The 89,829-nt window shown below is 46.2% G+C and carries 49 protein-coding genes and 2 rRNA genes (2 of these 51 only partly in view); 37 read left to right on the top strand and 14 right to left on the bottom strand.

Translation table 11 applies throughout. The annotated features are described in order from the left end of the window. Positions 1-2,318: ribosomal RNA gene (locus AC2CZC_RS05535) — 23S ribosomal RNA — on the top strand (it extends 564 nt beyond the left edge of the window). A 179-nt stretch (positions 2,319-2,497) separates the two neighbouring features. Further along, a 5S ribosomal RNA gene (rrf, locus tag AC2CZC_RS05530) occupies positions 2,498-2,612 on the top strand. Positions 2,613-3,484: 872 nt separating this feature from the next. Here the strand turns inward: rrf and AC2CZC_RS05525 are convergent. Both AC2CZC_RS05525 and AC2CZC_RS05520 read right to left on the bottom strand, forming a co-directional pair. Next, complete coding sequence (locus tag AC2CZC_RS05525) at positions 3,485-4,138, bottom strand: XRE family transcriptional regulator (RefSeq protein ID WP_484584103.1); 654 nt, start codon at positions 4,136-4,138, stop codon at positions 3,485-3,487. Positions 4,139-4,289: 151 nt separating this feature from the next. Beyond that, positions 4,290-4,436, bottom strand: coding sequence for a hypothetical protein (locus AC2CZC_RS05520; protein WP_484584102.1), 147 nt, complete (start codon positions 4,434-4,436; stop codon positions 4,290-4,292). Between the two features lie 246 nt (positions 4,437-4,682). Between AC2CZC_RS05520 and AC2CZC_RS05515 the strand changes: the two genes are divergently transcribed. From AC2CZC_RS05515 to AC2CZC_RS05500, 4 genes are all read left to right on the top strand, one after another. Then, positions 4,683-5,624, top strand: a complete 942-nt coding sequence (locus tag AC2CZC_RS05515; RefSeq protein WP_484584101.1) for a class I SAM-dependent methyltransferase — start codon at positions 4,683-4,685, stop codon at positions 5,622-5,624. Positions 5,625-5,702: 78 nt separating this feature from the next. Next, positions 5,703-6,500, top strand: coding sequence for a substrate-binding periplasmic protein (locus AC2CZC_RS05510; protein ID WP_484584100.1), 798 nt, complete (start codon positions 5,703-5,705; stop codon positions 6,498-6,500). Positions 6,501-6,794: 294 nt separating this feature from the next. Further along, positions 6,795-7,835, top strand: a complete 1,041-nt coding sequence (locus tag AC2CZC_RS05505) for a glycosyl hydrolase family 18 protein (RefSeq protein ID WP_484584099.1) — start codon at positions 6,795-6,797, stop codon at positions 7,833-7,835. Further along, complete coding sequence (locus tag AC2CZC_RS05500) at positions 7,802-8,413, top strand: cellulose-binding domain-containing protein (protein ID WP_484584098.1); 612 nt, start codon at positions 7,802-7,804, stop codon at positions 8,411-8,413. The genes AC2CZC_RS05505 and AC2CZC_RS05500 overlap by 34 nt, the downstream gene beginning before the upstream one ends. Before the next feature lie 76 nt (positions 8,414-8,489). Here AC2CZC_RS05500 and AC2CZC_RS05495 read toward each other — a convergent pair whose 3' ends face one another. After that, complete coding sequence (locus tag AC2CZC_RS05495; RefSeq protein ID WP_484584097.1) at positions 8,490-9,806, bottom strand: trypsin-like serine protease; 1,317 nt, start codon at positions 9,804-9,806, stop codon at positions 8,490-8,492. Between the two features lie 398 nt (positions 9,807-10,204). Here AC2CZC_RS05495 and AC2CZC_RS05490 point away from each other — a divergent pair, with 398 nt between their 5' ends. Together AC2CZC_RS05490 and AC2CZC_RS05485 are read left to right on the top strand one after the other, a co-directional pair. Continuing rightward, positions 10,205-11,170 (top strand): GlxA family transcriptional regulator, encoded by a 966-nt coding sequence (locus AC2CZC_RS05490; protein WP_484584096.1) that lies wholly within the window; start codon positions 10,205-10,207, stop codon positions 11,168-11,170. Continuing rightward, positions 11,167-12,138 (top strand): DJ-1/PfpI family protein, encoded by a 972-nt coding sequence (locus AC2CZC_RS05485; protein WP_484584095.1) that lies wholly within the window; start codon positions 11,167-11,169, stop codon positions 12,136-12,138. Before AC2CZC_RS05490 ends, AC2CZC_RS05485 begins: the two co-directional genes overlap by 4 nt. Here AC2CZC_RS05485 and AC2CZC_RS05480 read toward each other — a convergent pair. Continuing rightward, the gene (locus tag AC2CZC_RS05480; protein WP_484584094.1) at positions 12,135-14,504 is read right to left on the bottom strand and encodes a family 20 glycosylhydrolase; all 2,370 of its coding nucleotides are present in this window, start codon (positions 14,502-14,504) and stop codon (positions 12,135-12,137) included. The genes AC2CZC_RS05485 and AC2CZC_RS05480 overlap by 4 nt on opposite strands. A 97-nt stretch (positions 14,505-14,601) precedes the next feature. Next, positions 14,602-15,408 (bottom strand): AraC family transcriptional regulator, encoded by an 807-nt coding sequence (locus AC2CZC_RS05475; protein ID WP_484584093.1) that lies wholly within the window; start codon positions 15,406-15,408, stop codon positions 14,602-14,604. Positions 15,409-15,482: 74 nt separating this feature from the next. Between AC2CZC_RS05475 and AC2CZC_RS05470 the strand changes: the two genes are divergently transcribed. Next, the gene (locus tag AC2CZC_RS05470; protein WP_484584092.1) at positions 15,483-16,673 is read left to right on the top strand and encodes an MFS transporter; all 1,191 of its coding nucleotides are present in this window, start codon (positions 15,483-15,485) and stop codon (positions 16,671-16,673) included. Positions 16,674-16,740: 67 nt separating this feature from the next. Here AC2CZC_RS05470 and AC2CZC_RS05465 read toward each other — a convergent pair whose 3' ends face one another. Then, positions 16,741-18,801, bottom strand: coding sequence for a glycoside hydrolase family 97 protein (locus tag AC2CZC_RS05465; protein ID WP_484584091.1), 2,061 nt, complete (start codon positions 18,799-18,801; stop codon positions 16,741-16,743). A 162-nt stretch (positions 18,802-18,963) separates the two neighbouring features. On the opposite strand from AC2CZC_RS05465, the gene AC2CZC_RS05460 reads away from it, so the two are divergent. Both AC2CZC_RS05460 and AC2CZC_RS05455 read left to right on the top strand, forming a co-directional pair. Then, a complete protein-coding gene (locus AC2CZC_RS05460) occupies positions 18,964-19,656 on the top strand; it encodes a cupredoxin domain-containing protein (protein ID WP_484584090.1) in 693 nt (230 codons plus the stop codon). Next, a complete protein-coding gene (locus AC2CZC_RS05455; RefSeq protein ID WP_484584089.1) occupies positions 19,649-20,908 on the top strand; it encodes a hypothetical protein in 1,260 nt (419 codons plus the stop codon). Before AC2CZC_RS05460 ends, AC2CZC_RS05455 begins: the two co-directional genes overlap by 8 nt. 34 nt (positions 20,909-20,942) lie before the next feature. On the opposite strand, the gene sthA is transcribed toward AC2CZC_RS05455, so the two are convergent. Then, positions 20,943-22,379 carry a Si-specific NAD(P)(+) transhydrogenase gene (gene sthA / locus AC2CZC_RS05450; protein WP_081216423.1) on the bottom strand — a complete coding sequence of 479 codons (1,437 nt, stop codon included), beginning with the start codon at positions 22,377-22,379 and terminating at the stop codon, positions 20,943-20,945. Between the two features lie 45 nt (positions 22,380-22,424). Then, positions 22,425-23,558: an acyl-CoA desaturase gene (locus AC2CZC_RS05445; protein WP_063361617.1), complete on the bottom strand. Its 1,134-nt coding sequence runs from the start codon at positions 23,556-23,558 to the stop codon at positions 22,425-22,427. 111 nt (positions 23,559-23,669) lie between these two features. Between AC2CZC_RS05445 and fabR the strand changes: the two genes are divergently transcribed. The 13 genes from fabR (at position 23,670) to AC2CZC_RS05380 (ending at position 41,724) form a co-directional block, all read left to right on the top strand. After that, positions 23,670-24,281 (top strand): HTH-type transcriptional repressor FabR, encoded by a 612-nt coding sequence (gene fabR / locus AC2CZC_RS05440; RefSeq protein ID WP_063361616.1) that lies wholly within the window; start codon positions 23,670-23,672, stop codon positions 24,279-24,281. A gap of 445 nt (positions 24,282-24,726) precedes the next feature. Next, positions 24,727-28,062, top strand: coding sequence for a M4 family metallopeptidase (locus AC2CZC_RS05435; protein ID WP_063361615.1), 3,336 nt, complete (start codon positions 24,727-24,729; stop codon positions 28,060-28,062). Positions 28,063-28,147: 85 nt separating this feature from the next. Next, positions 28,148-30,211, top strand: a complete 2,064-nt coding sequence (locus tag AC2CZC_RS05430; RefSeq protein WP_063361614.1) for a Hint domain-containing protein — start codon at positions 28,148-28,150, stop codon at positions 30,209-30,211. A gap of 51 nt (positions 30,212-30,262) precedes the next feature. Beyond that, positions 30,263-31,510, top strand: coding sequence for a hypothetical protein (locus AC2CZC_RS05425; RefSeq protein ID WP_063361613.1), 1,248 nt, complete (start codon positions 30,263-30,265; stop codon positions 31,508-31,510). A gap of 10 nt (positions 31,511-31,520) precedes the next feature. Further along, entirely contained in the window at positions 31,521-32,393 is an 873-nt protein-coding gene (locus AC2CZC_RS05420; RefSeq protein WP_063361612.1) for a GEVED domain-containing protein, read from the top strand. A gap of 11 nt (positions 32,394-32,404) precedes the next feature. After that, positions 32,405-33,883, top strand: a complete 1,479-nt coding sequence (locus AC2CZC_RS05415) for an internalin (RefSeq protein ID WP_484584088.1) — start codon at positions 32,405-32,407, stop codon at positions 33,881-33,883. A 54-nt stretch (positions 33,884-33,937) separates the two neighbouring features. Next, positions 33,938-35,002 carry a hypothetical protein gene (locus AC2CZC_RS05410; RefSeq protein ID WP_063361610.1) on the top strand — a complete coding sequence of 355 codons (1,065 nt, stop codon included), beginning with the start codon at positions 33,938-33,940 and terminating at the stop codon, positions 35,000-35,002. 168 nt (positions 35,003-35,170) lie between these two features. Further along, entirely contained in the window at positions 35,171-35,983 is an 813-nt protein-coding gene (locus tag AC2CZC_RS05405) for a PKD domain-containing protein (RefSeq protein ID WP_063361609.1), read from the top strand. 399 nt (positions 35,984-36,382) lie between these two features. Beyond that, a complete protein-coding gene (gene leuA / locus AC2CZC_RS05400) occupies positions 36,383-37,930 on the top strand; it encodes a 2-isopropylmalate synthase (protein WP_484584087.1) in 1,548 nt (515 codons plus the stop codon). Next, positions 37,927-39,003, top strand: coding sequence for a 3-isopropylmalate dehydrogenase (gene leuB, locus AC2CZC_RS05395; RefSeq protein WP_063361607.1), 1,077 nt, complete (start codon positions 37,927-37,929; stop codon positions 39,001-39,003). The genes leuA and leuB overlap by 4 nt, the downstream gene beginning before the upstream one ends. A gap of 29 nt (positions 39,004-39,032) precedes the next feature. Next, entirely contained in the window at positions 39,033-40,436 is a 1,404-nt protein-coding gene (leuC, locus tag AC2CZC_RS05390; RefSeq protein ID WP_484584086.1) for a 3-isopropylmalate dehydratase large subunit, read from the top strand. Further along, positions 40,433-41,032, top strand: a complete 600-nt coding sequence (gene leuD, locus AC2CZC_RS05385; protein WP_484584085.1) for a 3-isopropylmalate dehydratase small subunit — start codon at positions 40,433-40,435, stop codon at positions 41,030-41,032. Before leuC ends, leuD begins: the two co-directional genes overlap by 4 nt. Positions 41,033-41,121: 89 nt before the next feature. Then, positions 41,122-41,724, top strand: coding sequence for a hypothetical protein (locus AC2CZC_RS05380; RefSeq protein WP_237138530.1), 603 nt, complete (start codon positions 41,122-41,124; stop codon positions 41,722-41,724). Between the two features lie 51 nt (positions 41,725-41,775). Here the strand turns inward: AC2CZC_RS05380 and AC2CZC_RS05375 are convergent, their stop codons facing one another. After that, a complete protein-coding gene (locus AC2CZC_RS05375) occupies positions 41,776-42,159 on the bottom strand; it encodes a hypothetical protein (RefSeq protein ID WP_484584084.1) in 384 nt (127 codons plus the stop codon). A gap of 58 nt (positions 42,160-42,217) precedes the next feature. Here AC2CZC_RS05375 and AC2CZC_RS05370 point away from each other — a divergent pair, with 58 nt between their 5' ends. Further along, entirely contained in the window at positions 42,218-42,676 is a 459-nt protein-coding gene (locus AC2CZC_RS05370) for a tellurite resistance TerB family protein (RefSeq protein WP_484584083.1), read from the top strand. Here AC2CZC_RS05370 and AC2CZC_RS05365 read toward each other — a convergent pair. After that, positions 42,673-43,194: a sigma-70 family RNA polymerase sigma factor gene (locus tag AC2CZC_RS05365; RefSeq protein WP_237138527.1), complete on the bottom strand. Its 522-nt coding sequence runs from the start codon at positions 43,192-43,194 to the stop codon at positions 42,673-42,675. The genes AC2CZC_RS05370 and AC2CZC_RS05365 overlap by 4 nt on opposite strands. A 281-nt stretch (positions 43,195-43,475) precedes the next feature. On the opposite strand from AC2CZC_RS05365, the gene AC2CZC_RS05360 reads away from it, so the two are divergent. The 12 genes from AC2CZC_RS05360 (at position 43,476) to AC2CZC_RS05305 (ending at position 85,993) form a co-directional block, all read left to right on the top strand. Further along, positions 43,476-45,908: a penicillin acylase family protein gene (locus AC2CZC_RS05360; protein ID WP_484584082.1), complete on the top strand. Its 2,433-nt coding sequence runs from the start codon at positions 43,476-43,478 to the stop codon at positions 45,906-45,908. A gap of 56 nt (positions 45,909-45,964) precedes the next feature. Next, a complete protein-coding gene (locus AC2CZC_RS05355) occupies positions 45,965-46,168 on the top strand; it encodes an MbtH family protein (RefSeq protein WP_039611504.1) in 204 nt (67 codons plus the stop codon). A gap of 219 nt (positions 46,169-46,387) precedes the next feature. Continuing rightward, entirely contained in the window at positions 46,388-51,637 is a 5,250-nt protein-coding gene (locus AC2CZC_RS05350) for an amino acid adenylation domain-containing protein (protein ID WP_484584081.1), read from the top strand. Positions 51,638-51,639: 2 nt separating this feature from the next. Continuing rightward, a complete protein-coding gene (locus AC2CZC_RS05345) occupies positions 51,640-56,007 on the top strand; it encodes a type I polyketide synthase (protein WP_484584080.1) in 4,368 nt (1,455 codons plus the stop codon). Positions 56,008-56,344: 337 nt separating this feature from the next. After that, complete coding sequence (locus AC2CZC_RS05340; protein WP_484584079.1) at positions 56,345-68,509, top strand: amino acid adenylation domain-containing protein; 12,165 nt, start codon at positions 56,345-56,347, stop codon at positions 68,507-68,509. A 280-nt stretch (positions 68,510-68,789) separates the two neighbouring features. After that, positions 68,790-71,966 carry an AMP-binding protein gene (locus tag AC2CZC_RS05335; protein ID WP_484584078.1) on the top strand — a complete coding sequence of 1,059 codons (3,177 nt, stop codon included), beginning with the start codon at positions 68,790-68,792 and terminating at the stop codon, positions 71,964-71,966. A 67-nt stretch (positions 71,967-72,033) separates the two neighbouring features. Further along, the gene (locus tag AC2CZC_RS05330; RefSeq protein WP_484584077.1) at positions 72,034-77,613 is read left to right on the top strand and encodes an amino acid adenylation domain-containing protein; all 5,580 of its coding nucleotides are present in this window, start codon (positions 72,034-72,036) and stop codon (positions 77,611-77,613) included. Next, positions 77,610-81,422 carry an AMP-binding protein gene (locus tag AC2CZC_RS05325; RefSeq protein ID WP_484584076.1) on the top strand — a complete coding sequence of 1,271 codons (3,813 nt, stop codon included), beginning with the start codon at positions 77,610-77,612 and terminating at the stop codon, positions 81,420-81,422. Before AC2CZC_RS05330 ends, AC2CZC_RS05325 begins: the two co-directional genes overlap by 4 nt. Positions 81,423-81,603: 181 nt before the next feature. Next, on the top strand, positions 81,604-83,136 hold the full coding sequence (locus tag AC2CZC_RS05320) for a PepSY-associated TM helix domain-containing protein (protein WP_484584075.1): 1,533 nt from the start codon (positions 81,604-81,606) through the stop codon (positions 83,134-83,136). Beyond that, positions 83,120-83,428: a hypothetical protein gene (locus AC2CZC_RS05315; RefSeq protein ID WP_484584074.1), complete on the top strand. Its 309-nt coding sequence runs from the start codon at positions 83,120-83,122 to the stop codon at positions 83,426-83,428. The genes AC2CZC_RS05320 and AC2CZC_RS05315 overlap by 17 nt, the downstream gene beginning before the upstream one ends. Further along, the gene (locus tag AC2CZC_RS05310; protein ID WP_484584073.1) at positions 83,428-83,700 is read left to right on the top strand and encodes a hypothetical protein; all 273 of its coding nucleotides are present in this window, start codon (positions 83,428-83,430) and stop codon (positions 83,698-83,700) included. The genes AC2CZC_RS05315 and AC2CZC_RS05310 overlap by 1 nt, the downstream gene beginning before the upstream one ends. Positions 83,701-83,902: 202 nt before the next feature. Then, complete coding sequence (locus tag AC2CZC_RS05305) at positions 83,903-85,993, top strand: TonB-dependent siderophore receptor (protein ID WP_484584072.1); 2,091 nt, start codon at positions 83,903-83,905, stop codon at positions 85,991-85,993. A gap of 202 nt (positions 85,994-86,195) precedes the next feature. On the opposite strand, the gene dhbA is transcribed toward AC2CZC_RS05305, so the two are convergent. The 4 genes in view from dhbA to AC2CZC_RS05285 are tightly spaced (at most 11 nt apart) and all read right to left on the bottom strand, a layout consistent with a single transcriptional unit that may run on beyond the window. Next, the gene (gene dhbA / locus AC2CZC_RS05300; protein ID WP_484584071.1) at positions 86,196-86,960 is read right to left on the bottom strand and encodes a 2,3-dihydro-2,3-dihydroxybenzoate dehydrogenase; all 765 of its coding nucleotides are present in this window, start codon (positions 86,958-86,960) and stop codon (positions 86,196-86,198) included. Beyond that, on the bottom strand, positions 86,961-88,283 hold the full coding sequence (locus AC2CZC_RS05295; RefSeq protein WP_484584070.1) for a condensation domain-containing protein: 1,323 nt from the start codon (positions 88,281-88,283) through the stop codon (positions 86,961-86,963). Continuing rightward, positions 88,283-89,149, bottom strand: coding sequence for an isochorismatase family protein (locus AC2CZC_RS05290; RefSeq protein WP_484584069.1), 867 nt, complete (start codon positions 89,147-89,149; stop codon positions 88,283-88,285). Before AC2CZC_RS05290 ends, AC2CZC_RS05295 begins: the two co-directional genes overlap by 1 nt. A gap of 11 nt (positions 89,150-89,160) precedes the next feature. Beyond that, positions 89,161-89,829, bottom strand: the 3' end of a protein-coding gene (locus AC2CZC_RS05285; RefSeq protein ID WP_484584068.1) for a (2,3-dihydroxybenzoyl)adenylate synthase. 930 nt of this gene lie beyond the right edge of the window; 669 of the gene's 1,599 nt are visible here — the last part of the coding sequence; its start codon lies beyond the right edge, outside the window — the gene reads right to left on this strand; it ends in the stop codon at positions 89,161-89,163.

Below are 89,829 nucleotides of genomic sequence, written 5' to 3'. Positions count from 1 at the left end.
AGCGACTTATATTCTGTAGCAAGGTTAACCATTTAGGGGAGCCGTAGCGAAAGCGAGTCTTAACTGGGCGCTTAAGTTGCAGGGTATAGACCCGAAACCCGGTGATCTAGCCATGGGCAGGTTGAAGGTCAGGTAACACTGACTGGAGGACCGAACCCACTAACGTTGAAAAGTTAGGGGATGACCTGTGGCTAGGAGTGAAAGGCTAATCAAACCGGGAGATAGCTGGTTCTCCCCGAAATCTATTTAGGTAGAGCCTCGGACGAATACTTACGGGGGTAGAGCACTGTTAAGGCTAGGGGGTCATCCCGACTTACCAACCCTTTGCAAACTCCGAATACCGTAAAGTAATATCCGGGAGACACACGGTGGGTGCTAACGTCCATCGTGGAGAGGGAAACAACCCAGACCGTCAGCTAAGGTCCCAAAGTGTATGTTAAGTGGGAAACGATGTGGGAAGGCTAAAACAGCTAGGAGGTTGGCTTAGAAGCAGCCATCCTTTAAAGAAAGCGTAATAGCTCACTAGTCGAGTCGGCCTGCGCGGAAGATGTAACGGGGCTAAACATACCACCGAAGCTACGGCTGCATACTTAGTATGCGGGGTAGGGGAGCGTTCTGTAAGTGGCTGAAGGTGTGCCGGGAGGCATGCTGGACATATCAGAAGTGCGAATGCTGACATGAGTAACGATAATGCGGGTGAAAAACCCGCACGCCGGAAGACCAAGGGTTCCTATCCCATGTTAATCAGGGTAGGGTGAGTCGACCCCTAAGGCGAGGCTGAAGAGCGTAGTCGATGGGAAACGGGTTAATATTCCCGTACTTGGTATAAATGCGATGGGGGGACGGAGCAGGCTAGGCAAGCATGGCGTTGGTTGTCCATGTGAAAGGCTGTAGGCTGGTGACTTAGGAAAATCCGGGTCGCTAAGGCTGAGAGTCGAGACGAGCCACTACGGTGGTGAAGTTGTTGATGCCCTACTTCCAGGAAAAGCCTCTAAGCTTCAGTTTATATCGAATCGTACCCTAAACCGACACAGGTGGTCAGGTAGAGAATACTAAGGCGCTTGAGAGAACTCGGGTGAAGGAACTAGGCAAAATTGTACCGTAACTTCGGGAGAAGGTACGCTCTTGTTTGTGAAGGACTTGCTCCATAAGCAGACGAGAGCCGCAGTGACCAGGTGGCTGGGACTGTTTATTAAAAACACAGCACTGTGCAAAATCGTAAGATGACGTATACGGTGTGACACCTGCCCGGTGCCGGAAGGTTAATTGATGGGGTTAGACTTAGGTCGAAGCTCTTGATCGAAGCCCCGGTAAACGGCGGCCGTAACTATAACGGTCCTAAGGTAGCGAAATTCCTTGTCGGGTAAGTTCCGACCTGCACGAATGGTGTAACCATGGCCACGCTGTCTCCACCCGAGACTCAGTGAAATTGAAATCGCAGTGAAGATGCTGTGTACCCGCGGCTAGACGGAAAGACCCCGTGAACCTTTACTACAGCTTGGCACTGAACATTGACCCTACATGTGTAGGATAGGTGGGAGGCTTTGAAGCACAGTCGCTAGATTGTGTGGAGCCGACCTTGAAATACCACCCTTGTAGTGTTGATGTTCTAACTTAGGCCCCTAATCGGGGTTGAGGACAGTGCCTGGTGGGTAGTTTGACTGGGGCGGTCTCCTCCCAAAGAGTAACGGAGGAGCACGAAGGTTGGCTAAGTACGGTCGGACATCGTACGGTTAGTGTAATGGTAGAAGCCAGCTTAACTGCGAGACAGACACGTCGAGCAGGTACGAAAGTAGGTCATAGTGATCCGGTGGTTCTGAATGGAAGGGCCATCGCTCAACGGATAAAAGGTACTCCGGGGATAACAGGCTGATACCGCCCAAGAGTTCATATCGACGGCGGTGTTTGGCACCTCGATGTCGGCTCATCACATCCTGGGGCTGAAGTCGGTCCCAAGGGTATGGCTGTTCGCCATTTAAAGTGGTACGCGAGCTGGGTTTAGAACGTCGTGAGACAGTTCGGTCCCTATCTGCCGTGGGCGTTTGAGAATTGAGAGGGGCTGCTCCTAGTACGAGAGGACCGGAGTGGACGAACCGCTGGTGTTCGGGTTGTTATGCCAATAGCATTGCCCGGTAGCTACGTTCGGAATCGATAACCGCTGAAAGCATCTAAGCGGGAAGCGAGCCTCGAGATGAGTTCTCACTTTAACTTTAAGTTAACTGAAGGGCCGTTGAAGACTACAACGTTGATAGGCGAGATGTGGAAGTGCTGTGAGGCATTGAGCTAACTCGTACTAATTACCCGTGAGGCTTAACCATACAACGCCAAAGTGGTTTGACTTGTTAGAAGTTAAGAATAGAAAGTAGACGATAAGAATTTAATTACACTCTCCGAATTTAAGCATTGTGAATAGATTAGCTCTTATGAGAAATCAATTCACCTTGCGCAAATGAAATGACAAAAAGACGTCATTAACCATTTGCACGAAAAGAATTTGCTTGGTAACCATAGCATTTTGGAACCACCTGAATCCATGCCGAACTCAGTAGTGAAACGAAATAGCGCCGATGATAGTGTGGGGTTTCCCATGTGAAAGTAGGACATTGCCAAGCGCCAAATAAAAGAAAGCCCGATTCGAAAGAGTCGGGCTTTTTTGCGTTTAAGTCCCTCTACAACAGCTAAAACGGCTCATTTCACCTTGCGCAAAAAGAGCGCTCTCACTTCGTTCGCTGTCATTAGCCCTTTACACGATAACTGCGAAGCTTCGCTTCGGTCTCATTTCGCCCATGTGAAAGTAGGACATTCTACTGCGTAGCGCACCAAGGGCCCAATTAAATAACCCCGCTGCTGTTAAAATGACTCAATTCACCTTGCGCAAAGTAAATGTACTCGCTTCGCTCTTTGTCACTGTACTTTGCACTTAATTCATCCATTCGACATTAGTACATCTATGTACGTCAAACCCGTTGCAGAAATGCAGCGGGTTTTTTCGTGCTAAATCGTCTCGAAAGTTGTAGAGGTCATGCACATTGATAAAGAGACGAATTAGCGCAAGGTGAAGGGAATATCCTTCACCGCCGACAAGGCAAGCTCAAGATTTCCTCAGCAACAGCTAAAACGGCTCATTTCACCTTGCGCGAAAAGAATGCCAGCGCTTCGCGCTGTGTCATTAACCTTTCGTACGATATTCACCTTGCGCAAATTGAACGTACTCGCTTCGCTCGCTGTCGTTACATTTTGCACGTTAATCACCTTGCGCAAAAATAGCGTACTCACTGCGTTCGCTGTCGCTAACCTTTTGCACTTTACTTGCGGAAAAATAATTTAAGCGGTTTGTCATTAGACTGTTGCATTACACCATTGAGCCTTCACGTTTAAATATGGTGTTTTTATCAGAGGTGAAAGGGAGATAAGAAAAGGTGGCCTGTTATACAGCCACCAAAACGCCTTGGATTTGAAAATGCGCGGCTTTCATAAGGAGCTGTTACAAACTACGTCCACACCAAACAATGCGTCCAGCTACGCCGTGATGCTCTGCATTTTGGGAGTTGATTTGCCAGCTGGGATAATCAGGGTTATCACTGATTACTGCAATATGATCTGATTTTTGTTGAAGTCTTTTAGCCATTAATCCATCTTGAGTTTGAATAATATAGACTCCCGCCTTGCTTGGTTGCTGTTGGCTTAAATCAACCAGTACCATATCACCATGCTCTAAGGTCGGTAGCATACTATCACCACGCACAGAAACGAAAGCCAAGCGATCGCTATGAACTCCTAACTGTGATTGTAACCAACGCTTATTCAATGCAAATTGTTCGGTGATATCTTCTTGGCCATTAATGGCACCAAAGCCAGCACTGGCTTCTACGTCCAATTTAGGCACTACGAGTAGATCATCTTGACTATGTTGAGCTGGTGCATCAGCAGCTTGTACACCGGTAAGTAACCAATTTAAGTCCACAGAGAATAAACTGTATAGGTGTTCAAGGTATGCCATTGATGGGCGACCCAGCCCTTGGCAAATACGATAAATATGTGAGGGAGATTTACCAGTTAATTCGGCAAACTGACGTTTATTACCGCCAGAAAATTGCTCAACTAGGGTCACAAAACGGCGAGAAAATGCGGTACTCATGAACTTACTCTCAGTAGCAAAATAGTCAAAGAGTGAAGAGTACGCGTGCCACTTGTCGGTGTACAGTAAAATAATACGGGTATATGAAAAAAACAAAAAGTATATTAGTGCAAAAAAGGCGATATATAGTCGCCTTTTATCTTATTAATAATTATTCAAACTTATCTTGGCAAGGCTTAGATCCTGCACAGGTCCAGGTGCCTAAATAACCGCCTGCAATATGTGGAGTTTGCTTTGCATCGATAGGACGCTGGATCGAAAGAGATTTGACAGATTTTTTTGATAGCTTTAAACGCATGATGAAATTCCTGTTTTTATTTTTGGTGCTCAATTTAGTTTTCAAATTATTCTTACATATTATTCTGCTAAATAGAGATCATTATTGTGTGCATCAATGCACAAATAGTAACCTACATTACCTTCCTAATAATGTAAATAATTTTTAATGATATAGTTGCTATTCTGGTGTGGTTTCAATTCTCATTGGCAATCGAGCTAAGTCGAGTACAATTACATTTTGTTTCTTATCTTATCGATGTCGGCTATGCAATTTGATTTTTCCCCTGTTCAGCAAGTTTTTTCACAATTAACAGAGCTCCCCAATGAGGCTAAACGCCTTTTTCACGGCAGAGGCCGCTGTTATCCATCGTTAGAGCAGCTCTCTATTGATTTCTTGTCAGGTCAAATCATGTGCACTGTGTTTAAGGAGCAGGATGCTGCTTGGATGGAAAGTCTTCGTGACTGCTTACACACTTTGATCCATAGTGATGTTGCTCAAACGCAACTTACATGTGTCTTCATCCAGCATAGGTACCGTGCAGATAACGCTGTAGAGATATTATTTGGTCGCCTTGATGAGCAAGTAATAATCACAGAAAACGGCTTAAAGTTTGAGTTGTCACTTGGCAAAAAACAAAATACGGGATTGTTTTTTGATATGCGTAATGGCCGCGATTGGGTGAAGAAGCACAGCGAAAACAAAAAGGTGCTTAACTTATTTGCCTATACTTGTGGGTTTTCAGTGGCTGCAGTGGCTGGCGGGGCCAAGCAAGTGGTTAATTTAGATATGGCAAAAGCGGCATTGAAACAAGGCAGGCGCAATCATCAGCTCAATGATCATGCATTAGACAATGTTTCTTTCTTAGGACATGACTTATTTAAATCTTGGGGTAAATTGCGCAAGTTTGGTCCGTATGATCTGGTGATCATTGACCCTCCGACATTTCAAAAAGGCAGTTTTGCACTGACGAAAGATTATCAACGTATATTACGTAAACTCCCCGAGTTACTTTATCCTGGTGCAACAGTGCTTGCTTGTGTGAACGATCCTACAGTGCAAAGCCAGTTCTTAATTGATGAAATGCACAGGGAAGCGCCTTCGATGAAGTTTATAGAGCGTCTTGAAAACCCGCCGGTATTTGAAGACATTGACCCACAAGGCGGATTAAAGTGCTTGGTTTTTAGTAATGAACACGTCGTTTCATAGTTAGCGCATTGATTAATCAAGAAAGACTTATTTTAGCAGCTACACTTAAATGATGATTGTGTAATTAGTTAGGCGTCTGTGCGAATATATTGCTTGATAAGTCTTGTAGCGCTGATAGCCAATTGGCATGTATCGGCGGCTCAGCGCCCAGTGGATAAAATCAATTCAGTATGTGAAACTAACGCTAAAGTGGGTGTGGTTGCTGGCTGGCCTCCATTAACTAGCGTCACCGAAGAAGGCGTGGCGCAAGGCCTAGATATAGATATCGCTAAATTGGTATTCGAACGTGCAGGTATGTGTGTTGAGTTTGTGCGTTTGCCATCTGCTGCTCGTAGTTTTGCGCAGTTAACAAAGGGCGTTGTCGATGTTGTGTTGATGGTGAGTTATACCTTTAAGCGTAAACAGTGGGGCTACTTTACCCAGCCCTATCGCACAGAAAGAATGCGACTATTTTCTTTAAAGCCGCCAGAGTCAGTATATTCTTTAATGGCTTTGCTCAGTTCAGAGGCAACAATTGGTTTGAGCATTGGCTCTTATTATGGGGAAGAGATTAAGTCTCTTGCCAATCAAGAACGATTTGGCAATCAATTCATTGGTATTTCAACCATTCAACGGCGCATTGAGTTGCTGGCTAAGCAGCGTGTTGATTTTATCATTGAAGATGAAATTGTTGGTAACTATCTTAGCCAAAAATGGAGTGATAAGCCGATCTATATTTGGGACTATTCAGTTCATGATAATGAGGTGCACTTTTTATTGCGCAAAGATAAGTTCTCATCATCACAACGCGTGCGTATTGATCAAGCGATTGATGAATTACATCCGCAAATATCACAGTTGGTATCCCGTTACCGCCAACTTGGGCAAGCTAAATAATGTTACTCATGGTGCCACTCTTTCTCTGTACTTACGTAAATTGCACCGCAGCTGTTGGACGGGTAATACACTCACCTGCTTTATGCTTGTTAAATCATTTTTAATTCCTTTCATATGGTTTCTACTTCATAGCTCACACCCGTGAAACATTACAATCTTTCAAGTTGTGAGCTTCAATCGGGTGTGGGTGATTTTTGTACAGTTTGTTACTCTGAAAGCGGGCGGGTTTATCATTGGATAACAGCCAGCCAGAGCTCGCCATCAAACGCTGGCTAACAACATGGAAATAAAGGTATGAAAACACTCAATTTAGCAGTCTTGGCCGCATTAGGCCTCATCAGTGTGCCAACGATGGCACTGGACTGCAGTCAATTAAGCAAGTGGCAGTCAACAAAAGTGTATACAGGCGGTATGGAGGTACAGCATTTAGCTGCCAAATATACAGCAAAGTGGTGGACACAAAATCAAGACCCTGCGATGTATTCTGAGCCACAAAACGTATGGCGCAAGGAAGGGCTCTGCGACCCTATTGGTGCGCCATTACCTATTGTGAAGCTTGATGCACCATTGGATCAAAGCCGCCATATAATTGCTTCTCCAGTTGTCATTAAGGCGACAGCTAGTCACCCAATGAATGTACCAATCAAACATGTGGACTTCAAAGTCGATGATGTGGTCATTGCGACGGACAACACAGCACCTTATGAAGCAACATGGACAGCGACAGGCTTGGGCGAGCATGTGATCCAAGCTGAAGTTGTTGATGATGAAAATGGCCGTGCAAGCTCAGGCAAGCGTATTATTACGGTTGTCGCGGACGATGTGATTGTGCCTCCCAGTGGTTTTAAGATTGTTGGTTACTTTCCTAGCTGGCAAGGCCAAGTTGCCGATATTCAATTCGATAAGCTGACGCATATTAATTACTCCTTCTTACTGCCCAATGCTGATGGTTCACTACAACCACTTGAAAATCTTGCGAAGATGAAACAGCTAGTGAGTGCCGCGCAATCATCTGGCGTAAAAGTAGGAATTGCGGTAGGCGGTTGGAACGGCGGCGATGACAGTGCGTTTGAGACATTTGCCAGCAGTGCGCAAGGCCGTGCTACGTTTATCCGTAACCTGATGGCTTTTGTTGAATTGCATCAGTTAGATGGCGTTGATATGGATTGGGAATATCCAGATCCTGGTAGCTCAGCCAATAATTATGCGCTGTTGATGAAAGAACTCAGTGTTGAGCTCAAAGCAAAAGGGAAGTTTTTAACCGCCGCAGTCGTTGCTTTAGGTTACACTGGGGGGGTGTTTTGGAGTCGGTATTCCAAGATGTTGATTTCTTGAACTTGATGGCTTACGACGCAAATAATGCGGATCATGCGAGCTTTCAGTATGCATTAGACTCGATAGCATACTGGCAAGGCCGCGGGTTAAGTAAAGAGAAAACCGTTTTGGGTGTGCCTTTTTATTCTCGCCCGACATGGCAAGCTTACCGTACGCTCGTAGCACAAGATGCTGCCAATGCTTGTCGCGATACCGATGGCACCTCATATTACAATGGCATTCCAACAATACGTGCAAAAACTCAGTTAGCGCTTGATAGCGCAGGTGGCATCATGAATTGGGAATTATCCCATGATACAAATGGGCCTGATTCTTTATTGACCGCTAAGTGGGAAGTTGCACAGGGCATTGCGCCAAGTTATCAGTGCGATGGCAGTGGAGGTCCGGATAAGCCAACACAGTGCGTGGATATTCAAGTGGATCCAAATCAATACGTCGCACACCCTGATTTTCCGAATGGCGATCATGCAGCAGCTGGGCAGCGTATTCGTCATCAAAGCAGCGTGTATGAAGCGAATTGGTGGACGCGCTCAGTACCTGGAAGTGATGGTAGTTGGCAGTTTATCTGTCAGTATTGATGGCAACCTGAGAAGGTAATATGAAAAAAGCCGTGCACCCAGATGCACGGCTTTGATTGTCATGATAAATTTTTGCTTATTTAGTGCAAGTCGGATCCTTACCGATGAGTTTCCAAGCGCCATAAAGACCTGATTCACTTGGGATATCGCCACGAGTCCAATACCTTGCTTCATATTCTGAACCACGGTAGGTGACGCGATCTGGCCTGACATACACCGTATTTGCATCCCATGTGCCATTGCACACGTTGGAACCATCTGTTGCCGTTGCGAAAACACGCGCGACATATGTGGTTGTGCTACCGTCTACTTTAAAAGTTAACGTTGTTTGTGCAAGGCCTGGTGTTGCAGCGCTAAATTCAACGCTTACCTTACAATTTTGGTTTTGGGTGAGTGTACTTGCAGAGCACGTATCTACTGTAGTCACCAAGTTGCTCGTGACACCTAATGCAGCAACATTAAGCTGGTTAAAGGTAAATGTCGGGCTACCAGTATTGGTGATGGTAAAGGTATGTCTTACGGTATCACCAACTACAAAATCAGCCAACGTTGTTTGCTCCTGATAGCCAACCTGTACCGGAACCGTACCATTTTTGATTGACTCTATCCATTGGTCGTATACTGCAACATCCGCATACACACCATAGTTTTCTGGACGAGCACATCCTACACCCCAGCTTACTATGCCTAATTGAACTGTTTGACCACCAGATTGAATTACAATTGGTCCGCCGCTGTCGCCGTTACATGAGTCTTTTTGACCCTGTGGGTAGCCTGCGCAGAATTCAGTGGCGCCAACGTTACTGTAATGACCGCCAGTTTGACGACATACAGCGTCAGAAACCAATGGAACATCTACTTCATATAAATTAGTTGGACGTGTACCGCCTTCTTGCAAGCGACCAAGTCCGGCTACAGTAAGCAAATCACCTTCACGTGCGTAATAATCTATAGAAGATTGTGCAAGTGTGACACTCGCGCCCTGTGTTGGCACTCGAGTTAGCTTTAATACAGCAATATCGTTGTGTAGTGTTGAATTATTATAGTTAGGGTGCATATGCACTTGCTCAACCGCAATGCGATCACCGTCATTGCCACCAAGGATAAAGCCGGCGACCTTAACATTCAGTTCGCTCGCCGTTCTGTTACGCACACAGTGCGCAGCAGTTAGTACATAACCGTCACCGATGTAACTACCACCACAAAAAGCCGTAGTACCATTTGATCTGAGTATTTGTGTGTAAAATGGCCACTCAGTGGTATCCGCTGGTATACCGCCAACAATGTTGGGCTGAATATCATCGAATGCTAGTGCGGGTAAACTGGCCACAATACCTGTGGCCAGCAGAGTGTGTCGCATTGCACCCTTGATGAAGTGTGTTGTTCCTTTCATGTTGTACCTATGTTGTTCACTTGTTAGACAAATTTAAGATACAACTAAATGTTGCTAAATGTATAAAAAATGTGATTGAAATGATTTCAATGGGTAGTGTGTTATTTTTTTCAAGTTTTTGTTTTTATTGTTTTAAATTTTATTTTTATATAAAGATTTTAATTTTTATGTAAATTTTAGTTTACTTTTTAAACGTGGTTGTGCTTATAAAGTGACGACCTAATTGAGGGCATTAAGCACTCGCTATTGATGATAGCGGCCACCACTATCGATAAGTATGGATGCTACTTGCCATAATGTTACCTTTTATCGCTTCCTCCAAGTATGTCCTTTTTAGATAAGTTATAGTCATAAAAGACTTTTTACGATGCGATATGCTTTTTCCTAGGAGGTGCTTTATGTCACACGTTGTGGGCTTTTTTATTTACGATGAATTTCAAACTGTTGATTTAGCGGGTCCACTAGATGCTTTTGCGACCGTGAATGATCTACTGTCAAAAGAAGTATATAAGTTGGTCACGCTCGCGAATGACATTAGGCCAATTCGTGCTGAAAGTGGTTTGAAGACGTTGGCCGATGACACGATCACAAATTGCGAGGCGCTTGATGTGTTGGTGATCATTGGCGGACGAGGATGCCAAAGTGTCATCAATGATCACGCCGTGATGGCACAGTTACGTAGGCTGGGACAAAGCGCTCAGCGTATTGTGAGCATTTGTACAGGCGCATTTATTGTTGCAGCGCTTTGGCCCCAACGTGCACTTACATTGGCAACCCATTGGGATTTTTCGCAGCGGCTCGCGGCGCAATTTCCATGTGTGCAAGTGGTGTCCGATAAGCTCTTTGTTCAAAGTGATGAGGTGTATTCTTCGGGCGGGCTTACAGCGGGTATTGACCTTGCTCTGAGCCTAATTGCAAAGGATCATGGCGCAGCGATGGCGCAACGTGTTGCACAATATATGGTGATGTATGTAAGGCGCAGCGGCGATCAACGTCAGTATTCTAGTTTATTGAATGCGCAACAGACCTTGTCACAGCGCTTTCAAAGTGCCATCGAGTTTGTACAAGATAATATTAGTAAGCCGTTATCTGTTGAGATATTGGCTGAGCAAGTTGCGTTGAGCCCACGACATTTCCAGCGTGTTTTTACAGAGAAAATGGGGATATCCCCAATGCGCTTTGTACAAAGTCTAAGGTTGGAAAAAGCCAAGGGGTTATTGTGCACATCTGAGCACTCGATAGCCCATATCAGCGTGTTGACAGGATTTGGTTCACCTCCGTTATTAACTCGAAAATTCACCCAAGCGTATGGCGTAACGCCGACCCAATATCGCGAAAATTTTACAGCAGAGGTTAACGAATGAAAAAAATAATCCTAGCATGGTTAATGTGTTTGTATTGTATAAAAGGGTCTGCCCACTCGACTGATGAAAATGCATTTCATGTCGGTGTCTTATTATTTGAAGGTGCACAGGCCATTGATTTTGTGGGGCCCATAGAGGTGTTCGGTCAAGCGGGGTTTAGACTGACGACAGTAAGTAAGACGGGTAATGAAATTACCACAGCAATGGGGTTAAAGGTGACACCCGCGCAAAGTTTTGCAAACAACACAATGTTTGACGCGGTGCTTATTCCTGGCGGTAATATCAATGGTGCTTTGATCAATGATGAACAAGTGCAAAATTGGATTAAGGCACAAAGCCGCGAGGCAGATTATGTGATGTCTGTGTGCAATGGCGCGTTCATTTTGGCCAATACTGGATTGCTGAATGGTCTTTATGCGACGACCATTGAAAAAGCGTTCGACAGTTTTGCACTGCAGTACCCTTTGGTAAAGTTGGCAACAGATCAAAAACTCACTGATAACGGCAAACTACTCACTACGGCGGGGTTATCTTCAGGTATTGACGGCGCACTCTCCTTGGTTGCAAAAGTGAATGGCATGCGTTCTGCGCGCACTGTGGCGGCAAAAATTGAGTATGATTGGACGCCAAATGGGGGTTACATTCGCGGAAAAATGGCTGACCGCATACTGCCTGAGTTTAATGACTTACCAGACAGTATCACTTTAGCGTCTCGCACTTTCCATTATGGCGATGAGCAAAATTGGTATAAAGGTTACACATTTGATTTAAAAAATACCCAACCTTCAGCGTTGTTCTCATGGCTCAACCAGCAAATGACTAATGCAGGTTGGCAAGCGGCCAGTACAGAAAACACTCGCGCTTGGTCAAAGCAAGTAGGTGAAGCACAGTGGCTATTGCATATGAGCGTAAAACATCAAACAGGGTCACTGTACACGGCTCAATTAACGCTCAATCGCCAAATTTAGTTTATCGATGGCGTCGAGCCTTGTTGCATGAAGCAGCTATCTAATATGGCTTCGGTTAAATGATTCACCGCTAAAATGAGTTCGCCTTGGCGGTGAGTGTGTTGCCAAATCTGAGCACGCAGTGCATTGATATCAGCACTGCGTGATTGGTTTTGGCAGTACTTTAACACTTGCAGACCAAGTTGAATGCTTTTTTGGTGCTGTGTCAGCATAGGCTGCAGTGCTGCCAAAGTACTTGATTGCGCAAATGTGGTCTTGAGTTTGGGGATATCCGCTAACCAACTTTGATACGCATTTTGCAGTGTTAAATAACGCGTTGGCGTGTCGTTTGTTTGCAAGTGCAGGTGCCACTGGCGCAAATACAGGCTCTCTGCGGGGAGAAAATCAACTAAGGCAGCTAAGGGGGCTAGCTGGTGGTAGAGGTTTTGCTGATATTTGACATGGTGACGGGTGTAATACTGAGCTTGCTCAACCAGTTGGCTAAAGCGTTTGAGTGCGTCAACATCGCCTTGAACACTCAGCGCTGCCAGTCCCTGCTGGTGTTGAGCTTGATGTTTGAGGCCAATACGTTGATCAGCAAATTGATCCAGTGTTTTTAAGCGCTGATACATCTGTTGCTCATCTTGTAAGCTTTGGGGTGACCAGAGTCGCTCTGCGATTGCATAGAGTCTTGGCCAAATTCTGAGATCAAGATTATAGGGCATAACCAGCTCAGTCCATATGGTTGCTTCACCACCGAGTATGCGCTTGGTTGCCTCTGCATTAGGCATGGTTGCAAATTGTGTCGTGTTTAGCTTAGGCACGTCAGGTAGTGCGCTGATATCATGCTCATAGGGAGTATTTCCTATCAATATTTGGCTTTGTTCAGGTTGGTTTTTGACAAAACTAAAGCGCACTGGGCCCATCCAAGTATCAATGTCAAAACGAGTGACATTGGCGAGCGTTTCCAGTTGCTTTATTGCAATTAATTTGCGGCCGTTGATGGCAACATAGCCAATTTGGTTGTTATTGTTATTCGCCGCTAACGCAAAGTGACCTGTGACTGGCGAACCCTTGAGCCGAGTGATGGTAAATTGCCATGCCTGCCATTGTGCATCGTGATCGATGGCGTCTTGTGTGATGGGTTTTTGTGGCATCGGATCATTGCGGTAGTGATAGCTGGTGTACTGAGGTTGGTCGATGTAAAAACCCGCAGACAGGACACCTTTATGTCCCGCATTGGTTAATTGGGTCAGGGAGTCAAACCCGCGCCAAGATTGGATCACCACGGCATTGTTAAGCGCTGGTTGAAAGATCTCATCCCAGCCCATCAGCACTTTGTTGTGGGCGCTCAGTAGTGATTGCACTTTGAGGTTGAAGTGGTTATGTAATGCAACGGCTGAATTGAGTCCCTGTGCCTGCATATACGCCAAAATCGCTTCGCTTTCTAGCCAATGATCAGGTTTCACTTCATCACCCCCGATATGTACGTAGGGATCAGGAAAAATAACAGCAAGTTCCTCGATGATATGTTTAATGAATACGTCCGTATTGGGGTTACTGGGATCGAGTAAGGGTTTGAAAACACCCCAACCGCGCTCCATTGCATAGGGAACTGACTTGGCCATGAATTCTGGGTAAGCCACAGCCAATGCAGAGGCGTGTCCGGGTAAATCAATCTCAGGAACTACGCGGATCCCACGGACGCTGGCATAGGCAACTATCTCAGCCATTTCAGCTTGGGTGTAGTACTGATCATCAGAGGCGAGTTGTTGTAGTTTCGGGTAATTAACACTGGCAAAACGCCAGCCTTGATCATCGGTGAGGTGCCAATGCAAAACATTGAGTTTGGCAGATACCATGCCGTCAATCTGGCGCTTAATATCATCGATCGGGATAAAATGTCGAGCACTGTCGATCATTAATCCTCGCCATGTAAATCGAGGCGTATCATCAATGATCATCGCGGGGATCTGACTTGGAAACTGATAGGCTAATTGCCTGAGTGTTTGCAACGCATAGTTGATCCCCCAATATTGAGCAGCATGGATCTTGATGCCTTTGGGGGTGACGGCTAATTGATAGTTTTCGTTTTGATTTATACTCGGGTGCAGTGCTGAAGTGCCCGTGATTTCAAAAATGATATCAGCTCGGCCCACCTTTTGCGTGAATCGTATATTGCTGAAGGTATCTCTGAGCTGTCGCTTCAGATATTGGTTGCGTTGTTTTGGTAAGTTGGGCAGGTATACACGCAATGGCATGCTGGCGTTAAATGTCCCTTCTTCTAATGTGATACTGTGCGGGTAGGGCATCAGATGCAAATTAGACTTGGCTGCCCAAGCAGGTAAGTGAAAAAAGCCAATGATGAGCAGTACAAAACGCAGCATATCTATTCCTTGCTTGGTTATCAGAACACCAACGTGGTGGTTTTTTATCCATTTAAGTTACCAAAATCTGACAGAAAAGCACACTGTACTTTGGTGACTAGGCCTTTATGTATTGTTTGGGTGGCACACCCAGTACTTTTTTAAATGCGGTATTAAATGCGCTGCTAGACTCAAACCCTAATTGCTGAGCAATGGCTTGTTGAGATTGTCCAGCGTTGAGCATTTCTACTGCGCGCAGTGCCCTGAGCTTTTGCTTCCATTGGCTAAACCCCATATCAAAGCTTTTGTGAAATAAGCGATTTAATGTGCGACTCGATGCGCCGACAGTTTGCCCCCATTGCTCCAAAGTGAGTGGACTGCCCGGATTGGCGTAGAGCTCAGATACAATAGGGTGCAAGCGTGAGTCTTGGGCTCTGGGAATAAAAAAGTCGCTGGTGGGGGCCTGCTCAAGGCGATCGATAAAGACTTCGACAAAGCGCAGGGTTTTATCATCTAAAGTGTATTCATCAGACCAAGTACAGATCTCCAAAATCATGGCTTTTAATAACGGATCGACAACCAAAGATTTAGCCTGACTACCCAGTACGCATTGATACTTTTGATCTATGTACACACTGCGAAAATGCCCGCCATAACGACAATAGGTTTCGTGTGCGACATTTGGTGGGATCCACAGCGCTTGCTGGGGTGGGATCACAAAGCTGCCTTGTGGCGTGAAAATGGTCATGACGCCGTCACTGATATAAGTGAGCTGTCCCCATGTATGCGTGTGCTCTTCAACGTGTTCCCACTCTGGCATGGTCGTGGCACGGGGAAATACCGGCCTGCCTAGCTGTGTGCGTTTAAAGCGAGACTGTACTTTTAGCCATGGCTGATTTGTCTGTTTTGATAAATTCTCTGTCATATTTTTGGATTTTGGCCAGTATTAATTGAGCATATACTAGACAGGCGTTTCACTCAATGTGCTTAGGATAGTAAATGGAAAAACAAATATTTGGGCGGTTTACCCCCTCACCAATGAGCTTTCTAGTGTTAGCGACCATTGTTATGGCGATGGCATTCGCTGGTTGGACTGCCATGTTAAATAACTTTGCGGTGGAAGCGGCAGACTTTACTGGCGCAAACATGGGTATGTTGCAATCTTTACGAGAAATTCCCGGCTTTCTTGCCTTTACCGCGGTGTTTATCTTGTTGGTGTTAAAAGAGCAAACCTTTGCTTTGGTAAGCCTGTGCGTGCTGTCTATTGGGGTGGCTATCACCGGACTATTTCCGACTATTTATGGCTTATACGCCACCACAGTGTTGATGTCGATTGGCTTCCATTATTTCGAGACACTCAATCAATCATTGAGTTTACAGTGGTTTAAAAAAGACGAAGCTGCTGAGAAGTTAGGCAAGCTTTTATCTATTAAATCAATGGCTGCGCTGGGCACATTTGCGGTGATCTGGGTTGGGTTTACTTGGTTGCAAAGTGACTATGTATGGATGTACTTACTCATTGGTGGGGCAGGCCTTGCCGTGACGATATTTATGGCGATGACGCATCGACAGTTTGTGGCAGCGTCACCACAGAATAAAAAGCTTATATTGCGCAAAGAATACAGCTTGTATTATTTGCTGGTATTTTTCTCCGGCGCACGTCGACAAATTTTTATGGTGTTTGCAGGCTTTTTGATGGTCGAGAAGTTTGGCTATGACGTCGCAGAAATTACCGCGTTATATATGCTTAACCACGTCATTAATATCTTTTTGGCGCCCAAAATAGGCAGTTGGATAGGACGTATTGGTGAGCAAAAAGCGCTGACGGTTGAGTACATAGGTTTGATCCTAGTATTTGTCGGATATGCGCTGGTGGAGTCGGCACAGTTAGCGGCAGTGCTATATGTGGTAGACCATATTTTCTTTGCGATGGCCATTGCATTAAAAACGTATTTTCAAAAGATTGCGCGACCTGAAGACATTGCCGCAACGGCAGGGGTGAGCTTTACCATCAACCATATTGCCGCTGTAGTGATCCCTGCTAGCTTTGGTGTGGTGTGGCTATACGACCAATCATTGGTGTTTTACTTCGGTGCTGCACTGGCTGCATGTTCTTTGTTATTAAGTCAGTTTATCACTCCGCACTTACGTAAATTAAATGCCGCTGAAGCAGCTTCAAACAGTGCATGATTCAGGTTGTACAGTGAGTTTTGGTGTGAGTTGAAAAAAGAGCAGGAAAACCTGCTCTTTTTGCGCTTTAAAGGGCTTTAAAGCGAATAGCTGTGCCGCCACTGGTGGCCAGTTGCAGTGTTAAACTGTCTTTGGCGGTGACGATTTGCTTTTTGATGTCCAGTGCGTATGGATTATCTTGCCAATTAGCATCTTTGCCATCTTGATAAATATGCGCTTCGTAGCGTTTATCTTCCGCTAAAAAGTCGAGCTTCACATCAACTTTTCGCGCATGTTCATCTGTAATTGCGCCCAAATACCAATCTTTACCTGTGTACTTGCCGCGAGCACGTTCTTGACGAGCAAATACCACGTAGTCTCCCACTTCACCAGCCAATGCGATACTCTGTTCCCAGTCCGTCGGTACATCTTTGATAAATTGAAATGCACCCGGTTTTGCGAGGTAATTTTCTGGTAAATCAGCCGCCATTTGCACAGGGCTGTATAACACTACGTATTGGGCAAGTTGTTTTGCGAGTGTGGTTTGTGGACGGTTTGTTTTATCGCCTAGGCCGTTAAAGCCCATGTCAAAAATACCTGGTGTAAAGTCCATGGGGCCTGACAGCATGCGTGTGAATGCCAGCATGGGAATGTGCTCTGGTGGGTTAGGTGGCGTGCCCCATGCATTAAACTCTTGGCCGCGCGCGCCTTCGCGGGTCATCCAGTTTGGATAAGTACGGCGCAATCCGGTGTCCTTGATGGGCTCATGGGTGTTAATGCTGAGCTTGTATTTTGCAGCAAGTTTGATGTTGTCTAGGTATTCATTGACCATAAACTGACCATCATGCCATTCAAAGCGAGCATGGCCGCGCTCATCGATGCGCTTGATATTACCACCATCAGCGACGTACCCCGTTTTGATTTGGCTGACATTATTTTTTGCGTATAACTTAAATGCTGCATCCATTTGGTTACGGTAGTTACTGACGTTGCCAGAAGTTTCGTGGTGACCAATGAGTTTTGCGCCAACCTTATCGGCATGGGCCTTGATGGCCTTAAAGTCAAAGTCAGGATACGGCTGCGTAAAGCTAAATACATCGCCATTATAGAACCAATCTCCGTCCCATCCGGTGTTCCAGCCTTCAACTAAAACGCCATCAAAGCCATGCTCTGCGGCAAAGCTTAAATATTCCTTGGTGCGCTCTGTAGTGGCGCCATGTTTGTCGCCGCTGCCCCAAGTGTGCTTGCCGATATGCATGCCCCACCAAATCCCGGTATATTTACCCGGCTCAACCCAAGACACATCACCGAGTTTGTTGGGTTCATTTAGGTTTAATATCAGGTGCGAGTTCAATAAATCTTTGGCTTGTTCACCAACTTGAATGGTGCGCCATGGGGTATTAAAACGGCCGTTGGTTTTCACCGCGATGCCATCAGACCATGGAGTTAAATCGCTAATGAAAGTGCCAGGCCTGCGCTGATTCAGTGTCATACCGGCATAATCTACCAGTGCGGCTTCATGAATACTTAAGTGTACGCCGTGTTTGTTTTTAAACGTAAAGGGCGTATGCACATGGGCTGCATCATGCAGTGGCGTGGTATTGTAGGTGTATTCATATCGGTTCCAGCCTCGGGCTGGGATCCACCATGCAGTGCTGTCGCCACTATCCGTAATGCTGAATTCAGTCAGCTCGCGGGTAATATATCTGGCTTCATCTTGATTGACTTCATAACGAAATCCAAGGCCGTCATCAAAAACACGAATACGCACTCGATATTGCACCGTTTTGTTGTCTTTATCGGCAAAAGTAACCAATAGCTCATTGTGGTGATCGACAATGTTTCTCGCCTCACCCCAAGGTTGCTGCCAAGTTTCATGATGCGATTTACGCTCAGCACTGCTGATATACAAGTTATTTCGCATTGATGGCGCTCTGGCAAAGTCAAACCCCAATGTAGAAGGATTGATCACTGTTTGACCTTTAAAGGCAACTTGATATCTTGGCTGAGTGTGGTCATCACTGATAGTGAAGGTAAGCTGCTGGTCAGGGGATGAGACGTTAAAGTTGGCAGCATATACAGTCGGTGAGAGTGTGAATAAGCTGACCGTCAGGCCAACTGCTGAGCAAAATGAACTTGAATAGCGCATGTTTTTTTCCATATGGCAACGAGTTACTGTTAGCTTACGGGCTTAGTTTCAGGCCCTAAATGGTTTGCATACGTATTCAAAATTAAAATGCGATGAATGCATAATTTACGTCGTCCGGTCTATACTCAAATGAAAAACAAAGCCGGATAAGGATTGTGCTAGATGCAACTGACGCAGCAAGTAAATAGAGTGACTACAAAGCGAGCAAGGTGGCAATATGGGCTCATGCTGAGTACTTGCTTGGTATCATCGTGGGTATTGGCAAAGCCTATCACTGTGCAGGTGAAGGATGCTGAGGGAGAAGCTGTTAAAGATGCGGTTGTGTGGTTTGAGAGCAGCCAGCTGCCGCTGTCTGCCAATACACTTCAACAAGCCTACAAAATGGGCCAAAAAGAGCGTGCTTTTACTCCACATATTTTGGTGGTGCCCAAAGGGGCCGAGGTATCTTTTCCTAACTACGACTCGATTTTGCATCACGTTTACTCATTTTCCCCTGCACAACCGTTTGAATTTAAGCTGTATCGTGACAGCCCGCAATCTCTTAACTTTGGTAACACCGGCGTTGTTGAGTTGGGCTGTAATATTCATGATTGGATGTTGGGCTATATTCTGGTGGTAGACTCCACCTATTTTGCGCTTACCAATGGAGAGGGGAAAGCCACTATCGAGCTTCCTGATACCCCAATTGATAGTTTAACCATGCAAGTCTGGCATGAAGGGTTTGCCAATTTAGATAAACCTGAGAGCAAGACAATAACAGGATTACCTACTTCTAATTCTTTGATCTATCAACTTGACCAGTCGTTGTTTAAGCCCAAAGAAGACTTCTCAGATGAGTTTGATGATTATGAATAAAGTCACTTTAGATATGCTTGCTGCACCGTCAATGTGTTTACTGCTAGCCGGACTTATGAGTGTCCCGATACACACTTATGCTGCACAGCATAAAGGGCAAATTCAAGCCAGTTGGCAATCAAGTAGTGCCTATCCGTCTTGGTATGCGTGGGGTGCATCGGTTAACCGCTTTGGGCAAGGGGATGATGGCGTCAACATTAGCAGAGCGTTGTTGCAATCTCGCTTTGAGTTGGGTGATAGTTGGGCTGCGCATAGCAGTGTGCAGTATGTGCCCGATCCTGAAGCAAAAGTTGGGTTTACGGAATTATTTGCAGAATACAAACCCGTAGTTGAGGGGGCCTATCAACCACAAGTGCGTGTAGGGGGGTTTTACCCGAAAATGTCGTTGGAGAACCCGGACATTGGCTGGTCTTCGCCATACAACTATGGTTACTCTGCTATCAATGCCTGGCTTGGCGAAGAGCTTAGAGTGATAGGTGTCGAGGCCAGTATCAAGCGCAGTGGTAAGCGGTTAGCAAAACCCAGCTTACACAATTGGCAATGGGTTGCGGGGCTTTATAATGGTAACGATCCCCTTGGTGCCGTGTTGGCATGGCGCGGGTTTGCACCACATGATAGGCAATCTGTTTTTAATGAAGTACTGGCATTGCGTCCAACAGCGGGCTTTATGACACCGCAATTAAGCAAGCAAGCGTGGCAAATAGAGCCATTCACTGAGATTGATGGCCGTTTTGGATATTATGTTGGGGCACATTGGAGCTATCAAAACCGCCATGACTTGCGAGCATATTGGTATGACAATAATGGCGATCCAGAAGTGCTTAATTATAAAACGGGTCAATATGCTTGGGACACCAAATTTTGGAGCCTGGCGTATAAGTACAAGATCACTAAGCAAACACATGTGATTGCCCAAGCAATGGCGGGGAATACGGCGATGGGGTTTTCTCGCGGCGTAGATAATGACTTTGACAGTCAATTTATACTGCTGACGCATCGCTGGCAGGCATTTAGAGTAAGTGGCCGTATTGAGCAATTTAGAGTTCAAGATATGGACCATTGGGCGTTTGACCCTAACGAAAGTGACGGCGGGGCTGTGACCACGACCGTTAAGTGGCGTTATTCAAAGAGCTGGCGCTTTGGTGTTGAGTTTCAATACTTAGAGACAAAAGTGGCCAATCGTGCCGATGATAATTTGCCTACCCGTCAGCAAGAACACTTATGGCGACTCAGCGGGGAATATCGCTTTTAGATAGCGGCTGAGGGGACAGCCGCTTTTTGACGGGTTAGTCACATAGCCTATTGAGACCATTGAGGGCCGCAACACGATAGGCCTCTGCCATAGTTGGATAATTGAAGGTTGTATTGACAAAATACTCTACGTTATTGCCTTCGCCTTTTTGCTCCATAATGGCTTGGCCGATGTGCACAATCTCAGAGGCACGCTCGCCAAAGCAGTGGATCCCCAAAATTTCTTTGGTTTTGCTATGGAATAGTATTTTCAAACTACCTACTTCAGTGCTGGCGATTTGTGCTCGTGCAAGGTGTTTGAACTGTGCTCTGCCGACTTCATAAGGGATTTTCGCTGCGGTCAGCTCTTGCTCTGTTTTACCAACGGAACTCATTTCTGGGATAGTATAAATCCCAGTTGGAATATCGGTGATCAAGCGCTCATCACATTGACCGTTTGCAATGGCATTGGCGGCAATACGGCCTTGGTCAAACGCCGCACTCGCAAGGCTTGGGTAACCAATGACATCGCCGACAGCATAAATATTGTCAACTTGGGTTTGATAGTACTCGTTAACACGCAATTGTCCGCGACTATCCGCTTTGAGACCTACAGCGCCTAGGTTCAAGCTATCAGTATTACCCGTTCGACCATTGGCCCATAAAATACAATCGGCTTTTACTTTTTTACCAGACTGGAGGTGCAAAATGACGCCTTTGTCACTGGTCTCTACTTTGGCAAACTCTTCGTTGTGACGGATCACGATGCCACTGTTCCAAAAGTGATAGCTCAATGCATCTGAGATTTCATCATCCATAAAAGAAAGCAATCTATCTCGTGTATTGATCAAATCAACTTTCGCGCCAAGACCTTTAAAAATGGACGCGTACTCACAGCCAATCACCCCTGCACCGTACACGATGACGCGCTGCGGATTGTGCTCAAGGCCAAGAATGGTATCACTATCGTAGACGCGCGGATGATCAAAGTCGATTTCAGGCGGACGGTAAGGTCTAGAGCCTGTGGCAATGACAATGGTTTTCGCGGTGAGCACATCTTGAGAGCCATCTAGGTGCGTTACGCGCACGGTATTGGCATCAACAAAGCTGGCTTCACCTTGGTAAAGGTGAATGCGATTGCGATCATAAAAGCTTGATCGCAAAGAGGACTGCTTACCAATTACATCACTGGCATGGTTTAAAATGTCTTGAAACGTCAAGCGTTTTGGGCGCTCGGTAAAGCGATATAAAGGATTGGCTTTGTATTCGATAAGACGACTGACTGAGTGTCTGAGTGCTTTGGAGGGAATAGTTCCCCAATGAACGCAGCCACCGCCGACAGATGTTTGCTTTTCTATGACTGCGACTTTACGCTGGCTTTTTGATAAGTTCATTGCCGCGCCTTCACCACCTGGACCTGTGCCGATGATTATGGCGTCATATTGATAAGATTGTGAGGGTTGCTCGCTGGGTGTGTCTTTGGATTTAGTCACGGCCTCGCCTTACTTGCTAATTGGGGAGGCCGATAAGGGTGCGGGTTAGCTCGCTGCGCCTTTTAACAGCCTCGAGTTTAATGCCAACCATGCTTGTTTTTGTGAATGCCACGCTTGCTCTAATTCAGAGTATTGTTTGTGTAGCGCGGATTGTTCACACTGTTCTAAAACGGCATGTTTTTTAGCTTCGAGTAATTGCCTTTGAATTGCACAGAAGTTCTGTAACTTTTTCAAAAGCAAATCATATTCTTGTTGTAACAATGTAAGCTTATCTTGTGCTAAAGGCAATTTTGCAAGGGTAACTTTCGTTTTATTCAACAAGGTTTCCGCTTTGGCTTTTTCAATACGCTCCACCGGTGTACGCTTTAACTTACTGGCAAGGCCAAAGAATGACAGAGCACGGATCATCCATTTCGTTGGGTCGTAATGATACCAGCGGATCCCATTACGGTAGTCGCTTGCAAAAATATGGTGGAAGTTGTGATAGCCTTCACCATAAGTTAGTAACGCCAAGAAGCCATTGTCACGGGCTGTATTTTTCTCTGTGTAAGGGCGGCTGCCCCAAATATGTGCCAGTGAGTTGATGAAAAATGTAAAGTGTTGCGATAGCACTAAACGTAGTACACCGGCTAATAGCAACATGCCAAATACATCGCCCAGTGCCAGTCCAAGCAGTAATGGGATACCAATATTAGTCAGTAGTACGAGTTTTAAATAATGTTTGTGCTGCCACATTACGATTTTGTTACGTTGCAAGTCGCGCGCATTGTTGTAATCACCATAGCTTTCCCCTTGGTAATCACGCAGCATCCAGCCAATATGGCTGTACCAGAACCCACGGGTAGCGGCATAAGGGTCTTTGACTGGGTCATCTACCTGACCATGGTGTACGCGGTGATCACTACTCCAATGAAGAATACTATTTTGCAAAGCAAAGGCTCCGCCCAGCGCAAAAAATACTTGGATCACAGGATGTGTTTCATAGGCCTTGTGCGCCCAAAGGCGGTGGTAACCAGCGGTGATAGACATGCCAGCGTAAAACATACAGGCAATGAATGCTAGCCAATGAGTGAGGGTATAACCATATTCAAACCCGTACCAAGGCACCAAGGTCACGGCAGCTAAAAAAGACAGACTAAAGAAGATGACATTAGTCCAAATAATCGGCGGTTTTTTCATTTTTTAAAATCTCAGCGTACACTTGTACGCTAAAATAGTATTTCATTCTTGCGCCGTCAAGTATTAGACTGCCCAATTAGCATATTGGGGTAAATAAATTAGGGGTCATTCATGTCAGGTGTGCGCGCACAACAAAAACAAAAAACTCGACAAGCACTGATAGAAGCAGCGTTTAATCAGCTCAGTGCTGAGCACAGTTTTTCTAATTTGAGTTTACGTGAAGTGGCCCGTGAAGCGGGGATTGCGCCAACCTCGTTTTATCGTCACTTCAAAGATATGAATGAGTTGGGCTTGACGCTGGTGGATGAAGCTGGCCTCACTTTAAGGCAATTAATGCGTCAAGCAAGGCGACGTATTGCCAGTGGTGGCAGCGTAATAGATACCTCTGTGCAAACTTTTATGGAATTTATTGAGACGTCAAGTAACCAATTTCGATTACTCTTAAGAGAACGTTCCGGCACTTCCCCTGCTTTTCGTGCAGCAGTCGCCAGAGAAATAAAGCACTTTATTTTAGAGCTTGCACATTATCTTGAGTCAGAAACCAAGGTGGACTCTCATCATGCTTACATGCAGGCAGAGGCTATGGTGACCTTGGTATTTAGCTCAGGTGCCGAAGCACTTGACCAAGACCAGCAACAGCGCGCTGAGTTGACTGCCCGTTTAATATGGCAACTTAGGTACATAGCAAAAGGTGCTGCGGGTTATCAAAAAACCTCGATTTAAAATTACCAATTACTTAAACCATATAAATAATTAATGTCTTGTCCAATAGCGATATAAATCGCTAACGGACACTATGTTCAATTCTCAATATTTATTTTATGTCTTGTTCCCTATTTAATATTTAGTGGACTAATACATTTAACCCATTTATTCAGCTTATTCTCTTTTTTTTACTTCTAAAAACACAAAATTGATTTTTTATCATTATTGTTATTTTGTTTAGTTCCTTTTTGATTCCTGTTACTTTATTGTAATTTCCCTATTGGGGTAGTGGGTTTTGTGCCTTCAGTATTCACTTTATATTTTCATTAGGTGCTTTTTTTTAATTTTTGATGTAATTACTCTATACAACCCAAATTCTATATAGTATAAAATGCGTTCAAATAATGTTGAGCAATGTTAAAAAGTAATATTGTTGTTTGTTACAATTAAAAGGATGGATTGTATGAAACATGTGGCTGCTTTTTTTGGCCTTTCATTAACTATGTTGCCTGTGTGTACTGCCTTGGCAGCAGTGGAAAAGACTTCACTGTATAATAAGCAGTTTTTATGGCATGAATTGGAAAGCTCACTTCTTAAACCCACAGAGTTTGCCTCGACGAAAGCTGAATTAAAAACTATTAATAATGATCAAAATATTCAATATAAACTTGTTAAAAGTGTTGGTAAAGGCAGCACCTATGACCATTATCAAGCGTATTTTAATAACCAACCTATATTAGGCAGTAATCTTGTCGTAGCACGCAATAGCAACGGGTCAATTCGACAAACTATGGGTAAATTACTCTCTGGTAGTGCTAAGGCGAAAACTGCTGTATACCATGATGTGATGCAGCCTACTTTAGAGCAAACAATCAGCGAACTCAGTGTGCTCGAAGGGGCTAAAATTGTCGATATAATGACAGCTTATACATTGATAGATGGTGATTTATTGCCTGTTATTCAAGTTAAAACTAGGCTGCATGGGCGCAGTGAGCGGTGGGTGCTCGATGGCAATAACTTGGCTATATTATCAAAGCAAGATGATACTTTGTATGCAGTTGCTCCTGATTCATTACAAGAGCAAGGGTATCAAGTAGGCGGTGGTATTGGTGGCAATACTAAGCTTGGTGCAATTTGCTTTTCACCTAGCCCTAGTAGTATGAGTAACTGTACAAGCTATCAATATGATAGTTATAACCCTGTCGGCCAAGAATTGTTGTTTGAAGATTTAGATCGCGATGCGATTTTTGCAGAGTTCAATGGATTTCCATTTGTTATCAAAAAAGAAAATGGAAACTGTATTCTTGAAAATCCATACGTTACCACTTTTGATATGGAAAAGTCTGAGACTGAGCCTGCTTCCTATGTCTGTCAACAGAACAATGAAAACTTCGTTAAAAGTGAGATTGATACAAACTACAATGCACGCTTGAGCTACAGTGCAGTCAATGAAGGACATTTTAATGGTGGCTTAGTGATGCAGTTTTTCCATAAAAAGTTGCGTGAATTGTTTCCAAACCAGTCAGTAGATTGCTCTAGCTCAGGTTATTGTATTAAGCCGCTGCAGCAAAAAGTAAATCACCATACCATTTTTGGTTCTAATTTCGCTTGGTGGGACGGTGCCTACGTTAATTATGGCCCTGGTGACAATGGTTATCAGTTTTATTCATTTACTGGATTGGGGATCGTTGCACATGAAGTTGGGCATGCGATCACTGAATGGAACTCAGCTATTGGTGCCAACAGTCATATCGACTATGCCATTAATGAAGGTCTATCAGATATCGCAGCACTTGCTGCCCTTGACTATTTTCAGCACGCAGCAAGCGGAGCTTATACTCAATCCCAGTCATTTGTAGATATGTTTATAGAACAACAGGGACAATATAGTACCAACCGTAAATGGTGGTATGGCTGGGATATTGTAGTTGGTGATCATGCAATGAGGTATTTCGAACTGCCTTCATGGGATGGCAGAAGCATTGATCATTGGAAAGACTTTACCAGTGCCAAAACAGGCCATGACAACGGAGGTGTATTGCGAAAAGCTTTTTATGAATTGGTAAAAACACATAATTGGAGTATTCAACAAGCATACAATTTATTTTTACGTGCCAATGCTTCTCAATGCTTATTCGCGGGTATGACAATTAATGAATTTGGCTTTTGTTTAATTGATCAAGCGAGTCATATCACAGTTGATAATAAGGCTGCGGAAGAAGTCATCAGTGACATTGCAGATAGTTTAGCTGGGGTTGGTATTTCAACGGGTATAGGTTTATCTACCTTAGATGCTGATATTTGGTTGAATTATAACACTGTTAATTATGATTTAAGCCGTCTTAACCCTGGCACAATTACACAAATTGAAGTCCATTGGGGTGATGGTCAAATAGAAAAATGGCATCAAAGTGATAACACTGCAATTTATCCATTCTTGAAGCGCAAAAAAGTGCTGGCAGAAGATCAATTAGTGCGCTTTGCGCTGCATGTGACGACAGTAAGTGGCACAACATCCTCAGCCTTTAAGCACTTTTTTACTCGCAAAGCCGAGGCGTGTGCGCCCTATATGACTAATGATGTTTTATACACTGACTCCATTTCGTTTGGAGGACATGAGTTTAATGGGTTGCCAGCCGGCTATACACCATATATAACTTCGCCTTTTGCACTGGCAACAAAGCAAGATTATACCATTAACTTTTCTCAAGATTTAACGGGTAAACTGCTCGATGTATTTTTTGATTACAATAAAAATGGCAAATTGGAGTTGGACGAAAACATCGTTAGCGAACAAAGAATATCTGGGAAATCGGCGTCTTTTAATATTAATCAACAAATCTCCCCGGGCATGGGAGTACTGAGAATTGCTATTTCAACTGGAGAATTAGATTACTATATTTGGGATGGTTGTGGCCTTGTTGATAATAGCCAAGTACTTGATGTGATGTTAGATATGGATTCAGTTGCATTGCCAATTATTGCTAACTTTGGCATTGAATATCTTGAAGGAAATCGCGTTAAATTCACTAATAGCTCTCAAGTAAATCCGAATAAAGCGGTTAGTTATCTGTGGCAATTTGGCTTTGATAATAAAACTAGCCGTGTAAAAGAGCCTAGTATAATTGAGTACCCAGAAGGCGGTGGTCAGTTTGATGTATCTTTACAGGTTAGTTATGACGATAACAGTGACTTGGATACCAAATCAAATAAGGTTTATTTGGCGCCCATAGAACAGTGCCCAGCTAAAATCAGATATGCGGACAATGCAGGTGTTTTATATATAGATGAACTTAAATTGTTCAACTATAATACCGAGCTTGCAATATTACCTAGTGCCCCAGGTTATAATCCGCAAGGGTATAGCAAAGCTGTCTTAGAAAATTTCAGTATGGATCATAAGTCTAATTTGAGCCTTGAAGTCATGACTAATTTAATTCCGCGCTCTACAGCAGAGAGCCTATTAAACAATAGTAATCGTGGTATTCGCTTTACAATATGGCTAGATGAAAATCGCGATGGCGTTTTCAGTGCTGATGAATCAAGTTTTGGTAATGATCCCAATTATGATTATTGGCTGGACAACAGTACTTGTCGCACTCTCAATGACCAAGAGTATTGCCAGATTAAGGCCATCAAGTCTATCAATCTACCGCGACTGCCTTGGTATGATAGGTCGAAGAATTTTGACATTCGCGCAAAAATAGAAGAGCACCCACAGTATTCTTATAAAAAGGATGCGTGTAACTTGTTTGATTATGGGGAAATCCACGATCTCCAGCTCAAAGTTACACGATAAATATCACTAAATCGCTCGCAGTCATGTAGGCAAAGGTCACTTTGCCTACGAGCTACTTTGCATCACCATAAAAAAAGGAAACTTTATGAAACTTGTTAGCCTAGCAGTGATCGCTGCTTTGGGAGGGGCTTCGTTGTGTGCAACTGCTGCGCCAGTCCTATTTGAAAACCCAACAATTCAAACGATTGTCCAGCCGGATGCATCATTGAGTGAGTTTGAGCAGGTGAAACTTCGTTTAGGCCAGCACGGCTTAAACGAGAAAAATCGTCCGCATTTATTCAAGGTATTAAGAAATACTGAGCGCAAAAAAATGCAAGAAAAAGAGCAGGGCTTAGCCACAACTAGTTTGGCAGAGTCCTCAAATGCGATGTGTACAACTTCGGATCAAGTCTGCTCTTTCTTTAAAGACTTAGGCTTTAAAATTGCTACTGGGACGGATCAACAGGAGTATATATTCGTCTCTGCAATCAACAGCGAAGCAAGTTCTACCGTGTACACTTATATGGACTTGACTTTAGTTAATGAAAATAACCAACCTATCACCGTCCCTCGTGTTTTAGAGTACTTTGGCGAGGGGAGTAGTACACAAAAGCGCATGGATATTAGTTCAGTTGGAAAAGTGAATGAGGTCTTACCTAAGTTAATGGCAGCAGAGAGAATTTACGCCAATACATGGGTAGTGGTTGTGTATATTGATGCAACAGGTGCGGAAGTTACTGAGGCGAAACAGATGCGTATAGAGTATCCAAAAGAGACGATACTTGCTGAATTAGGCTATGTGAGATCGTATGCAACAGCCCGTGATTTACCAATGCAAGCTGCTATGCATGACCCTAACAATGAAATGTCTATTTTACCTAGTAGTAGCTATTACGATAGGATTGACAGATATGCACTTATCCAATATGACATTATAAACCCTAAAGATAAAAAAGAGATCAAAGACGATAAAACTCTAAACCGTATTAAGGTATGTTTAAACCGTCGTTATGACGACTGTGATATTGACGCTTATTATGACCCAGGCACCCCTAATGAGCAGGTAAAAGTGGTTGTTCCTTTCACAGGATACAGAGATATTCTGGGTAAAGTAACCAAGATTTACCGTCCTGATTGGTCGACAAAAAATGTTACTTATGATGATAAAGGCAACCCAAATTACATCATTAACCCAAAAGGTGAGCAGCCTTTTGGCCTCTATCATGGTTCTGAGATTTTTATTCAAACTAAAGAACTCGGGGGGGCCTCTGTTCTTGGTGCTGGATATCAAGGTTCTAATTATTTATTTTCAGATTACATCTCTTTAAAGCTTTTTAGAAAGCCAATTGGAAAACCAAAAGAAGGTCAGCCGCAAAAGTATATCGATGTTACTCGTTTATCCTGGAATATTCCTAGATCGAAAGGTATATTTGGCGATGCACGCCTCTATGGCCGTTATGAAGATGCACACTGGATCATGAACTTAGCGTTTGAAGTTGAGCAGCAGTTTGGACCAACAAAGCAAATTAGACACTTTGCCTATGTGATTGGAAGCCAAGATATGCCGAAACAGCAAACGTTTGTTGACATTGATCATCCACCGCTGCAAATGGTGTTCAGCTGTTTGGCAAAAGGGTCAAAAATTAAGCTTGCCAATGGTAAAGAGCTAGCAATTGAGCAGTTAAATGTAGGAGATACAGTGCTAGGTGCTAGCCAGTTTGCGCCAAATGTCCATATGCCACTAGAAATTAAGGATATTTCTATAGGTTCTGAGACACAGCCAATGGTCAAATTAACCACCGAATCAGGTAAAGAGCTTCTGCTTACTGAGTCTCACCCTGTTTTAACGCAAGCTGGTGTATCAGCTTGGGCTAATAAGGTTCAAGTTGGCGATCGCATTCGAACGAGTAATGGTCTTGAGTTGGTAAGCAAGGTAGAGGAAGTGAAGTACGATGACCACGTCTATAACCTTAAGTTGGCAAGAACAGCTGATGATCCTAACCATAGCCCTGGTGAAACCTTCTCTATGTTTGCAAATGGACTGCAAGTGGGCGATTTAGCAATGCAAACAGACAATGAGTTTGAAGAGGTTGTTGAAACAGAACAAGATGTTCTTAAGCGCATTCCTGAAGCGTGGCACAAAGATTACCTAAACAGCTTGAACAAATAGGACACAAATTAGCAGAGGCCTAATCTAGGCCTCTTCACGGAGTGAAAACAAATGAAAAAACATAATTTCATTAGCCTTGCGCTGGTTTTATCTGCAGTTCCAGCCATTGCTCAAGTATCAGATTCCCCACAGACGCTAAGTGAATTAAAAGCTTTATCAAGTGAGACAAAAAGCATTGATTTAGTGCCGCTTGGCACCGCCTATCAAAGCAAAGGGGATGTTTTATTAGGGCTTCAATCTGTGCAGGGCACAGCCGTTGAACACTTGGGTAATACCAATATCGATTTTCGAGTCGGTGTTGATTTAAGTTATGAGCAAGCACTAAAGCTGATTGACGGCAAAGTCGATGCTGGCTTTAAGTTTCCAGCGGTGCGTGTTGATGCTGGGGCAAATTACGCCAAAGATATCAGTGCGGATAGATACACAGGCACCTATAGCGTGTATTCATCAGTGAAGCCCAAGTCCCGTATTTTGATGCCAACAGGTGAAGATGGGTATCAACCAACACAGGCAGCAAAAGAATTGGCGCAAGCATATCCTGGCAATAAGGCTGCCAATTTAGGAGATGGCTTTGTTCAAGGATTTGCTTACGGTTCAAATGTGGTTATCAATATGAAAATTGAATACCGCAATGAGGAAGATAAACGCAATATTGGTGGTTACCTAAGTGTTGATTGGATTGGCAACATAAAAGTCGATGGTAAATTACAAAAGGTTGATGAAGAAAAGCGTCAGTCGGTAAAAATTTCGATCAGTGGTTATCAAAGTGGCGGCGATCCTAACCGTCTGTTAAATATTATTCCCAATGGCATCATGCGGTGTACTTTGCTTAATCCAGAGCCTTGTTTCAATTTATTTGAAGCTGCAGTCAATTACTTAAAGTCAGATTACATCAACCAGTTTGATACGTTAGATGATTACAACATCACTGAGAGCTATATCACTAGGTACCTAGATTCAGGAGCAGGCTTACAGCAATTGATCCCAGATGCAGGTTACACCCCAGTGAACTATTTGACTAAATTGGTCATTAAGGAATTAACTGCGCGCTGGATCGAAGAGCGCCTAACCTACCGTAGATCTAAAAATTTACAGCGTTACTATGCTGCACAATTCTCTCCAGAGCAGCTAGGGCAATTGCAGCAAATTGAGAACTCTAGCCGTGCCAATGCAAACTTATTCGCTGACATGGTTGACTACTGTGAGCGCAACCCAGAAGGTAATTATTGCATTGATTATGAAGCGGGCAATCTCACTTATTATCGAGATTACAGCGCGATCAGCGACGTATTAAAGTAAGGAAACCATCATGAATAAGCTAACAACGAGAACATATGTTTCGTCAATCGCGCTTGTTTCTTCATTACTGGCATTGGGCGCGCAAGCTCAAACACAAAAAGATGAATTAATACAACAAGCCCAATATAGTGAATTAGGCGATGTACTCACGCCTGCTGAAGCACAGGGTCGTTTTGCTTGGTTAAATAAGTGCTATGACGGCTTATTGGTTGAAATGTGGGAACAAATGTTCGATACGCGGGAAATCATTCCAAAAGACCAAAAAATTCAGCAGCTGAGGGAACTTTGGTTGTCCCAGGAAAAAGTGGCGGCGGGGCAAGCTCAATATGTTACTTTCGCGAATGAAGACTTTACTAACCCATATGAATGGACTGCTGGAACAAGTGAAAATCAAGCATGTACTATTATGCCTCCAGAATATCAAGCGGTAGCGTTGAAAACAACAGTATTAAAGCATAAGTACTGTGAAAATAAGAGTTATAACAGTGAATGGGAGTGGATTGAAAGTGTTAAGGTCGACGGCTTTGAACATGTATCTGGTTCTCATAACCATACAATGGTTTCAGGAAAAGCATTGACATTATCCGCCAACAAGCGCACACAATTTACAATTACGCCAGGCAAAATTATACCAGAGTACCCAGGTTATTTTGCATTACGAGCTTGGGTTGATTGGAATCACAATGGTACATTTGAAAGCAACGAAATGATACATCACTCAACTGGCGAAGGGGTATTTGAATTTACCCATGATATACCTACAGATGTACCTAAAGGCATTACTGTCATGCGTTTGGCTTTGGATGCAGGTGGTGGTTTCAACAACGCATGTACACGCATTCAATATGGCGAAGTTGAAGATTACCTGGTAACAGTTCGTTAAGGAAAGATGATATGAAACCTATTTATTTATCAGTTATTGCGATGGCATTAACTGGGCAAAGCGTCGCAGCACAGACATCCGCTTCAGATGTTTCAAGCTCAAACTTATCAGGCTCTGTGATCTCAGGACTAATTAACGATCATGTTGCGATTGGTACGGCGTATGACAGTCAAAAGAAGCGTTTTCTCAATGTGCAGCCGGTATCAGGGGTGATTGATGAAACCTTTGGAAACACAGAACTTAAGTTCAAAACCGGCATAGATATGAGCTACGATGACATGCTCAATACGCTGAACGGCAGCGTGGATGTCGATGTCAATTTCCCTGTTGTGCGCGTATCTGCGGGTGCCTCTTTAGCAAAAGAAATGGCGTCTAGCACGTATTCCAGTTCCTATACTTTCAGTGCGGCAAGCACACCTAAAAAGCGTTTGTTCTTACCCAAAAATCAAAATCAGGGCTTTGTGTTGTCACAAGTGGGTAATGACATTGCGAACAATCACCAGACAAAGCTTCAGACCTTGGTGGGCGATGAGTTTGTTACTGGCGTTGAATACGGCGCGAGTGTGCTAGTAAACCTTAAAATAGATTACGGGAGCAACAAAGATAAATCAGAGATTGGTGGTTATCTCGACGTTGATTTGTATGGCGGTATTTTTAAGGTTGGTGGTCAGCTTAAATATCTTAAAGATGAAACTAAGTCATCGGTAAAGATTACAGTTCGTGCAGTACAGCAAGGGGGAGATCCTAAGCAATTATTGAGCGTGATCCCAAATAATATCATTACTTGTTCGTTAGATAATCCAAAGCCATGTTTTGATATGTTTTATGAAGCGGTTAAATATTCAAAAACAGGCTTTAATTCACAGTTGAATAGCTTGAGCGATTATAACGTTGTACGTTATTACACCACACGCTATGAAAACTCGTCACTGGCCCTGCGCAATTTGGTGCCGGAATACCAGATTGTACGCAATGCGACTAAGTGGTTGATAAGTGAGTTGGAAGACGATTTTAAACAAGCAATCTTAGATGAGCAACGTGCCGAAAAGCTACTCAATAGCTATTATGCATATCTACCAGAAGGCCAGCGGGTATCGGTCGAACGCATTAAAGATCTTGCTTATGATAATGCATGGTTCTTCTTTAATGCAGCTCAGTTTTGCCGCGATAACCCGTTTGGATATGCATGCGAGAATAAAGTACAAGAGATGAAAAGTGCCTGTGTGCAGCGCGGTAAAGCTTGCCCTGCAAGTTATAACGTGACCGATTTACAGTTGCCTAGCACAGGTAAACAAGATTGGAAGCAGTGTGAGCTTGCTAGACAAGAGGCTGTTCGTTCTGGAGTCGTGACCGAGGAAGAAAGTGCACGTTTTCGTAATCTACGTTGGGCACCTACCTTTATCGATGTCAACGCACCAGCACGTGGGATCATCAATTGGCGCCTATGTGAAGGGGCGTTAAGCACTTATGGCAATGCCTTTGCCCAATAATCTGAAGAAAGCCGTATAGTTTTTAGTCTATACGGCTTGTTTCAAGGAGCGGATATGAAAATCTACTTGGCAGCCATTGCTTTGTTGTCTTGTTTAGCTCATGGCAAGGTGTATTACAGTGAAAAAATTACAGCATCGGATCTGGGGAAGAGTTTCAATTTTAACAGTCACACTGTTGAACAGCCTTGCTTGCGAGGAGATGTTCAATATCATCCAAGCTTATCTGGTCGCTTAAACTATTTTCAAAGAGTCGATGAAACGTTAATTCGGCGTCGCACATTTGGTGAAGTACATGGCGGGGTCAATCTCTTTATAATCGCTGGTAGCGTATCGACTTCCATGACACACCGTAATGCGACTGACAGCTTGTCATTGACTTCACAGTTACATCTTGAGTTTGAGGAAGGGTATGACACGCTGGAAAATCGCACATTAAATAATAATATAGATATTGGAAACTGTGGTCATAGTTTTATTTATCAAGTGAACTACGGTCGAGATCTTTTTGTAAATACCAGGCTTCACTTTAAAACTGAAGAAGACTACAAACGCTTTGTAATTAAGGTCAAGATCCGTTTATTGTTCTTTAAAAAAACTTTTACCAAAGTTAAGGAGATTGAAAAGTATGCAGAGAATGCTGTTTTTAGCGTAGACGTGAATTCTAATGGACCGCTACCTGTTAGGTTACAAAAGCAACTCAATGAACGGCCGACTTATTGTAGTGGTAGTAATATAAGTCCCTGTCTGGATACTCTACATGAATTGGTTTCGTATACTTTTGATAATGATGGGTTAGCAAAAGATTTAGACTCATTAGAAAAGGTGCCTCGCAGCTTTGTCGTAAAAAGTTTCCAAGACTCTGGTCATTATGGCGCACAAGATTGGGTAGCCAGCCGGACTACCGAAGATGAGATGATTTGGCGACGAGCGGATAGCTACTATGGCAGAGCGGTACGTGATTTAGAGCGTGCAAAAGCGTTTTTACAAGTCGCGACAGATGACGAAAAAGTGCAAGCACAAATTGATTATGATCAAGCAGTAATAAAGTTAGCTGATGCAGAAGCACTTAAATCTCGCTGTTTTGAAAATCCACTTCTATCAGAGTGCCTTAGCCTTTAGCTTAGGCAATTTACAGAGGCTAGTCATAGCCTCTGTGGCTCAAATATCAGACCAAAATACTTTCTATTTTTTGTAACGCGCTATTAACATGCTTGGAGGCACAAGATATACTGGTTATGGCAGTGATGTCTTTTGATATTACTGAATTATATATATCAAGGAGCTGATATGAAAAAGTTGATTTCTACATTATTGATCACACTTGCGTTGCCGTTGGAGGCCAACCAACTCGATTATTTTTGGGATTTTGGTGACGGTACAGTCTCACATCTCGCTGAACCTGAACATCAATATGACGCTGTCGGGATTTATTTAGTTAAAAGGCAAGTTTATCAAAATGGCGTTTTGATTAAAGAGAGCGAAAAAGAGGTTGATTTAGTCACTCCAAAGATTGTTGAGCTAGACATTACCTTGCCTGAGCTAATTACTGAAGAAGAGCAAACTCAAATCACGGCACAGTTAATTACAAGTGAGCCATTGGAGGCAATTCGATACCAATGGTACTTAGATGAACAGCCACTTAGTGATGCGTTAAGTGAGCCGGTGTTAGACCACGTATTTAGTGAAGCCGGAACATATGTACTGGCATTGAACCTGCTATGGGAGCAGGCGACTGTAAAGTCACTTAAGGTTGATATTCTTGTTGAAGAGCAAACAGATCCGGGCGATGGTGATACAGACCCAGGTGATGGTGATACAGATCCAGGCGATGGTGATGCAGACCCAGGCGATGGTAATACAGACCCGGGCGATGGTGATACAGACCCAGACGGTGGTGACAAAGCCCCAAGCGATGGTGACAAAGTTCCTGATGATGAAGGTGGCGACGATGGTGATACACCCGATAGTAACAAATCACCAGATAGCGGTAGCACCGATGACACTGCCAGTAATCGTGTCGAGCAAAGCAGCGGAGGAGGCAGCTTAGGCATTGTGAGCTTGCTCGGTTTATTATGCTTTGCCCTTCGAAGACGAAAATAAATGAGAAAAACCGCCTTTTTGGCGGTTTTTTTATACACAATATTTAATCTATCTATAAGCGAAGTTTGTAGACTCGCCTTATATCTCCTTCCCTTTTTATGCATTATTTAACCTTATTTTCAGGTTTTTTTGGTGGTCTTGTTTTTAAATTTAGTATCCGATCACGTATTGTTGAAAATTTTATGCTTGATCTGTGCTTTTTGGACGTGCTAAAACATAATTAATACATCAACAGGTACGATTGCTCACAATGAAAAACATTATGTTACTGACAACTTTGCTTAACCTCTTACTGATTAATTTAGATAAGGGCGGGGCTTAGTTGCGTGTATGAGCAACCAAATAGCAAACCCCGCCAACGAGCGGGGTTTTTTATTTTGCGCGAGCGAGGAAATAGGAATGCAGGACAAGGTTTGGATTTTTGATACAACGTTAAGAGATGGCGAGCAAGCACTGAAAGCGAGCTTGACAGAAGAAGATAAGATTCAGTTAGCGCATACCATAAGTCGACTGAATGTCGATGTGATGGAAGTGGGCTTCCCAGTGTCGAGTCCTGCTGATTTTAGAGCCGTTCAGCGTATTGCGCACGAAGTTAAGGGGCCTGTTATATGTGGCTTAGCTCGTGCTATGCCAAAAGATATTGAAGCCTGTGGATTGGCATTGCAAGGGGCCGAACGACCTCGTATCCATACCTTTATCGCGACTAGTCCGCTGCATTTAGAGCATAAATTACGCAAGTCTTTAGATGACGTCATCGATATGGCGGAGCGCTCAATCAGACAAGCTTTACAGTATACCGATGATGTTGAGTTTTCTTGTGAAGATGCTGGCCGCACGCCATATGCTGATTTATGTAAGGTGGTTGAACGTGCTATTAAAGCGGGCGCGACGACCATCAATATACCTGACACAGTGGGCTACACCACGCCTGATGAGTTTTCAGCCATTATTCACCATTTGCGCAACAACGTGCCAAATATTGATAAAGCGAGATTGAGTGTGCATTGCCACAATGATCTTGGTTTAGCGGTTTCAAATTCGATTGCCGCCGTGCAAGCAGGCGCGAGACAGATTGAATGTACTATCAACGGAATTGGGGAGCGTGCAGGGAATTGTTCACTGGAAGAAGTGGCGATGATCATGAAGATGCGTGAAGACCATCTAAAAGTACAGACAGATATTCGCAGTGAAGAAATTTATCGCGCGTCTCGCCAAGTAGCGACAATTTGTAATATGCCGGTACAGCCAAATAAAGCCATTGTAGGCGAAAATGCGTTTGCGCACAGTTCAGGAATTCACCAAGACGGCGTTTTAAAGGCGCAAAATACTTATGAAATTATGGCACCTGAAATGGTCGGCGTGCCGAATAACCAACTAAACATGACCTCTCGTTCTGGCAGGCACGTCATCGAACACCGTTTATCAGAGCTTGGTTATCAATCACATGATTACGATATGGACCAGCTTTATACCAGCTTTTTGGAGCTGGCAGATCAGAAAGGCACAGTGTACGACTACGACCTAGAAGCCATGATTTATTTTAATAAACTTGCCGAACAAGATGAGTTCTACCAGTTACAGTTTGTCAACGCGTCTTCTAATTCTCAGTCCATTGCCAGTGCGACTGTGGGCATGAGCCTAGGCGGAGAATTAATGCAGGAAGCCGCGACGGGTAACGGCCCTGTCGAAGCCGCATTTTTAGCGATTGAGCGGATCACAGGTCAAGCTGTAGAGATGATTGAATATAACCTTGAGGCGACAGGCCAAGGCGCGAGCTCACTTGGTCAGGTAAACATCATTGCAAAATGTGATGGTCGTCAATATCACGGCGCGGGTCTTGCTGCTGATGTCGTTGAAGCATCAGCGCGAGCCATGATCCGTGTTTACAACTTAATCGATAGGGCGCGAAAAGTGTCTAACCTTAAACAACAAAGGAAAGCAGGATGAGTCAAAAAAGTTATCAAGTTGCAGTCTTGGCAGGCGATGGCATAGGCCCAGAGGTAATGGCTGCTGCCCAGCGTGTGCTTGAGCGCGTGAGTGAAGAATTTGCGTTTCAATTAAATTTGGTTCATCAAGCCATTGGCGGTGCTGCAATCGATGAATTTGGTGAGGCATTACCAGCACATACACTGTCTGCATGTGAGCAAGCCGATGCCATTTTATTTGGTTCTGTAGGGGGCCCGAAATGGGCTGATCTGCCACCGGAAAAACAGCCGGAGCGTGCATCTTTATTACCACTTAGAAAGCACTTTGGCCTATTTTGTAACCTTAGGCCTGCGCAGCTTTTACCAGCTCTGAGCGCTGCATCTCCACTGCGTGAAGACATTAGTGCACAAGGGTTTGATATTTTATGTGTGCGAGAACTGACAGGTGGGATCTACTTTGGTGAGAAAGGCCGCCAAGGCAGTGGTGACAGTGAGTTTGCTTTCGATACACAAAAGTACAGCCGTAAAGAAATTGAGCGCATTGCACGTTTTGCGTTTGATGCTGCACGTTTGCGTCGTAATCATGTTACATCGGTTGATAAATCAAATGTTTTAGCATCCAGCGTACTATGGCGAGAAGTCGTGATTGAAGTCAGTCAAGACTATCCTGATGTGACACTTGAGCATATCTATATCGATAATGCGGCCATGCAGCTGGTGAAGCAACCTAGTCAGTTTGATGTGCTTTTATGTGACAATTTATTTGGCGATATATTGTCCGATGAATGCGCCATGATCACCGGTTCTATGGGACTATTACCGTCAGCGAGTTTAAATCAGTCTGGGTTTGGTTTGTACGAACCTGCAGGTGGCTCAGCCCCTGATATTGCAGGTAAGGGTATTGCAAATCCTATCGCACAAATCTTAAGTGCCGCATTAATGCTGCGTTATTCATTGGGTGAAGATGAGGCAGCCAGACGCATTGAAAAAGCCGTCGCAGAAGCCGTGGCACAAGGGGTGGGCACGCCAGATATATATCCACAGGCAGGGTATACCACGCAAGATGTTGCGCAAGCGATAGTTGATCGTATTTAAGATTCGTTTTTAAAGGAAGGATGTAGCAAGTGGCACAGACTTTATACGATAAGATTTGGCAATCCCATGTGGTTGCGCAAATTAATGAACAGACTGATTTACTGTATATCGACAGGCATTTAGTGCATGAGGTGACGTCCCCGCAAGCATTTGCTGGTCTGAGAGAGAAAAATCGCCCAGTACGTTGTCCAGAAAAAACTTTTGCGACTATGGATCACAACGTATCAACCAAAAGCCGTTCGATTGATGCGGCCAGTGAAGTGAGCAAAAATCAACTTCAAGCGCTGGCAAATAATTGTGCTGAATTTGGTGTCGAGCTTTATGATTTGGAATCGATTAATCAGGGGATTGTTCATGTCATGGGGCCTGAGCAAGGGATCACATTACCCGGCACAACCATAGTATGTGGTGATAGCCATACGTCGACCCATGGTGCTTTTGGGGCATTAGCACATGGTATCGGTACCTCAGAAGTAGAACATGTTTTGGCAACGCAAACACTGCAGCAGAAAAAAGCGAAGTCACTCAAAATTCAGATCAACGGTTTACTGCGACCAACCGTCACCGCAAAAGACTTAATTATGGCCGTGATCGGTGAGCTCGGCACAGCTGGTGGTACCGGTTATGTTGCAGAGTTTTGTGGCACAGCCATCGAAGCCTTGTCGATGGAGTCACGTATGACGCTTTGCAACATGAGCATAGAAATGGGTGCAAAGGCCGGTCTAATAGCCCCTGATGAGATAACTTACGCCTATTTGCAAGGGCGTCCTTTTGCGCCAAAAGGTGACGATTTCACTCACGCCGTTGCGTATTGGAAAACGCTGCATTCAGATGAGGGGGCGCAGTTTGATCGCGTGGTTGAAATGGATGCTGAGGACATACAGCCTCAGGTGACGTGGGGCACGAGCCCCGAGCAAGTGATTGGCATTGATGAGCTGATCCCAAATCCGGATGAAGAGCAAGACCTTATCAAAGCTGACTCCATGCGGTCAGCACTGCGTTATATGGGGCTTGAAGCTGGGCAGAGGTTATCTGATGCTAAAGTTGACACGGTATTCATTGGCTCTTGCACCAATAGCCGTATTGAAGACTTACGTGCTGCCGCAAAAATAGTTGAAGGTAAGAAAGTCGCCCAAGGTGTAGAAGCGCTGATAGTACCGGGTTCGGGTTTAGTAAAGCAACAGGCTGAGCAAGAAGGGCTGGCTGAGATTTTCATGGCTGCGGGCTTCGAATGGCGTGAACCGGGTTGTTCTATGTGTTTGGCGATGAATGACGATAGATTAGGCGCTGGCAAACGCTGTGCATCCACGTCGAATCGTAACTTTGAAGGCCGGCAGGGTCGGGGCGGACGTACCCATTTGGTTAGCCCGGCAATGGCGGCTGCGGCGGCAATCGCAGGTCGATTTACTGATATTCGAGGAGCGCAAAGATGAGTAAGTATCATAGTGGGTTAATGGCGCCATTGGATAAAAACAACGTTGATACTGACCAAATTATCCCTAAGCAATTTTTAACGTCAACGAGTCGAGATGGTTTTGATAAAGCACTTTTTTATGATTGGAGGTACCTAGACAATGGCGAGTCTGATCCAGAGTTTGTGTTGAATTTTGAGCGCTATCAAGGTGCTACGGTCTTATTGACTCGGGACAACTTTGGCTGCGGTTCGTCTCGAGAGCATGCGCCTTGGGCACTTAAGCAATATGGCTTTAGTGTGATCTTGGCAGAAAGTTTTGCAGACATTTTCTTCAATAACTGTGGCAACAACCAGATGCTGTGCGTGGCATTGCCAACTGAGGTGTTAGATGGTTTATTTGCTGTGTGTGAAGCGCACCCGCAAGTACACATAGAGATTGATCTTGAAAACCAAGTGATTTGTAGCGAGCACTTTGCTGATATTCCCTTTGAGGTCCGCTCGGATATTAAGGCGAGGTTACTCAGTGGTTTAGATTTTATTGGAGAAACAGAGCAGCTTAATCACTATATTGATGCCTTTGAGCAAAAGCTACAGGCTGCAAGGCCGTGGCAATAATTCTTGAGTTCTAAACCAACCATCGCATTTTTTTGCCATTATGCCAAAGGCGTTCTAGTCTTTGGCTTTTCATATTTAGGAACATTTCGATGAATAAGTTTACAGCTTCTTTATTAGCTGCTGCGACCGTAATCGCCAGTAGTGCTGCTATCGCTCGCCCTGCGCCACTTGTCTCTATTCCAACTCATGATGCTTTTTTTGATAAAATAAAAGCGCATTGTGGAAAAGCATATGAAGGCAAAGTGACATTAGATAATCAGGGCCCTAGCGCATTTAGCGAAGAGCGGCTGGTTATGCATGTTCGTCGTTGTAACGAACGTGAGTTGCAAGTTCCATTTCATGTTGGTAAAGATGCGTCGCGCACTTGGATCATTACAAAAACAGGCAGCGGTCTGAGTCTTAAACACGACCATCGCCATAAAGATGGTAGCGATGATAAATCGACTATGTATGGTGGCCACACTGTCGATGCCGGTTTTGACAATGTGCAATCATTCCCAGCTGATCAATATTCAAAAGAGCTGTTCATTAAGCATGCGATTCCACAATCAATGGGGAATACATGGCAGATGTTTATTTATGATGACAAGTTTACTTACCGCTTGATACGTCAAGGACGTGAGTTTAGAGTTGACTTTGATTTAACTAAACCAGTTAAAGCGCCAAAAGCACCATGGGGATATCAAGACTAATCTTGGTGTCATCAGCCAGCACCTTATACTTGGATGCTGGCCTTAAATCAGTTATTTTTCCTCTTTTACACATTTCACTTCAACGCGCAGATCAGGCTGATATGGGCGAGGGTAAGTTGGTAAGCGATCAAATTTTTGTACGCCTCCGTGCAATAATATTTGTGGTTTGACACCACCGCACAGCTTTTGACTATGACGCAATAAAAACACACTTTGTTGCAAAAAATGCGCGTAAGAATCCGATTTTATCTGTAAGTAATAATGGTCATCGTTATACTTAATCTGTTCGTAATGCACTTTGTGATCAAAATCATAGTATTTTTCAGTAACGCCGAGTTTGTTTGGCGTGAAGTTACAGGCACTGAGCAAGCTAAGAGATATAATAGTGAGTATTTTTACGGCGACATTATTCGTTAAAGTGTTGCGAGGCTGCATATTTACATCAAACCATTGATAAAGCATTATTTACTAATTGTATCAAAAGGGGCGGCAATTGTTAGAACGTATAAAGCTATTTTTGAATAAATTCGATTCACAACCTGAGCATCCTGCACCAGTTGATTTTGCAACAGCGTTGGGTGCCTTGATGGTTGAGGTGATGAGGGCTGATAATGATATCGCCTCTGATGAGTTAAAGATGATAACTAAGTTGTTGCAGCAGCACTGTCAGTTATCAGCCGATAGCAGTGATCTTATCTGTAGCAAGGCACAGCGACTGGTTAATGAAGCAATTGATTTACATCGTTTTGTGAAGGTCGTTAATGACAATACCAGTGAAGAAGCTCGTATTGAAGTGATTGAGTTGCTATGGATGGTTGCATTTGCAGATGGCAAGTTAGATCCACAAGAAGACTATACTGTACGTAAATTAGCAGGTTTGATGTACGTAGCGCATGGCGACTTTATTGCCGCCAAGCTCAATGTAAAAAACGTTTTGGGGCTACCAGATTAGTGAGCAACTGCACCTGCTTGCAGTTCGTTCTGACAAGATTGTATGGCTTCTTTAATCATAAAGTTCACTAACGTCGGTGAAATATGGTACATCTTGGCAATTTCTTTTTGTTTCAAACGACCATCGCGGTAAAAACTAACCACGTTTTGATGGCGTTTAGACAGTTTACCAATGGTGCTATTCACCTTGTCTGATAGTTGCGCATCAATATACTTTTCTTCAAGATTTGAGCTCTCGTCATCAAACTGTTCAGTTTGAATAGACTCTAAGTCCACTAAAGACTCACGAGTTTGTTTTCGGATCATATCAATGGCAATATTTCTCGCAACTTGATAGCAATAGCTTTTGGTATTTTTGACCTGACAATCTTGGCATTTAGACATACCTGACAAGCGTAAAAACGTATCTTGTAGGGCATCCTCAGCCAGATATGGGCAGCGTAAGATGTTATTCAAATAAGCCAGTAATTTTGCCTCATTCTCAGCAATCACTTTAGACCACTTGTTGCACAGCTGCACTGTATTCACTCCTATTTGTCTTGAAAGTTGATCCGTAATAGATAATGCGAATTATTATCACTATTATGTTATTTTGATCTTCTATTAACAGTCAAGTATTTTGTGCGGCTTTGATAATTAAACGAAAATTAACCGTGAATTAATTTTGACTCTGTTTGCTTAACTTTAATTGCTTATTTTGCAACAAATAATCTTGTTATTTTCTTTGGTTTTTTGCGGTTTGTATCGTCTTGAGTGCACGGGTTTAAATTTTCGAAGCGTTTAAGAACTTAAGGAAAGTTATGAAGTTAAAATCTACATTAGTCCCAATTTTGGCGGCATGTGCCATAACTGGTATTCATTTCGGCGCAGAGGCGAGTACATCGTCCATGAGTCTGAACGAAGATGTCAAGATCACACGTACCGAGCATGGTATTCCGCATATTCAAGCGAAATCTTTATTTGGCTTAGGCTATGGTAATGCGTATGCGCAAGCACAAGATCATGCCTGTATTTTGGCGGATGGTTATGTGCGTGTTAAAGGCGAGCGTGCCAAGTATTTGGGCCCGCATAAAAACGGCCAAGATAACTTTTTTGTTAGCCTAGATTTAGGCTATAAAATTATTGACTTACGCGGTCGAGTTGAGCGTGAATATGCCAATCTTTCAGCAGATACGCGAGCACTTGCAGAGGGTTTTGCAGCAGGTTATAACCAGTATCTACAAGATGTAAATCTGGGTAAAGCGACATTGGCGCCAGCATGTGATGGTAAAGCCTGGGTGCAACCCATTGAAGGCGTAGATGTCGTTGCGTCAGTATTAGCGTCTGCAGTTCAAAATAGCATTGGTCGTTTATTGGTACAAATTCTTCAAGCAAACCCGGGGACAGGCACAGAGTGGCTTCCAGTGATTGCGAAACAAGAAAGTGAGGCGCCACAGCCTTGGTTAATGGCAAACAACACGAATTATAAGCCAAAGCAACTTACACAGGGCTCAAATGGTTGGGCATTGGGTCATGAAGTAACTGACAATGGCCGCGGTTTATTACTTGCAAACCCGCATTTCCCATTTAATGGTAACCTGAGATTTTGGGCAAACCATGCCAGTGTAGAAGGCGACTTTAGTACCATGGGTGCGTCAGTGGTGGGTGTACCTGGGATTGTGAATATCGGTTTTAACCAGAACATTGCTTGGACACATACCTACTCAGCTGCACGTCATGAAGTCATCTATCAGCTTGAGCTAAACCCTGCAAACCCGCTGCAATATAAATTTGACGGTCAATGGCAAGATATTGAGAAGAAACAGGTTAATGTTGATGTCTTAACGCCAATGGGTGTGATCACCATGAAGAAAGACTACTTCACGACGCCAATTGGTTATGTGCTTGAAGATCAGAAAAACTTCAAGTGGGATGACAAAAATGCCTATGTTGTGCGTGATACCAACTTAAATAATTTGGAAGGGATTGACCACTGGTTGGCAATGAACCGCGCTAATAACCTAGATGAGTTCATTGATACCTTTAAAACGCTAGATGGTTTGGCGTTTAACAATACCCTTGTGGCAGATAATCAAGGTGAAGTGTTCTACATCGATGATTCTAACGTACCGGATTTGTCTGCGATGGGTGAAGAGCTGCTGCGTTCACATCCGGTGATTTCACAAGTGTATAAAAACACGCGTATGGCTGTTTTACCGGGTACTAGCAGCGCATTGGTCTACCAGCAAGAAATTCCGTACGAGCGTGCACCTAAATTACGTCGTCAAGATTATGTACAAAATGCCAATAATTCATACTGGTTAACGAACCTAAATGAAAAATTGACAGGCTACTCGCCGCTGTATGGCCATACTGATTATAAGCAAACACGTCGCACGCGTTATAACTTAAACTTACTGCGTTTTGCCCGCGGTGCAGATGGTAAATTTGACCGTCATGAATTAGAAAGCATCGTCACAGGTACCAGCGCGTCGTTTGAACTTTACAAACCAACAGTGATGGCTGCATGTGCATTTTATGCAGGTCAAACGCTTAAAGTGACTGATACTTTAAGTATGCCTGTCGATCCAGCATGTCGTGCATTTGCAAAATGGGATGGCAAATTTAATGCAAACTCGGTGTCTGCGCCACTTGCAAAAGAGTTCTTTAGCTTATTGGAAGATGAGAACTTACTAGTGCAATTTAATCCAGCATTTCCTGCTGTGACGCCAAGTATTGTCAAAGCGGACAAAGCAACTTTGGTTAAGTTATTGGCTGCAAGTAAGCACCTTGAAAATGCAGGCTTCGCCATTGATGCACCATTGGGTGAGTTACAGTATTTGCAAAAGGGTGACCGCCGCATCCCTTGGCCAGGCGCTGAGCACAACAGTGGTGGCTTTAATATTTACTCAACAACCAATGCGATGGATCTGACCTCATTTGCACCACAGTTAGCGCCGCCGTTAAAAGAAGTGTTAAACGAAAACTGGACGGTGAGCACTGGCTTGAGTACAGATGGTTATCCAATCAACTATGGTTCTAGCTGGATGATGGTGGTCGGCTTTGATCAGCACGGTCCACAAGCCCGTGGTCTGTTGACTTACTCACAGAGTAATAATCCAAATTCACCACACTTCTCTGATGCCAGTGAACACTATGCTGCTGGCAAAGGATTGATTGATTTGCCGTACACAGATGCACAGATCAAGCAAAATAAAGTCAGTGAAATCACACTTAGCGTGAAAAAAGACTAAAAATCCTAGACTGTCGCGCGTCACAGTGGCGACAGTCTAATTTTTGGAAAAATGTGATGAGCTTTGACAACGAAAATGGCACTTTTAAAGTAATCATTAACCACGAAGAACAATACTCTTTATGGCCGAGTTATAAGACGATACCCGGTGGCTGGCAAGACACAGGTGTTAGTGGCGATAAAGCAACTTGCCTTGAACATATCAAAACCCATTGGACTGATATGCGCCCGTTAAGCTTACGCCAAGCTATGGCGCAATAGGTCAGGCCAATAAGTGAAATTGAGTCAGATAATCAGTGAGTTAGGCAAGCCCACACACTGACATTATAGACTCAACTATCACGTCACATTGCGATCAGGCGGACTCCCGCCATAAAACACTCAATTACTTAAGCGCATTAAGCATTCTCTCGACATAGTGTGAGCGGTAAAAGCACCAAACACGATGCGCATTGCTAGTTATATCTCATGGAGTAAATCATGAACGCCATTACCATCATGGATCATTTAGCGCAGCATGTTGCGCAGCAGCCAGACAAAACGGCGCTGGTATGTGTTGATAAAAAAGCACACACACCATGGAGCTATGGAGAGCTGTATGCACAGAGCTTAATGGTGGCCAGTCATTTAAAAAATCACGTTGTGGCAGGTGACAGAGCGCTGATCTTGATGGATACCGGCATTGAATATGTGACCAGCTTTTTAGCTTGTCAGTATTTAGGTGTGACCGCTATTCCGAGTTTTCCACCAGAGTCGACCAAAGCCCAGCATATTGCACGTACTGTGGGTATTGCAGAAGATTCAGAAGCAGCACTTGTGCTAACAACAGCACGCTATACTGCCACCGTCGAGGCATTGGTTGAGCAAGTCCATGGTAGTAAAATGCTGGTGATTGACGAGTTTTGTGAGCAAATTGAAGACGTTGAGCGCTACTGTGCTAAAAGTGATGACATTGCATTTTTACAATATACCTCAGGCTCAACGGCAAAACCCAAAGGGGTGATGGTGAGTCATGGCAACCTGATTGCCAATGAAAAAGCCATTGCTGAGGGCCTTGAGATCAGTCGCGATGATACCATAGTGAGCTGGTTGCCGCTGTTCCATGATATGGGCTTGATTGGTGGGCTACTACAGCCTATTTACTCGGGCTTTAAATTGATCTTGTGCTCACCGCGTTATTTTATGGAGCGCCCAGCACGCTGGTTGCAGCTGATTTCCGAATATCGCGCAACCATCAGTGGCGGTCCTGATTTTTCTTATCGCCTTTGTATTGAGCGCATTAAAGACAAGCAAATTGCAGACATTGATTTGAGCAGTTTACGGGTGTTTTTCTCCGGCGCAGAACCTATTCGTCACGACACTTTACTGAATTTTGCCGACAAATATGCAGCTCTGGGTTTCGATAGTAACGCGCTTTATCCTTGTTATGGTCTTGCCGAAGGTACTTTATTTGTGACTGGCAGTATTCCTGCACAGGGCGCGGTTATCAAGGCATTTGATAATCAAGCATTGGCATCGGGTAAAGCAGTGTATCAGCAGGTTGCCGATACCCGTGATACTGAAGAATATGGTCATCAGGTTGGGTGCGGCGTATCAGCCAGTGAACACCAAGTGCGAATCACCTGCTCATCTAGTTTTGATGAAGTTGCAGAGGGCGGCATTGGTGAGATCTGGGCGAGCGGTCCAAGTATTGCACTTGGGTATTGGCGCAATGATAAAGCCACGCAAGAGACATTTGTAGAGCATGCTGGCAAGCGTTGGCTGCGCACAGGAGATGTTGGTTACATTCATGATGGTCAACTTTACATCTCTGGTCGCCAAAAAGATTTGATCATCATGAATGGTCACAATGTCTATCCACAAGATATTGAGCGCGCAATTGAAGGCGCTATCAGTTTTGTGCGTCAAGGCCGCGTTTCGGCATTTCCGGTACCAAGTGAAGAAAGTGGCGAGGGCATAGGTATTGCCATTGAAACCGCCAATGTGTATCGCAATGAGGTGCCAGCGCAACAAAGCGCAAAAATTATCAGAGATTTCATCATTGAGCAATTTGGTCATTGCCCTGAGCTGGTGGTGCTATTAGATCAAGGCGGATTGCCAAAAACCTCCAGCGGTAAATTACAGCGCAGCGCGTGCATGAAATTACTCAATGAGGAAAAGTTGGCGACTTACGGGGTATTTAACCTCGCTCAATTACAGCAACTATCCATCAGTCATGGCGGTGAAGACCAGCAAGACTGGGATACCCTCACACATACCTTAGCTGAGTTGTGGCAAGAAGTCCTTCGCTACCCTGTGAACAGCAATGATGCCGATTTTTTTGCTTTAGGTGGCAGCTCAATTAAGGCTGCTTTGCTACTAGCAAAAGTACAAGAGACATGCGAGTGCCAAATTGATCCGACAGCGGTATTTGCAGCGCATAAATTTGCTGATTTTTGTCAGCTAGTACGAGAGAGTATCAATACTAAAGCACATCAAGTGGCGATCCCTGCACTGGCCCGAACCGCTTATCCACTGAGTGCGCAGCAACAAAGACAATTGTTCTTATGGCAACTTGAGCCTACGAGTAGCGCATATCATATTGGCGCCAGCCTAACGCTGCATGGGAATGTCATCGACACGCACTTACAAACTGCGCTAAAACAGGTGTTAGAGCAGCAAGGGGCCTTGAGACATGCGTATGTGAAAGATCAAAACGGACAGTGGCAGCAGCGCTTAACCGAGCAGCAGCTGAACTGGCAGTCGCTTGATGTGACTGGGCAGTCTGACGCGGAGATTACAGCATGGATTGAGGCATTTTATCAGCAACCATTTGCGCTGGAAAAAGGCGAAAACTTCAGAGCTGCACTGTTAAAGCGCGCAGAAGGTCGCTTTGAGTTGGTACTAGTGATGCACCATATCGCCAGTGATGCGTGGAGTTTTGACCTTCTCCTTGCGGATATTAGCCGCACTTATCAGTCGCTTGCTGAGGGTAAGACGTTAACTCACATACTGCCGGCGATTAATTATGGTGATTTTGCCGCTTGGCAGCAGCAGTGGCTATCCAGCGCCGATGCGCAAAGTCAGCTAGTGTACTGGCAGCAATTGTTGCAAGACAGTGATGATGAAGAGTTACTGACGCCGCAGCATATCAGGCAACCTAACGGCCCTGCGCCGATGCAAAGTCAAACACTGCAACTGTCTTATCAAGAGGTTGAACAGCTTCAAGCGCTTGCGCATCGCCATGGCGCAAGTTTATTCATGTTATTACTCAGTAGCTTGCAGGTGTTTTTCTATCGCTATGCTGGCAAGCGCACGCCGCGCATTGGCGTGCCGGTGGCGAATCGCCGCTATTCAGAGTTACATTCTTTGGTGGGTTTTTTCATCAATACTCTGGTTCAGCGCAATGTACTGTCTGCACAGCAAAGCTTTGTTGAGGTGTTAGCGGCAACCAAAGAGCAGGTGATTGCAGCACAACAAAATCAGGATTTACCGTTTGAAAAATTAGTTGAAGCACTCAACCCAGACCGTAGCCTAGGGCAAAATCCGCTATTTCAAGTGATGTTTAACCACCTTGAGCAGGACGTACAGCAGACGCTTGACTTGCCAGGCATTGCGGTGGATAAAGTCGCGGCACTGCAATCGCAAGCTCAGTTTGATTTGAGCATAGACTCGCGTTTGTTAAATGATGGTGCCTTATTGTTGGAGTTCCAATATAACGCAGCCCTATTTGATGCCGAGTATATGCAATCGGTGGTACTTGCCTTCAATACTTTACTGCGCAATGCGGTGGCTAAGCCGACGACAGCGATAGGCAATTTAGCAACCCATACGGAAAAAACACAGGTGCTCGCTCAAGGTCTGGGAACTGCGGTGACATTACCGGATATGCCTTGGTTAGATGCCATCAGTGAGATTGCACAAAAAGAGCCTGCGCGTACCGCGGTAATTTATAACGATCAGCACTACAGCTATGAGTGGCTTGAGCAGACTTCAAACCGCCTAGCTCATGGCTTAGTGGCAAAAGGTTTAAGCACAGAATCTGTCGTTGGTGTGATGCAAAGCAGAAAGCCACTGATGCTGGCCAGTACGTTGGCATGTCTTAAAGCGGGGGCCGCTTATTTGCCGCTCGATAAGCAATTTCCTGCGGATAAGTTGCAGCATATGCTCATTGACAGTGGCTGCCAAGCCATACTCAGTGATGACACCGAACTGGCGGTCACATTTGACGGCATGTTATTGTCGCCACAAACCCTTTTGGGTGAGCAGCACCTCAATACGGGTGCGCCAGCGGTAACACGTCATTGTCAGCAAACCGCATACCTCAATTATACGTCCGGCTCGACAGGTAAAGCCAAAGGCGTCGCCATTGAGTTAGGCGCCTTGTCTCGCTACATCGAGTCGGCCAAGCAGTTTATCCACTTACAAGCGGATGATGTCGTGCTGCAATTTGCCACGGCGAACTTTGATGCGTTTGTTGAGCAGCTCTTCCCAACCTGGGCCGTGGGCGCTGCGGTATTACTGCGCGGTGATGTCTTGTGGGATGCTGATACCCTTTATCAGCAGGCACAAAAGCATGATGTTGCAGTGATGGATTTAAGCGCTGCGTATTGGCGCAGTATCAGCGCCAGTTGGGCACGCAAAGCACAGCAAGCCGCGCTGGCATTACCTAAATTAAGACAAGTTCACTCAGGCGGTGAAGCCATGTCTGTGGCGGGTATTCAAGATTGGCAAAATACTGGCTTGTCGCAGGTACGATTACTTAACACCTATGGCCCGACTGAAATTGTCGTCGAAGCCGCCATCCACCCTTGCCAAGAGTTTGCCACTCATGGTCAAGAGAATCAGTCAGTACCGCTGGGTCATGCCTTGGCCGGACGTAAGCTGTATATTCTTGATGATAACTTGGAGATAGTCCCCAATGGCCAAATGGGTCAGTTGTTTGTAGGCGGTGATATTTTAGCACGAGGTTATTGGGCACAGCCGGAAATGACAGCGACACGGTTTATTGCGGATCCATTTAGCCATGATGGCGCGCGCATGTATGCCACTGGCGACATGGTCAGCTGGCAAGGCGATGCCTTGATGTACCACGGGCGTAACGACCATCAGGTGAAAATTCGCGGTTTTCGTGTTGAGCTAGGTGAAATTGAGCAGCACTTGAGCCAACTACCTGATGTAGAGATGGCGGTTGTGGTCACGGAGCAGCAAGCGCATGGGCTGGGTTTAATCGCTTACATTCAAAGTGGTAAATACAGCGATGCAGGATTTGCCGATAAGCTAAAAAGGGCGCTGGGTGAGCGCATGCCCGCATACATGGTGCCTAGCGATATTCTGGTGCTGGAAAAACTGCCGATAAATGCCAGCGGCAAGTTGGAGCGCAAACAGCTGCCTAAAATTGAGCGTGTGGTTAAAGTCGTAGAGCTTGCGCAAAATGATACTGAGCGCGCCATTGCTGAGATCTGGCAAAAACACCTCAAAACTCCAGATATCGATCGACACGCTAACTTCTTTGATGTTGGCGGGCACTCGCTATTACTGATGGCGGTGTATGAAGAGCTGAAACTTCAGTATCCAAATTTACAAATGACAGAGTTGTTTGCGCATCCAAGTATTGCCAGCTTGGCGACATTGCTTGGCGGTGCGCAGTCAAACACAGCCCCTGTTACCCCTAAAAAACCAAGTGGCGCGAAACAAAAACGCGGCATGGGCGCGATTGCCGCGCGTAAAAGAAAAGCAAGAGAATCTTAATCATGTCAGAGAGTAATTATAGCGAATTAGATATTGCCATCGTCGGTATGGCTGGCCGTTTTCCAGATGCCGATAATGTTGATCAACTTTGGCAAAATGTCAGAGATGGCCACTGCTCCGTCAAAACATTTGATGACAACAGCTTAAAAGCGGCGGGCGTCAGCGATGAAGATCTTGCCCATCCGGATTACATTAAACGCGGTATTCCTTTTGCGGGGATGGCGCAATTTGACGCGGCATTTTTTGGCTATACCCCCAAAGAAGCGGCGCAGCTTGACCCGCAGCAACGGGTATTTTTGCAAACCTGCTGGCATGCCTTAGAACATGCCGGGATTGCCACCGACACCAGTAATTTTACCGGTGTATTTGCCGGGTGCGGCGTGACTGCGTATTTATTGCAAAATCTATTGGGTGATTCACAGCAAGATATCACCAGTTTACTGGCGCTGACTAATGGCAACGATAAAGATTCACTGGCCACGCGCATCAGCTATGAGCTGGATTTAACGGGTCCGGCAGTGACCGTGCAGACAGCATGTTCGACGTCTTTGGTGGCGGTGCACATGGCGTGTCGTTCACTGCAAAACTATGAGTGCGACTCGGCCCTTGCTGGTGGCGTATGGTTAAATTTAAATAACGAGCAAGGCTATCATGCGCCGACTGGCGGCAGTTTATCACCCTCTGGCCAACTGAGCGCATTTGGTGAGCAAGCGGATGGTATCTTGATTGGTAGCGGCAGTGCTGCTGTGGTGCTTAAGCGTGTGGAAGATGCCATTGACGCAGGCGACCACATACTGGCTGTGATCAAAGGGTCTGCAATAAACAACGATGGAAAAGAGAAGGTCGGTTACACCGCACCGAGTGTCACAGGACAAGCGAGTGCCATTGAAGCGGCACTGGAATTTGCCGATATCGAGCCAAGCTCAGTGGGCTATATTGAAACCCATGGCACGGGCACAACCTTAGGCGACCCGATCGAAATCGCTGCGCTAAGCCGCGCCTACGGGGAGTGTGACAAGCAGCAAATTGCCATCGGTTCGATTAAAGCCAATATTGGCCACCTTGACTCAGCAGCGGGTGTAACCGGTCTGATCAAAGCGGTGCAAGCACTGCGTCATAAAACGTTACCACCCAGTTTGCACTGTGAGCCACTGAACAGCAAAATCGACTTCGCGAATAGCCCATTTTATGTCAACACCATATTGACCCCATGGGAAAGTGACTCAGTACGCCGAGCGGCGGTGAGTTCACTGGGGATGGGCGGCACTAACGCCCATGTGATTTTAGAAGAATACACAGCAAATGAGGTGCAGCACAGTCACACGGCACCTTGGCACATTTTACCTGTGTCTGCGAACTCGCAGTCAGCACTGGAAACCCAGCGCCAAGCGCTGGCTATCAAATTACAGCAAAATCCAGATTATTTAGCACTTATCGCAGCACAATCGCAGCATAACCGTACCGCTCAGGCTGTGCGTCATGCCCTAGTAGTAGACAGCGCAGAGCAGGCGCAGCAACTGCTAGTCCGAGATGTCTCGGGTGATAAAGTGGGCGCTGCGCAAGTGGCGCTGATGTTTTCAGGACAAGGGTCGCAGTATGTGACCATGGCTAAGCCTTTGCTTGAACATATGCCTGAATTTAAAGCCCAGTTTGATGATGTCATCGCTTTATTTGATGGCACTTTGCAAGATGAATTACGCCGCGTCTTTACCCCCAACGATGATGAGCTTTTGGCAGCTAACCAGTTGCTAGGTCAAACGCGTGTGACTCAGCCTGCTTTATTTATCGTCGCCTATGCGATGGCTAAATGCTATCAAGCCCACGGCATACAGATTGAAGCCATGCTTGGCCACAGTATTGGTGAATATGTGGCTGCGTGTCTCAGTGAGGTGATGAGCTTAGACACCGCTGTGAAGTTGGTGACGGCCCGCGGCGAAGCGCTACAAAAAATGGCACCGGGTGCCATGTTATCTGTGATGAGCGATGCGCCAAGTCTGCAGCCGTATTTAAATGCACAACTGGATATCGCAGCGTGTAATAGCCCGACCAATACTGTTGTGGCGGGGTCTAAAGAAGCCATTAAGGCGCTGCAAACTGAGCTCAAAGCCGCCGATATCAGCGTCACGCGCTTGCATGTGTCGCACGCTTTCCATAGCCATTTAACTGAGCCTGTGTTGGGTGAATTTGCTGAAGTATTAAATACTGTGCAATTGAATGCACCGCAAACGCCATTTGTGTCCAACGTAACAGGGACTTGGATCACGCCAGAGCAAGCGACTTCAACACAGTATTGGCTAGACCATATTCGCCGAGCCGTGAATTTTGTTGATGGCGTGAAAACACTGTCTGCTAAGTGCAATGTGCTCGTTGAGGCAGGCCCTGGCGATACGCTACAAAAGCTGGCCAAGCAATCGATTGAAGGTGACATTACAGTACTCAATTCCATTGCCCATGCGCGCGATTTAAAAGCGCCTATTCCACCTTGTGTGAAAACGCTGGCAAAACTGTGGCAATTGGGTGTGGCGATAGATTGGTCTGTGGTGTCATCGAGTCCACATGGGTTAGAGATGGCATTTCCAGCATATCAGTTTGATAGCACAGAATATTGGGTTGATGCGACACACAGCACAACTCCAGTGAAGACACAAGCTGACAGCACAGGTCCTGAATTATTAGCGCCAGTTTGGCAGCAGCAATTGAATACAACTTCTGCGCTTAGCCAGATCAACAGCGAAAAGGTACTCGTGATTGCGACAGATGCGCCAATATTGTCGCAGTTGACCACTGAACTCAGTACAAAAGGCGCGGAAGTGGTAGTGGCATGGCAGGGGGATGAATTTGTCTCGCTGGAACAAGGTCAATATCGTTTGGATTGCCAAGATGCCAATCAATTAACAGCACTTTATGAGCAGCAGAGCTTTACGCGCATTGTGGATTGTCGTTTGATTGATGAGTCTGGGTGTGGTTATCAGCAGTTATTACCGCTGGCCAAATGGCTATTGAGTCAAGGCACACTGCAGTGGACCGTGGTGGCCAGTGAATTATTTAGCGTGTTAGGTGATGAGCAAATATCGGCGGACAAAGCCACAGCGCTTGGGATAACGCGGGTGATTGGCATGGAGCAAACCGCCATTGATTGCCAGCTGCGAGAAATCACCACCGCGCAGCGCGACAGCGCTCAGTCACACATTGCGGCGCAATTGGTTGCAGATATGGCCAATAAAGCAAAAGAAATTGCTTATCGAGGTCGTCAGCGCTTTGTCTTAACTGAGCAGGTCTTACCGCAAACAGAGATTGCGGCGAATACTTTATCGTCGCCAGTGACCTTTATCACAGGGGGTCTTGGCGGTGTGGGCTTAGTGTTAGCTAAGTTATTGGCTGCACAAGGCCATGCTTTAATGCTGCAAACCCGTGCAGAATTCCCTGACAGCGAGCAGTGGCCTGCGTTGCTCAACGATGAGCACACCGACAGCAAGCTGACTGATCAGATCCACGCATTGCAATCACTGCAAGCAACGGGTGCGCGCGTTGCTGTGGTCACCGCAGATGTGTTGGATATTGCGAGTCTGAATGTTGCGATCAGTCATGCGGAGCAATCATTGGGCCGTATTACTCAAGTGATCCACGCTGCGGGCTTACCGGGCGGAGGCATGATGGCTCAAATGACTGCCGAGCAAGCGTCGCACAGTATGGCGGCGAAAACCCGCGGCACAGATAACCTATTAGCTGCGTTTAAATCACATCAGCTAGAACGGATGATTCTATGCTCATCTTTGGCATCAGTTTTGGGGGCCTTGGGTCAGAGTGATTACTGTGCTGCCAACAGTTACCTTGATACCGTAGCGATGCAGCCACAGCCATTTTTAGTGCAATCGGTGAATTGGGATGCTTGGGCAAATATCGGCATGGCAGCGGGTCACAGTGTTGGTGAAGACTTTGGTATTGATGAGCTGGCGGCCAAAACCTTATTGGATGGTATTAGCCAATCGCAGGCGCCGCAAATTTATGCTGCAAGCCTGTCTTGGCAAGCCCGTGCAGATAAGGTGGCCGAGCTGACTGAAAAGTTAATGCAGGCAAACTCTCCTGCGCCACAAGGGCACAAACGTCCAGATCTTGATACTGAGTTTGAAGCCCCAGAAAGCGAGCTTGAACTGCAATTGGCAACGATTTGGAGTGAGTTTTTAGGCTTTGACGAAATTGGCATTTTCGATAATTTGTTTGAGCTTGGTGGCGACTCGTTGATAGCCATACAAATGTTGGCCAAGGTTAAACAGCAGTTTGCCGTTGAGATAGAGCCAGCTACCTTCTTTGAAGATCCTAATTTAGACAATCTCACTTTCTTAATTGAAGAACAGCTGCTGAGTGAATAAAAGACGACTTTAAAGCACAGTGACTATTTTTGGGGAGGCCAAATTGGCCTCCCACTTTATTTTTTTCCTCTCCCAACGTCTAGCTGGCATTAAGGGCAAATTTACCGACACATCTAAGCAAAACGCGATGTAATCACCACAATCCAAACAACCTAATTAAGTAACAGCAATGCAGCAAAGATGCCTTGTTTGAGTTGCTGTGTATGGTGGTGAGTGTCATGTGGTAGCGAGCCAAAACCCATTGCAATGTGGTTGAGTACAGTCAAAGCAATACTTTGTTTTTTATCTCGACCGACACACAGCAGTGCATAACAATCGATAGCCAGGTGGGATCAGCATGAGCGAGCAAAAGCGCAGAAGAAGACGCGAGCGCGGTGGCGCATTAACTGAAGAACAGCAATTAAAACTCAAAGCCAAATTGGCCGACAGTCAATCTAGAGCCAAACAAAATCAGTTAACGGTGCGCGAAGATAGAAGCGCTAAAGTGCCATTGACACCGGCTCAGCAACGACTTTGGACTGCGTGGCAGTTAGACCCAGCAGACAGTGTCTACAATTTAGCGGGCACCTTGTCTTTTCAAGGGCAGTTAAATAAAGCCTGGGTACAAGCAAGCTTTGCGCACTTGGTGGCAAAACACGGCATTTTAAATAGTCGTTTCAGTGAGGAAGCAGGCACCACAGTTCAGCAGTTGCAAGCAGATAATGCCTTTACTTTTATTGATGTGCCCAGCCAAGCTGATACCGTGCAGCAGGCATTTGAGATTGCCGACCAGCCTTTTGATTTAACCGCAGAGCCTCTGCTACGTGTGGCACTGCTTGAATCTTCGGGTGAGTGCACTTTACTGGTTGTGATGCACCACATTGTGACTGATGGTACGTCGATGCAGCAGCTATTTAATGAATTTATTCAAGCGTATGCGTTGTTGCAGAGTCAGCAGAGTTTACCAGAGCTGACGCCGCAAGCCGATTATTTAGATTATGCTTTGTGGCTTGCACAGCAAGATCACACTGCATTGCTAGACAAGCAATTAACAGACTGGCAAGCGGCGCTTGGCGACGATTTTGAACCCCTGCGCCTACCCGCAAACAGCTTGGCAAGACAAGGCGGCAACTACCCCATCACGACCCAATCGATAACGCTGCCCAGCAACTTATGGCAGCAAGTGCAGGCTCTGACCAAGCAGCATCAGGTGACGCCGTATTTGGTGCTGCTCAGTGCATTTCAATATTTATTGCATCGTTATAGCGACCAACATGATGTCAAAGTGGGCGTGCCCATTGCCAACCGCCACCATGCGCAAACGCATGGTTTAATCGGCTTTTTCATTAATACTCAAGTGGTGCGCTTGGAAGTGGCGCCGCAAGACAGTTTTTCAACGTTACTGGATAAAGCCAAGTCGTTTTCACAGTTCGCACAGGCCAACCAAGATTTGCCTTTTGAGCACCTGCTCGATGCCATTAAACCGCCACGCAGCACCGGCAGTCACCCACTGTTTCAGGTGATGTTTAATTATTTAAAGCGTGACAAAGGTGCGATGGACTCGCTGCAAGGAGTAAGGCTCAAAGATACTCAAGCGCTGCGCTTTTCTATGCCTTTTGATTTGCAATTGGATGTGATTGAAGAAGTCAGCGGTGATACCACGTTGCACCTTTACTATGCCAACACGTTATACAGCGAAGCCTTTGCCAAACATTGCTTGGATGAGCTGGCTGCGCTACTCAGTGCGGTCTCTTTGCACCCGGCCTCGCCACTACAATATTTAGATTGGTATCCAGCGCACAGACAGCAGAGCTTGGAGTCGTTTTCAAATGGCGAGTCAGCATTTGAATGGCAAGACTCTATTGCCGACATCATCAGTGCGCAAGCTCAAAAAACACCAGAGCAAAGTGCATTGATCTTTGCTGGTGAGCACATGAGTTATGCACAGTTTGAACTGCGCACCAATCAATTGGCGCACTGGTTGATTGCCCAAGGCATAGGCGCAGAAGATCAAATTGGCGTGTATTTTGACCGCAGTTTCGAAATGGTGATTGCGCTTATCGGGGTGATGAAAAGCGGCGCGGCCTACGTACCATTGGACCCGAACTTACCTGCGGATCGCGTTGAATATATTGCGCACAATAGCACTTTTAAATTGGTGCTGGGAAATCGCGATAATCAGCAATTTAACGTACCGTATTTTGCTTGGTCAGCGCTGTCAGAGCAATTAGAGACGCACAGTGGTGACTATCCAAATGTCACTATTTTACCGCAGCAAGCGGCTTATGTAATTTATACCTCAGGCTCAACGGGCAAACCAAAAGGCGTGGTGAATCACCACCATGCTTTGTACAACCGGATCAGCTGGCAGGACCAAGCCTATCCGATTGGCAATCAAGATCGCGTATTACAAAAAACGCCATATGGCTTTGATGTCTCTGTGTGGGAGTTTTTCTGGCCGTTGATGCGCGGCGCAACCTTGGTGGTGGCTGAGCCGGAAATGCACAAAGAACCTCGTGAGCTTGCTGAGCTTATTCAAGCCCAGCAGGTGACCTTATTGCACTTTGTGCCCTCGATGTTACAAGCCTTTATCAGTGAGCCACTGGCACAAAAATGTACCAGCATTAAGCATATTATTTGTAGCGGTGAAGCGCTGCCTGCGGCTTTGCAAGCCGATACGCTTAAGCTGTTACCGCAACTGGAAATCCACAACCTGTATGGCCCAACGGAAGCGGCCATTGATGTCAGCTATTACGAATGTGATGGCCGCGCAGACAAAGCGGTGCCAATCGGTAAACCGATCGCCGGATGTGAGCTGTGGGTGTTGGATCAGCAACTGAACCTCAGTCCAATTGGTGCTGTGGGTGAGCTTTACATAGGCGGTATTGGTCTTGCGCGCGGTTATGCAAATCGCCCTGATCTTAGTGCGGAGCGCTTTGTTGCCAATCCATTTGCCCATGACGGTAGCCGTTTATATCGCAGTGGTGACTTGGTACGTTGGAGTGAGCTGGGTGAACTTGAATATCTGGGTCGAACCGATCATCAGGTGAAGATCCGTGGTTTGCGTATTGAGCTGGGTGAAATAGAGACGCAATTGTTTGCCCAAGATGGCGTAAAAGAAGCCGTTGTGGTGGCAGTCAGTGGCCCCAATGGCGGTGCGAGATTAGCAGCCTATGTCAGTGGGTCGTCTTTGGATGAAAGCCGTTTACAGCAGGGCTTAAGCGATGCCTTGCCCGATTACATGGTGCCTAGCAGCATCATGGTACTGGATGCATTGCCGCTGAGCAGCAATGGTAAAGTGGACCGCAAAGCATTGCCTGAGCCTAAGTTGCAAACTCAGCGTGCCTATCAAGCACCGCAAGGGGAGCGAGAAACATTACTGTGTCAGACATGGCAGCAGGTACTAGGGCAAAGCCCCATTGGTCGTGATGACAATTTTTTTGCTTTGGGGGGAGACTCGATCCTGAGCTTGCAAATTGTGTCAGCGATGCGCCAGCATGGCTTTGCACTGAGCGCCAAGCAAGTATTTGAAGCACCGACCATTGCCCAGTTAGCCAAGGCGCTGAGTGAGTTGAGCGACGCAGATAAAATCCCGCAAGTGGTGAGCGGCGATGCGCCATTACTGCCGATTCAGCATACGTTTTTTGCCAGACAACCCAGCCAGGTTGATCATTGGAACCAAGCTATTCGCTTGACGCCACCAGCGCCCATTGGCTTGGCACAGTTGAACGACAGTGTGCAAATGCTGATCAAGCATCACGATAGCTTGCGTCTGCAATTTCAACATCAAGGGTCATGGCAACAAGCGTATCGTGAGTACGATGAAGCGAATTACCGCGAAGTGGTTTGGTATCAGCAAACCACAGACAGCGAATTTGATGCGTATTTGCTCAATGCTGCTGAGCAGGCACAAGCCAGCTTAAGCATTCAGCGTGCTGACTCGCTGCGGGTTTTGTATGTCCACAGTGAAAGCCGACAAGCCTTGATCTTAATTGCCCATCACTTGGTGATTGATGGTGTCTCTTGGCGCATTTTAGTGGATGACTTATTGCAAGGCATTGAACTGGCTACTGCGGGTAAGGCAATTGCACTACCCCCAAAAAGCCACAGCTATCAATATTGGGCGCAGCAGTTGCAAGCCTACCCAAGTGCTCACGCCAATGAGTTTGCCCTGTGGCAAAACCAGCAGTGTGATGCCCTTGAATTACCTAACTATGTGGCAGAGGGCGATGCGACCATCGCAAGCGCACAAACTTTGCAAGTTAAATTGAGCGAGTCGCATACTCAGGCCTTGTTATCACAGGCATCACGCCCATATCGTACACATATTGATGAACTGCTGTTGGCTGCTTTGAGTGTGGCATTGAAGCGGTGGACAGGCAGCACCGACGCACAGGTATTCTTAGAAGGACACGGCCGTGAACCATGGCAGTCGCAATTAGATCTAAGCCGCACTGTGGGTTGGTTCACGTCTTTATATCCGGTGAAGTTAAGTGATGGTGATGATTTGGCACAGACCATTATCGGCACCAAAGAACGTTTGCGTGCGCTCCCCAATAAAGGCATCGGGTATGGCGCATTTAAATATTATGGCAGCGAAGTACAGCAGCAGGCGCTGCGCACAGAGCGTAAGCCGCAAATTGAATTTAATTATCTAGGTCAGCTAGATGCCAACAGCAATGCGCAGTTAGCCGATTGGCAGATGAATACAGACGGCGTCGGCAGCAGCATTGCTGCACAAAACCCGCTCAGCGCCGACATTGCAATTAATGGCGCTATCCAAAACAGCCAGTTACAGTTGGCCATCAGCTACAGTGGTGCACGGTTATTATCATCGGACATGGCTGATTTTGCGCAGTACTTTGAGCAGGCACTCAGTGAAGTTATTAACCATTGCCTTGAGGCTGAAGTGAGATTGACACCTGCGGATGTACCATTGCTGAGCCTATCTCAAGATGAGCTAGATGCACTGCCGATTGCCCCGTCGTCGGTGTCGAGCATTTATCCGCTGTCTGCGATGCAGCAAGGCATGATGTTCCACTCCATGATTGAGCAAAGTGCTGCGTATTTGAATCAGTTAAGGCTGGATATCAGCGGCTTGGATGTAACGCGTTTTAAGGCTGCATGGCAGCAAGTGGTCGCGCGACATGATGCCTTGTGCACAGGCTTTATCTCTGGGACGCAACAGCCTTTACAGTATGTCATCCATGACCATCAAATCGTATTTGATGAATTGGATTGGCAAGCGGAGCCTAAAAAATCAACCGATAAACTAGCCCGCACAATTTTAGATACAGGTTTTGCGGTGACTGAAGAGGTGGGCTTAATGTCGTTCACCTTGGTGCAGCAATCGGCGCAACAGCATCACTTCATTTGGACTTACCATCACATGTTATTGGATGGCTGGAGCAGCACGGCGGTGCTGGCTGAAGTCATGATGGCGTATCAAGGGCAAGCATTGCCTCAGCCCGGTGGCCAGTATCAAGATTATTTGGCATATCTTGCCAAACAAGATGAGGCGGCGGGCGATGCGTATTGGCAAAGCCGACTTGCACAGCTAAATGACGCCTCTTATCTGACTGAACTGCAAAACCGTGATGTCTTGGATAGCCAGTTAGGGTATGCACAGCACACATTGCAGCTCGATGAGTCACAAGCGGCGCAGTTACAAGCCTTTGCGCAGCAGCAAGAGATCACGGTTAATACCGTACTGCAAGGTGCGTGGTCATTGCTACTGAGCCGCATGTTAAATAAATCGGCGGTGTGCTTTGGTGCAACAACCTCAGGGCGACCTGCCGATTTAGTCGGTAGTGACAGCACTATCGGCTTGTTTATCAATACATTGCCGGTGATAAGCACCCTCGATAATGAGCAAATTGTGGGACAGTGGCTCAAAACCTGCCAGCAAGACAGTATGCAAAGCCGTGAATTTGAGCACACGCCTTTGTATCAAATTCAAAAATTGGCGGACGGGCAAGTGAGCTTTGACCAGCAAGGTCTGTTTGACAGCTTACTCATTTTTGAAAACTATCCAATTTCAGAGACACTGGGCGCCAATGAGTTAGGTGGAGCAAAGTTCTCTCTGGTAGAAAACCGTGAAGAAACCAACTATCCACTGACGGTATTTGTCGAAACGGCGCAGGGGCTGACCATTAACTTTGCATACCAAGGTTGGCGTTTGAGCACTGAATTTGTGGCGCATCTCGCGAATAACTTGGCGCGTCTACTTGAGGCGCTGCAAACACAAGTTGAACAGCCTCTTGGGCACATTCAGTTGCTCGACGACGCTACGCAAGCACAAGTGAAGCAGCTCGGCATTGGTAAATCACAACCCCTGCCGAGCAGCGATGCATTGGCAATGTTTGAAGCACAGGCAAAGCAAACGCCTCAAGCTATTGCGGTGCAAAATGAGCAAGGTGAGCAGCTCAGCTATGACGCACTGAATGGTCGCGCAAATCAATTGGCGCAGGCGCTGCTTGCAGCAGGACTGAGCACAGAAATGCCAGTGGCTGTCAGCATGACCCGCGGTATTGAGATGATTGTCGCAATACTGGCGGTGAGTAAAGCGGGTGGCGTGTATGTGCCGATCGCGGTAGAGCTACCAGAAGAGCGCCGCGATTATATTTGTCAGCACAGCGGTGCAAAGTTTGCACTTACTAACTCAAAGGTGAGCTTTGCTGAAGATGTGACCTGTTTAAACGTCACAGATCTGCCACTGACATCATATGACGAGGGCAACCTCGATGTGCAGCGCCATCACCATCAACTGGTGTACACCCTTTATACTTCAGGCTCCACAGGTTTGCCAAAAGGCGTGGCGATCAGTCACGGCAACCTAGTTAATTTCTTACTGGGTATGCAGCAGCAATTGGGCTTGGAGAGTGCGCTTAATGCATTGGCATTAACCTCGTTGTCATTCGATATCTCTGGGCTAGAAATTTATCTACCGCTGATAAGTGGTGGTACGGTCACAGTGGCACAAAATGCCTCGACGCTGAGCGCTGCGTTACTGGCCGAGCAAGACTTAATACAAGCTACCCCAGCAGGTTGGCGCAGCTTGCTAGAGCTTGATTTATTAACGCAAGTGCAAGGCAAGCGGGCCCTGTGTGGCGGTGAAGCCCTGCCTGCGGAGTTGGTGGCGGATCTGGCACAAAGTGGCGTTCAACTTTGGAACATGTATGGCCCAACCGAAACCACCATTTGGTCAAGTTGCTACCAAGTGACACAGGCGCCAGTACATTTAGGCGATGCCACCTTAAATACTCAGCTTTATGTGCTGGATAACCAATTAAACCTGTGTCCACAGCTGGTGGCTGGTGAGCTTTATATTGCTGGCCTTGGCCTTGCCCGTGGTTATTTATCTCGTCCTGACCTCAGCGCTGAGCGCTTTGTGGCAAACCCGTTTGCGGATGATGGTAGCCGTTTATATCGCACTGGCGATCTGGTGCGCTGGAACCAAGCTGGTCAGCTTGAATATTTAGGCCGTACGGATCATCAGGTGAAGATCCGTGGTTACCGTATTGAATTGGGTGACATTGAGGCGCAGCTGTATCGCTGTGGCGGAGTCAGTGAAGCGGTGGTCGTTGACGACAACAGCACGGGCACAACACAGCTGGTGGGCTATGTGTCTGGTAAAGCACTCGATAGCGAAATGATTAAAACCACCATCGCCCAGTGGCTACCTGATTATATGGTGCCTGCATTGGTGATGACGTTGGATGAAATGCCGCATAACAGCAATGGCAAAATCGATAGAAAAGCATTGCCAGCACCACAGTGGCAAGAAACACAGGTGTACATTGCCCCGCAGACAGAGACCGAGTCACGCTTAGCTACTATTTGGCAATCTGTATTAGGCGCAGAGCAAGTGGGCCGAGAGGATAACTTCTTTGCTCTAGGTGGAGACTCTATTAAAGCACTGAGTGTGGCGAGCCAAGGTAAGCAATCAGGGCTTCACTTTGAACTCCCTCAGCTACTGAGTACGGGCAATCTTGGCCAATTAGCGGCGCTGATTGATGGCAATGAAGCCAGTGCCAAGCCGGTGCTACAGCGTCAGGCACAGAGGTATTCTGGACTGTCGTTTGCCGAGCTGCGTCAGTGGTTCTTGTGGAAGCTATCACCACAGAGCAGTGCGTATCACATTAAAGGCGGCTTGATGCTGCAAGGGACGCTCAATACAGAGGTACTGCAAAGTGCGTTGGACTTTGTCAGCAATCGACATGATGCACTGCGTACCGTGTATGTCGAAGATAAAGACGCGCAGGTATCGCAATATATCGCACCGATTGGCCAATGTGCCTATCACGAGTTTGATGCGTCCAATGGCGCGGACAGTACTGCATGGCGTGCCGACTTTGTGGCACAGCCATTTGTATTGACCCAAGGCAACCTGTTCAGAGTTGGTCTGATAAAACACAGTGATACACAGCACGAACTGGTGGTTGTGATGCACCACATTATTTCCGACGCGTGGTCATTACAGATCATCATTGACGATTTTGCTAAGGCATATCGCGATGCGCTCTCGGATAAGGTGCTACCTATCGACACCGCAAGCGTGCGCTATAGTGATTATGCACAGTGGCAGCGGGCTTGGTTAAACGACGAGGTGAAAGCTGAGCAGCTCAGTTATTGGCATAGCGCCATTGGTGATGACTTATCTGCGCTGCGTCTGCCAAGCGATATAGCGACGCAGCAAAGTCGCTATCAAGCGGTGACAGAGCAAATTCAGCTCGATGATGCACTGAAAACAGCCTTGGCTGACTATGCTAGAGCCAACAACACCAGTTTGTTTAATGTCTTAATGACCGCGCTGAAGGTGTTGCTCCATCGCTACAGCGGGCAATCAACTATTCGTGTGGGTATGCCGATTGCCAACCGTCATAACGCGGGCACTGAATCTCTGGTTGGCTTCTTTGTGAATACCCAAGTGATCACCACGCATCTTTCAGGGGAGGTGTTATTGAGTGATGCGCTTGAACAGGTGAAAACACACTTATTGGGCGCACAAGCGCATCAAGATCTCCCATTTGAGCAACTATTAGATAGCCTTGATTTAGACCGTGACCTTGAACAGCCGTTGTTCCAAGTGATGATCAACCATCAACGTGTCGATGGGGAAGCGCTGCTAGCACTGCCTCAGTTAGATGTGAGCCCCGTATCTATTGCTGCCAGCGAAGCCCAGTTTGAATTGGTGCTGAACTGCTATGAAAACAGAGAAGGGCTCACCAATATTGAGTTTGAATTTGCCAAAGAGCGCTTCAGTCCGGCGCGCCGAGCAGAGCTTGCCCAAGCACTGAATGCGGTATTGACTGCGTTAGTTGATACGCAATCACAGTGCATTGCCGATCTTGTGCTGCTCCCAGAAGAACAGCAAGCGCAGTTGCATGCCTTGAGTCAGGGACAAACACACACGGCGGCGTCTTTGGTGACGTCGCAATTAAGTGCGATGGCAAAACAATGCCCGCATAATACCGCACTGAAGTTTGCCTATACGGCATTGAGTTATCAGCAGCTCGCAGCGCAAAGTGATCGTTTGGCGCATTACCTGTGTGCACAATCTCCCTCGGTTGTGGCGGTACGTTTTGCCCGTGGCGTTGAGATGGTGGTTGCAGCCTTAGCTGTGTTGAAGTCCGGTGCGACATACGTGCCGATTGACCCAAGTTTGCCCCTTGAACGTCAACAATATATTGCACAGCAAAGTGGTGCCGATTTATTGCTGAGTGATGATATAGCCAGTGAGCTATCGGGTGTGCCTATCCATACACTGGATGAGTCCATGCTCAGCGTGTATCCGACCACACCTCTCAGCAACACCATTTTACCGCAGCAAACGGCCTATATGATTTTCACATCGGGCTCGACGGGGTTACCAAAAGGCGTGGCTGTCTCTCATCAGGCGCTGGCAGATCATTGCTATGCCATGCAGCAGTATTATCACTATCAAGTCGGCGATCACGCTTTGCTCTTTGCCTCAATGGGCTTTGATGCGGCGCTGGAACAGCTGTTAATGCCACTGCTAAGTGGCGCACAATTGAGTGTGGTTGACCCGAAATCTATGGGCCCAGATGCACTTGTTGAGTACGTTGAGGCTGAGCAAGTCACCGTGGTGGACTTACCGCCAGCGTACTTGCGTCATGTGCCAAAACTGGACTCAGTGCGCCTATGTATTGTCGGCGGTGAAGGCTGGCACCATGGTGACTTTAATTTAGCTCAGCAAAGCTTGCCACAAGCACAGTTTGTTAATGCCTATGGCCCAACCGAAGCCGTGGTGACGCCGACGCTGTGGATGGGCGATGCCAAGTCTTCTGTTGATGGTCGTTACGTCCCCATCGGTAAGCCGGTCGGCAATCGTAACGTCTATGTGTTAGATAGCGACTTGAACTTGTTGCCACTGGGGGCTGTGGGTGAGCTGTATATCGGCGGCAGCTGTTTAGCTACAGGCTATGTGCAGCAAGCTGATTTAACCGCCGAGCGTTTTGTGGCGAACCCGTTTAGCGACAATGGCACGCGATTATATCGCACCGGTGATTTAGTACGCTGGACTGCGCAGGCACAGCTGGAATACTTAGGCCGTGTTGACGATCAGATTAAAATTCGTGGCCACCGTATTGAGTTAGGTGAAATTGAGGCGCAGCTCAGCGCGCTCGATGGCGTGGCACAAGCGGTAGTTTTGGTGCAAAGCCAGCAGGAGCAACCAGTGTTAGTGGCATTTGCAGTCAGTGACAAGCTGACAGGCAGTGCGCTGCAAGTTGCGCTGCGTGAGCGGCTACCTGAATATATGATCCCACAAGTCATTGAAATTGTGACGCAGTTACCGCTCAATCAAAATGGCAAGGTGGATCGTAAGCGCTTACCGGTACTCACATTGGCATCAGAACAAGGTGCATGTGTGCCGCCACAAGCGGGTCTTGAGCAGCAGATAGCACAGATTTGGCAATTACTGTTAAATGCCCCACAAGTGAGTCGACACGACAACTTCTTCGCATTGGGTGGGGACTCCATCAGTGCGCTGCGTTTGGTGCCTAGAATTAACCAATTAGGTGATTACGGCATTGAGGTAAAAGACATTTTCAATGCGCCTGATTTGGCGGCTTTAGCCCAACTGACTGCGCAGTCTGAGCAGGGAGCAGCGCGTTTAGCACTGGTACCTGTTGAGCGCACAGAGCTAATGCCAGTGTCAGCGGCCCAGCAAAGCTTGTGGCTGACGGACAGAATGAGTGATGCAGCAGACAAAGCTGCGTATAACATCGCGGGTGGCGTATCTCTTAGTGGTGAACTAGACATTCAGGCGCTTGAGCTGGCATTTAACCAGTTACTTACTCGCCATGAGGTGCTGCGTACTCGCTTTGTGAATATAGAAGGCGAGCCGCGCAGTGAAGTGCTTGAAAGTGTACACTTTAACATTGCTGTTGAGCAGGTTGAATGTGCGCAAACGGCGATGCAAATGCGCCGTGACTTTGAGCAGCAAGGTTTTGATTTAAGTACCGCACCATTGATGCGCGCCAAAGTGCTGCAACTGGGTGCAAATAGCTATCAATTATTGGTCAGTATGCATCACATCGTCAGTGATGGCTGGTCGATTGCCAACTTGGTGCAAGAGCTTGGCGTGTTTTATGCCGAGCAGCTTGGAGACAGTAGTTTAGTCGAAGCGATGGCGCCGCTAGAGGTGCAATATGCAGATTATGCGCACTGGCAAAATGCCCGTTTAGCTTCCGAAGAGGGGGCTCAAAACCACACATTCTGGCAACAACAGCTTGAGGCGGCACCTCAGCTCACCACGTTGCCGCTGCATTTCCCGCGTCCTGACAAGCCGAGCAGTCAAGGCGAGCAGGTACGTTTTGATATTCAAGCTGATACAGCGGCGCAATTGCAAGCATTGAGCGAGGCGCATCAGGTTTCCTTATTTGCCTTGTTAAAAGCCAGCTATATGGCGTTTTTGAGCCAGCAAACGGGGCAGCAAGACTTAGTGGTTGGCACACCCATGGCAGGTCGAGAAACACTCTCGCTTGAGCCATTAATTGGCTATTTCATTAAGGTGATGCCACTGCGCGTAAAAGTCAGTGCAGATGAGAGTCTTATCAGTTTGGCAAAGCAGGTTCAGCAGCAATTTTTAGCGGTGCAAGATCACCAGCTGCTGACGCTTGAGCGGATCATGCAATTGGTGGATACACCGCGTCAAGCGGGCACCTCGCCAATCTTCCAGCAGTTGTTTGTGATGCAAAATACACCACAGCCACGCTGGCCTGTTGACGGCATGGAGATCACTGAGCTGCCAAGTGGTGAAGTGAGCAGTAAGTTTGACTCAGGCATCTTCATTGAGCCGAGTGAAACTGGGTTCAGTGGTAATCTGGTATTTAAAACAGATCTCTACCTGAAAGATAAAATGGCGACCTTGGTCACTCAGTGGTTGAGTCTGTTGGATACTTTGGCAGCCCACCCTGAACAAGCTTTACCTAAACCTAAACGCAGTAGTGGCGCTAAAAAACGCAAGTCTGCTAAGTTTGGTAAATTGAAAAAGTAAGCTGATTTTTTAACGTTACCCCAAAGCCAAGGTCGCCATGTGATCTTGGCTTTTTCATTTGCTGGCCAGTGTCTAGGCAAGTAAAGCCAGATTCTTGCGTGTTTTCCTTAAAAAAAATCCGACCTTGCTCGTCATTAAAAGACATCCCTAGCGTGTGGGCAAACAATGCCCAATGCAAGGTGCTGTGAAACGCACAGCTTATGCCAACGTGATTGGCTGAAAACACCTAGGGTAAGCACATTATTGGTTAATTCATAATGGGCTGTTTGGATGCAACCCAATGTCCCAAATGGCTCCAACTTTACTGCAAGAGACATTTGGCATGATGCAAAAGTATATTGATGCATATCCGCAGGGCCTTGGCCTGAGTGTTCAACAAAAACAACACCTATCAACACATGAAAACAGTACACCTGCAGTGCACAGTGTATTGGTGCCGATCGCGTCAGATTTAAGCGTGTCAGTGATAAACCAGCGAGCGGCAGACATTGCTCAGCAGCAGCTGATTTTGCAGTTTGCATTTGTGCAAATCGAGGGACAAGACGAGATCCAACAGGTGCCTTTCGAACCTGCTCCATCCGTGTGTGAAGCACTAGACAGTGCTGCGGACTTAACGGCGGTGGAACGTGCCAAGCTGATTCCCGTGTCATTGAATGCAGCGCAGGGACACACTATTCAATTAAGTCACTTTGAGGCTCAGCAACAAGCTTATTTATTGGTCCATGCCAATGCGCTGGCCTTAGATATTGCCAGTGTTTATGAATATATTGATGGATTAGTGCATGGCACAGAGTGTGATGATGAGGTGATCCAATACCCAGACTTTTTAGCCTGGGTGGCAGAGACAAATTCTGCGCCAGAAGCGGCTCAAGGGGCGGCTTACTGGCAGCAAGTGAGCAGCAAATTACAGCAGCTTGATAAGCACTTTCAATTACCTTATCGCAAAGCGCCTGAGGTCAACGATAGGCAAGCACAGCAAAGTCAGACGTACACTTTGGACTCATCGTTATTGCAGCGCATTGATAACTTGGCCGAGCAACTTGAATTGGACGCTGATGTCATATTGCAGGCAACATGGTGGTTATTGCTCGCTAGGATCAGTCAAAATAAGGGCTTTGTCGCCGGTTGTGGCTACGATGCCAGACAGATCAGCGAAGAGCTGGAGGGTGCACTGGGTGTGTATCAATTGCATTTACCGCTGGCCATTGAAGTAAACCCCACACACACGCTCAGTGCGTGGTTGACTCACTTCGACTTCCAAAATGAGCAGCATGTTGAATGGGCTGAGTCCTTTGCTGGCCTCGCCCAATATGGCATAAACACTGCGCCGAGCTGTTTGATGCAGGTATGGCACGGTGAGGTGCAGGGTCAGCTGCTGCGTTTAGATGATGGCAGTGAGCTGCATTTGATGTGTGTGCTGCAAGAAGATGAGGCGATACTTACACTGCGTCATGATAGTCGAGCTTACAGCGCGGATGCTGTGCAGGCCCTGCTTGCGCAATATCAACACTTGTTGATGCAATTGGATAACCAACTTCACACGCCAATCGGTGCATTGTCCATTGCCACTGAGCAAGAGCAACAGCGCCATTTGGGACTTAATCGTCCAGTGACTGATGTGCCTTTGCTGTTTGATAAAATGACGCAGTTTGCGCAGCAAAATGATGTATTGGCACTGACTGATGGGCAGCAAAGCCTTGATTACACAGCACTAGATAACCGTTTGCTGCGCATTGCCCAGGTTCTGAAAAGTAAAGGCGTAGTCAGTAATGACATCGTCACAGTGGCTTTACCACGCAGCTTTGAGCAAGTTTTAGTGATTTTAGCCATTCAACGTTTAGGCGCGGCTTATTGTCCTGTAGATCCGGTGTGGCCCGAAGCACGCCAAGCACAGATCATCTCTGCGGCGGGCGCCTCGTGCCATATTAGTGAGCAAAGCAGTGAGCATGCTTTAGGTTTAGCGGCGCTACTCAGTGAGGCTGAACAACTGACTACCGTGGACAGCATTGCTTTACCTAATGCCCAGCAAGCGGCTTATGTGTTGTTTACTTCAGGCTCGACGGGCATCCCCAAAGGCGTGGTGATTGAGCATGGCCAATTGGCCCATTATTGCTTTGGTTCCAGTGAGGCACTTAACTTGGGGGCTGAGCGCTATGGCTTGACCTCCACCGTGGCGGCGGACATTGGTAATACCTGTTTGTTTAACGCTTTTTATAATGGGGGCAGCCTTATCGTTGCGCCTGAGCAAGCGGTGAGAGAAGGACAGGCCTTTGCGCAATTTGTCACAGCGCATCAGGTTGAGGTGGTGAAAATTGTGCCTTCACATCTGCAAGCGTTATTGGAAGCTGAGCCCAAAGTACTGCCGCAAAAATTAATTTTGGGTGGAGAGGCGAGTGCGCCGACTTTACTACAAAAAATTCATCAACTGAGTCCAAGCACAGAAGTCTTTAATCACTATGGCCCTACTGAGGCGACTGTCGGGGTGTTGTCTCACCAATATCATGACTTAACCAGTTTTGCTGGCACTGTTGCCAAGTTGAGTAAGGTGTTTGCAGGTACCTCGATTTATATTCTCAATGAGCAAGGCGCGCTTTGTGCCATGGGTGAACAAGGTGAGCTGCATATTGCGGGCACGCAATTGGCCCGTGGTTATCTTGGTAAAGGGGAACACGAAGGCTTTATTACTGACAGTTCGTGGGCACCGCGCCTTTACCCTACAGGTGACGTTGCCAGATATATGCCTGATGGCAGCATAAGCTTATCTGGTCGTAAGGATGATCAGGTGCAAATTCGCGGTTTCCGCGTTGAGCCCAATGACGTTGCCGCTGCTGTAAGTCGCTGTCTTACTTCGGTAGGCTGTTATGTTACGGCCCATAAAGTGGCTGGCCAAACCGCGTTAGTGGCTTATCTGACTGGATTCAGCTATCAAGATAAGGCCGCTTTGGGCTTATTGACGGGTGATGTGAACCAATACCTTCAAACCAGTTTGCGTGAACAGTTACCTGAAGCCATGGTGCCGCAGTTTTTTGTGGCGCTTGAACAGTTGCCACTGCTGGCGAATGGCAAGGTTGATCGCAGTCAGCTGCCAGACGTTGCAAAATTACAAACCCACCATTATGTAGCGCCTGGCTCGCAATTAGAAACATGGTTAGCGGATGCGCTGGCAAACATTCTTGAGGTTGACAAAGTCAGTTGTGATGCAAGCTTCTTTGACCTTGGTGGTCATTCACTGGCGGCCATTAAGCTGGTGACGCGCATCAAGCAGCAGCTGTTGATGGATGTTGAGCCGACCTTGGTGTTTGATAATGCCACCATAGTGAAATTTGCAGCGGCGTTAAGCGCGCAGCATAGCAACCCGCAAAAATTAGAAAAAATCGCCATGACGCAATTAAAGCTGGCAACGTTATCGCCCGAGCAGCGCAAAGCGCTGCAGCAAAAACTCGGCTTGGGCAGCTAGTACACGTAATCCATTCAACTTTGTATATGGGAGTCGATGACTCCCTTTTCCTTTTTTCGAGATACACATGAACAACGACGATATTCTTGATGTGCTTGCAGATGAACTGGACCTTGAATTACTTGGTGAGCTGCTTGCTGAGCAACCAGAGGCTGATAACCAGATCCCAAAACACCCAGACACGTTTGGCAACCTGTCTTTTCAACAGCAAAGGCTGTGGTTACAACAGCAATTAACCCCAGAGTCGATTTCATACAATGTCCCCCGTGCCTTTTATATTGAGACGGCTTTGGACATCGACAAACTACAAGCAGCGCTGAACGCTTTGGTAAATGCCCATCAGGCGCTGGCAACGCGCTTTAGCAATGACAATACCCCAAGGCAGTATTTGGTTGAAGATGCACAGGTGCCCTTGTCGATATTGACGTTAGATACATCGTTACAGGCGTGCGCAGCGGTTGATGTGTTGGGCTCGAATATCGTAACGGATTGGTTTGCTCAGCCGTTTGACTTGGGTTGTGCGCCATTAATGCGCGCCGCTTGGGTGGCGTACGGCAAAGGCGGGATTTTACTGTTAGATAACCATCATATTGCCAGTGATGGATGGTCCTTGAATTTAATTTTACGAGATTTAGTGCGGGCCTATTTTGGTGAACCTCTCTCACCAACTGGGTTGCGATATTTAGATTACGCCCAGTGGCAGCGCGATGCCCTTGCGTCCGAAATGGGGCAGCAAGCGTGTTCATATTGGCAAGACTATGTGAACTTTGAGCCGCAACATCTTGCACTCCCCAAAGCGGAACAAGCGAGCGATGAGCGCTATGCCGTGGTGGCAAAAACGCCGTTATCTGCCAAGCAAACCCGTGCACTGAGACAGCTTTCTCAGCAACATAACCTGACGGTTTCGTCGTTAATGATGGCGTTGTATCAGATAGTGTTGTCGCGCTTTAGCGACGTACAGCAGTTTTTATTGGGTGTGCCGACGGCTGCCAGAAATCATCCGGATATTAGCGAAATTGTTGGCTTTTTTGTCAATACGCAGCTGTATAAGAATGAGGCATTGCCCGAGCGTACCTTGGTGGAGGTTGCCCGCGCGGTACAGCAGCATACCCTGACTGTGATTGAGCATCAGCTGATCCCATATGAATGGCTGGCTAGGGAGCTTGGCTGGCAGCAAATGGGTGAGCAAAGTCATTTCCAAGCCATGTACAACTTTTCAGAGTACAAGCCCAGTAGTGATGGCCCAATGCCGCTGCCACTGACGCCCATTGTGGTCGACAAGTTTGAAGCCAAGTTTCCGCTTTCGTTAGAAGTGATTGAGCAAGCAGATAGCTTATTGATCCAATTTGAAGGCGATCCAAAATACTATGACATGCCTGTGTTGGAGCGCTTGTTGGCATCTTTTGTGGCATTTTGCTCCAAGCTGACCAGTGCACCAGATGTTGCGCTTGGGAATGTGGTTGCAGATGCGATGCCAGTAAAAGCTGAGCAAGTTGTGCCAGCCGCGGATTACTTGTCTTTATTGGCGCAGAACTTTGCCACACATCAGAACCACATTGCCGTATCTGATCTGCAAGGCACGTCATTGACATATGCTGAGCTTGATACACGCAGTGCGCAATTGGCCAATTATCTATTAGCTGAGGGCTTGCAAAGCGAGCAAAAAGTCGCGCTGATGTATGAACGTGATGTGGATATGCTGGTGGCCATGTTGGCAGTACTGCGTGCTGGTGGCGCTTATGTGCCTGTAGACCCCAAGTTACCGCAATCACGCATTGACTATATCCTCTCGCACAGTGGTACGCAGCTGGTGCTGCACAATCTCTCAGCATCAGTGGATACAGAGGTTGGTCAGTGCAATACAGCGACGTTATCTTTGCAAGGTTATGCTGATACGGCCCCAGCTATCACGATTCACCCTGCGCAATTGGCGTATGTGATTTATACCTCGGGCTCGACAGGTAAGCCAAAAGGGGTGGCCATTAGCCATCAAAACCTCAGTAACTTTTTAGCGGCTATGCAGGAAAAATTTGCTTTGCATCGTAAAGATACGGTGTTGGCACTGACGTCCTTGTCGTTTGATATTTCAGGCCTTGAGTTACATTTGCCGCTTTATGTGGGAGCGAAGGTATGCATTGCTCAGCAGCAAAGTGAGCTCAGTACCGCCATCTTGGCGGACGTCTCTGTGATACAGGCTACGCCAGCGGGATGGCGTGCCTTACTGGCGCAAAACTTAATTGAAAAACCCGTACTGGGCCTGTGTGGGGGGGAGGCACTCCCCGCTGAGTTGGCTGCCGAGCTACTCGATAAGCAAGTGGCCCTTTGGAACATGTATGGACCGACAGAAACCACCATTTGGTCTTCTTGCCAGCAGGTTGTGGCGCCTGATATTCACCTTGGTGAAACCGTGCGTGCGAATCAATTTTATGTTTTGGACAACGCTTTAAACCCAGTGCCAGGTGGTGTTGCTGGTGAGTTATATATTGCGGGTGATGGCCTCGCTCGTGGCTATTTAAATCGTCCTGAACTCAGTGCCGAGCGTTTCATTGCTAACCCGTTTTGCCACGCGGGCAGCCGTTTGTATCGCACCGGAGACTTGGTGAAATACAACCACGCAGGCCAGTTAGAATACTTGGGGCGCACCGATCATCAGGTGAAAATCCGTGGTTTTAGAATTGAACTAGGTGAAATTGAAGCGCACTTTTATCAACAACCAGCTGTGACTGAAGCCGTGGTAATCGCGGAAGAGTTACCAACCGGCACGCGTTTGGTGGCTTATGTGGCAGGGAGTGGGCTTGAAAGCAGTACCCTACAAGCACAGTTAGCAGCCCAATTGCCACCGTACATGGTACCAAGTGTGATCATGGTATTGGATAAATTGCCCCTGAATAACTCAGGAAAAATTGACAGACATGCTTTGCCAAAAGCACATGACGGCCAAAGTGAAAGCTATGTTGAGCCTGCGAACGAGCAAGAACAGCAATTGGCCGAAATTTGGCAAACCGTCCTTAAGACCTCACCGATTGGCCGTGAAGATGACTTCTTTACTTTGGGCGGTGATTCTATCAGTGCACTGCAATTGGCCAGTCGCATCAGTGAGACGCTAGAGTGCAACTGCACAGTAAAAGATGTATTTGATGCGCCCAATGTGGCAGCTTTAGCCTCGTTATTAAATAAAGTAGACAGTACTCAGCGACCTCAACTGGTCAAAGTCGCAGCTCAGCCGAGTTATGAATTAGCACCAGCGCAGCTGAGCTTGTGGTTATCGGATCAACTGGTCAAAGCGCAAGACAAGCACGCGTTTAATATTTCAGGTGCGGTCACACTCCGTGGCGCGCTGGATGTTGATCTGCTACAGCAAGCGTTTGACTTAGTGATTGCACGCCATGCCTCGTTGCGCATGCGCTTTGTTGAGCACTTGGGTGAAGCCAGTATGCAAGTCAGTGAGCAGCTTGATTTTAAACTGGCGGTGGAGGTACTGACGGATTTAAATGAAGGCGAGCGCACAGCGCAAAGCCAGCAACTGCAGCGCGACTTTGAAAATCAGCCATTTGATTTGACAAAAGCGCCGTTGCTGCGCGCCCTGCTTATTCAGCTTGGAGAAAGCGAGTATCAACTGTCGGTCAGCACACATCATATTATTTCCGATGGCTGGTCGATGAGCGTATTGATTGGCGACTTGGCTACGGCATATCAGGCACTTGCTAGTCAGCAGCCACCAAGTTGGTCGCCATTACAGTTTGATTATGTGGATTATGCCAGCTGGCAGCAAACGCTACTCAGTGGTGAGTCCGGGGACGCGCTGAGAGCTTATTGGCGCGACCATTTAGCCGCGGCACCGGCAAACAGTGCATTGCCAAATCACTACCCACGCCCTGCGCAGTTGAGTAATGAAGGGGGGTTAGTGGTTGGCGCATTTGACGCAGATCAAACCAAGCGCTTAAAAGCCTTTGCCAGTGAGCAGCAAATATCACTCAATGCCTTACTTTTATCTGGTTATTTCTTGTTCTTACATGCCATCAACGATAAGCCAGATGTGGTGGTTGGCAGTGACTTTGCAGGGCGTGATAACCCAGCGCTGGAAGCCTTGATTGGCTTTTTTGTACGGGTATTACCACAGCGTAGTCAGCTTGATGAAAACTCTTTAATTATTGATTTTATTAAACAAACACAAGATTTATCACTGCAAGTGATGGCCCATCAAGCGCTGGGCTTGGAGTCATTGACTGAATTAGTGGACGCCCCAAGAGTGAACAATATTCAACCATTAGTACAGCAGTTATTTGTCATGCAAAACACCCCGCAGCAGCAGTGGATGATGGATGACATTCGTCTTGAACCTGCCGATAGTCTCAGTGCGATTAGCAGTAAATTTGACAGTGCGCTTTTCGTCATTGAGGCGGATGAGTTGCAATGCCAGTGGGTGTTTAGAAAACAACTTTATAACCCTGAGAGCATGCAGCAATGGTTGGGGCGTTGGCAGCAATGCGTATTGCAACTCATGGAGATGAGCGAACAGCCTGTTCGCAATGTAATTTCGCCAATGATTCAGGAATTTAAAACTATGCAAAAAGCCGCCCGCGGAAATTCATTTTCAGGATTAAAGAAAGGTCTAAAAAAACGTGCTAAGGCACCAGCTGCACCGATAAAAACGTATTTTTTACCAGATACTGAGCAATTTCCTATTCTCGTAGAGCCGACGTCCCCTGATCTTGACCCAATTAACTGGGCAAGCAATAACCGAGATGTGATTGACGGTTATTTAAAGCAGTACGGCGGGATTATTTTCAGAAACTTTGCGCTGCAATCTCCGCAAGAGTTTGAGTCATTTGCCGATGCGATCCAGCCGGGGTTATACGGCCAGTATGGCGACTTGCCGAAAAAAGAAGGCGGCAAGAAAACCTATAAATCGACGCCTTATCCTGAGCGTCAGATGATTTTGTATCACAATGAGAGTTCTCACCTAGACAAGTGGCCGCGCAAGCAATGGTTCTTCTGTGAGTTGCCATCTGTGGTTGGCGGTGCGACGCCGATTGTGGATTGTCGCCGTATGCTTAAAGAGTTACCACAAGAGCTGGTGGAAAAATTTAAAGCCAAAGAGCTGCTTTATGTACGTAATTTTATTCCGAATCTGGATGTGGCTTGGCAGGACTTTTACAAAACTGACGATAAAGCCGAGGTAGAAGCACGGTTGGCTGCCAGTAATACCGAGTTCCGTTGGCTAGACAATGGTGGCTTGCAAACGCGTACTAAAACCCATGGCGTGATCAAGCACCATCTAACGGGTGAAGCGTCTTTCTTTAACCAAGTTCAGCTGCATCACGAGTCTTGTTTAGAAGAGAGCGTGCGCAAAGACTTAATAGAAATGGTTGGCCACGAGTACTTACCTCGCAATGTATTTTTTGGTGATGGGACGCCGATCAGCTATGAAGAAATGGCTCTGATCGGTGAAGCGTACGAGCGCTGCGCGGTGCGATTTGCTTGGCAAAAAGGCGACGTGGTAATGCTTGATAACATGTTAGCAGCCCATGCCCGTGACCCTTACGAAGAACCAAGAAAAATCGTTGTTGCGATGGGGGATATGGTATCCCAACAACAATTGGCTGATGCCAACACAGCGCAAGCAGAGCAGGAGTGCCTAGCATGATCACAGAGTACATCGAAGAATATCAACAAGGTGTGGTACTGACAGCAAACCAGCAGCGCTTTGTCACTGAGGGCGAAAACACATCAGCACTGGTACAGTTATTGGTGCCTTGCTCAAGCAGTTTGCAAGAGATCCAGCGCTATGCGGATGAGCTGGTGCAATCTCATTTAAGTTTGGCTTCAAATTATCAGCAAGTTGCAGGCTTCAAAGGCCTACGTGCTGTACCAAGTCTTGATGCCAAAATAAAAGTGGATAACATTGAGTGGACACAGGTTGGTGTGCCAAGTTTGGCACAGCTGGCGGTGATTTTTCCCGTTGAGATCGCACCTCATTCGGGCTGCAATCTTCATCTGACTCACATCAATACGCCAGAGCAAAGTTGTCTGGCGCTGCGCGGTTTTGCCGGTGCGTTGGACTTATCATCATTGGAACTCGTCGCTGCTATTATAGCTGGTCAACCGGATGATGAAGAAGCGCTGCAGTTTCCTGATTTTGTTGCCTGGCAGCAAGAGATGTTACATGACGAAGATGGCCTAGCAGGCCAAGTGTACTGGCAAAACTATTTAACAGGGGATATCCCAGCACCATTGCAGTTGCCTTACAACATGGGCACGGTCAGTGAAGGTGAGCGCAGCTACACGCAAGTTCAAAATGAGATTGATGCTGCGCTTTGGCAAGGTGTTGAACAGTTTGCAGAGACATTGGAAACTTCAGCACAGAATATTGCGCAATATGCATGGTGGTGGTTGATGGCGCGTTTAGCAACGACGCCGCGTTTTTTGACCGCACTGCATTATGATCCCCGTCTTGAAGATGAAGCATTTGAAGGCGCACTGGGCCGATATGCGAAAAGCTTGCCGCTTATCGTTGAATATCAGCCAGAGCAGAGCCTGCACAGCTGGTTAGGTGCCCTAAACGAGCAGTGTGAAAATCATCGTCAGGTGGCGCAGAGTATTTCTTTGGCGCAGCTCAAAACTGCACTCAATACGACAGATGCCGTACTGCCGCTGCATAGCGCGCAGCCTGATTGGCAGGTGAGTCAGCATCACGCACTGAACTTAGCGGTATCTCAGCAGGGCACGTTGACATTAAATTACTGCCAAAATAGTTTTTCTGCAGCTGCTGTGAGTAGTTTACTAGCGCAATTGACTCAGGTATTGCACGTTATTCACTCTGCCGAGGTGCATACACAATCTTCTGAGATCAGCATATTAAGTGATGACCATAAATCACAGCTGTTGGCCATCAATGGTGTGCAATTGGCAGCACCTGCTGAAACAGTGATCGCACGTGTCGCGGGCTTTGCCAGCACAGATGCTGACTCTGTGGCACTCACTGATGCTAACAGCACACTTACTTACGGCCAGTTGTGGCAACAAGTTGAGCGCATAGCAAAGGGATTAAAGGCCAGACAGCCTGATTCAATACAGCCGATATTACTCTTGCTGCCAAGAAGCACTGATTTAATTGTGGCGATGCTTGCCAGTATGCGGGCAGGGTTTGGCTTTGTGCCATTAGACCCAAGCTGGCCGCAGGCACGTATCGACAAGGTCGTTGCCCAGTTTGATAATGCCACCCTGATAGCAGAGTCAGCGCAAACAGGCGTGACAGTGCAGGCATTGCAAGCAGACAGTGATGTTGTGTTGCCAACACTTGCGTCACTTGAAACCAGCTTGGCGTACAGTATTTTTACATCTGGCTCGACGGGCACGCCAAAGGGCGTGCGTATCGGCCAGCAACAGCTGAGTGCCTATTGTGCGGCATCCTGTGAAGCACTGGGTTTATCAGAGCAAAATAACTTTGCACTGACAGCGACCGTGGCAGCAGATTTGGGGTATACCTGTTTATTTAATGCGTTATACCTTGGCAAGCGGTTGTGTATTGCCAGTGAAAAGCAAAGTATGGACAGCACAGAGTTTGGGGCGTTTTTATCTGAGTATCAGATTGATTGCATTAAAATCGTACCTTCTCACTTACAAGCGCTGTGCGACTTAAAAGCACTGCCTTATTTCCCGCAAAAAATTGTACTAGGTGGTGAAGCCTGTCCAAACACCTTCTTGCGTTCACTGCAGCAGTGGGCGCCGCACAGCGAAATTTACAATCACTATGGACCAAGTGAAGCGACCATAGGGGTGATGTGTCATCGCTATGTGGCTGGCGACGGTGGTGTGGCTAAGCTCAGTCAGGTTTTTGCAGGTACAAATACGTATGTGCTCAACCAAACAGGGCAGCTGTGCAGTTATGGTGAAGTGGGCGAGCTATTTATCGCTGGTGCGCAGTTGAGCGAAGGATATTTGGGCCAGCCAGAACATCCCGCTTTTACCGAGCACAGTGAATTGGCTCAGCGCGTATATGCCACAGGCGATCTCGCCCGCTACATGCCGGACAATTCAGTGATGATCTTAGGACGTAAAGACGACCAAGTGAAAGTACGTGGCTTTAGGATTGAGCTAGGTGAAGTAGCTGCCTGTATTGAGCAGCTAGAGGGTATTGAACACGCGCTTGTGGTTGCAGATAAAGTGGATGGACAAGTGCGTTTAAATGCCTATTTGATTGCCAATCAGTATGAAGATGGGGCACTTGACAGCGACGCGACGCAAGCACTTAAAAGTGCATTGTCACACAGTTTACCTGAGGCGATGATCCCTTCTGCCTTTATGGTGGTGGCACAGTGGCCGAGGTTGGGTAATGGTAAGATTGATCGCAAGGCGCTGCCTTCATTTGCGAGTCAAACACTGGCTTATGAAGCGCCGCAAGGGGAGTTAGAAGAAAAGCTCGCTGCGGTGTTTGCAGAAGTATTGGAGCTAGACAAAGTCAGCCGTAGCGCGTCATTTTTCCAATTAGGTGGCCACTCCATTGCGGCCATCAAGTTGGTTAAGCGCTGGGCCGATAGAGAGGCGTCAGATCTGCACTTTGATTTAGGTGTGTTATTCCAAGCACCGAGCGTTGCTAAATTGGCCGATGTGCTCAGCACAGAGGCAACTGAGCAGATCACACCATTGAATAGCCATAAAGCAGGTAATCGTCAGGTTATCTGTTTCCACGATGGCTTAGGGTTATCCCTGAGTTATCGTGCATTGGCAGAGCATTTGAATGATCAGGTCAACTTATTTGCCCTTGAACCAAATAGTGCGGATCTTGCTGTGGATGATTTTGATGCGTTGGCGCAAAGCTACGCGGACAAGCTCATCTCGCAATTTGCTGGGCAGCCTATTGAGTTGTTGGGTTGGTCTATGGGCGGCTTATTGGCAGCAAAAGTGGCAACCTTGCTGGAGGCAGCAGGACAGCATGTCACACAATTGTACTTGGCAGATTCGTGGATCCCAACCGCGCAAACACGCAATGTCTCTCAGTTAGATGCAATCAGCGAATTTTTAACGCTGGTGGTGGATCATGGCGGCGAGGCGTGGACGCAACGCATAGACGGTTACTTTGCGCCTCTACTTGCTGAAAACGAGCTGGACAGCCGCACGTTAAGCGCACATTTACGGGCATTTTGGCACTCTGCTGCTGACGCGTTGCCGCTGCCTTACAATGCGATCACCGCGCAGCAACTGGCGGATACTTTTATCAAGAGTGAGCGCTTGAAAGCACTGCGCGCGGTAAAATGCACCTTACCAAGCCTGCCTAAACCATTGCCAATACATGTCTTGTGGTCAAAAGAGCGTTCGGCCAGTGACATTGATGTGTACAGTGCAAAATTGACGAGCAATGGCGCGTCAATGCTGGTTGAACAGCTAGATGTTGGACACCAAGAAGTGGTGCGTCATCCGAAGTTATTGAATGCGGTTGCGACTCAAATGAGCTAACGCTTTCCTCTTATAAATAGGCTGACTTATAGGGGCGTTTGGGTAACAAACGCCCCTTTTCTTGTTTTTTGTCTTATTTTTATAAATTTTTAGCACTGCTTCTCGTCCTGCCAAATGGTGTGGTTTTGGCTGTCAAAAACTGACTTTAAATGGACAGCCTGAAATAAACAGGAGGGAGTTTATGGATAAAAAAACGCTAACCCGGCTAACCAAACAGCATTCCGTTTTAGGGGCAATCAGCGCCTGTATTCTCACTATTGTTTTTGTCTGTGGTAGCTTACTTTTTTTCCGAGGGCAATTGCTAAACTGGCAGTTTGCATGGCATCAAGATCAACATGTTGAGCGTGATATGTCATGGCAAAGCGCAGTCACTGATCTGATGACACAAATCCCTGATTTTGCGCAGCAGCGCATTACCTTAACAACCGACCCTCAGCACCACCACTTATTTCAAATTTACGTCGGTCATGACGACCGGCTGCTTTATAACAATCAAACGCAACAACTTTTTGGTCAAGACAGCGCACAACAGCAAGCTGCGGCAGACTTTTTGTATTTTTGGCATATCAACTTTATGACGCATATCGGCACAGATATCATAGCGTTAGCCTGTATTTTCTTGATTATGGTTACTATCAGCGGCATTTGGATCCGCTGGCGTGATTTGGTGAAAAAGTTCCATCAATATCGTGCTAAGGGCAAATCTCGTGATGTGTTTAAAGACAGTCATGTGTTGTTGGGCTTGGGTGTGTTGCTGTTTATGTTGATGTATGGCTGGAGCAGCGCTTATTTTAATGTTGGCTATGAGATAAATGCGCCGATATACCATAAATATGCTGATAAAAGTGGTGAAAGTTATTGGGATGAGCTCGGATTTCCACGTAAACCGGACAATTATGACATGGACGCTAAGCTGAGCGCAGAGCGCCTTAATCAAGTGATCACTGATTATCAACAGGCATATCCTGATATGCGGATTGCGCGCTTTGATATCTATCCTGGGCCTTGGATACGTTTGCGCGTAAGTGGCGAGTCTGATCGCAGTTTTGAGTTTGTCACCGCCTTTTATGATGTGCACGGCAATTTGCTTTATGAACCACATCGAAGGCCTGTGAATGATGTTTATAACATCATGATCCAGCTACATGAAGGGCATTTACTCGGTAAGTCTTCCCACTTATTGTATTTCATCCTGTCTTTGATGGCGATTGCCGCCATGTTAATTGGAAATTTGTATTGGTTGGCGATTAGAGAGCCCAAGCGTGCTGGACAAGTCTTATTTCGCTTGCAGCGCGCATGCTTAGAGGCGGGCACCTGCGGCGCATTATTTGCAATTGCATTGCTGTTGGTTTGCACTCGATTATTTAGCCAAGGCGAGCCATTAACTGCGCTGACAAATCAGTTGATTGTGATTGTTAGTTTACTCGGCTGTGGTTTATTGACGGGCTACTTTAAGCAGGCAAAAGAGTCTGCCCATATGGTACTGCAGATCGCGGGTGTATTGTTTTTAATTCTGCCTTGTATCGATGTGATACGCCTGCTGTTAGGGCATGAGATTTATAGCTTTGTTAGTAAAGATTTACTCACAGCAAATATCGTTTTTATTGCTTTGTCTGGTTTGAGCTTTGGCTTAGCAACGATTGTGGTGCGAGTCACAGACAAAGTGAAAAAACGCACAATAGACTTGGAGCCTGCTAATGATCGCCTTGCTTAGTTTTTTGTTAATTGGGTTTGTACTATTTGCCTGTTCCAAGTATTGGCCTTATCGCAAACTTGCAGGCGTAGTAAAGGTTTCTGAGTCTATGACACCATTGCGTATGTTGGCGTTGAGTGTGTTGGTACTGAGTGTTTTTTATTACTTTCAACTCGGCTTTATCGCGGCATTATTTTTGGTGTTGTTTGCGCTGAGTATTGGTTTACCTGTGGTTGTGATGATGGGCCATCACCGTGGAACAACGCCCATACTGGTATTACTCATCTTAGCGGCTTTTGGTGGAGTACTGTGATGCGGGTATTAAACGTTGCGGTTCTATTGGGGTTATTGGTTGGCTGGCTGCTGGTACGAGGCAGTATTTGGCTAAGTTTAGATCTATTTGGTTGGGATTTTCATACCGTAATCACAGTGACAGAATTGCTGAGCATTATTGTGATTGCAGGTGTCGCTTTTCACTTTTCGATGCAAGCAAATTATAAGGCTATCTGTTTGCTTGCCGCCAAGTACTTAACGCCTATGGCTGGGCTATTTATTTTGTTATTTGGCATAAACTTAATTCACTAAATTATGATAAATATCAGCAGTATAAATATAATCATAAATATTTTTAAACTGTAAATAATTGATATTTATGCACTTATTGTTTAAGCCTTATTTTTGTCAGAATAAATGACACAAACGCGCTAAATTTTTTTTGTATGGCTTCGTCTGCCCATGAGTAAATCAGCATTTTTATCTCGACTAGGATAAGGGAGTCAAACGGCGTATGAAGCAATATTCTATGATTGCAAAAGCGGTGTGTATTGGACTACTAGCAAGTAGTTCTTCAGTAGTATTAGCAGACGATGCTAAATTAGATATGGAACGAATTGAGGTGGTTGGCAAACACCACCGCGATGTAGGGGCAACCGGACTGCCACTTGCAATCGGCGATACGCCGCAGTCAATCTCTGTGATTGACCGTGAGTTCATGGACTTCCATGATATTAACTCAATCGGTGATGCCCTCACTCACAGTGCTGGTGTGTACTCTGAAACGTCGCTAGACAGTCGTGAGCGATTTGTTTTCGCACGTGGTTTTGAAATGAACCGTTTCTTGATTGATGGCATGGGTAGCGCGGCGCGTCCTAACCAAGCAACGATGCTAGACACAAGTATCTTTGAAACGGTGGAAGTTATCCGCGGCTCAACAGGTATGCTGCAAGAAATTGGTCGACCTTCTGGTACTGTGAACCTAGTGCAAAAGCGTGCATATAATGGCACCGGTGGATATGTCACGGCAGAGTATGGTTCGTGGAACAAGATGCGCGGTGAAGCAGATTTTAATACTACATTGACTGATAGCGGTTCAGTGCGTGCCCGTGCGGTTGTTGCATTAGAAGATACAGACTCATTTGTTGAACGCTACAATGCTGATCGTAAGGTATTTTATACAACGTTAAGTGCAGATATCACAGATGCATTGCAGGTATCTGTTTTTGCGAGTTATCAAGATGACGGCCAGACTGCTAAATCAGATGGTTTGCCACTACATTTTTCTAATAATGATCCGATTGAGATTGGTATTGAAGCCAATATTTATCCTGATTGGGGTACTCAAGATTCGAAGCAAGATAGTTTGATGGGTGAGCTACGCTATCAGATCAATAGTGACTGGTCTGTCGTGGCTAAGCTGCATCAATCAACAACTGATGAAAATAAAGTTTATACTGGTCTAGATTGGCATCCGGCACCAAATGGTGACTATGCAATATTTACTAATGTCAAAGATGCTGATTATGAATCAGACCGAGCCGAGCTTGGCGTCAATGGCCAGTTTGATTTATTTGGCCAAACGCACACATTGAATGTAACTGTCGCGGATACAAATTTTGAAGAGTTGAACTATCAATATAATCCGCTTTCACGAGTTGCTGGTAATTTAGCGGCAGAGCACAGAGATGAATCGCCAGAGCCCAAGCCTGCAAAGCCGGATTACGACTATGATAACCCAATACTACGTACTGCTGATATCGGTTCACGCAGCGCGCGTGCGGCGTTGAATTTACAGGTATTAGATAATGTTAACGTGTTGCTGGGTGCAAACCATAAAGATGTTACATCATATAGTAATATCGTAGGTACTATCACCGATAAAGAGTTTTCTGATACCAGCCTTTACTATGGTGGTGTGTACAAGGTAAATGAACAAGTAACAGTTTATGCGAGTTATACAGATATTTTTGACCAACCTGGATATTACGACAAAGCAGGTAAGTTATTAGATCCAGTCAGAGGTGAAAACCAAGAAGTTGGCTTTAGATTTGCTAACAGTGAAAACACCCTAAGTGTAGATGTTGCCTATTTTAACATTGTTCAAGAAAACTTCCCGGTTGTAGCAGGTCAAGATGCAAATCAAAACCTTTACTATGTTGGTGAAAGCGGTATCGAGTCAGAAGGTTACGAAGTTGAAGTATCTGGTTACTTCACTGAACAGTGGTTTGCGTCACTGTCATTCTCGGATACGGATGTGACCACGCCAAATGAAAGTGAAGGCCGTTCTACTCGCGTTGTACCAGAGAACATGGCAAGCTTCAGCACTTTTTATGAATTTGATTCGCTAAGAGTTGGTGGATATATCAATTATGCTGGTGAGCGCGAAGGCTTTACAGGTTTTGGCCCTGTTTACGATTACGTACCAGTTGATTCAAACGTCTTAGCAGGTTTCTCAGCATATTATGAGTTCAATGAATCATTGAGTGCAAAATTCAATATTCATAACCTATTTGACAAAGAGTACGATGCGAAAATTGCCTTTATTTCGGTTCGCCCGGGCGACCCTCGCAACTTCTCTGCGCAAGTAACTTATACATTCTAATACGCGATACGAAGTGCCTACGGGCACTTTGCAGTGTATATTCGCAGCACAAAGCCTCACTCATGTGGGGCTTTTTTGTGGGCAATGGTCACAAGAGGGCGGTGGTAATGAGTATACAGTGTGAATCTAAACTAAGGCTACGCGATGAGAAAAATTGAGAAAAAAGCCACCCGCTAAGGATAGGTGGCTTTGGTGTGTGTGGTCAAAAAGTGGCGCCACCATCAATGGTGAGTATTTGCATAGTGGTGTGCGAAGATAGCTTGGATGCGACGAACACCGCGCTGTTGGCAATTTCTTCAGGGGTCGCGATTTTTTGTAGTGGAATACCGAGTTTATATTGCTCAGCAAAGCCTTCTATCACGCGTTGTGCACCCTTATCATCTTGCCACATGCCTGTTTGCATGGGGGTCAATGTTGAGCCAGGTGCGATGACATTACAGCGTATCCCGTAGTTTGCCAGCTCAATGCCCGCGGTAAGCGTCAGTTGCGTGGCAGCTGCCTTTGATGCGCAGTAAGCCCCCATGTGTTGTCTGGGCGTGTTCGCAGCGTTGGAGCCAATGGTCACAATACTGCCTTGATGCGTGTGTTTAAAATGCTGAGCGCATTGCTGAATAAACACAAACAGGCTGGTTGCATTGACGTTCTGACAGTGTTGCCACTGGGTGAGGCTGAGCTCATCAAGTCCGCCCATTTCAAGCACACCGGCAACATACACAAGATTATAGGGGGCTAACCCATGCTGGATGAGTTCATCCAAGGTTTGAGCAAGCTGCTCAGGCTTAGACAGGTCACAGTGAACTTGCTTATACAGCATGCTGGTATCGCTAAATTGGCGATCAAATCCAATGACTTTGGCACCTAGTGCGGCAAACTGCTTGGCGACAGCCAGACCAATACCTTGTCCAACGCCTGTCACCCACACAATCTGCTGGTTGTACTCTGAAGTGAGTGCATGTTGAAAATCCATCTATGAGACCTCTAAGTTACACTGACTAAGTTGTTCGCATAGGGATTTGAGTGACAGTTTTGGTTGAGTCGCCCACAGGTGTGCAGCATTAAATATGCGGGTTTGGATGCTTTTGACAGCGTCGTTGTCGTAACGCGCAACATTGCTGTCAAAATCTACCGTTGCCGGTGTATCGCCCAGTAAATGGATCTGCAACATAATATCGTCCGTAGTCCCTGCACTTAGTATGTGGCTGCACGTTTCTATGCCGGCATATTTAGGGGTGCTGGCAAATGGCAATAAATTAATCGTGGGGCCAATAATATTTAAAGATTTACCCTGCTTTTGTCGATCCCGTTTGAGCGATTCAACGCGGTAGCTCTGCACTTTTTTTAACGCTTTAATTTGCTGGTTGATGTGCTGTGCCACAGTCGTTAAATCATTTTCATCATTAAGCGTCAATGGTAGAGGTAAGACATTGCTTTGCACACATGGACTGCTTAGCTCGCTAATAGCTTGGCGGTTCATCATCACTAATCCCAGCGTAACGTGATTTTGCTGATGCTGCTCAACCAAAGTCGCAGCAATGGCCGCAAGCAGTATTTCACTGCTGGTTGTGTTGGTCACCTGTGCCGCAGATTGGATTGTATGCCAGACAGATTGTGAGAACGTGTTTGTCAGACGGTGATTCGGCTCAGAGACATCCGTTTTTTCTGTGCTGTAAGAGTAGACATTGTCTGCGTTGTCCAGCCATTGATTGAGGGTCTCTCGCGCCTTCTGTTGCTGCGTTTTATACGCTTCACTTTGCTGTAATTCGAGCAGGGTTTGTTGCCCAGTGAAGCGTAGGTTTGGCAGTGGTTTGCCTTTACTCAGTGCATTGTAGCAACGGTTTAGTGACTGTGAGAATAAACCAAAGCCATAGCCATCTAACAGCAGATGATGTGCCACGATCAGCAAGTAATCTTGCTGTGGACCGCGCAGCAAAAATAACTTCATTAATGCTTCTTGGCTAAGGTCAAACGGCTCAGCTAAATGCGGTTTGGCAAACTGCTGAGCAAAAGAGAGCACATCTTCTGGGTCTTGTGCAATATCTTGGCAGAGGATAGTGGGTGCTGTATTGTCATGGTGAAGCTGAGGCGTATAACTGGCATCGCTGACAAAGCGGCAAGAAAGCATATCGCTTGCTTGCCAAACATGTTGCAATGCGTGTTGCAGCCAATTTGCCGAGATCTTACCTTTAAACTCTAAGCACTCGGCAACATTAAAAAGCTCCCCCCGACCACTGATGGTATGCAGCAACCACATGGCATGCTGCGAGTCAGTAAGTGGAAGAGGATACGTCATTAGTCTTCCTTGCGTTCTTCAAGTAGTTCAACCCAAGCGGCTAGAGTTGGGATCTGTGCCAGCTCAATAAAGTTGGTCTCAATACCTTGCTGTTGCCACAACGAGATGAGATTCATCACCTGCACGGAATCTAAGCCATAGTCGATCAGACTTTCATGTTCGTCAAACTCATCTTCTTCGCAGTCAATCAGCGTTAAAATATGGGCTTTCAATCCCTCTAGCGAAGTCAGATCTTGAGTCTGAGTTCCTAAAATCTCTGACATGGATACCACTTTACCGCAGCGCTTTGCGACAAAATCCAGCGCCATCATGTGCTCTTCTTTAGTGAAGTCCGCGATGGCATCGGCCACCAAGAATGGTTCAATATCGCGCATAAAGGCATCTACCGCGGTCGTCATAACGCCAATGTGGCCATAGATCCCGACAATGAGTAACTGATCGCGTTGCTTGTCACGTAATTGCTGTTCAAAATCACATTTTTGGAATGCACTGTAACGCCACTTGGTGAGCACCACATCTTTGTCGGTTGGTGCTAGCGCATCAACGATAGGTTGCTGTGCTGGATCCTGTAAGCCCGCGCCCCACATGTCAGATAATAGACCGCGTTCATGTTTGCCTTGCTTGATTGGCTGAGCGGTATAGTACACAGGAATATCATGCTCGTAGCAGTGTGCTTTAAGTGCTTGAATATTCTGGATCATGGTGTCGATCAATGGATTGTCATCGCCATAAAAGCCAACAAAATAATGTTGTACATCATGGATCAATAAAGCTGCGCGATTGGGATCTATGTCCCAATCCACTCGATTTTCAGGTAATTCTGCATCGCGTGGTAACGGGTAGTGATTTAACTTTGGAATGCTCATGGTGCTCTCTGTTATTCGAATGTGGCGCGCAAGGCTTTTTTATCGACTTTGCCTACGGCGGTTAACGGTAGTTGGGTTACGAACTTAAATTTATCGGGTACTTTGTAATCGGCAATGCCGAGTTGGCGCAGATATTTGCGCAGAATAAGCGTCGTCAATTTGATGCCTTGATCTGCTACTACAAAAGCGCAGCTCTTTTCACCTAGCGTGTCATCTGGCATGGATACAATGGCTACTTGCTGAATATTTTGATGGCCAAGTAAGTGATTTTCGACTTCTTCCGCTGCGATTTTTTCGCCGCCTCGGTTGATTTGATCTTTATCTCTCCCTTCGACAATTAAATGACCTGAGGGCAGCTGTTTGACAATATCACCTGAGCTGTAGAAGCCATCGTTGTCAAAGGCAGAGGCATTATGTGTGGGTGACTTGTAATACCCTCTAAATGTGTAAGGGCCCCGTGTCATGAGTCGTCCAGACTCACCTTGGGGGACATTGTTGCCATGCTCGTCGACAATTTTTATTTCATCATGCTCACTGATCGGACGCCCTTGTGTGGTTAAGATCAGTTCAGGATCGTCATCATAGCGGGTGTAATTTACGAGCCCTTCAGCCATACCAAATACTTGCTGAAGCTGACAGCCTAAAATGGGAGTGACTTGCTCCGCTACACTGCGACTGAG

It is taken from the genome of Pseudoalteromonas sp. MMG033 (assembly GCF_057197785.1).
The sequence above is the reverse complement of the archived record's forward strand: the minus strand, read 5'-3'. Positions and strand labels throughout refer to the sequence as shown.

Coding starts and splice junctions, on each gene's coding strand:
- AC2CZC_RS05525 (WP_484584103.1), bottom strand. CDS start 4,138: ATGAGTACCGCATTTTCTCGCCGTTTTGTGACCCTAGTTGAGCAATTT.
- AC2CZC_RS05520 (WP_484584102.1), bottom strand. CDS start 4,436: ATGCGTTTAAAGCTATCAAAAAAATCTGTCAAATCTCTTTCGATCCAG.
- AC2CZC_RS05515 (WP_484584101.1), top strand. CDS start 4,683: ATGCAATTTGATTTTTCCCCTGTTCAGCAAGTTTTTTCACAATTAACA.
- AC2CZC_RS05505 (WP_484584099.1), top strand. CDS start 6,795: ATGAAAACACTCAATTTAGCAGTCTTGGCCGCATTAGGCCTCATCAGT.
- AC2CZC_RS05495 (WP_484584097.1), bottom strand. CDS start 9,806: ATGAAAGGAACAACACACTTCATCAAGGGTGCAATGCGACACACTCTG.
- AC2CZC_RS05490 (WP_484584096.1), top strand. CDS start 10,205: ATGTCACACGTTGTGGGCTTTTTTATTTACGATGAATTTCAAACTGTT.
- AC2CZC_RS05485 (WP_484584095.1), top strand. CDS start 11,167: ATGAAAAAAATAATCCTAGCATGGTTAATGTGTTTGTATTGTATAAAA.
- AC2CZC_RS05480 (WP_484584094.1), bottom strand. CDS start 14,504: ATGCTGCGTTTTGTACTGCTCATCATTGGCTTTTTTCACTTACCTGCT.
- AC2CZC_RS05475 (WP_484584093.1), bottom strand. CDS start 15,408: ATGACAGAGAATTTATCAAAACAGACAAATCAGCCATGGCTAAAAGTA.
- AC2CZC_RS05470 (WP_484584092.1), top strand. CDS start 15,483: ATGGAAAAACAAATATTTGGGCGGTTTACCCCCTCACCAATGAGCTTT.
- AC2CZC_RS05465 (WP_484584091.1), bottom strand. CDS start 18,801: ATGCGCTATTCAAGTTCATTTTGCTCAGCAGTTGGCCTGACGGTCAGC.
- AC2CZC_RS05460 (WP_484584090.1), top strand. CDS start 18,964: ATGCAACTGACGCAGCAAGTAAATAGAGTGACTACAAAGCGAGCAAGG.
- AC2CZC_RS05455 (WP_484584089.1), top strand. CDS start 19,649: ATGAATAAAGTCACTTTAGATATGCTTGCTGCACCGTCAATGTGTTTA.
- AC2CZC_RS05445 (WP_063361617.1), bottom strand. CDS start 23,558: ATGAAAAAACCGCCGATTATTTGGACTAATGTCATCTTCTTTAGTCTG.
- fabR (WP_063361616.1), top strand. CDS start 23,670: ATGTCAGGTGTGCGCGCACAACAAAAACAAAAAACTCGACAAGCACTG.
- AC2CZC_RS05435 (WP_063361615.1), top strand. CDS start 24,727: ATGAAACATGTGGCTGCTTTTTTTGGCCTTTCATTAACTATGTTGCCT.
- AC2CZC_RS05430 (WP_063361614.1), top strand. CDS start 28,148: ATGAAACTTGTTAGCCTAGCAGTGATCGCTGCTTTGGGAGGGGCTTCG.
- AC2CZC_RS05425 (WP_063361613.1), top strand. CDS start 30,263: ATGAAAAAACATAATTTCATTAGCCTTGCGCTGGTTTTATCTGCAGTT.
- AC2CZC_RS05420 (WP_063361612.1), top strand. CDS start 31,521: ATGAATAAGCTAACAACGAGAACATATGTTTCGTCAATCGCGCTTGTT.
- AC2CZC_RS05415 (WP_484584088.1), top strand. CDS start 32,405: ATGAAACCTATTTATTTATCAGTTATTGCGATGGCATTAACTGGGCAA.
- AC2CZC_RS05410 (WP_063361610.1), top strand. CDS start 33,938: ATGAAAATCTACTTGGCAGCCATTGCTTTGTTGTCTTGTTTAGCTCAT.
- AC2CZC_RS05405 (WP_063361609.1), top strand. CDS start 35,171: ATGAAAAAGTTGATTTCTACATTATTGATCACACTTGCGTTGCCGTTG.
- leuA (WP_484584087.1), top strand. CDS start 36,383: ATGCAGGACAAGGTTTGGATTTTTGATACAACGTTAAGAGATGGCGAG.
- leuB (WP_063361607.1), top strand. CDS start 37,927: ATGAGTCAAAAAAGTTATCAAGTTGCAGTCTTGGCAGGCGATGGCATA.
- leuD (WP_484584085.1), top strand. CDS start 40,433: ATGAGTAAGTATCATAGTGGGTTAATGGCGCCATTGGATAAAAACAAC.
- AC2CZC_RS05380 (WP_237138530.1), top strand. CDS start 41,122: ATGAATAAGTTTACAGCTTCTTTATTAGCTGCTGCGACCGTAATCGCC.
- AC2CZC_RS05375 (WP_484584084.1), bottom strand. CDS start 42,159: ATGCAGCCTCGCAACACTTTAACGAATAATGTCGCCGTAAAAATACTC.
- AC2CZC_RS05360 (WP_484584082.1), top strand. CDS start 43,476: ATGAAGTTAAAATCTACATTAGTCCCAATTTTGGCGGCATGTGCCATA.
- AC2CZC_RS05355 (WP_039611504.1), top strand. CDS start 45,965: ATGAGCTTTGACAACGAAAATGGCACTTTTAAAGTAATCATTAACCAC.
- AC2CZC_RS05350 (WP_484584081.1), top strand. CDS start 46,388: ATGAACGCCATTACCATCATGGATCATTTAGCGCAGCATGTTGCGCAG.
- AC2CZC_RS05345 (WP_484584080.1), top strand. CDS start 51,640: ATGTCAGAGAGTAATTATAGCGAATTAGATATTGCCATCGTCGGTATG.
- AC2CZC_RS05340 (WP_484584079.1), top strand. CDS start 56,345: ATGAGCGAGCAAAAGCGCAGAAGAAGACGCGAGCGCGGTGGCGCATTA.
- AC2CZC_RS05335 (WP_484584078.1), top strand. CDS start 68,790: ATGTCCCAAATGGCTCCAACTTTACTGCAAGAGACATTTGGCATGATG.
- AC2CZC_RS05330 (WP_484584077.1), top strand. CDS start 72,034: ATGAACAACGACGATATTCTTGATGTGCTTGCAGATGAACTGGACCTT.
- AC2CZC_RS05325 (WP_484584076.1), top strand. CDS start 77,610: ATGATCACAGAGTACATCGAAGAATATCAACAAGGTGTGGTACTGACA.
- AC2CZC_RS05320 (WP_484584075.1), top strand. CDS start 81,604: ATGGATAAAAAAACGCTAACCCGGCTAACCAAACAGCATTCCGTTTTA.
- AC2CZC_RS05315 (WP_484584074.1), top strand. CDS start 83,120: ATGATCGCCTTGCTTAGTTTTTTGTTAATTGGGTTTGTACTATTTGCC.
- AC2CZC_RS05310 (WP_484584073.1), top strand. CDS start 83,428: ATGCGGGTATTAAACGTTGCGGTTCTATTGGGGTTATTGGTTGGCTGG.
- AC2CZC_RS05305 (WP_484584072.1), top strand. CDS start 83,903: ATGAAGCAATATTCTATGATTGCAAAAGCGGTGTGTATTGGACTACTA.
- dhbA (WP_484584071.1), bottom strand. CDS start 86,960: ATGGATTTTCAACATGCACTCACTTCAGAGTACAACCAGCAGATTGTG.
- AC2CZC_RS05295 (WP_484584070.1), bottom strand. CDS start 88,283: ATGACGTATCCTCTTCCACTTACTGACTCGCAGCATGCCATGTGGTTG.
- AC2CZC_RS05290 (WP_484584069.1), bottom strand. CDS start 89,149: ATGAGCATTCCAAAGTTAAATCACTACCCGTTACCACGCGATGCAGAA.